Annotated in this window: 111 protein-coding genes, 8 tRNA genes and 3 rRNA genes (2 of these 122 running past the window's edge); 43 read left to right on the top strand and 79 right to left on the bottom strand. The window is 57.0% G+C overall.

Translation table 11 applies throughout. The annotated features are described in order from the left end of the window. The 51 genes from rpsE to tyrS all read right to left on the bottom strand — a co-directional run. Nucleotides 1-447, bottom strand: partial view of a 30S ribosomal protein S5 gene (gene rpsE, locus AC5JQH_RS13500; protein WP_008174892.1) — the 5' portion only. The gene continues 54 nt to the left of window position 1, outside the view; only the first 447 of its 501 coding nucleotides appear in the window; its start codon is at nt 445-447; its stop codon lies beyond the left edge, outside the window. 12 nt (nt 448-459) lie between these two features. Beyond that, nucleotides 460-807 (bottom strand): 50S ribosomal protein L18, encoded by a 348-nt coding sequence (gene rplR / locus AC5JQH_RS13495; protein ID WP_041644927.1) that lies wholly within the window; start codon nt 805-807, stop codon nt 460-462. A gap of 9 nt (nt 808-816) precedes the next feature. Continuing rightward, nucleotides 817-1,350 (bottom strand): 50S ribosomal protein L6, encoded by a 534-nt coding sequence (gene rplF, locus AC5JQH_RS13490; RefSeq protein WP_008174888.1) that lies wholly within the window; start codon nt 1,348-1,350, stop codon nt 817-819. A gap of 9 nt (nt 1,351-1,359) precedes the next feature. Then, nucleotides 1,360-1,752 (bottom strand): 30S ribosomal protein S8, encoded by a 393-nt coding sequence (rpsH, locus tag AC5JQH_RS13485; RefSeq protein ID WP_008174886.1) that lies wholly within the window; start codon nt 1,750-1,752, stop codon nt 1,360-1,362. 88 nt (nt 1,753-1,840) lie between these two features. Continuing rightward, on the bottom strand, nt 1,841-2,146 hold the full coding sequence (gene rpsN, locus AC5JQH_RS13480) for a 30S ribosomal protein S14 (protein WP_008174884.1): 306 nt from the start codon (nt 2,144-2,146) through the stop codon (nt 1,841-1,843). A 12-nt stretch (nt 2,147-2,158) separates the two neighbouring features. Beyond that, nucleotides 2,159-2,698 carry a 50S ribosomal protein L5 gene (gene rplE, locus AC5JQH_RS13475; RefSeq protein ID WP_008174883.1) on the bottom strand — a complete coding sequence of 180 codons (540 nt, stop codon included), beginning with the start codon at nt 2,696-2,698 and terminating at the stop codon, nt 2,159-2,161. A 15-nt stretch (nt 2,699-2,713) separates the two neighbouring features. Then, entirely contained in the window at nt 2,714-3,034 is a 321-nt protein-coding gene (gene rplX, locus AC5JQH_RS13470; protein ID WP_008174881.1) for a 50S ribosomal protein L24, read from the bottom strand. 17 nt (nt 3,035-3,051) lie between these two features. Beyond that, entirely contained in the window at nt 3,052-3,420 is a 369-nt protein-coding gene (rplN, locus tag AC5JQH_RS13465) for a 50S ribosomal protein L14 (protein ID WP_007154005.1), read from the bottom strand. A gap of 15 nt (nt 3,421-3,435) precedes the next feature. After that, nucleotides 3,436-3,702 (bottom strand): 30S ribosomal protein S17, encoded by a 267-nt coding sequence (rpsQ, locus tag AC5JQH_RS13460; RefSeq protein WP_008174879.1) that lies wholly within the window; start codon nt 3,700-3,702, stop codon nt 3,436-3,438. Between the two features lies 1 nt (nt 3,703). Continuing rightward, entirely contained in the window at nt 3,704-3,895 is a 192-nt protein-coding gene (gene rpmC, locus AC5JQH_RS13455; protein WP_008174877.1) for a 50S ribosomal protein L29, read from the bottom strand. Beyond that, entirely contained in the window at nt 3,895-4,308 is a 414-nt protein-coding gene (gene rplP / locus AC5JQH_RS13450) for a 50S ribosomal protein L16 (protein WP_008174875.1), read from the bottom strand. The genes rpmC and rplP overlap by 1 nt, the downstream gene beginning before the upstream one ends. 12 nt (nt 4,309-4,320) lie before the next feature. Continuing rightward, nucleotides 4,321-5,004, bottom strand: a complete 684-nt coding sequence (rpsC, locus tag AC5JQH_RS13445) for a 30S ribosomal protein S3 (protein ID WP_008174872.1) — start codon at nt 5,002-5,004, stop codon at nt 4,321-4,323. A gap of 11 nt (nt 5,005-5,015) precedes the next feature. Continuing rightward, complete coding sequence (gene rplV / locus AC5JQH_RS13440) at nt 5,016-5,348, bottom strand: 50S ribosomal protein L22 (RefSeq protein WP_008174870.1); 333 nt, start codon at nt 5,346-5,348, stop codon at nt 5,016-5,018. Between the two features lie 16 nt (nt 5,349-5,364). Then, the gene (rpsS, locus tag AC5JQH_RS13435) at nt 5,365-5,640 is read right to left on the bottom strand and encodes a 30S ribosomal protein S19 (RefSeq protein ID WP_007154011.1); all 276 of its coding nucleotides are present in this window, start codon (nt 5,638-5,640) and stop codon (nt 5,365-5,367) included. A gap of 23 nt (nt 5,641-5,663) precedes the next feature. Further along, nucleotides 5,664-6,491: a 50S ribosomal protein L2 gene (gene rplB, locus AC5JQH_RS13430; protein WP_008174864.1), complete on the bottom strand. Its 828-nt coding sequence runs from the start codon at nt 6,489-6,491 to the stop codon at nt 5,664-5,666. A gap of 17 nt (nt 6,492-6,508) precedes the next feature. Beyond that, nucleotides 6,509-6,802: a 50S ribosomal protein L23 gene (rplW, locus tag AC5JQH_RS13425; RefSeq protein WP_008174862.1), complete on the bottom strand. Its 294-nt coding sequence runs from the start codon at nt 6,800-6,802 to the stop codon at nt 6,509-6,511. Next, on the bottom strand, nt 6,799-7,404 hold the full coding sequence (gene rplD, locus AC5JQH_RS13420) for a 50S ribosomal protein L4 (protein ID WP_493791501.1): 606 nt from the start codon (nt 7,402-7,404) through the stop codon (nt 6,799-6,801). The genes rplW and rplD overlap by 4 nt, the downstream gene beginning before the upstream one ends. 11 nt (nt 7,405-7,415) lie before the next feature. After that, on the bottom strand, nt 7,416-8,054 hold the full coding sequence (gene rplC / locus AC5JQH_RS13415; RefSeq protein WP_008174858.1) for a 50S ribosomal protein L3: 639 nt from the start codon (nt 8,052-8,054) through the stop codon (nt 7,416-7,418). A gap of 76 nt (nt 8,055-8,130) precedes the next feature. Then, the gene (rpsJ, locus tag AC5JQH_RS13410; protein WP_004580743.1) at nt 8,131-8,442 is read right to left on the bottom strand and encodes a 30S ribosomal protein S10; all 312 of its coding nucleotides are present in this window, start codon (nt 8,440-8,442) and stop codon (nt 8,131-8,133) included. A 185-nt stretch (nt 8,443-8,627) separates the two neighbouring features. After that, nucleotides 8,628-9,824 carry an elongation factor Tu gene (gene tuf, locus AC5JQH_RS13405; protein ID WP_008174851.1) on the bottom strand — a complete coding sequence of 399 codons (1,197 nt, stop codon included), beginning with the start codon at nt 9,822-9,824 and terminating at the stop codon, nt 8,628-8,630. A gap of 35 nt (nt 9,825-9,859) precedes the next feature. Then, a complete protein-coding gene (fusA, locus tag AC5JQH_RS13400) occupies nt 9,860-11,965 on the bottom strand; it encodes an elongation factor G (protein ID WP_008174849.1) in 2,106 nt (701 codons plus the stop codon). A gap of 18 nt (nt 11,966-11,983) precedes the next feature. Next, nucleotides 11,984-12,454, bottom strand: a complete 471-nt coding sequence (gene rpsG / locus AC5JQH_RS13395; protein ID WP_008174847.1) for a 30S ribosomal protein S7 — start codon at nt 12,452-12,454, stop codon at nt 11,984-11,986. Between the two features lie 114 nt (nt 12,455-12,568). Then, complete coding sequence (gene rpsL, locus AC5JQH_RS13390; protein WP_008174844.1) at nt 12,569-12,943, bottom strand: 30S ribosomal protein S12; 375 nt, start codon at nt 12,941-12,943, stop codon at nt 12,569-12,571. Between the two features lie 167 nt (nt 12,944-13,110). Then, on the bottom strand, nt 13,111-17,325 hold the full coding sequence (rpoC, locus tag AC5JQH_RS13385; protein WP_493805681.1) for a DNA-directed RNA polymerase subunit beta': 4,215 nt from the start codon (nt 17,323-17,325) through the stop codon (nt 13,111-13,113). Between the two features lie 76 nt (nt 17,326-17,401). Beyond that, nucleotides 17,402-21,481 (bottom strand): DNA-directed RNA polymerase subunit beta, encoded by a 4,080-nt coding sequence (gene rpoB, locus AC5JQH_RS13380; protein WP_041646080.1) that lies wholly within the window; start codon nt 21,479-21,481, stop codon nt 17,402-17,404. Between the two features lie 241 nt (nt 21,482-21,722). Beyond that, nucleotides 21,723-22,100 (bottom strand): 50S ribosomal protein L7/L12, encoded by a 378-nt coding sequence (gene rplL / locus AC5JQH_RS13375; protein WP_008174836.1) that lies wholly within the window; start codon nt 22,098-22,100, stop codon nt 21,723-21,725. Between the two features lie 40 nt (nt 22,101-22,140). After that, on the bottom strand, nt 22,141-22,671 hold the full coding sequence (gene rplJ / locus AC5JQH_RS13370) for a 50S ribosomal protein L10 (RefSeq protein WP_008174835.1): 531 nt from the start codon (nt 22,669-22,671) through the stop codon (nt 22,141-22,143). A gap of 225 nt (nt 22,672-22,896) precedes the next feature. After that, nucleotides 22,897-23,595: a 50S ribosomal protein L1 gene (gene rplA / locus AC5JQH_RS13365; RefSeq protein ID WP_008174833.1), complete on the bottom strand. Its 699-nt coding sequence runs from the start codon at nt 23,593-23,595 to the stop codon at nt 22,897-22,899. Nucleotide 23,596: 1 nt separating this feature from the next. After that, on the bottom strand, nt 23,597-24,028 hold the full coding sequence (gene rplK / locus AC5JQH_RS13360) for a 50S ribosomal protein L11 (RefSeq protein WP_008174831.1): 432 nt from the start codon (nt 24,026-24,028) through the stop codon (nt 23,597-23,599). Between the two features lie 117 nt (nt 24,029-24,145). Next, entirely contained in the window at nt 24,146-24,679 is a 534-nt protein-coding gene (gene nusG / locus AC5JQH_RS13355) for a transcription termination/antitermination protein NusG (protein WP_493805680.1), read from the bottom strand. Between the two features lie 12 nt (nt 24,680-24,691). Continuing rightward, the gene (gene secE / locus AC5JQH_RS13350; RefSeq protein WP_008174826.1) at nt 24,692-25,060 is read right to left on the bottom strand and encodes a preprotein translocase subunit SecE; all 369 of its coding nucleotides are present in this window, start codon (nt 25,058-25,060) and stop codon (nt 24,692-24,694) included. A 33-nt stretch (nt 25,061-25,093) separates the two neighbouring features. Continuing rightward, a tRNA-Trp gene (locus tag AC5JQH_RS13345) sits at nt 25,094-25,169 on the bottom strand. A gap of 37 nt (nt 25,170-25,206) precedes the next feature. Then, nucleotides 25,207-26,403 carry an elongation factor Tu gene (tuf, locus tag AC5JQH_RS13340; protein WP_008174851.1) on the bottom strand — a complete coding sequence of 399 codons (1,197 nt, stop codon included), beginning with the start codon at nt 26,401-26,403 and terminating at the stop codon, nt 25,207-25,209. Nucleotides 26,404-26,454: 51 nt separating this feature from the next. Next, nucleotides 26,455-26,530 (bottom strand) — tRNA-Thr (locus AC5JQH_RS13335). A gap of 14 nt (nt 26,531-26,544) precedes the next feature. Then, nucleotides 26,545-26,619, bottom strand: a tRNA-Gly gene (locus tag AC5JQH_RS13330). Nucleotides 26,620-26,630: 11 nt separating this feature from the next. After that, a tRNA-Tyr gene (locus AC5JQH_RS13325) sits at nt 26,631-26,715 on the bottom strand. A 39-nt stretch (nt 26,716-26,754) separates the two neighbouring features. Continuing rightward, nucleotides 26,755-26,830, bottom strand: a tRNA-Thr gene (locus AC5JQH_RS13320). Nucleotides 26,831-26,861: 31 nt separating this feature from the next. After that, a complete protein-coding gene (locus AC5JQH_RS13315) occupies nt 26,862-27,536 on the bottom strand; it encodes a hypothetical protein (RefSeq protein ID WP_254775562.1) in 675 nt (224 codons plus the stop codon). Beyond that, nucleotides 27,533-28,267: a type III pantothenate kinase gene (locus AC5JQH_RS13310; RefSeq protein ID WP_008174817.1), complete on the bottom strand. Its 735-nt coding sequence runs from the start codon at nt 28,265-28,267 to the stop codon at nt 27,533-27,535. The genes AC5JQH_RS13315 and AC5JQH_RS13310 overlap by 4 nt, the downstream gene beginning before the upstream one ends. Then, the gene (locus tag AC5JQH_RS13305) at nt 28,264-29,229 is read right to left on the bottom strand and encodes a biotin--[acetyl-CoA-carboxylase] ligase (RefSeq protein WP_092034375.1); all 966 of its coding nucleotides are present in this window, start codon (nt 29,227-29,229) and stop codon (nt 28,264-28,266) included. The genes AC5JQH_RS13310 and AC5JQH_RS13305 overlap by 4 nt, the downstream gene beginning before the upstream one ends. Before the next feature lie 102 nt (nt 29,230-29,331). Beyond that, entirely contained in the window at nt 29,332-31,734 is a 2,403-nt protein-coding gene (locus AC5JQH_RS13300; protein ID WP_493805679.1) for a DUF6160 family protein, read from the bottom strand. A gap of 20 nt (nt 31,735-31,754) precedes the next feature. Beyond that, entirely contained in the window at nt 31,755-32,303 is a 549-nt protein-coding gene (locus tag AC5JQH_RS13295) for a hypothetical protein (protein ID WP_108019292.1), read from the bottom strand. Continuing rightward, the gene (locus AC5JQH_RS13290; RefSeq protein WP_405418459.1) at nt 32,300-33,379 is read right to left on the bottom strand and encodes a hypothetical protein; all 1,080 of its coding nucleotides are present in this window, start codon (nt 33,377-33,379) and stop codon (nt 32,300-32,302) included. The genes AC5JQH_RS13295 and AC5JQH_RS13290 overlap by 4 nt, the downstream gene beginning before the upstream one ends. Before the next feature lie 10 nt (nt 33,380-33,389). Further along, entirely contained in the window at nt 33,390-34,589 is a 1,200-nt protein-coding gene (locus tag AC5JQH_RS13285; RefSeq protein WP_041644920.1) for a hypothetical protein, read from the bottom strand. A gap of 232 nt (nt 34,590-34,821) precedes the next feature. Next, nucleotides 34,822-34,936 (bottom strand): 5S ribosomal RNA (gene rrf, locus AC5JQH_RS13280). A gap of 99 nt (nt 34,937-35,035) precedes the next feature. Further along, nucleotides 35,036-37,927 (bottom strand): 23S ribosomal RNA (locus tag AC5JQH_RS13275). 300 nt (nt 37,928-38,227) lie between these two features. Continuing rightward, nucleotides 38,228-38,303, bottom strand: a tRNA-Ala gene (locus AC5JQH_RS13270). Nucleotides 38,304-38,526: 223 nt separating this feature from the next. Then, a tRNA-Ile gene (locus AC5JQH_RS13265) sits at nt 38,527-38,603 on the bottom strand. 91 nt (nt 38,604-38,694) lie between these two features. Then, nucleotides 38,695-40,234: ribosomal RNA gene (locus AC5JQH_RS13260) — 16S ribosomal RNA — on the bottom strand. Together the 16S, 23S and 5S rRNA genes with 2 tRNA genes alongside form the textbook arrangement of a ribosomal RNA operon. A gap of 201 nt (nt 40,235-40,435) precedes the next feature. Further along, a complete protein-coding gene (locus AC5JQH_RS13255; protein ID WP_405419084.1) occupies nt 40,436-40,642 on the bottom strand; it encodes a hypothetical protein in 207 nt (68 codons plus the stop codon). 65 nt (nt 40,643-40,707) lie between these two features. Beyond that, entirely contained in the window at nt 40,708-41,910 is a 1,203-nt protein-coding gene (gene tyrS / locus AC5JQH_RS13250) for a tyrosine--tRNA ligase (protein WP_092033786.1), read from the bottom strand. Between the two features lie 304 nt (nt 41,911-42,214). Between tyrS and AC5JQH_RS13245 the strand changes: the two genes are divergently transcribed. Next, entirely contained in the window at nt 42,215-43,624 is a 1,410-nt protein-coding gene (locus AC5JQH_RS13245) for an OapA family protein (RefSeq protein ID WP_008173144.1), read from the top strand. Between the two features lie 7 nt (nt 43,625-43,631). Beyond that, entirely contained in the window at nt 43,632-44,729 is a 1,098-nt protein-coding gene (locus AC5JQH_RS13240) for an anhydro-N-acetylmuramic acid kinase (RefSeq protein WP_008173145.1), read from the top strand. Between the two features lie 19 nt (nt 44,730-44,748). Here the strand turns inward: AC5JQH_RS13240 and erpA are convergent, their stop codons facing one another. From erpA to argC, 4 genes are all read right to left on the bottom strand, one after another. Then, nucleotides 44,749-45,102: an iron-sulfur cluster insertion protein ErpA gene (erpA, locus tag AC5JQH_RS13235; protein ID WP_008173146.1), complete on the bottom strand. Its 354-nt coding sequence runs from the start codon at nt 45,100-45,102 to the stop codon at nt 44,749-44,751. Nucleotides 45,103-45,165: 63 nt separating this feature from the next. Beyond that, nucleotides 45,166-45,651 (bottom strand): bactofilin family protein, encoded by a 486-nt coding sequence (locus AC5JQH_RS13230; RefSeq protein ID WP_286811485.1) that lies wholly within the window; start codon nt 45,649-45,651, stop codon nt 45,166-45,168. Between the two features lies 1 nt (nt 45,652). Continuing rightward, complete coding sequence (locus tag AC5JQH_RS13225; protein WP_474546647.1) at nt 45,653-46,393, bottom strand: DUF6776 family protein; 741 nt, start codon at nt 46,391-46,393, stop codon at nt 45,653-45,655. 16 nt (nt 46,394-46,409) lie between these two features. Continuing rightward, the gene (argC, locus tag AC5JQH_RS13220) at nt 46,410-47,447 is read right to left on the bottom strand and encodes an N-acetyl-gamma-glutamyl-phosphate reductase (RefSeq protein WP_493805980.1); all 1,038 of its coding nucleotides are present in this window, start codon (nt 47,445-47,447) and stop codon (nt 46,410-46,412) included. A gap of 154 nt (nt 47,448-47,601) precedes the next feature. Here argC and AC5JQH_RS13215 point away from each other — a divergent pair, with 154 nt between their 5' ends. The 6 genes from AC5JQH_RS13215 (at nt 47,602) to AC5JQH_RS13190 (ending at nt 53,803) form a co-directional block, all read left to right on the top strand. Next, the gene (locus tag AC5JQH_RS13215) at nt 47,602-49,377 is read left to right on the top strand and encodes a chloride channel protein (protein ID WP_092033784.1); all 1,776 of its coding nucleotides are present in this window, start codon (nt 47,602-47,604) and stop codon (nt 49,375-49,377) included. Nucleotides 49,378-49,380: 3 nt separating this feature from the next. After that, nucleotides 49,381-49,803, top strand: coding sequence for a protoporphyrinogen oxidase HemJ (gene hemJ, locus AC5JQH_RS13210; protein WP_092033781.1), 423 nt, complete (start codon nt 49,381-49,383; stop codon nt 49,801-49,803). A 41-nt stretch (nt 49,804-49,844) separates the two neighbouring features. Further along, nucleotides 49,845-50,603, top strand: a complete 759-nt coding sequence (gene thiD, locus AC5JQH_RS13205) for a bifunctional hydroxymethylpyrimidine kinase/phosphomethylpyrimidine kinase (protein ID WP_092033778.1) — start codon at nt 49,845-49,847, stop codon at nt 50,601-50,603. After that, nucleotides 50,600-51,259 (top strand): thiamine phosphate synthase, encoded by a 660-nt coding sequence (gene thiE / locus AC5JQH_RS13200; protein ID WP_493805678.1) that lies wholly within the window; start codon nt 50,600-50,602, stop codon nt 51,257-51,259. The genes thiD and thiE overlap by 4 nt, the downstream gene beginning before the upstream one ends. A gap of 15 nt (nt 51,260-51,274) precedes the next feature. Beyond that, nucleotides 51,275-52,555, top strand: a complete 1,281-nt coding sequence (gene hemL, locus AC5JQH_RS13195) for a glutamate-1-semialdehyde 2,1-aminomutase (protein ID WP_493805677.1) — start codon at nt 51,275-51,277, stop codon at nt 52,553-52,555. Nucleotides 52,556-52,882: 327 nt separating this feature from the next. Next, nucleotides 52,883-53,803: a lipase family alpha/beta hydrolase gene (locus AC5JQH_RS13190; protein WP_273070297.1), complete on the top strand. Its 921-nt coding sequence runs from the start codon at nt 52,883-52,885 to the stop codon at nt 53,801-53,803. 34 nt (nt 53,804-53,837) lie between these two features. Here the strand turns inward: AC5JQH_RS13190 and AC5JQH_RS13185 are convergent, their stop codons facing one another. Genes AC5JQH_RS13185 through AC5JQH_RS13170 form a run of 4 tightly spaced genes read right to left on the bottom strand, consistent with a single transcriptional unit; the run spans nt 53,838 to nt 56,884 of the window. Continuing rightward, nucleotides 53,838-55,160, bottom strand: a complete 1,323-nt coding sequence (locus AC5JQH_RS13185; RefSeq protein ID WP_493805676.1) for a tetratricopeptide repeat protein — start codon at nt 55,158-55,160, stop codon at nt 53,838-53,840. A gap of 53 nt (nt 55,161-55,213) precedes the next feature. Next, a complete protein-coding gene (locus tag AC5JQH_RS13180) occupies nt 55,214-55,588 on the bottom strand; it encodes a hypothetical protein (protein WP_092033775.1) in 375 nt (124 codons plus the stop codon). Beyond that, entirely contained in the window at nt 55,585-56,286 is a 702-nt protein-coding gene (locus tag AC5JQH_RS13175; RefSeq protein WP_092033773.1) for an anti-sigma factor family protein, read from the bottom strand. The genes AC5JQH_RS13180 and AC5JQH_RS13175 overlap by 4 nt, the downstream gene beginning before the upstream one ends. A gap of 10 nt (nt 56,287-56,296) precedes the next feature. Next, nucleotides 56,297-56,884, bottom strand: coding sequence for an RNA polymerase sigma factor (locus AC5JQH_RS13170; RefSeq protein ID WP_008173164.1), 588 nt, complete (start codon nt 56,882-56,884; stop codon nt 56,297-56,299). 224 nt (nt 56,885-57,108) lie between these two features. Here AC5JQH_RS13170 and AC5JQH_RS13165 point away from each other — a divergent pair, with 224 nt between their 5' ends. Then, nucleotides 57,109-58,026 (top strand): DUF4382 domain-containing protein, encoded by a 918-nt coding sequence (locus AC5JQH_RS13165; protein WP_092033770.1) that lies wholly within the window; start codon nt 57,109-57,111, stop codon nt 58,024-58,026. Nucleotides 58,027-58,073: 47 nt separating this feature from the next. On the opposite strand, the gene AC5JQH_RS13160 is transcribed toward AC5JQH_RS13165, so the two are convergent. Together AC5JQH_RS13160 and mrcB are read right to left on the bottom strand one after the other, a co-directional pair. Further along, entirely contained in the window at nt 58,074-58,655 is a 582-nt protein-coding gene (locus AC5JQH_RS13160) for a tetratricopeptide repeat protein (RefSeq protein WP_482930844.1), read from the bottom strand. Next, nucleotides 58,652-60,982: a penicillin-binding protein 1B gene (gene mrcB, locus AC5JQH_RS13155; protein ID WP_039881991.1), complete on the bottom strand. Its 2,331-nt coding sequence runs from the start codon at nt 60,980-60,982 to the stop codon at nt 58,652-58,654. The genes AC5JQH_RS13160 and mrcB overlap by 4 nt, the downstream gene beginning before the upstream one ends. Nucleotides 60,983-61,139: 157 nt before the next feature. Here mrcB and AC5JQH_RS13150 point away from each other — a divergent pair, with 157 nt between their 5' ends. The 3 genes from AC5JQH_RS13150 to AC5JQH_RS13140 are packed head-to-tail and all read left to right on the top strand — an operon-like array spanning nt 61,140 to nt 63,467. Next, nucleotides 61,140-62,690, top strand: coding sequence for a bifunctional aminoglycoside phosphotransferase/ATP-binding protein (locus tag AC5JQH_RS13150; protein WP_493805979.1), 1,551 nt, complete (start codon nt 61,140-61,142; stop codon nt 62,688-62,690). Between the two features lie 40 nt (nt 62,691-62,730). Then, on the top strand, nt 62,731-63,099 hold the full coding sequence (locus AC5JQH_RS13145; protein WP_014575923.1) for a pentapeptide repeat-containing protein: 369 nt from the start codon (nt 62,731-62,733) through the stop codon (nt 63,097-63,099). After that, nucleotides 63,096-63,467 carry a Rieske (2Fe-2S) protein gene (locus tag AC5JQH_RS13140; RefSeq protein WP_053114252.1) on the top strand — a complete coding sequence of 124 codons (372 nt, stop codon included), beginning with the start codon at nt 63,096-63,098 and terminating at the stop codon, nt 63,465-63,467. The genes AC5JQH_RS13145 and AC5JQH_RS13140 overlap by 4 nt, the downstream gene beginning before the upstream one ends. On the opposite strand, the gene sfsA is transcribed toward AC5JQH_RS13140, so the two are convergent. Next, nucleotides 63,451-64,182: a DNA/RNA nuclease SfsA gene (gene sfsA, locus AC5JQH_RS13135; RefSeq protein ID WP_493791885.1), complete on the bottom strand. Its 732-nt coding sequence runs from the start codon at nt 64,180-64,182 to the stop codon at nt 63,451-63,453. The genes AC5JQH_RS13140 and sfsA overlap by 17 nt on opposite strands. A gap of 179 nt (nt 64,183-64,361) precedes the next feature. On the opposite strand from sfsA, the gene dksA reads away from it, so the two are divergent. From dksA to pgi, 11 genes are all read left to right on the top strand, one after another. After that, nucleotides 64,362-64,802, top strand: a complete 441-nt coding sequence (gene dksA, locus AC5JQH_RS13130; protein ID WP_008173182.1) for an RNA polymerase-binding protein DksA — start codon at nt 64,362-64,364, stop codon at nt 64,800-64,802. A 61-nt stretch (nt 64,803-64,863) separates the two neighbouring features. Next, on the top strand, nt 64,864-65,736 hold the full coding sequence (gene gluQRS, locus AC5JQH_RS13125; RefSeq protein ID WP_008173183.1) for a tRNA glutamyl-Q(34) synthetase GluQRS: 873 nt from the start codon (nt 64,864-64,866) through the stop codon (nt 65,734-65,736). Between the two features lie 50 nt (nt 65,737-65,786). Beyond that, the gene (locus AC5JQH_RS13120) at nt 65,787-65,963 is read left to right on the top strand and encodes a hypothetical protein (protein ID WP_008173184.1); all 177 of its coding nucleotides are present in this window, start codon (nt 65,787-65,789) and stop codon (nt 65,961-65,963) included. Beyond that, entirely contained in the window at nt 65,953-68,916 is a 2,964-nt protein-coding gene (locus tag AC5JQH_RS13115) for an ATP-binding protein (RefSeq protein ID WP_493791886.1), read from the top strand. Before AC5JQH_RS13120 ends, AC5JQH_RS13115 begins: the two co-directional genes overlap by 11 nt. Nucleotides 68,917-68,923: 7 nt before the next feature. After that, nucleotides 68,924-70,327, top strand: coding sequence for a sigma-54-dependent transcriptional regulator (locus AC5JQH_RS13110; RefSeq protein ID WP_008169641.1), 1,404 nt, complete (start codon nt 68,924-68,926; stop codon nt 70,325-70,327). A 469-nt stretch (nt 70,328-70,796) separates the two neighbouring features. Next, the gene (locus AC5JQH_RS13105) at nt 70,797-71,006 is read left to right on the top strand and encodes a hypothetical protein (RefSeq protein WP_062782780.1); all 210 of its coding nucleotides are present in this window, start codon (nt 70,797-70,799) and stop codon (nt 71,004-71,006) included. Then, nucleotides 70,999-72,363: a polynucleotide adenylyltransferase PcnB gene (gene pcnB, locus AC5JQH_RS13100; protein ID WP_493791887.1), complete on the top strand. Its 1,365-nt coding sequence runs from the start codon at nt 70,999-71,001 to the stop codon at nt 72,361-72,363. The genes AC5JQH_RS13105 and pcnB overlap by 8 nt, the downstream gene beginning before the upstream one ends. Then, nucleotides 72,363-72,860, top strand: coding sequence for a 2-amino-4-hydroxy-6-hydroxymethyldihydropteridine diphosphokinase (folK, locus tag AC5JQH_RS13095; protein WP_008169650.1), 498 nt, complete (start codon nt 72,363-72,365; stop codon nt 72,858-72,860). Before pcnB ends, folK (AC5JQH_RS13095) begins: the two co-directional genes overlap by 1 nt. A gap of 59 nt (nt 72,861-72,919) precedes the next feature. Then, the gene (gene panB / locus AC5JQH_RS13090) at nt 72,920-73,714 is read left to right on the top strand and encodes a 3-methyl-2-oxobutanoate hydroxymethyltransferase (protein ID WP_008169652.1); all 795 of its coding nucleotides are present in this window, start codon (nt 72,920-72,922) and stop codon (nt 73,712-73,714) included. After that, a complete protein-coding gene (panC, locus tag AC5JQH_RS13085) occupies nt 73,711-74,559 on the top strand; it encodes a pantoate--beta-alanine ligase (RefSeq protein ID WP_053114245.1) in 849 nt (282 codons plus the stop codon). Before panB ends, panC begins: the two co-directional genes overlap by 4 nt. A 22-nt stretch (nt 74,560-74,581) precedes the next feature. Next, on the top strand, nt 74,582-76,243 hold the full coding sequence (gene pgi / locus AC5JQH_RS13080) for a glucose-6-phosphate isomerase (RefSeq protein ID WP_493805675.1): 1,662 nt from the start codon (nt 74,582-74,584) through the stop codon (nt 76,241-76,243). Here the strand turns inward: pgi and folK (AC5JQH_RS13075) are convergent. After that, nucleotides 76,226-76,750, bottom strand: coding sequence for a 2-amino-4-hydroxy-6-hydroxymethyldihydropteridine diphosphokinase (gene folK, locus AC5JQH_RS13075; protein WP_008169659.1), 525 nt, complete (start codon nt 76,748-76,750; stop codon nt 76,226-76,228). The genes pgi and folK (AC5JQH_RS13075) overlap by 18 nt on opposite strands. After that, entirely contained in the window at nt 76,750-77,106 is a 357-nt protein-coding gene (gene folB, locus AC5JQH_RS13070) for a dihydroneopterin aldolase (protein WP_493805674.1), read from the bottom strand. The genes folK (AC5JQH_RS13075) and folB overlap by 1 nt, the downstream gene beginning before the upstream one ends. Before the next feature lie 140 nt (nt 77,107-77,246). Here folB and plsY point away from each other — a divergent pair, with 140 nt between their 5' ends. Further along, nucleotides 77,247-77,837: a glycerol-3-phosphate 1-O-acyltransferase PlsY gene (plsY, locus tag AC5JQH_RS13065; protein ID WP_493805673.1), complete on the top strand. Its 591-nt coding sequence runs from the start codon at nt 77,247-77,249 to the stop codon at nt 77,835-77,837. A 3-nt stretch (nt 77,838-77,840) separates the two neighbouring features. Here the strand turns inward: plsY and tsaD are convergent, their stop codons facing one another. Continuing rightward, nucleotides 77,841-78,896: a tRNA (adenosine(37)-N6)-threonylcarbamoyltransferase complex transferase subunit TsaD gene (gene tsaD / locus AC5JQH_RS13060; protein ID WP_092033794.1), complete on the bottom strand. Its 1,056-nt coding sequence runs from the start codon at nt 78,894-78,896 to the stop codon at nt 77,841-77,843. Between the two features lie 238 nt (nt 78,897-79,134). Here tsaD and rpsU point away from each other — a divergent pair, with 238 nt between their 5' ends. From rpsU to AC5JQH_RS13035, 5 genes are all read left to right on the top strand, one after another. After that, complete coding sequence (rpsU, locus tag AC5JQH_RS13055; RefSeq protein ID WP_007153483.1) at nt 79,135-79,350, top strand: 30S ribosomal protein S21; 216 nt, start codon at nt 79,135-79,137, stop codon at nt 79,348-79,350. 149 nt (nt 79,351-79,499) lie between these two features. Further along, a complete protein-coding gene (gene dnaG, locus AC5JQH_RS13050) occupies nt 79,500-81,227 on the top strand; it encodes a DNA primase (protein ID WP_493805672.1) in 1,728 nt (575 codons plus the stop codon). A gap of 119 nt (nt 81,228-81,346) precedes the next feature. Beyond that, nucleotides 81,347-83,194, top strand: a complete 1,848-nt coding sequence (gene rpoD / locus AC5JQH_RS13045; protein WP_288367466.1) for an RNA polymerase sigma factor RpoD — start codon at nt 81,347-81,349, stop codon at nt 83,192-83,194. Between the two features lie 97 nt (nt 83,195-83,291). After that, nucleotides 83,292-83,368: transfer RNA gene (locus AC5JQH_RS13040), tRNA-Ile, on the top strand. A 138-nt stretch (nt 83,369-83,506) separates the two neighbouring features. Next, nucleotides 83,507-83,848 carry a hypothetical protein gene (locus tag AC5JQH_RS13035; RefSeq protein ID WP_474546606.1) on the top strand — a complete coding sequence of 114 codons (342 nt, stop codon included), beginning with the start codon at nt 83,507-83,509 and terminating at the stop codon, nt 83,846-83,848. Nucleotides 83,849-83,872: 24 nt separating this feature from the next. Here AC5JQH_RS13035 and AC5JQH_RS13030 read toward each other — a convergent pair whose 3' ends face one another. Next, nucleotides 83,873-84,130, bottom strand: a complete 258-nt coding sequence (locus tag AC5JQH_RS13030; protein ID WP_474546605.1) for a tyrosine-type recombinase/integrase — start codon at nt 84,128-84,130, stop codon at nt 83,873-83,875. A gap of 499 nt (nt 84,131-84,629) precedes the next feature. Here AC5JQH_RS13030 and AC5JQH_RS13025 point away from each other — a divergent pair, with 499 nt between their 5' ends. The 6 genes from AC5JQH_RS13025 (at nt 84,630) to AC5JQH_RS13000 (ending at nt 93,272) form a co-directional block, all read left to right on the top strand. After that, nucleotides 84,630-84,833 (top strand): hypothetical protein, encoded by a 204-nt coding sequence (locus AC5JQH_RS13025; RefSeq protein WP_493805671.1) that lies wholly within the window; start codon nt 84,630-84,632, stop codon nt 84,831-84,833. A gap of 298 nt (nt 84,834-85,131) precedes the next feature. Next, entirely contained in the window at nt 85,132-85,293 is a 162-nt protein-coding gene (locus AC5JQH_RS13020; RefSeq protein WP_288367744.1) for a PEP-CTERM sorting domain-containing protein, read from the top strand. Between the two features lie 467 nt (nt 85,294-85,760). Beyond that, on the top strand, nt 85,761-87,098 hold the full coding sequence (gene aupA / locus AC5JQH_RS13015; protein ID WP_008169576.1) for an alkane uptake protein AupA: 1,338 nt from the start codon (nt 85,761-85,763) through the stop codon (nt 87,096-87,098). Between the two features lie 12 nt (nt 87,099-87,110). Continuing rightward, entirely contained in the window at nt 87,111-90,338 is a 3,228-nt protein-coding gene (locus AC5JQH_RS13010) for an Ig-like domain-containing domain (RefSeq protein WP_493805670.1), read from the top strand. Nucleotides 90,339-90,496: 158 nt separating this feature from the next. Further along, nucleotides 90,497-92,791 carry a molybdopterin-dependent oxidoreductase gene (locus AC5JQH_RS13005; protein WP_493805669.1) on the top strand — a complete coding sequence of 765 codons (2,295 nt, stop codon included), beginning with the start codon at nt 90,497-90,499 and terminating at the stop codon, nt 92,789-92,791. Nucleotides 92,792-92,810: 19 nt separating this feature from the next. Continuing rightward, nucleotides 92,811-93,272, top strand: coding sequence for a DUF2489 domain-containing protein (locus AC5JQH_RS13000; protein ID WP_053114227.1), 462 nt, complete (start codon nt 92,811-92,813; stop codon nt 93,270-93,272). Nucleotides 93,273-93,608: 336 nt separating this feature from the next. Here AC5JQH_RS13000 and AC5JQH_RS12995 read toward each other — a convergent pair whose 3' ends face one another. The 3 genes from AC5JQH_RS12995 to AC5JQH_RS12985 all read right to left on the bottom strand — a co-directional run bounded on the left by AC5JQH_RS12995 (nt 93,609) and on the right by AC5JQH_RS12985 (nt 98,168). Next, a complete protein-coding gene (locus tag AC5JQH_RS12995; RefSeq protein WP_008169582.1) occupies nt 93,609-94,973 on the bottom strand; it encodes an HDOD domain-containing protein in 1,365 nt (454 codons plus the stop codon). 151 nt (nt 94,974-95,124) lie between these two features. Further along, a complete protein-coding gene (gene recG, locus AC5JQH_RS12990; protein WP_493805668.1) occupies nt 95,125-97,200 on the bottom strand; it encodes an ATP-dependent DNA helicase RecG in 2,076 nt (691 codons plus the stop codon). Between the two features lie 8 nt (nt 97,201-97,208). Further along, the gene (locus AC5JQH_RS12985) at nt 97,209-98,168 is read right to left on the bottom strand and encodes a hydrogen peroxide-inducible genes activator (protein ID WP_008169585.1); all 960 of its coding nucleotides are present in this window, start codon (nt 98,166-98,168) and stop codon (nt 97,209-97,211) included. A 76-nt stretch (nt 98,169-98,244) separates the two neighbouring features. Here AC5JQH_RS12985 and AC5JQH_RS12980 point away from each other — a divergent pair, with 76 nt between their 5' ends. Then, a complete protein-coding gene (locus AC5JQH_RS12980) occupies nt 98,245-99,111 on the top strand; it encodes an NAD-dependent epimerase/dehydratase family protein (RefSeq protein WP_273158042.1) in 867 nt (288 codons plus the stop codon). A gap of 61 nt (nt 99,112-99,172) precedes the next feature. Here AC5JQH_RS12980 and AC5JQH_RS12975 read toward each other — a convergent pair whose 3' ends face one another. The 4 genes from AC5JQH_RS12975 to gmk form a co-directional block, all read right to left on the bottom strand. Next, nucleotides 99,173-99,559 carry a RidA family protein gene (locus AC5JQH_RS12975; protein WP_008169589.1) on the bottom strand — a complete coding sequence of 129 codons (387 nt, stop codon included), beginning with the start codon at nt 99,557-99,559 and terminating at the stop codon, nt 99,173-99,175. A 78-nt stretch (nt 99,560-99,637) separates the two neighbouring features. Beyond that, on the bottom strand, nt 99,638-101,779 hold the full coding sequence (locus tag AC5JQH_RS12970) for a RelA/SpoT family protein (RefSeq protein WP_053114221.1): 2,142 nt from the start codon (nt 101,777-101,779) through the stop codon (nt 99,638-99,640). Between the two features lie 173 nt (nt 101,780-101,952). Beyond that, a complete protein-coding gene (gene rpoZ, locus AC5JQH_RS12965) occupies nt 101,953-102,165 on the bottom strand; it encodes a DNA-directed RNA polymerase subunit omega (RefSeq protein WP_008169593.1) in 213 nt (70 codons plus the stop codon). A gap of 86 nt (nt 102,166-102,251) precedes the next feature. Beyond that, entirely contained in the window at nt 102,252-102,884 is a 633-nt protein-coding gene (gmk, locus tag AC5JQH_RS12960; protein ID WP_008169596.1) for a guanylate kinase, read from the bottom strand. 148 nt (nt 102,885-103,032) lie between these two features. On the opposite strand from gmk, the gene AC5JQH_RS12955 reads away from it, so the two are divergent. Then, nucleotides 103,033-103,854 carry an RluA family pseudouridine synthase gene (locus AC5JQH_RS12955; RefSeq protein WP_008169597.1) on the top strand — a complete coding sequence of 274 codons (822 nt, stop codon included), beginning with the start codon at nt 103,033-103,035 and terminating at the stop codon, nt 103,852-103,854. A gap of 21 nt (nt 103,855-103,875) precedes the next feature. On the opposite strand, the gene AC5JQH_RS12950 is transcribed toward AC5JQH_RS12955, so the two are convergent. Continuing rightward, on the bottom strand, nt 103,876-104,742 hold the full coding sequence (locus AC5JQH_RS12950; RefSeq protein ID WP_053114218.1) for a YicC/YloC family endoribonuclease: 867 nt from the start codon (nt 104,740-104,742) through the stop codon (nt 103,876-103,878). A gap of 168 nt (nt 104,743-104,910) precedes the next feature. Here AC5JQH_RS12950 and rph point away from each other — a divergent pair, with 168 nt between their 5' ends. Next, on the top strand, nt 104,911-105,627 hold the full coding sequence (gene rph / locus AC5JQH_RS12945) for a ribonuclease PH (protein WP_092033172.1): 717 nt from the start codon (nt 104,911-104,913) through the stop codon (nt 105,625-105,627). 136 nt (nt 105,628-105,763) lie between these two features. Here the strand turns inward: rph and AC5JQH_RS12940 are convergent, their stop codons facing one another. Continuing rightward, on the bottom strand, nt 105,764-106,570 hold the full coding sequence (locus AC5JQH_RS12940; RefSeq protein ID WP_008174210.1) for an exodeoxyribonuclease III: 807 nt from the start codon (nt 106,568-106,570) through the stop codon (nt 105,764-105,766). A gap of 81 nt (nt 106,571-106,651) precedes the next feature. Here AC5JQH_RS12940 and pyrE point away from each other — a divergent pair, with 81 nt between their 5' ends. Both pyrE and AC5JQH_RS12930 read left to right on the top strand, forming a co-directional pair. Next, the gene (gene pyrE, locus AC5JQH_RS12935; RefSeq protein WP_008174208.1) at nt 106,652-107,290 is read left to right on the top strand and encodes an orotate phosphoribosyltransferase; all 639 of its coding nucleotides are present in this window, start codon (nt 106,652-106,654) and stop codon (nt 107,288-107,290) included. A gap of 3 nt (nt 107,291-107,293) precedes the next feature. After that, nucleotides 107,294-107,947, top strand: coding sequence for a DUF4124 domain-containing protein (locus AC5JQH_RS12930; RefSeq protein WP_421867534.1), 654 nt, complete (start codon nt 107,294-107,296; stop codon nt 107,945-107,947). Nucleotides 107,948-108,045: 98 nt separating this feature from the next. Here the strand turns inward: AC5JQH_RS12930 and AC5JQH_RS12925 are convergent, their stop codons facing one another. Then, nucleotides 108,046-108,468: a hypothetical protein gene (locus AC5JQH_RS12925; RefSeq protein WP_008174202.1), complete on the bottom strand. Its 423-nt coding sequence runs from the start codon at nt 108,466-108,468 to the stop codon at nt 108,046-108,048. Nucleotides 108,469-108,746: 278 nt separating this feature from the next. On the opposite strand from AC5JQH_RS12925, the gene AC5JQH_RS12920 reads away from it, so the two are divergent. Beyond that, a complete protein-coding gene (locus AC5JQH_RS12920; protein ID WP_493791609.1) occupies nt 108,747-109,226 on the top strand; it encodes a fibronectin type III domain-containing protein in 480 nt (159 codons plus the stop codon). 7 nt (nt 109,227-109,233) lie between these two features. Here the strand turns inward: AC5JQH_RS12920 and AC5JQH_RS12915 are convergent, their stop codons facing one another. Next, on the bottom strand, nt 109,234-109,572 hold the full coding sequence (locus AC5JQH_RS12915; RefSeq protein ID WP_008174197.1) for a DUF2782 domain-containing protein: 339 nt from the start codon (nt 109,570-109,572) through the stop codon (nt 109,234-109,236). Between the two features lie 87 nt (nt 109,573-109,659). On the opposite strand from AC5JQH_RS12915, the gene polA reads away from it, so the two are divergent. Both polA and AC5JQH_RS12905 read left to right on the top strand, forming a co-directional pair. Next, entirely contained in the window at nt 109,660-112,392 is a 2,733-nt protein-coding gene (polA, locus tag AC5JQH_RS12910) for a DNA polymerase I (RefSeq protein ID WP_493791608.1), read from the top strand. A gap of 233 nt (nt 112,393-112,625) precedes the next feature. Continuing rightward, nucleotides 112,626-113,000, top strand: a complete 375-nt coding sequence (locus tag AC5JQH_RS12905) for a hypothetical protein (RefSeq protein ID WP_493791607.1) — start codon at nt 112,626-112,628, stop codon at nt 112,998-113,000. 31 nt (nt 113,001-113,031) lie between these two features. Here AC5JQH_RS12905 and AC5JQH_RS12900 read toward each other — a convergent pair whose 3' ends face one another. Next, nucleotides 113,032-114,336 (bottom strand): OmpP1/FadL family transporter, encoded by a 1,305-nt coding sequence (locus AC5JQH_RS12900; RefSeq protein ID WP_493805667.1) that lies wholly within the window; start codon nt 114,334-114,336, stop codon nt 113,032-113,034. 239 nt (nt 114,337-114,575) lie between these two features. Continuing rightward, nucleotides 114,576-114,762 carry the final stretch of a PilT/PilU family type 4a pilus ATPase gene (locus tag AC5JQH_RS12895; protein WP_008174191.1) on the bottom strand. It continues 935 nt past the right edge of the window, so only the last 187 of its 1,122 coding nucleotides appear in the window; the start codon falls outside the window, past its right edge; it ends in the stop codon at nt 114,576-114,578.

Below are 114,762 nucleotides of genomic sequence, written 5' to 3'. Positions count from 1 at the left end.
CGCTTGAGTTGCCTGGAGACCCTTGATGGTGGAACGTACCACGTTCACCGGGTTGGTAGACCCGTAACACTTGGACAGTACGTTCTGAACACCCGCCACTTCCAGTACTGCGCGCATCGCACCGCCGGCGATGATACCAGTACCTTCGGATGCAGGCTGCATGTAGACCTTGGAGCCGCCATGCTGAGCCTTGACCGGGTATTGCAGGGTAGTACCGTCAAGCGGAACTTCTACCATGTTCTTGCGTGCAGCTTCCATGGCCTTCTGGATGGCAACCGGCACTTCACGCGCCTTGCCACGACCGAAACCAACGCGACCTTTACCATCACCCACTACAGTCAGTGCGGTGAAGGCGAAAATACGGCCACCTTTAACAACCTTGGCGACACGATTGACCTGAACCAGCTTTTCCTGGAGCTCAGGCGCCTTCTGTTCGTTAACGCTCATCTTCTCCACCTCTTAGAATTGCAAGCCAGCTTCACGGGCTGCGTCGGCCAGAGCCTGAATACGGCCGTGATAACGGTAACCGGAGCGGTCAAAAGCAACCTGCTCTACACCTGCTGCCTTGGCACGCTCAGCGATCAGCTGACCGACCTTTTTGGCAGCGTCCACGTTACCGGTTGCACCCTGGCGCAGTTCCTTATCCAACGTGGAGGCAGAAGCCAGCACCTTGCTGCCGTCTGCAGTTGTGACCTGGGCGTACATGTGACGCGGTGTGCGGTGAACGCACAGACGATTGGTACCCAGTTCACGGATCTTCATGCGCACTTTGCGTGCGCGACGCAATCTTTCAGTATTCGCGCTCATAGTCCCGCCTTATTTCTTCTTGGCTTCTTTGCGTCTGACCTGCTCATCCGCATAACGAACACCCTTGCCCTTATAAGGCTCGGGCGGACGGAACGCGCGGACTTCCGCAGCGACCTGGCCAACCTGTTGCTTGTCGATACCGCGAATCACAACTTCCGTATTGGACGGAGTTTCTGCGGTAATCCCCTCGGGCAGCTCATACTCGACCGGGTGTGAGAAACCCAGAGTCAGATTGAGCTTCTTACCTTGCGCCTGGGCACGGTAACCTACGCCCGTCAGCTGGAGTTTACGTTCCCAGCCTGTGGAAACACCGGTCACCATGTTGTTGACCAGTGCACGAGTAGTACCAGCAAGAGCGCGGGACTTGGTAGCACCATCGCGGGCCGCAAAGCGCAGAACATTTTCTTCCTGCTTTACTTCAACCGCCTGGTGAATGGTGATTTGAAGCGCTCCCTTGGAGCCCTTCACACTAATTTCCTGTCCGTTCAGCTTAACCTCAACACCGGAAGGCAGCACGACAGGATTATTGGCAACCCTGGACATGTGTATCTCCTAGAATACGGTGCAGATGACTTCGCCACCCACGCCAGCAGCTCGTGCGGCGCGGTCTGTCATAACGCCCTTGGACGTTGAGACAATCGCGACTCCCAGACCACCGGATACTTTCGGCAGTTCCCCAGCGCCGTTGTACTGGCGCAGACTCGGACGGCTGACCCGCTTGATCTCTTCAATAACCGGCTTGCCACCGAAGTATTTCAGAGTAATCGTCAGCTCGGGCTTCGCGTCGGCTGAAACGGAGAAATCGTCGACGTAACCTTCGTCCTTAAGGACTTGGGCTACGGAGATCTTCATTTTTGAAGACGGCATCGTAACGTCTGCTTTCGATGCCATCTGTGCATTACGGATACGGGTAAACATATCCGCAAGCGTGTCTTGCATACTCATTGGTATGAGGCTCCTGATCTTTTTAGTTGTGCAGCGGCTTGCCGCACCGCTTACCAACAGGCACCCGACCGAGGTCAGGGTGCCTATCTTACCAGCTTGCCTTGGTCAGGCCCGGAACGTCACCGCGCATGCCGTATTCACGGAGTTTGATCCGTGACAGCTCAAACTTGCGCAGAACGCCGTGGGGACGACCAGTCACCTGGCAACGATTACGAAGACGCGAAGGAGAAGCATCGCGAGGAAGCTGCTGAAGCTTCATCTGTGCGTCCCAACGGTCATCATCGCTGGTATTCGGGTTCTTGATAATCGCCTTGAGCTCGGCACGCTTCGCTGCGAACTTCGCAACGGTCTTTTCGCGCTTGAGCTCACGGTTTTTCATGGAAACCTTAGCCATTACACTCGTTCCTTATTTCTTGAACGGAAAGCCAAAGGCTTTCAACAGTTCGCGACCTTCATCGTCGGTACCGGCAGTGGTGGTAATGGTGATATCCAGACCACGGATCTTGTCGACTTTGTCGTACTCGATCTCGGGGAAAATGATCTGCTCACGCACACCCATGCTGTAGTTACCGCGACCGTCGAACGACTTGGGATTCAGACCGCGGAAGTCACGAATGCGGGGAACCGCAATGTGAACCAGACGATCAAAGAAGTCCCACATACGCTCGCCGCGCAGGGTAACTTTACAACCGATAGGCCAACCTTCACGGATTTTGAAACCCGCGACGGATTTACGAGCCTTGGTAACAACCGCTTTCTGACCTGCCAGGCGCTCGAGATCCGCCACAGCATTCTCAATCAGCTTCTTGTCACCAACCGCTTCGCCGACACCCATGTTAAGGGTGATCTTTTCGATACGCGGCACCTGCATGATGTTCTTGTAGCTGAACTCTTTCTGCAGGGCGGGTACCACTTCCTTACTGTACTGCTCTTTCATGTTAAGCATCGTAACCACCACCGCTTACTGGTTATCGACAGCTTCATTCGTGGACTTGAAGATCCGCACTTTCGCGCCGTCTTCCTTGATCTGGAAGCCTACACGATCGGCTTTGCCGGTCTGCGGATTAAAAATAGCCACGTTGGAAGCCTGGATAGGTGCTTCTTTTTCGACGATGCCACCTGGGGAGCCCAGCATCGGGTTCGGCTTGGTGTGCTTCTTGATCATATTGATCCCAGAAACCACCATGCGGCCATCGTCCTGAACCTTCAGGACTTTACCACGTTTGCCTTTATCTTTCCCCGTGGTGACGATTACTTCGTCATCTCGTTTGATCTTTTTCATAACCGGCCTCTGGTCCTTTAAAGTACTTCGGGTGCCAGTGAGATAATCTTCATGAACTTTTCATTACGCAGTTCACGGGTAACCGGTCCGAAGATACGGGTACCAATCGGTGCGTCCTGATTGTTCAGAAGTACCGCCGCGTTTCCGTCGAAACGGATCAGCGAACCGTCGGGACGGCGAACACCCTTGCGGGTGCGTACCACGACAGCTTTCAGGACCTGGCCTTTCTTCACTTTACCGCGGGGGATGGCTTCCTTGACGGTCACCTTGATGATATCCCCTACGCTGGCATAACGCCGATGTGAACCGCCCAGGACCTTGATGCACATCACCTGACGCGCACCGCTGTTATCCGCGACTTCAAGCATTGTTTGAGTCTGAATCATGGTTGTTCTCCGGCGTTACACCTTGGATGCACGTTCGGTAACTTCCACCAGGGCCCAGCTCTTGGTCTTCGAGACCGGACGGGTTTCCTGAATGGTCACAGTGTCACCGATGTTGCACTGATTGCTCTCATCGTGAGCGTGGATCTTGGTTGAACGCTTCATGTACTTACCGTACAGCGGGTGTTTCACCTGACGCTCGACCAGCACCACGATGGATTTCTCCATCTTGTTGCTCACGACCTTGCCGCTCAAAGTTCTGGCAGTTTGGGTAGCTTCGGTCATGTCACTGTCCTGCCTTTTCGTTCAATACTGTTTTCACGCGAGCGATGTCGCGCTTCACCTTGCCGAGAAGGTGAGACTGATTCAGCTGACCTGTCGCCTTGCGCATGCGCAGGTTGAACTGCTCCTTCAGGAGGTCGATCAGCTCTTTGTTCAGCTCCTCGACTGACTTTTCACGCAGCTCTGTTGCTTTCATCACATCACCGTCCTCGTTACAAAGGTGGTCTGTACCGGCAGTTTGGCCGCCGCGAGAGTGAATGCGTCACGAGCGATTTCCTCGGAAACACCTTCCATCTCATAGAGCATGCGGCCAGGCTGGATTTCAGCCACCCAATACTCGACAGAACCCTTACCTTTACCCATTCGAACTTCAAGCGGCTTACCGGTGATCGGCTTGTCCGGGAAAACCCGGATCCAGATCTTACCGCCCCGCTTGATGCGACGAGTCATGGTACGACGCGCTGCCTCAATCTGGCGCGCAGTTATACGCCCACGGCTCGTAGCCTTCAATCCGTATTCACCGAAGCTCACCTTGTTGGCGCGGTGAGCAAGCCCGGTGTTACGGCCTTTCATTACCTTGCGGAATTTGGTGCGTTTTGGTTGCAGCATAAGAGTGCCCCTTTACTTAGAACCTTTCTTCCCAGAGGCTTTCTTGTCAGCACGGACCTGCTCCATACCACCAAGAATCTCACCTTTGAAGATCCATACCTTGACGCCGATTACGCCGTAAGTGGTATGCGCTTCGTAGGTTGCGTAATCAATATCTGCACGCAGTGTGTGCAGCGGAACACGACCTTCGCGATACCACTCGGAACGCGCGATTTCAGCACCCCCGAGACGACCGCCAACCTGGATCTTGATACCCTTGGCACCCTGGCGCATGGCGTTCTGGACCGCGCGCTTCATAGCGCGACGGAACATCACACGACGCTCCAGCTGCCCGGCAACGTTTTGCGCTACCAGGCGGGCATCGAGGTCCGGCTTGCGGACTTCTTCGATGTTGATGTGCACAGGCACACCCATCATGTCGCTGACTTCGCGACGCAGACGATCAACATCTTCGCCCTTCTTACCGATAACAATACCGGGACGGGCAGTATGGATCGTGATACGGGCGTTCTGAGCAGGGCGCTCGATCACAATCTTGCTGACAGACGCCTTAACCAGACGCTTGTCGAGGAACTCGCGAACCTGAATATCATTCAGCAGGTTCTTGGAGTATTCCTTTTTGTCGGCATACCAGACTGAGTTGTGCTCTTTGATCACACCCAGGCGAATGCCGGTTGGATTTACTTTATGACCCATCTGAGCATCTCCTACTTGTCGGCGACCTTGACGGTGATATGGCAGGTGCGCTTGAAAATACGGTCAGCGCGCCCCTTGGCTCGAGCTTTGATTCGCTTGAGCGTCGGACCCTCATCCACCATCACGGTGGAAACCCGCAGTTCGTCAACGTCCAGACCTTCGTTATGCTCAGCGTTGGCGATGGCGGACTCAAGAGCTTTCTTGATCACGACCGCCGCCTTCTTCGGGCTGAAAGTCAGAATGTTCAGGGCATCCTCAACAGCCTTGCCACGTACTTGGTCAGCGACAAGACGTGCTTTCTGAGCTGAGAGGTTAGCGCCCTTATACTTGGCTGCTACTTCCATTTTGATTACCTCAGAATCAGCGTTTAGCTTTCTTGTCGGCCGCATGACCACGATAAGTACGCGTTGCCGCGAACTCACCCAGCTTATGTCCAACCATATCTTCGGTGACATAAACCGGCACGTGCTGCTTGCCGTTGTGGACTGCAATGGTCAGGCCTACCATCTCCGGAAAGACTGTCGACCGGCGGGACCAGGTTTTGATCGGCCGCTTGTCGTTAGCTTCCAGAGCTGCCTCGACCTTCTTCAACAGATGCAGGTCTATAAAAGGACCTTTCTTCAAAGAACGTGGCACAGCAATTACCTCTATGTAGTCGTTTACTTGGCCGAACGACGACGTACTATCATTTTGTCAGTACGCTTGTTCTTACGAGTCTTATGCCCTTTGGTCGGAACACCCCACGGAGTAACCGGGTGACGCCCGCCAGAGGTACGCCCTTCACCACCACCATGTGGGTGGTCAACTGGGTTCATAGCAACACCACGTACTGTTGGCCGTTTGCCGCGCCAACGTGATGCACCCGCTTTACCAAGCTGCTTGAGGCTGTGTTCGCTGTTGGACACTTCACCCAACGTTGCGCGACAGTCAACAAGCACCTTACGCATTTCACCTGAGCGCAGGCGGATGGTGGCATAAGCACCTTCCCGGGCAACCAGCTGTACGGATGCGCCCGCAGAGCGAGCCAGCTGTGCACCTTTGCCAGGCTTGAGTTCGACGCAGTGGATCACAGAACCGACCGGAATATTCCGGAGCGGCAGCGTGCTACCCACCTTGATTGGCGCGTCGATACCGGAGCGCACAGGATCACCGATCTGCATACCCTTGGGAGCGATGATGTAACGACGCTCGCCATCGGCATACTTCAACAGTGCAATGTGCGCAGAGCGGTTCGGATCGTATTCCAGGCGCTCAATAGTCGCCGGGATACCATCTTTGGTCCGCTTGAAATCGATGACACGGTAGTGCTTCTTGTGGCCACCACCCGTGTGACGGGTTGTGATGCGGCCTACATTGTTACGACCACCCGTCTTGTTCTTTCTTTCTACCAACGGCTCGTAGGGGCGCCCAGTGTGCAGATCCGGGTTGTAAAGCTTTACAACGTGACGGCGTCCGGCAGATGTTGGTTTGGTTTTGACGATCGGCATATTACGACCCCTTTACCTTATTCCACATCCAGAAAATCGATGTCCTGACCTTCTGCCAGCTTTACGTAAGCCTTACGAATGTCATTACGCTTGCCGAACCCGCGGATAGTGCGCTTGAGCTTACCCTTACGGTTCAGAACCTGAACACCTTCTACGGTGACGTTGAACAGCTGCTCAACGGCTTTCTTGATCTCGGGCTTGGTGGCATCAGGTGCTACACGAAACACCACCTGGCCACGCTCTGCTGCCAGAGACGCTTTTTCCGATACGTGCGGCCCAAGCAGGACCTTGTAAATACGTTCCTGATTCATCCCAGCATCTCCTCGATCTTCTTCAGAGCGGGAACGGTCACAACGACCTTCTCGAAGGCAACCAGGCTAACCGGATCCAGACCAGCAATATCACGCACGTCAACGTGCGGAATGTTGCGTGAGGCCAGATGCAGGTTCTGTTCGACGTTGTCGGACAGAACCAGCGCATTGGTCACACCGATATCCTTCAGCTTGGCGTTGAATGCCTTGGTCTTCGGGCTGTCAACGTTCATGTCGTCAACAACAACCAGACGCTCTTGGCGAACCAGCTCGGAAAAAATGGAGCGCATCGCTGCGCGGTACATTTTGCGGTTTACCTTCTGCTCAAAGCCGCGAGGCTTGGCTGCAAAGGTAACGCCACCGGAGCGCCAGATCGGACTACGGATAGTACCGGCACGGGCACGACCGGTGCCCTTCTGACGCCATGGCTTCTTACCGCCACCGCTTACTTCGGAACGCGTTTTCTGAGCCTTGGTACCCTGGCGGGCGCCTGCCATGTAGGCAGTCACTACCTGGTGAACCAGCGACTCGTTAAAATCTTTGGCGAATGCAGCGTCGGAAACAGAAATTCCCTTGCCGCTACCTGTAATAGTCAATTCCATCGCACCGCTCCTCAGGCTTTAACTGCAGGCTTGATGACAACATCGCCGCCAGTTGCGCCGGGAACGGCACCACTTACCAGCAGCAGGTTGCGCTCGGCGTCGACACGGACAATTTTCAGGTTCTGCACAGTTACCTGAGCATTACCCATCTGGCCCGCCATCTTTTTGCCCTTGAATACCTTGCCCGGAGTCTGGTTCTGACCAATGGAACCCGGAGCACGGTGAGACAGAGAGTTACCGTGAGTGGCATCCTGCATGGAGAAGTTCCAGCGCTTAACACCGCCCTGGAAGCCCTTACCCTTGGACTGGCCGATGGCATCTACCACCTGACCGTCTTCGAATACAGAAGCCGTAATCTCGCCACCGGCGGCCAGGTCTTCACCTTCGCCATCGGCAAGACGGAATTCCCACATACCACGACCGGCTTCAACACCCGCCTTGGCAAAGTGGCCCGCTTCGCTCTTGGTAACACGAGAGGAACGACGAGTACCGACAGTCACCTGAACGGCGCGGTAGCCATCGCTTTCAAGAGTTTTCAGTTGGGTAATGCGGTTGGGCTCAACCTCAATTACCGTTACGGGCAGTGCCTGCCCATCTTCCGTAAAAATACGGGTCATACCGGCCTTACGACCGACAACACCAATTGCCATGTTTCACCTCTTAAGTGTACGGGGCTCTCACCCTCTATGGCCTTATGACAGTTACACAGACTAATACCGGGCGGTATTAGCCGAGGCTGATCTGAACGTCTACACCTGCTGCCAGGTCCAGTTTCATCAGAGCATCTACTGTCTTTTCCGTCGGCTCAACGATGTCGAGCAAACGCTTATGCGTACGAATTTCATACTGATCGCGCGCGTCCTTATTGACGTGCGGAGAGATCAATACGGTGTACTTTTCCTTCCGCGTCGGCAGAGGGATAGGGCCACGCACCTGAGCGCCGGTCCGCTTGGCGGTATCGACGATCTCCTGCGTGGACTGGTCGATCAGGCGATAATCAAACGCCTTCAACCGGATTCGAATTTTTTGGCTTTGCATGATGCACCAAACTCCACTCGTAGCAGCTACTAGTTAGCCGACCTTCAAAAAAAGGAGCCGCATTGTATGCATAATACCCAACCCTGTCAACAGCAATACTGGTTGACCGGGTCAGGCTGGCTTTGCGGCTGAAACAGAAAAAGGGGCTGAAGAATCAGCCCCTTTTTCCTGATCAAACGAGAAGATTACTCGATGATCTTGGAGACCACGCCGGCACCAACGGTACGGCCGCCTTCACGAATCGCGAAGCGCAGGCCATCTTCCATGGCGATCGGAGCAATCAGGGTAACACTCATCTTGACGTTGTCACCCGGCATAACCATTTCCACACCTTCCGGCAGTTCGCAAGAACCGGTTACGTCGGTGGTACGGAAGTAGAACTGCGGACGGTAGCCCTTGAAGAACGGAGTATGACGGCCGCCTTCTTCTTTGGACAGTACGTACACTTCGCACTCGAACTTGGTGTGCGGAGTGATGGAACCCGGAACCGCCAGAACCTGACCACGCTCAACGTCGTCACGCTTGGTGCCACGCAGAAGCGCACCAATGTTCTCACCGGCACGACCTTCGTCCAGCAGCTTGCGGAACATCTCAACACCAGTACAAGTGGTCTTCACGGTATCCTTGATACCAACGATTTCCACTTCGTCACCAGTCTTGATAACGCCACGCTCAACACGGCCGGTCACAACAGTACCACGACCAGAGATAGAGAAGACGTCCTCGATCGGCATCAGGAACGGCTGATCGATCGCACGCTCCGGCTCGGGGATGTAGTCATCCAGAGCTTCTACCAGCTTCTTAACAGCGGTAGTACCCATCTCGTTGTCGTCTTTGCCTTCCAGCGCCATCAGCGCAGAACCGGTGATGATCGGAGTGTCGTCACCCGGGAAGTCGTACTGGCTCAGCAGGTCACGAACTTCCATCTCAACCAGCTCGAGCAGCTCTTCATCGTCTACCATGTCCGCTTTGTTCAGGAACACAACGATGAAAGGTACGCCAACCTGACGGGACAGCAGGATGTGCTCACGGGTCTGCGGCATGGGGCCGTCAGCTGCGGAGCAAACCAGGATCGCGCCGTCCATCTGCGCCGCACCAGTGATCATGTTCTTCACATAGTCAGCGTGGCCCGGGCAGTCTACGTGAGCGTAGTGGCGATTCGGGGAATCGTACTCAACGTGGGAAGTCGCAATGGTAATACCACGCGCCTTCTCTTCCGGTGCGTTATCGATCTGGTCGAAGGCACTCGCAGAGCCTGTACCCCAAACTTCGTGACATACACGGGTCAAGGCAGCAGTCAAAGTGGTTTTACCATGGTCAACGTGACCAATGGTGCCTACGTTCAAGTGCGGCTTATTACGCTCAAATTTAGATTTAGACACGGTTACACCTCTTCCTGTTTCTTAAGTCCTGGGGATCAACCCTTTTTAATGATCGCTTCGGCAATGTTCGAAGGTGCCTCTGAATAACCAGAGAACTCCATCGCATAGGACGCCCGGCCTTGCGTTGCAGAACGCAGGTCGGTGGCGTAACCGAACATTTCCGACAACGGAACCTCTGCACGGATGACCTTACCGGCAGGACCTTCGTCCATGCCCTGGATAACGCCGCGACGACGGTTCAGGTCGCCTACAACATCACCCATGTAATCTTCCGGCGTCACAACTTCAACACGCATGATCGGCTCGAGCAGTGCCGGGTTCGCCTCGAGGGCACCCTTCTTCATTGCCATGGAACCAGCGACCTTGAAGGCCATCTCGTTCGAGTCGACGTCGTGGTAGGAACCGTCGTACAGGGTTGCCTTGATACGCAGCAGCGGATAACCGGCCAGACAGCCGTTCTGCATCTGCTCTTCAATACCCTGCTGAACTGCCGGGATGTATTCCTTGGGAACAACACCACCAACAATCTCATTCACGAAGATAAAGTTTTCACCATCTTCATCATCCAGCGGCAACGGCTCAAGCTTGATCTTGACGTGACCGTACTGACCACGACCACCAGACTGACGCACAAATTTGCCTTCGACGTCTACCGACTTGCGAATGCGCTCACGGTAGGCCACCTGCGGCTTGCCGATGTTCGCCTCTACCTTGAACTCGCGACGCATGCGGTCAACGATGATGTCCAGGTGAAGCTCACCCATGCCAGAGATGATGGTCTGACCGGATTCCTCGTCGGTACGAACGCGGAACGACGGATCTTCCTGAGCCAGCTTACCCAGTGCAACGCCCATCTTTTCCTGGTCCGCCTTGGACTTCGGCTCAACGGCAACAGAGATAACCGGCTCCGGGAATTCCATGCGCTCGAGAATGATCTTGTGATTCTCGTCGCACAGGGTGTCACCGGTGGTTACGCTCTTCAGGCCGATCGCAGCAGCGATGTCGCCCGCCAGTACTTCTTTGATTTCCTGGCGATCCTTGGAGTGCATCTGAACCATACGGCCGACGCGCTCTTTCTTGCCTTTGACCGAGTTGTAGACGGCATTACCGGACTCAAGCTTACCGGAGTAAACCCGGAAGAAGGTCAGCGTGCCCACAAACGGGTCTGTGGCGATTTTGAACGCCAGTGCCGCGAACGGCGCATCATCATCCGCCTCACGAAGCTCCTCGGTACCGTCTTCGTCAACTTCACCACGGATGGCCTTGACTTCGTCCGGCGCCGGCAGGAACTCGATAACGGAATCCAGAACCGCCTGGACACCCTTGTTCTTGAACGCAGAACCACAGGTAGCAACAACGATCTCGTTCGCCAGGGTACGCATACGCAGACCCTTCTTGATATCGTCGATGGAGAGCTCACCCTCTTCGAGGTACTTTTCCATCAACTCTTCGTTGGCTTCTGCAGCAGCTTCAACCATCTGCTCGCGGTACATGGCGACTTCGTCTTCCATTTCCGCGGGAACGTCTTTCTGCTCGTAAGTTGCGCCAGAGTCAGCTTCGTTCCAGTAGATGGCCTTGTTCCGGATCAGGTCAACGATACCGGCGAAGTTGTCTTCAGCACCGATCGGCAACTGGATGGGAACGCAGTTCGCACCGAGACGCTTTTTGATCTGCTCGACGACGCGCAGGAAGTTTGCACCGGCACGGTCCATCTTGTTGACGAACACCATGCGCGGAACTTCGTACTTGTTGGCCTGACGCCATACAGTCTCGGACTGCGGCTCAACACCGGAGGAACCACAGAACACGACAACCGCACCGTCGAGTACGCGCAGGGAGCGCTCTACTTCGATAGTGAAGTCAACGTGCCCCGGGGTGTCGATGATGTTGATCCGGTGCTCAGGGTACTGCTTGTCCATACCCTGCCAGAATGTCGTAGTCGCAGCAGAGGTGATGGTAATACCACGCTCCTGCTCCTGCTCCATCCAGTCCATGGTAGCTGCACCATCATGAACTTCACCGATCTTGTGGGAGATACCTGTGTAGAACAGCACCCGCTCGGTGGTCGTGGTTTTGCCCGCATCAACGTGCGCACAAATACCAATGTTTCTGTAACGCTTGATAGGAGTCTTGCGTGCCACTGTATAAACCTCGGCTGATTAGAAACGGAAGTGAGAGAACGCCTTGTTGGCTTCTGCCATGCGGTGAACATCTTCACGCTTCTTAACAGCGGAGCCTTTGCTGTCAGCGGCGTCCAGGATTTCACCAGCCAGACGCTGAGCCATGGACTTCTCACCGCGCTTCCGTGAATATTCTACGAGCCAGCGCATTGCCAGCGCGTTCTGACGAGAAGGCCGTACTTCGACAGGCACCTGGTAAGTAGCACCACCAACACGACGGGACTTAACCTCAACCATCGGCTGGATGTTCTCCAGGGCCTTCTCGAACATGTCGATCGGCTCTTCTTTGGATTTCTCGGCAACAATGTCCAGAGCGCCGTAAACAATGCGCTCTGCGGTAGACTTCTTGCCACTTTCCATCACGTGGTTGATGAACTTGGCAAGACGTGCACTGCCGAATTTCGGATCCGGGATAATTTCCCGTTTAGCTGCAACTCTTCTTCTAGGCATCGATAAGCCCTTATATATCTAAAAGGTCTTCAGGAACCCCTGAGATAGCAAATGCTACTCAGCCTTACTCTTACCGTTCTGACAAGCAACGATAAAAGACACCCGCTCGGGACATCAGGACTTGGGTCGTTTTGCACCGTACTTGGAGCGGCCCTGCTTACGGTTCTGTACACCCTGGGTGTCCAGCGTTCCGCGAACAGTGTGATAGCGCACACCCGGAAGGTCTTTTACTCGACCGCCACGGATAAGCACAACACTGTGCTCCTGAAGGTTGTGACCTTCACCACCAATGTATGAGGAAACCTCGTAGCCGTTGGTCAGACGAACACGGCACACTTTACGCAGTGCTGAGTTCGGCTTCTTCGGCGTTGTGGTATACACACGAGTGCACACACCACGGCGCTGAGGGCAGGCCTGGAGAGCAGGAACATCGCTCTTGGCTACCTTGCGCTTACGAGGCTTACGCACCAACTGATTAATCGTTGCCATGTAAGCAAACTCCAAAAAACCATATCAATGAAACTTACCCCCTGTGCAGGGGGTAAAATTTAAGGGACGCAAGTGTAAGCCTGCGCCCCCGGACAGTCAAGATGACTGGTCTCTTTTTGACCACCTCTCGGGTAGGTAACTACCCGGAGGCGGCGCGCCGTCCCAACTCAGCTTTCGCGGTTGAGCTCGGCACTCAGAGCTTCTTCCACGTCGGCCGCGGTTACGCCCTGCTCTTCCAGGTCACGCTTGCGACGACGCTCGTTGTGGTATGCCAGACCGGTACCGGCCGGAATCAGTCGACCAACCACAACGTTTTCCTTCAGGCCGCGCAGGTAATCACGCTTACCGGTAACCGCACCTTCGGTGAGTACCCGGGTGGTTTCCTGGAACGAAGCCGCGGAAATGAACGACTCGGTGGCCAGGGAAGCCTTGGTGATACCCAGCAGCAGACGCTCGAACCGTGCAGGCTCTTTGTCGGCGGCATCGGCCTTCTCGTTTTCTTCCAGAACCTGGGTGATTTCCACCTGGTCGCCGGAAAGCAGAGTGGTATCGCCGGGATCGGTGATTTCCACCTTCCGCAGCATCTGACGAACGATAACCTCAATGTGTTTATCGTTGATGACAACACCCTGCAGACGGTAAACGTCCTGGATTTCGTTGGTGATGTACTTGGCCAGTTCCACCACACCCAGCAGACGCAGAATATCGTGCGGGTTGGACGGACCGTCCGAGATTACCTCACCCTTCTCAACAGTCTCGCCCTCGAAGACGTTGAGCTGACGGTGCTTCGGAATCAGAACTTCGTAAGCATCCCCATCCTTCGGTGTGATAACCAGACGCTTCTTGCCCTTGGTTTCCTTGCCGAACGAGACCATACCGCTGATTTCAGCCAGGATGGAGGATTCCTTCGGACGACGAGCTTCGAACAGGTCGGCAACCCGCGGCAGACCACCGGTGATATCCCGGGTCTTGGAGCTTTCCTGCGGGATCCGTGCTACCACGTCACCCAGTTCGATCCGCGCACCGTTGGCCATGGTGACCAGAGCGTTTGCCGGCAGGAAGAAGATCGCGGTGCCGCCACCTGGCAGCTCCACTTCTTCACCCTTCTCATCAATAAGCTGGATCGCAGGACGAATGTCCTTACCAGCTGCAGGACGCTCCTTGGAGTCGATGACCTCCATGGTGGACAGGCCCGTCAATTCGTCGGTCTGGGTGCGGACAGTGATGCCCTGGTCCATGTTGACGAATTTCGCGGTACCACCAGCCTCGGCGATGATCGGGTGGGTGTGCGGATCCCACTTGGCAACCACAACGCCCGCTTCAACCGCATCACCGTGCTTGACGGATAGAACAGCACCGTATGGCAGCTTGTACCATTCACGCTCACGACCCTGGTCATCGGCGATGGCCAACGCGGAGGAACGGGAAATCACTACCAGAGTACCGTCGGCCTTCTCGATCGACTTCATATTGTGCAGACGGACGGCACCGCCATGCTTGACCTGGATATTGTCCACCGCGGACGCCCGGCTGGCCGCACCACCAATGTGGAAGGTACGCATAGTCAGCTGGGTACCCGGCTCACCGATGGACTGCGCAGCGATAACGCCCACAGCTTCACCGACGTTAACCTCGTGACCACGGGCCAGATCACGGCCGTAGCACTTGGAGCAGATACCGTGGCGGGTTTCACAGGTGATCGCAGAGCGAACCCAGACTTCATCCACACCGGCCCGCTCGAGGGTTTCAACGGCCTTCTCGTCCAGCAGAGTGCCGGCTTCGATAACGGCGTTATCCTTGTCGGTCGGAGTAAACGCATCACGGGCGGTCACACGACCCAGAACCCGGTCACCCAGCGGTACTACAACGTCGCCACCTTCGATGTGCGGCGTCATCAGCAGACCTTCGTCGGTACCACAGTCAGGCTCGGTAACGACCAGATCCTGGGAGACATCTACCAGACGACGGGTCAGGTAACCGGAGTTCGCGGTCTTCAGAGCGGTATCCGCCAGACCCTTACGGGCACCGTGAGTGGAGATGAAGTACTGGAGTACGTTCAGACCTTCACGGAAGTTCGCAGTGATCGGCGTTTCGATAATAGAGCCGTCCGGCTTGGCCATAAGGCCACGCATACCGGCCAGCTGACGGATCTGGGCCGCGGAACCCCGGGCGCCGGAATCGGCCATCATGTAAACCGAGTTGAACGACTCCTGCATCAGGTATTCGCCGTCCTCGCCCTTCACCGGTTGTCCGTCAGGCCCGATAACCTGCTCCTTCGCCAGACGCTCCATCATGGCTTTGGAAACTTTATCGTTGGCACGTGACCAGATGTCGATAACCTTGTTGTACTTCTCGCCCTGGGTCAGCAGACCGGACGCGTACTGGGTTTCGATATCCTTCACCTCAGCGGATGCGGCATCAACCAGCTCGTACTTCTCCGGCGGAATCTCGAAATCGTTGAAACCAATAGAGATACCGGAAACGGTCGCATAGTGATAACCCATGTACATCAACTGATCCGCGAAGATGACGGTGTCTTTCAGACCGGCATCACGGTAGCAGGTGTTGATCAGGTTAGAGATTGCCTTCTTGACCATCGGCTTGTTGACCAGCTCGTAGGACAGGCCATCAGGAACGATGTCAAACAGCAGAGCACGACCAACCGTGGTATCAACAATCTTGTATTGCTCGGTACGGGAGCCATCTTCGGCAATCGCCACTTCCTTCACGCGAACCTTGACGATCGCCTGAAGGTCGACCTTGCCAGCGCCGTAGGCACGATGCGCCTCTTTGACGTCGGCAAACACCATACCCTCACCCAAGGCGCTCTTGCGCTCACGGGTCATGTAGTACAGGCCGAGTACCACGTCCTGGGACGGCACGATAATCGGCTCGCCGTTGGCCGGCGACAGCACGTTGTTAGTGGACATCATCAGCGCACGGGCTTCGAGCTGGGCTTCCAGGGTCAGCGGTACGTGAACCGCCATCTGGTCGCCGTCAAAGTCGGCGTTGTAGGCCGCACACACCAGCGGATGCAGCTGGATCGCCTTGCCTTCGATCAGAACCGGCTCGAACGCCTGGATACCCAGACGGTGCAGGGTCGGCGCACGGTTCAGCATGATCGGGTGCTCACGGATGACTTCGTCCAGGATATCCCAGACCACGCCTTCCTCGCGCTCGACCATCTTCTTGGCGGCCTTGATGGTGGTCGCCAGGCCGCGGTGCTCCAACTTGGAGAAAATAAACGGCTTGAACAGTTCCAGTGCCATCTTCTTTGGAAGACCACACTGGTGCAGGCGCAGGTACGGACCGACCACGATCACTGAACGACCGGAGTAGTCCACACGCTTACCAAGCAGGTTCTGACGGAAACGACCCTGCTTACCCTTGATCATGTCAGCCAGGGACTTCAGCGGGCGCTTGTTGGTGCCGGTAATGGCCCGGCCACGGCGTCCGTTGTCCAGCAGCGCGTCAACGGCTTCCTGCAGCATCCGTTTCTCGTTACGCACGATGATATCCGGAGCGTTCAGCTCCAGCAGGCGCTTGAGACGGTTGTTCCGGTTGATCACCCGACGGTAAAGATCGTTCAGATCAGAGGTCGCGAAGCGGCCACCGTCCAGCGGTACCAGCGGGCGCAGATCCGGCGGAAGCACCGGCAGCACGGTCATGACCATGTCGCCTGGCTTGTTGCCGGAATACAGGAACGCCTCAAGAATTTTCAGACGCTTGCTGAACTTCTTGATCTTGGTTTCGGAGTTGGTCTGCGGAATCTCCTCACGTAGGGCATCGACCTCTTCCTGCAGGTCAATACCTTCAAGGAGCTCCTTGACCGCTTCGGCACCCATGCGGGCGTCGAACTCGTCACCGAATTCTTCCAGGGCTTCATAGTACTGCTCATCGTTCAGCAGCTGGCCCTTCTCCAGGGTGGTCATCCCCGGATCGATAACAATAAAGGACTCGAAGTACAGGACCCGCTCGATATCGCGCAGGGTCATGTCCAGCATCAGACCGATACGGGACGGCAGTGACTTCAGGAACCAGATGTGCGCGACCGGGCTGGCCAGCTCGATGTGGCCCATCCGCTCACGGCGGACACTGGCCAGCGCAACCTCAACGCCACACTTCTCGCAGATAACACCGCGATGCTTGAGGCGCTTGTATTTACCGCACAGACACTCGTAGTCCTTGATCGGGCCGAAGATCTTGGCACAGAAAAGACCGTCGCGCTCCGGCTTGAAGGTACGGTAGTTAATGGTCTCAGGCTTCTTCACTTCGCCAAAGGACCAGGAACGGATCATGTCAGGCGACGCCAGGCCAATACGGATGGCGTCGAATTCCTTGCTTTGGTTCTGGCTCTTGAGAAGATTCAGCAAATCTTTCATCAGTAAAAGCTCCGGATGGCGTTAATCTCGGGCGGGCACTGGTCGTGCCCGCTCACGCTGCCAAAAACAATTCGGCTCACTCGGATTCCAGCTCGATGTCGATACCCAGCGAGCGGATTTCCTTGACAAGAACGTTGAAGGATTCGGGCATGCCCGGCTCCATCCGATGATCGCCATCGACAATGTTCTTGTACATCTTGGTCCGACCGTTCACGTCATCAGACTTGACGGTGAGCATCTCCTGCAGCGTGTAAGCCGCACCGTAGGCCTCAAGGGCCCACACTTCCATCTCACCGAAGCGCTGGCCACCGAACTGCGCCTTACCACCCAGCGGCTGCTGGGTAACCAGGCTGTAAGAGCCGGTGGAACGAGCGTGCATCTTGTCGTCGATCAGGTGGTTCAGCTTCAGGATGTACATGTAGCCAACCGTTACCGGGCGGTCGAACATATCACCAGTACGACCGTCATACAGCATGGTCTGACCGGTGGTGCTCAGTCCCGCAAGCTCAAGCATGCGCTTGACCTCGGCTTCCTTGGCACCGTCGAATACCGGCGTTGCCATGGGCACACCGCCGCGAAGGTTGTGGCACATCTCCAGGATTTCCTTGTCGGACAGGGAATCCAGGTCCACCTTGAACACTTCGTCTGAGTGATTGTAGATCTCATCCAGCAGCTTGCGTAATTCAGCCACCTTGCGCTGCTCGTCCAGCATCTGGCTGATACGCTCACCCAGACCCTTGGCTGCAGCACCCAGATGAGTCTCAAGCACCTGACCTACGTTCATCCGCGAGGGAACACCCAGCGGGTTCAGAACCACGTCAACCGTGTTGCCGTGCTCGTCGTAAGGCATGTCTTCGATCGGCATCACCGAGGAAATAACACCCTTGTTACCGTGACGACCGGCCATCTTGTCACCCGGCTGGATACGACGCTTGATAGCCAGGTATACCTTGACGATCTTCAGTACGCCCGGTGCGAGGTCGTCGCCCTGCTGAAGCTTGCCTTTCTTGTCGTCAAAGCGCGCTTCGTGTTCCTTCTTGCGGTCTTCCAGACCCTGCTCGGATTTCTCCAGCAGCTCGTTCAGGCTCTCGTCTTTCATCCGGAGCTTGAACCAGTCAGAACGCGGCAGCTCGGCCAGGTAGCTCTCTTCGAGGGTGGCGCCTTTCTTCAGGCCCGGCCCACTGATCACTTCCTGCCCTTTCAACGCACTGTTCAGACGCTCGAATGTCGCACCTTCAACAATCCGGTACTCGTCTTTCAGATCCTTGCGATACTGGTCCAGCTGCTCTTTCTCGATGGACTGGGCACGCTGATCCTTCTCGATACCGTCGCGGGTAAAGACCTGCACGTCGATAACGGTGCCGCGGGTGCCAGTCGGCACGCGGGAGGAGGTGTCCTTAACATCGGACGCCTTCTCACCAAAGATGGCACGCAGCAGCTTCTCCTCAGGCGTCAGCTGGGTCTCACCCTTCGGTGTGACCTTGCCTACCAGAATGTCACCGGGGCCCACTTCAGCACCAATGTAAACAATACCGGACTCATCCAGCTTGGACAGCGCACTTTCACCAACGTTCGGAATATCCGCGGTGATTTCTTCGCTACCCAGCTTGGTGTCCCGAGCCACACAGGTCAGTTCCTGAATGTGGATGGTGGTCAGGCGATCTTCCTGCACCACTTTCTCGGAAATGAGGATGGAGTCCTCAAAGTTGTAACCGTTCCAGGGCATGAACGCGATGCGCATGTTCTGCCCCAGTGCCAGCTCACCCAGATCCACAGAGGGACCGTCTGCCAGCACGTCGCCACGGGCAATAATATCGCCCTGACGCACGATGGAGCGCTGGTTGATACAGGTGTTCTGGTTCGAACGGGTGTACTTGGTCAGGTTGTAGATATCCACACCTGCATCACCCGCTTCGGTTTCCTCGTTATTGACACGAACCACGATGCGCGAAGCGTCAACGCTTTCGATCACACCGCCGCGGCGAGCCGATACACAGACGCCAGAGTCTTGGGCAACCGTACGCTCAACACCGGTTCCTACCAGGGGAACCTGGGCTTTGAGTGTCGGAACCGCCTGACGCTGCATGTTCGCACCCATCAGTGCCCGGTTGGCGTCGTCATGCTCCAGGAACGGGATCAGGGATGCCGCGACCGATACTACCTGGCGCGGAGATACATCCATGAAGTTAACGCTCTCCGGCGGAGTAACGGTAAATTCGTTCTGGTGGCGAACGGTAACCAGTTCGTCGGTCAGACGCTTGGTCTTCTCGTCCATGGCAGCACTGGCCTGGGCGATGACGTAGTTGCTCTCCTCGATAGCGGACAGGTAAACCACTTCATCGGTTACCACGCCGTTCTCAACCTTCCGGTACGGACTCTCGAGGAAACCGTAGGAGTTGGAGCGCGCGTAAGTCGCCAGCGAGTTGATAAGACCGATGTTCGGACCTTCCGGCGTCTCGATCGGGCATACGCGACCGTAGTGGGTCGGGTGTACGTCACGAACCTCAAAGCCTGCACGCTCACGGGTCAGACCACCTGGGCCCAACGCAGAGATACGACGCTTGTGCGTGACCTCGGACAGCGGGTTGTTCTGGTCCATGAACTGCGACAGCTGGCTTGAGCCGAAGAATTCTTTAACCGCGGCTGCTACCGGCTTGGCGTTGATCAGGTCCTGCGGCATCAGCCCTTCGCTTTCAGCAAGGCTCAGACGCTCACGAACCGCTCGCTCAACCCGAACCAGCCCAACGCGGAACTGGTTTTCCGCCATTTCGCCAACACAGCGAACACGACGGTTACCCAGGTTATCGATATCATCCACATTGCCCTGGCCGTTACGGATGTCGATCAGGGTCTTGAGAACGTCGATGATGTCTTCGTGGGTCAGGGTGCCCTCACCTGTGCTTTCTTCACGGCGCAGACGGCGGTTCAGCTTCATCCGGCCAACCGCAGACAGGTCATAGCGCTCTTCAGAGAAGAACAGGTTATTAAACAGGTTCTCAGCCGACTCTTTGGTGGGCGGCTCACCCGGGCGCATCATCCGGTAGATCTCAACCAGCGCTTCGAGCGGCGTGCGAGTCGGATCAATACGCAGGGTGTCAGACATGAACGGACCACAGTCCAGATCGTTGGTGTAAAGGGTTTCGATATCCTTCACGCCAGCGTCGAGAATCTTGGTGACCAGCTCTTCTGTCAGCTCGGAGTTACACTCCACCAGGACTTCACCGGAAGCCTGATCGATCATGTCTTTCGCCAGTACACGGCCGTACAGGTACTCGGTCGGCACCTCAAGCTCGTTGATGCCGGCTTTTTCCAACTGCTTGATGTGGCGGGCCGTAATCCGGCGACCTTCCTCGACAATCACGTTACCGTCATTGTCCTTGATATCGAAGGTTGCGATGTCGCCACGCAGACGGCTCGGCACCAGCTCCAGCTTGCACACTTCCGCGCCCAGGCTGAATTTACTGGTTTCGAAGAACATCTCCAGCATCTGCTCGGAGGTGTAGCCCAGGGCACGCAACAGAATGGATGCCGGAAGCTTACGACGACGGTCGATACGAACGAACACGGAGTCCTTCGGATCAAACTCGAAGTCCAGCCAGGAACCACGGTAAGGAATCACCCGGGCAGAATACAGCAGCTTGCCGGAGGAATGGGTCTTGCCCTTGTCGTGATCGAAGAACACACCCGGAGACCGGTGGAGCTGGGAAACAATAACGCGCTCGGTACCGTTGATAACGAAGGTACCGTTCTCGGTCATCAGGGGCATCTCGCCCATGTAGACTTCCTGCTCTTTAATGTCCTTGATCGCCTTGTTGGACGATTCCTTATCGTAAATGATAAGGCGGACCTTCACCCGCAGCGGCGCTGCATAGGTTACGCCCCTAAGCTGGCATTCCTTGACATCAAAAACCGGCTCGCCAATACGATAGCTCACGTATTCGAGCGCGGCATTGCCAGAGTAACTGACAATCGGGAATACGGATTTGAATGCTGCGTGAAGACCGGTTTCCCGGCGGTCTTCAGGAGCGGCTTCCATTTGGAGGAAGTCCCGGAACGAATCCAGCTGAATAGACAGCAAATAGGGGACGTCCATCACGGAAGGCAATTTACTAAAATCTTTGCGAATCCGCTTTTTCTCAGTGTAGGAGTAAGTCATCTGCATTCCCCAGCTTTAGACCTGATACCTGGTATCAAGAAGCAACCAATGTTCTGCTTCGGGGCCGAATTGCTCGGCTTATCGCGCCGTCTTGAACAAGACTCTGGCTGTAGGTTATAGCTCTGACATCAACCTGCAATTGCTCACCAGACTCTATAGCATATACAACAGAAAAAGGCCGGTGGCCCAAAGCCACCAGCCTGTCCATGCTTATCGCACGGTTTCGATCAACAGCCGACTCTTACTTAAGCTCAACAGAAGCGCCTGCTTCCTCAAGCTTCTTCTTGGCTTCTTCAGCGTCGTCTTTGCTAGCTGCTTCCTTGATAACGGAAGGAGCGCTGTCGACCATTTCCTTGGCTTCTTTCAGACCCAGGCCAGTCAGTTCACGAACGGCCTTGATTACGTTTACTTTCTTCTCACCAGGACCGGTAAGTACAACGTCAAACTCGGTCTGCTCTTCAGCAGCAGCTTCGCCACCACCAGCAGCGGCCGGCGCAGCAGCAACGGCTGCAGCGGCAGAAACACCGAATTTTTCTTCCATTGCTTCAACCAGCGCAACTACGTCCATTACGCTCATTTCAGCGATTGCGTTCAAAATGTCTTCGTTAGACAGAGCCATGACTTTCTCCCAAAAATATAAAAAATGGTGTTCAACAGAATCAAGCAGCTTCTTGCTTCTGGTCGCGAACTGCCGCTACAGCACGAGTCACTTTCGAAGGAACTTCGTTCAGTGTCCGTGCCAGCTTGGTGATCGGTGCCTGTGTTACTGCGGCCAGCATTGTCAGCGCTTCGTGACGTGTTGGCAGCTTGGCAAGACGGTCGATCTGGTCTGCACCCATCAGCTCTCCGCCGACGGCCAGTGCCTTAATCTCGAACGCCTCTTTCTCTTTGGCAAAATCCTTCAACAGACGCGCTGCCGCGCCCGGATCTTCCATAGAGAATGCCAGAATGGTCGGGCCGACCAGGGCTTCGTCGATGCACTCGAACTCGGTACCGCGAATCGCGATCTTCGCCAGGTTGTTACGAACAACCTTCAGACGCACGTTTTCGGCACGAGCCTTGGCACGAAGCGCCGTCATGTCACCAGAGGTAACACCACGGTAGTCAGCCATAACCACAGACAGAGCACCACCGGCAGTCTCGTTGACTTCAGCGACGATCGCTTTCTTGTCTTCGAGTCTAATTGCCACTGGATTTCTCCTCGATTTCGCCGGGTCTTCCCGGCAAACCCACATATACCCCTCGCGGGGCTCCTAACGGTGTTTGGGTTCAGAGAGAACGTCTTCACACCGTCTGCGCAGGCGTTGCTTTAACCCTTGCAGCACTTCCAGTCAGACCGAAAGTGCTTCGGGGGCCTGCGGTCTTTGACAGCCTTGGCTTCCGCCCAGACTACAAAGTAACCACCGATCAAAGGATCAAATAGCGAGACCGCTCTGATCGATAGTCAGGCCAGGACCCATAGTCGAGGAAATGGTGATCTTCTTGAGATACACACCTTTCGCCGACGAAGGCTTGGCCTTTTTCAGATCTGCTACCAGAGCTTCAAGGTTTTCCTTGATGTTCTGCGCAGAGAATTCAACGTTACCCAGCGGAGCGTGGATAATGCCGTTCTTGTCGGTGCGGTAACGAACCTGACCGGCCTTGGCGTTCTTGACCGCAGTCTCGACGTCAGGAGTCACAGTACCCACCTTCGGGTTCGGCATCAGGCCACGGGGACCAAGAATCTGGCCCAGCTGACCAACAACACGCATGGCGTCCGGAGTGGCGATAACCACGTCGAAATCCATGTTGCCTTTCTTAACTTCGTCCGCCAGATCGTCCATGCCTACAACGTCTGCACCAGCAGCCGTTGCTTTCTCGGCATTGGCGCCCTGGGTAAATACAGCGACGCGAACGGTTTTGCCGGTGCCGTGAGGCAGAACAGTGCTGCTACGGACAACCTGGTCGGATTTACGTGCGTCAACGCCCAGATTGACGGCTACGTCGACAGACTCTTTGAACTTCACGTTCTGGCCCAGCTCAACCAGCAGTGCAACTGCTTCGTCGACAGAGTAGGAACGGGTAGAGTCTACCTTTTCACGAATAAGCTTCTGACGCTTGCTCAGCTTCGCCATGTTACAGGCCCTCCACGTTCAGGCCCATGCTGCGGGCTGTTCCTGCAATGGTACGTACCGCTGCGTCCATATCGGCTGCAGTCAGGTCCGGCTCTTTAGTCTTGGCAATTTCTTCAAGCTGCTCGCGGGTCACGGTACCGACTTTCTCGGTATTCGGACGACCGGAGCCACTCTTGATGCCAGCGGCCTTCAGGAGAAGAACCGGTGCAGGCGGAGTCTTGGTAATAAAGGTAAAGCTGCGATCACTGTAAACGGTGATCACGGTCGGAATCGGCAGACCAGGCTCCATGTCCTGAGTCTGGGCGTTGAACGCCTTGCAGAATTCCATGATGTTTACGCCGCGCTGACCCAGTGCAGGACCAACGGGGGGACTCGGGTTGGCCTTGCCGGCAGCAACCTGAAGCTTGATGTACGCTTCAATTTTCTTTGCCATGATAGATCTCCTGTGGGTTCAAACGCCTCTCGGCTCCCCGTTTTTACAACTGCTAAGAGCAGACACAAAAAGCCCGCGTCGCTTGAGCGCGCGAGCTTTCAGCTTTCCCGTTACCGGTCAGTCTTTCTCGACCTGCCCGAACTCCAGCTCTACCGGAGTTGAACGACCAAAGATCAGAACGGCAACCTTGACCCGACTCTTGTCGTAGTCAACTTCCTCAACCACACCATTGAAGTCCGCAAAAGGACCTTCAACAACGCGAACAATCTCACCCGGCTCGAACAGCGTCTTCGGCTTGGGCTTGTCTGCACCGCTTTCGACTCGACGAAGGATCGCTTCCGCTTCCTTTTCGGTAATCGGTGCAGGCTTATCCTTGGTACCACCAATAAAACCAAGAACACGCGGAGTATTCTTAACAAGGTGCCACGTCGCATCGTCCATTTCCATCTGGACCAGTACGTACCCGGGATAGAATTTGCGCTCACTCTTGCGCTTCTTCCCTTCTCGCATTTCGACGACTTCCTCGGTCGGAACCAGGATCTCGCCGAAACGGTCTTCCATCTCGCGCAGCGCAACGCGCTCCCTGAGAGTGCGCATCACCTGCTTTTCGAAGCCAGAATACGCATGAACGACGTACCAGCGCTTAGCCATTGCCCACTCCTGTTAACCGATAAACCCGGCGACCAGCCAGCTGATCAACGAATCCATACCCCACAACAACAGAGCCACAACGAGCACAAACACCACAACAATCGCTGTCGTCTGCACGAGCTCGGGCCTGGTGGGCCATACCACTTTCCGGATCTCGACTCTCGCTTCCTTCAGCAGCGTCGCGAAGCGACGACCACGGTCGGTCTGGAGGGCAACAAGCGCCGCCACAATTGCGAGACCTACAAGAGCCAGAACCCGATACAGCAGAGACTCGGCACTATAATACTGATTCCCCACCACACCGATGGCGATCAGAACGAAAACAACCAGCCACTTCACGAAATCGAAACGGCTGGCTGACTGAACGGCTTTTGACTCCATAGGAATCAACTTATGTATCCGGATGTTAAAAAATGGCAGGCCAGGAGGGAATCGAACCCCCAACCTGCGGTTTTGGAGACCGCTGCTCTGCCAATTGAGCTACTGGCCTGCACCGAAACAACTCAGTGCACTTACTCTCGAGTCTATTACTCGATGATCTTGGAGACTACGCCGGCACCAACGGTACGGCCGCCTTCACGAATCGCGAAGCGCAGGCCATCTTCCATGGCGATCGGAGCAATCAGGGTAACACTCATCTTGACGTTGTCACCCGGCATAACCATTTCCACACCTTCCGGCAGTTCGCAAGAACCGGTCACGTCGGTGGTACGGAAGTAGAACTGCGGACGGTAGCCCTTGAAGAACGGAGTATGACGGCCGCCTTCTTCTTTGGACAGTACGTACACTTCGCACTCGAACTTGGTGTGCGGAGTGATGGAACCCGGAACCGCCAGAACCTGACCACGCTCAACGTCGTCACGCTTGGTGCCACGCAGAAGCGCACCAATGTTCTCACCGGCACGACCTTCGTCCAGCAGCTTGCGGAACATCTCAACACCAGTACAAGTAGTCTTCACGGTATCCTTGATACCAACGATTTCCACTTCGTCACCAGTCTTGATAACGCCACGCTCAACACGGCCGGTCACAACAGTACCACGACCAGAGATAGAGAAGACGTCCTCGATCGGCATCAGGAACGGCTGATCGATCGCACGCTCCGGCTCGGGGATGTAGTCATCCAGAGCTTCTACCAGCTTCTTAACAGCGGTAGTACCCATCTCGTTGTCGTCTTTGCCTTCCAGCGCCATCAACGCAGAACCGGTGATGATCGGAGTGTCGTCACCCGGGAAGTCGTACTGGCTCAGCAGGTCACGAACTTCCATCTCAACCAGCTCGAGCAGCTCTTCATCGTCTACCATGTCCGCTTTGTTCAGGAACACAACGATGAAAGGTACGCCAACCTGACGGGACAGCAGGATGTGCTCACGAGTCTGCGGCATGGGGCCGTCAGCTGCAGAGCAAACCAGGATCGCGCCGTCCATCTGCGCCGCACCAGTGATCATGTTCTTCACATAGTCAGCGTGGCCCGGGCAGTCTACGTGAGCGTAGTGGCGATTCGGGGAATCGTACTCAACGTGGGAAGTCGCAATGGTAATACCACGCGCCTTCTCTTCCGGTGCGTTATCGATCTGGTCGAAGGCACTCGCAGAGCCTGTACCCCAAACTTCGTGACATACACGGGTCAGGGCAGCAGTCAAAGTGGTTTTACCATGGTCAACGTGACCAATGGTGCCTACGTTCAAGTGCGGCTTATTACGTTCAAACTTAGACTTAGACATTCGACCAATCTCCCTAATCAACCAGGATCGTAACGTTGACCGGATAAATAATGGAGCTCATGGGCGGATTTGAACCGCCGACCTCACCCTTACCAAGGGTGTGCTCTACCAACTGAGCTACATGAGCATTACAAAACAAATTGGAGCGGGCAGCGGGAATCGAACCCGCGTCATCAGCTTGGAAGGCTGAGGTAATAGCCACTATACGATGCCCGCGAGCAATTTAGTGGTGGAGGGGGCAGGATTCGAACCTGCGAAGGCGATGCCGTCAGATTTACAGTCTGATCCCTTTGGCCACTCGGGAACCCCTCCGAGTCGGATTCGCGTGAGCAAATCCGTCAAAACTTAAAGTGGAGCTGGCGGACGGAATCGAACCCCCGACCTGCTGATTACAAGTCAGCTGCTCTACCAACTGAGCTACGCCAGCTCACATTCGCCTCGTCAGCGAGGGCGGTATACTACGGATTTTTTTCTGGCGTTGCAACACCTTCACAAGGCCTGATTTCAACGAAATCAAAATTGCTGCCGTAATCCGCTTTCACCGCCTGAACCAGTTCTTCAGCGAGTTCCGGTTCCGCCTCAAAAGAGAGCGCGTAGCTTATCTGATTTCGGGGGAAGTTGACCAGTACCGCATTAAGATTCTGACGTTTTTTTTCTTCCAGCACGGAAATTGCAGATTCGCGGGACTCGAACAGCCCCAGCGAAATTGCATTGCGGTTTTCGCCCTCGGTAACCAGATAGGAGTCGATCCCCCGCCTCTGAATGTCACGAAACTGGCTCAGGGCGACAGCCTCGGGCTGGGGTGGAATAAGAACCCAGTGTAGGGGTGCCAGCTCTCTTTCGACTTCTTCAATCCTGAAACCCGCCTCCTCCGCGAGAGGTTGACTGTCCACCAGGCTTCGGGCGCGCTCCGCGGTTTCAATCCATCCAAGGCGGGCACAGGACATTTCGGATTCGTCGGCGGGTGCACCAGGCCCGACACCGGAGTCTGCCGGCCCCGGCGATTTGAGGCTGGTCACCCTTGGCAGGCTGCCACTGGCAACATTGGCCATGCCGCCCGATGGCCCCACGAAGTCCGGCAGGTAATAAATAGCAATGCTCACCAGCACCAGCACCAACGCCAACCACCTCATCCGGAGGTTTCCTCCGCATGAATTGCACGAAGGCCCGACAACACAAGATCCGGGCGAGAAATACCGGGCAGACCAAGACCGATAAGCCGGTCAGCATCGCCGCCAGTAACCAGAATTTCAGACAGTGACAGTTTTCGGGCGTCAGCGATCACCCGCTCAATCATCGCAGCAGACAGCCAGGCAAGACCATGGTTCACGCACTCTCCGGTACTCTTGCCAGGATCCGTTGCCAGCCCCTGGTCTGGGTCGAACCAGATCCGGGCGGCATCGGTCCGGAGACTGCGCAGCATCATCTGCAGGCCAGGAAGAATATAACCACCCAGATGCTGACCATGCCGATCAACATAATCGACAGTAACGGCACTGCCTGCGTCCAAGACCGCAAAGCCCTGCCTGTGATCGAGCCAGGCACCGTACATTCCATGCCACCGATCAGCCCCCATTCTCGAGACATCCTGGTAGGCGTTCATGAGGCCATTCCGGGACTGTTCCGACCAGTAAAAGCGAACCGGCGCCTGACACAGCTTCTCGACGGAGCCCGCCAAATGAGTTCGCCTTTCTTCAGACGCGACGGTGGATATGGCGACAGACACCACCTTTCCGATCAGTTCTCCCGACATGCCCAGGGGGTTCTCGTCTTCGAGAGAGCCGGTCCCCGAGGCCAGAACCTCATCCTGGTTTGCAAGACACCACTTCAGCCGGGTGTTACCCGCGTCAATAAACAGATTCATTTTGCCACTCGCAGACTGATTTCCCCTGCGCGCACCGGAACAAGCCCGTTTTCGGTCCGGATTTGATAGTTGCCGGCGTCATCAATGCCACAACCGACACCTTCGACATCACCGCCCCGGGCCTTGAGCGATTTTCCCATGAACACATCGCGACGCTGCCAGGACTCCCGAAAATCTGCAAACCCGATATCCGAGAACAGCGCGACAGCATCGAATACAGCATCGATGATTGCACCGCCGATCTGGCTGCGCGACCACTCGACTTGAGGGCAGGCCCTGGCGAGGCTGCTCCAGGGTTGATCGACGCCATCAGCCCGGGACATATGTACATTCAGCCCAATACCCGCAATGACCTGCACCACGCCTTCCTCCAGCTCGCCCTGGAGCTCCACCAGGATGCCGCCAAGCTTGCCGTCCGGCAGAAAAATATCATTTGGCCACTTGAGTCCGACCTCCGGCACTCCCAGTCGTTCCAGGGCATTGGCCACCGCAACGCCGAGCACCAGACTTAACCCATCCAGTACACTGAAGCCGCCGTGGAAGGTGAGCCCCATGCTCAGGTACAGGTTTTCGCCCTGGGGGCTTTGCCACACACGCCCCCGTCGACCTCGGCCGGACGTCTGACAGTCGGCGATAACAACCGGGACACCTTTGCTTCCGGCGGTAATCTGCCTGATCACCTCGGCATTGGTCGAGTCAACCTCGTCGAGGACTGTCAGTGAAAGCTCCTGCTCCCGGCCGGCGGCAATTTCACGAAGCACCCGTGCCCTATCGAGCAGGTCCACCCGGGACACCAGCTGATATCCACGTCCGCGAATCGTGGCAATGTCAGCACCTTCCTCCATCGCGCGACGAATCTGCTTCCAGATTGCGGTACGACTAACCCCGAGCTTTTCGGCCAGCGCGGCTCCGGAGTGAACCTGACCGTCACTGAGCAGCTCTATAAGTGCTTTGGATTTCATAAGATGCATCCAGCCATGAAATTGGGTAAGGCCGGATTAAACACCAGGGAAGGGAAAAAGACAAAGTTGGCGGTGTCGCTTTGCGAACCGCCTGTCGGAAGATCAGGGAATCGGGGTTGCGGTCAGATTGGCCTTGATATCAAAGTTCTGCATTTTGACGCCATAGACGGCCGTCTGAGCACCACCAACGGGATGAACCAGATCGATATTGTTGATCGAGAGTTCCTTGAACCGGCTTCTCGCCTTCACCGCAAACCCGAGCGGTCTGTTGTCGGCCTCGGCGAGGGTTGGATTGGAGACATAGCGGTAGCCGGCAGCGGACGAACCATCCATGATTTTTTCATCGCCCCGGTTGCCTGTCACTCCCATTGCATCCGGACCGTCCTCCTTTTTCACAACCCGGGTTTGATAGACATCCACGGAAAGATCGGTCCGTAGCCCAAACGAGTTGTCGTCTACGCCATCACCATCGAAGTCCCCACCATCGCTGGTATGGATATCGTTCAGAACGAGGCTCGTCCCGGTTCCGTTCATGGCCTCACCAACACCGCTGCTTTGCCGGTTGGTTTCCCAGGTCAGGGAGTTCTTCCGGCCTTCATTGATGGCCTTGGCAAGCACCTGCTTCAGGCGGACCGTCAGCCCCTCCTCACCCCGGGTTTCCCAGACGCCTCCGGAAGCCGCACAAGCGGATGGACTATCACCCATGCCACCGGCGCAGACATCGCCGGCCCCGCCGGGGACGACGGTCATGCTGCTGCCGGTTTCGTATTTCTGAATCACGAACCTCCCGAAACTCTGACCGGATTCCTTGTCGCCGATTCTCAGATTGCCGATATCCATGGTGCTCCAGGATTCGCCCTTGATCACCGCAAGCCCCTCCTGGCTGACATCAACGGTCATGTCGCGCACATGCGCGTCATAATCCAGTTCGGTAATCCAGAGGCCCTTCTGGGGAATTTCACCATTTCCTTCATCGTAGGGCACCGCGATAATCGCCGCCTTGCCGTTCCTGATGCTGACATCGGAATTGATGGTAATCCCCTCACCCGATGCGCCTCCTGCGCCGAGCGTCACATGGCCATCAAGCTCGAATTCGTAAGCCGGATAGAACCCCAGTGCCAGCAGCAGCTCTGTGCCACCCTGCAAGGGGGCGTCATCACTTCCTACTCGCAGACCGTTGATCCGGTAGCCGGCCCTGATGTCCTCGAAACCAATCCGCAGACCATCGAAGAACTCGGTACCGTTGGTGACGCCATCGCGAGTTACATTGACCGTTACATCGCCCTGCCCCCAGGACTGCAGGCCACTGAATATCACCCGGTTGCCGTCTTCGGTGTAGCTGAAATCGGCAAGCCGAAGACTCCATTCAGTGGCAAGTCGCAAGCCCTGAGGCCCGGCGTCAGGGTGTCCACCCCCCTGCAGATAGATCGCATTGGAATAGCTGCGGCCGTTGAACACCTGATCTTCAAGCAAAAAGCTGACATTCACCTGACCGATACTCTTGCCATTGCCACCCACCTCAATAGCGCCAATGCTGAATTCACCATCCATGGAGCCAAGGGTCAGGGCCAGGGCCGGTCTATTCTGCCAGTCGGTCGCCACATCGAGCCGGAGGTCGTTAATCCGATAGACGCCAGTGATGTCTCGAAGCGCGAGGGCCTTTCCGTCATCCCTGTATAGAAAAGAGGCCGAGTGTATAACGGTCTCGTTATCGATTCGCAGACCCTCTCCGGATCGGCCGCCGGCAGTCAGGCTGGTGCTGGAGGAAAGCTCGTAACTTCCACTCAGGCTGCCATAGCTGGGCAGAGGTTGTCCGTTGCCGGAATCGACGGATACGCCATGATTCAGGGGGTTGCTGCTGTAACGAATCGCGCCGACCTCCCAATCCCCGGTTATTCTGGGCGCATTCAGAGCCAGAGTGTCGTCGACCACATCCAGGGTTACTCCCAGTGCCTCCACACTCATGGTGATATCGTCCAGAAAAACTTTATTGCCATTGGTGCGATATCCCAGACGGCCGCCGGTCATCGTGTAGGCGGAGTCAAAGGTATATCCGGCCCCGCCAACGGAGCTGCCCTGCCTTATATTTAAATACCCTTCCAGAGAATGATCGAAAAAGATCCCCCCCATACTGACACCGGGGGCCCCGGCGAGCCGGATATCACCGAACTCGATCCGTCGGTCTTTCACCAGGTAATCGAGGTTAAGGGATGCATCCTCCTCAACATCGATGCGAATCAGGTGGAATGCCTGACCAGAAGGATCAACGGCGGACCCAATGCGAAAACCGTCCAGATGGATGCTGCTGCCATCATCAACATAGGACAGTCGATCTGCCGTCAGGCCAAGATCGAGCTCTACCGACAAACCACTCTGGCCACTGATGTTTGCCAGCGTGGAATCGTCCAGGCTTTTCATGTCGGCGACCACCGGCAAGGCGAGGACCACACAAAACAGCCCAGTGGCCATCGGGGCAAGTTGTTTGATTCTGTCTGGCGCGCCCATAACCGTTAACCTCTTCAATCTCACGGATTCCCCGCCGGAAACACGAGCAGGTTTCCTTCCATCACAACGTCCCCTCGCATATCAACAGAGAATATGTCGGTCTGCTGAAAGCCGGGGTCGGTGGGCCGGGCCGTGCTGCTGGAAGAAATCTTGAATTGAACGTCGTTGAACCGAACAGTATTGGGCAGCCCAAGCTCCAGCACATCCCGATTGAACAGTTCGCCATCACCACCGAATCCCGAATCGACTTTGCGGACCCGCAGTGTCAGGCCCTCAAACGCGAAATTGCCCCGAATATCATCAAGCACCATCCATCCGCCGTTTTCTTTCAGCCGGTAAGCAAAACGGGCGCCACACTTTTTGTCCACGTCATCACAACGTCCGAAATAACTGTTCTCAACCGGACCGCCCATTTCATTGATGCTGATATCGCCGGACAGGTAGATCCCACCCTGTCCGGAGATATCCGAGAGAGCTTCATCTTCCAGGCGGGCGAGTTCGGCAAGGCTGGGGAGTGAAAACAGAAAAACAGGGAGAGCCAGTATTGTTCTGCGCAGAAAGGATTTCATTGGCTCAGATCCCTGGTCTTAATGTTCAAGTGTTGTATCAGCATTCCCTGTACACGGGCCGAACCAAAATCGCGGTCGCCAACACTGAAATTTCCGATCTTGAGATTGCTGCGAAACTCCGGGTTCGTGTAGTAGGACTCGTAGAAATCCCAGGCGTCCGCATCACTGCTGCCGCGGAGACCGTCGGCACCGATCTCGCCCGGCTGAGGGCGCCGAATTGCAGCAACCTCCACAACAAAGTTTCCACTGCCATCAACGTCGAAGAATACCGGTTGAAGCTGGTTGCCAATCGCCAGCTCGAGCGCAAAATTGCTCATCAGTATTCGTGATCCGCAGGTGGAACCGTCCTGTGCGCAGGCATTGATAGAAAGTTCCGGGGAATAGAAATTCAGCTTGAACTGGCCGACCATCTGGCGCCGATCGTTATCGCCCCAAAGGCGCAGATAGCTACCATCGATGACAGCACTCTTTGCGTGGATATTGATATTGGCAGACCGGTCGTCACCAACTGCCACGTTCATCTGCATGCCGATGTCCGCTCGCTCCCCGATGTATCCAGCGGACGCCGGGCGACTCGAGCAGGTGCCGCTGCCGGGACCGGCCCCGGAGTCCATGCAGTCATAACCCTGGTCGCTATTGACCATGGCACTGGCTGCGAACTCCAGCACCGCCTTGTCAGCGATACCAATATCATTGCCATCCACCACATCAATTTTCCACGGGTTCAGGAGTCTCCCAAGATTGACCGGGCCCAGGGTCTCTCCGTAGTTGCTATTGGCCCCGGCGATGTAGAGATGGTTTACCGTAATATCGACATCACGGCCGTCGGTGCTTTTGATCCCGCCAATCCGGAAAATGCGTGCCTGCTCTCCCGAGGCATCCGGCTCATCCGTTCCATGGGAGAATTTGAAATTCTCCAGTACAAGGCCGATCCCGGCTCCATCAATCGAGGACATTTCAGTTTCCGAAAGCCCCTGAAGTTCCGCCTCAACAGGCACTGGGGCGGTCAGAACAGCCGCCATCACCAGAAGGAACCGCGCGAAAACAGGAAGCTGACTGAAACTCAACCATTTCATACGAAGCTCCTCAGAACAGACCTTTGCCGCGGTCGATGTATTCGGTGCGGTAACGCTGGGTGCCATAGAGCGCCTCGTTGAGATTGACCTCAGTAGCGCCGTTGGGAATATTGAAGAAGGCACCTGATGTGGCCTTGATAAAATCTTCGGGCGTGAAGTCTGTTTTCTTTACATCCTTCAGCCAATCAAGATCTTTGGTCTGGAATGAGATAAAAGCACCGTCGGCCGGCCCGGTGATACGCCGCTCGCCATTGACCTCACCAACCTCTCCTACCGGGAAGCTGTTATAGATATCCAGGTCGAAACAGGAATCTATTCCAAGGACCAGGCAGTCCTCCGCGTAAACATAAATGTCACCGCCTGAACAGCTGAAAAAGGAACAATCCGGAACCTCGATTCGGGAACTCGACCCCCAGCCGATCAGATTCTTTACCGACCAGCGGGTAAAGCCGCTTGCGCCTTCGAGAATGAACCGTTCGCCATCCGGAATACCGATGTATTCCGCTCTTACCGGGTCCAGGGAGCCAATGTTTGGATCGCCCTCCGCACCGTAAACCAGCTCTGCCTTGGTGGATAATGGACTACCGCCTTCGAGTAGAGGGGTGAGGAGCACGATGATTTGGTCAAAAAGGTTACCGCTTGAGCTGGCCTGGCTCAGCCCTTCACCGCGGTCAATGATGTCCACGTTCACATTGCCAGTCAGCGTTTCAATCTTGCCGGACAGGACACCCATGGATTCACCGAAACCCAGTCGGAAGCCGACCACTTCTTCAGTTTGTTCATCGAAGGCAAACTCCAGAAACGGATTCTGGATCAAGAAAGGAACGATCTCCCCCTCTGCATAGGCGCTGCCATCGGGCTTTCGCTGTCTCGGAGCTTTGGGATTGGCGTCAAAGTAAGCCTGATTGTTAATGTATCCAAGGGCAAAATCTTCAATATAGACATCCGAAGTGCCCGGTTTCTCACCTTCCCGGTCGTAACGGCCCATTTCCAGCACATCCACATTGGTCTGGATTTCAATGTCCATTCCGAGATTGACCCGGGTATAGGCGGTGTTGTCGTTGGCATCAGGATGGTACTGGCGGTCAACCGATACAAAGGCCTGCCCTGTGACTTCAGACATCTGTCGATCTGAAATCGGGCGCAGTTCGGCGTTGACCCCCGAAGCCAGTAAAGGCAGGAGGAGAAGCGAATAAAATGGTTTACTCATAGTCACATCTCACCGCGGCCGCTTCTTGTTATTGGCGGCTGATTTAAAGATGACTGATGAGCGTCTCTGAGGCTGGCTTGGATTTTTGGTGTTGTTTTAGCCAGTTCTTTTACAGAAGTGTAACCTCGGTTACATGTTGTCACTGTGCGCAATGTCATGGTTTTGGCATTTGCCAAATTTCAGGCAATAAAAAACCCCAGCATCGAGGATGCTGGGGTTTTCGGTATTAGGAGCCTGACGATGACCTACTCTCACATGGGCAACGCCACACTACCATCGGCGCTGGTCTGTTTCACTTCTGAGTTCGGGATGGGATCAGGTGGTTCCAGACCGCTATGGTCGTCAGGCAAAACGGTTGATCACTGGGGGACGAGAAGGAACTGAGTGATGTTGATTTCGTTTGAGCGGTTAGGCTCTGCGTTATCCGCAATTGTCTTGGGTGTTATATAGTCAAGCCGCACGAGCAATTAGTATCGGTTAGCTCAACGCCTCGCAGCGCTTACACACCCGACCTATCAACGTCCTGGTCTTGAACGGCTCTTCAGGGACCTCGAGGGTCCAGGGAGATCTCATCTTGGAAGGGGCTTCCCGCTTAGATGCTTTCAGCGGTTATCCTGTCCGAACATAGCTACCGGGCAATGCGACTGGCGTCACAACCCGAACACCAGAGGTTCGTCCACTCCGGTCCTCTCGTACTAGGAGCAGCTTTCCTCAAATCTCCAACGTCCACGGCAGATAGGGACCGAACTGTCTCACGACGTTCTAAACCCAGCTCGCGTACCACTTTAAATGGCGAACAGCCATACCCTTGGGACCGGCTTCAGCCCCAGGATGTGATGAGCCGACATCGAGGTGCCAAACACCGCCGTCGATGTGAACTCTTGGGCGGTATCAGCCTGTTATCCCCGGAGTACCTTTTATCCGTTGAGCGATGGCCCTTCCATACAGAACCACCGGATCACTATGACCTACTTTCGTACCTGCTCGACGTGTCTGTCTCGCAGTTAAGCGGGCTTGTGCCATTACACTAACCGCATGATGTCCGACCATGCTTAGCCCACCTTTGTGCTCCTCCGTTACGCTTTGGGAGGAGACCGCCCCAGTCAAACTACCCACCACACAGTGTCCTCATCCCCGATAAGGGGACCAAGTTAGAACCTCAAACATGTCAGGCTGGTATTTCAAGGTTGGCTCCATGAGAACTGGCGTTCCCACTTCAAAGCCTCCCAGCTATCCTACACAAACATGCTCAAAGTTCACTGTGAAGCTATAGTAAAGGTTCACGGGGTCTTTCCGTCTAGCCGCGGATACACCGCATCTTCACGGCGATTTCAATTTCACTGAGTCTCGGGTAGAGACAGCGCCCCCATCGTTACGCCATTCGTGCAGGTCGGAACTTACCCGACAAGGAATTTCGCTACCTTAGGACCGTTATAGTTACGGCCGCCGTTTACCGGGGCTTCGATCAAGAGCTTCGCGCAAGCGCTAACCCCATCAATTAACCTTCCGGCACCGGGCAGGCGTCACACCGTATACGTCCACTTTCGTGTTTGCACAGTGCTGTGTTTTTAATAAACAGTCGCAGGGGCCTGGTATCTTCGACTGGCTTCAGCTCCACCCGCAGGGATTTCACTTACCACCAGCGTGCCTTCTCCCGAAGTTACGGCACCATTTTGCCTAGTTCCTTTACCCGAGTTCTCTCAAGCGCCTTGGTATTCTCTACCTGACCACCTGTGTCGGTTTGGGGTACGGTCTCGAATAGCCTGAAGCTTAGAAGATTTTCCTGGAAGCAGGGCATCAATGACTTCCCGCTCTAAGAGCAGTCGTCGTCGCGTCTCGAGATTGTGGACCCGGATTTGCCTAAGTCCACTCCCTACTCGCTTAAACCGGGACAACCGTCGCCCGGCTCACCTAGCCTTCTCCGTCTCTCCATCGCAGCTATCCAAGGTACGGGAATATTAACCCGTTTCCCATCGACTACACCTTTCGGTCTCGCCTTAGGGGCCGACTCACCCTGCGCCGATTAGCGTTGCGCAGGAACCCTTGGTCTTCCGGCGTGCGGGTTTTTCACCCGCATTGTCGTTACTCATGTCAGCATTCGCACTTCTGATACCTCCAGCATGCTTCTCAACACACCTTCGCAGGCTTACAGAACGCTCCCCTACCCCGCATACAAAGTATGCAGCCGCAGCTTCGGTGACCAGTTTGAGCCCCGTTACATCTTCCGCGCAGGCCGACTCGACTAGTGAGCTATTACGCTTTCTTTAAAGGATGGCTGCTTCTAAGCCAACCTCCTAGCTGTCTGAGCCTTCCCACATCGTTTCCCACTTAACTGGTACTTGGGGACCTTAGCTGGCGGTCTGGGTTGTTTCCCTCTTCACGACGGACGTTAGCACCCGCCGTGTGTCTCCCGGATAGTACTCACAGGTATTCGGAGTTTGCATCGGGTTGGTAAGTCGGGATGACCCCCTAGCCGAAACAGTGCTCTACCCCCTGTGGTATTCGTCCGAGGCGCTACCTAAATAGCTTTCGGGGAGAACCAGCTATCTCCGGGCTTGATTAGCCTTTCACTCCGATCCACAAGTCATCCCCTGGCTTTTCAACGACAGTGGGTTCGGTCCTCCAGTGCCTGTTACGGCACCTTCAACCTGCTCATGGATAGATCGCCCGGTTTCGGGTCTATGCCCAGCGACTAAATCGCCCTATTCAGACTCGGTTTCCCTACGGCTCCCCTAAACGGTTAACCTCGCCACTGAACATAAGTCGCTGACCCATTATACAAAAGGTACGCCGTCACGGAACAAGTCCGCTCCGACTGCTTGTACGCATACGGTTTCAGGATCTATTTCACTCCCCTCACAGGGGTTCTTTTCGCCTTTCCCTCACGGTACTGGTTCACTATCGGTCAGTCAGGAGTATTTAGCCTTGGAGGATGGTCCCCCCATGTTCAGACAGGATATCACGTGTCCCGTCCTACTCGATTTCACCAGACTCAGGTTTCGGATACGGGGCTATCACCCACTATGGCGGCACTTTCCAGAGCCTTCTCCTACCAGTTGTCTAGCTTAAGGGCTAATCCCCGTTCGCTCGCCGCTACTTAGGGAATCTCGGTTGATTTCTTTTCCTCGGGGTACTTAGATGTTTCAGTTCCCCCGGTTCGCCTCTTACACCTATGTATTCAGTGCAAGATACCGACCCGAAAGTCGGTGGGTTTCCCCATTCAGAAATGCCCGGATCACAGCTTGTTTGCCAGCTCCCCGAACCTTATCGCAGGCTTCCACGTCTTTCATCGCCTCTGACTGCCAAGGCATCCACCGTATGCGCTTAGTTGCTTGACTATATAACCCCAAGACAACTGATCACGAATCCACACTCCTCACCAGGCAAGCCTGATTCAGAGGTTTCTTCGAGACAGCCACTTGAAGCAATAGAACAACCACTTCAACGACAACACCGGATAACGCTTGAAATCGTTATCACTCTGATCAATGAATTCCGGAGATAATGGAATCCATCAATCGTGTTCTATCTCGTCCAATTTGTTAAAGAGCAAATCTGACCCAGTGATCAGAAAGGAAGGCTTCATCGTTGTGAAACATTCGTTTCTGTACACTGCTAACCGAAGTTAGCCAGTAATTTGGTGGAGCTAGGCAGGATCGAACTGCCGACCTCCTGCGTGCAAGGCAGGCGCTCTCCCAGCTGAGCTATAGCCCCAGAACTTGTCCAGCTTCCGTTACTCGTCGTTGCAGCATTCATTCGCTTCAGTCTTGACCCATCGAGGGTCACTCCTTCACTCATTCAAGCTGCGCCTAGATTAACGCAATCTGTCCTGCGCTCTGCTATCGTCTCCAAGACCAGGATTTTGCTGATCTAGGCGTCAAAGTGCGCCGCATAGCCTGCTATGCAAGTGCTTTGACAACGACGAGCAGTGAAATTCTGGTGGGTCTGGGTGGACTTGAACCACCGACCTCACCCTTATCAGGGGTGCGCTCTAACCACCTGAGCTACAGACCCAAAAACACGGGCCTGCAACGACCCATCTGCTCTCTTTATTCAGCTAACCAAGTAATTCGTGTGGACTCTGACCGAAGCGTTCGGCTTCGTTTAAGGAGGTGATCCAGCCGCAGGTTCCCCTACGGCTACCTTGTTACGACTTCACCCCAGTCATGAACCACACCGTGGTGATCGTCCTCCCGAAGGTTAGACTAACCACTTCTGGTGCAATCCACTCCCATGGTGTGACGGGCGGTGTGTACAAGGCCCGGGAACGTATTCACCGTGACATTCTGATTCACGATTACTAGCGATTCCGACTTCACGCAGTCGAGTTGCAGACTGCGATCCGGACTACGATGCGTTTTGTGAGATTGGCTCCCCCTCGCGGGTTTGCAGCCCTCTGTGCGCACCATTGTAGCACGTGTGTAGCCCTGGCCGTAAGGGCCATGATGACCTGACGTCATCCCCACCTTCCTCCGGTTTGTCACCGGCAGTCTCCCTAGAGTTCTCAGCCGAACTGCTAGCAACTAGGGATAGGGGTTGCGCTCGTTACGGGACTTAACCCAACATCTCACGACACGAGCTGACGACGGCCATGCAGCACCTGTGTCAGAGTTCCCGAAGGCACCAATCCATCTCTGGAAAGTTCTCTGCATGTCAAGGCCAGGTAAGGTTCTTCGCGTTGCGTCGAATTAAACCACATGCTCCACCGCTTGTGCGGGCCCCCGTCAATTCATTTGAGTTTTAACCTTGCGGCCGTACTCCCCAGGCGGTCTACTTAGTGCGTTAGCTGCGCCACTAAGACTTCAAGAGTCCCAACGGCTAGTAGACATCGTTTACGGCGTGGACTACCAGGGTATCTAATCCTGTTTGCTCCCCACGCTTTCGCACCTCAGTGTCAGTATTGGTCCAGGTAGCCGCCTTCGCCACTGGTGTTCCTTCCTATATCTACGCATTTCACCGCTACACAGGAAATTCCACTACCCTCTACCATACTCTAGCCTGACAGTTCGAAATGCCGTTCCCAGGTTAAGCCCGGGGCTTTCACATCTCGCTTATCAAACCACCTACGCGCGCTTTACGCCCAGTAATTCCGATTAACGCTTGCACCCTCCGTATTACCGCGGCTGCTGGCACGGAGTTAGCCGGTGCTTCTTCTGTGAGTAACGTCAAGCCCTACGAGTATTAGTCGCAGAGTTTTCCTCCTCACTGAAAGTGCTTTACAACCCGAAAGCCTTCTTCACACACGCGGCATGGCTGGATCAGGGTTGCCCCCATTGTCCAATATTCCCCACTGCTGCCTCCCGTAGGAGTTCGGGCCGTGTCTCAGTCCCGATGTGGCTGATCATCCTCTCAGACCAGCTACGGATCGTCGCCTTGGTAGGCCTTTACCCCACCAACTAGCTAATCCGACATAGGCACATCCAATAGCGCAAGGTCCGAAGATCCCCTGCTTTCCCCCGAAGGGCGTACGCGGTATTAATCCGGGTTTCCCCGGGCTATCCCCCACTACTGGGCAGTTTCCTATGCATTACTCACCCGTCCGCCGCTCGTCAGCGGGGTGCAAGCACCCCCTGTTACCGCTCGACTTGCATGTGTTAAGCCTGCCGCCAGCGTTCAATCTGAGCCATGATCAAACTCTTCAGTTTAAATCATACAAGAATCCGAAGATTCTCTATTCTTGCTCAAGACAAAACTCAATTTCGACGAGTCACTGTCCTGATATTTCATATCCGAAATACCTCGGCCAGCGCCCACACGAATTACTTGGTCAACTTTTTAAAGAGCGTTTGAGCTGTTGCTCAATCAAGGCCGCGTATTCTACATCGTAACGCCGCCTTGTCAACCGTTTATTTTTCGATGTTTTCCGTCTCCGGAAAGCGCCGAAAAATGACCCGGCTTACTGCTTGTTTCGAGGCGCGCATTCTACAGTGAATCGCTTGCCTGTCAACTGCTTTCTGAAGAACTTTGAAACTCATTTTCTTCAGCGCTTTCAAACAGTTATCTTTCGATTTCTGAGCCGCCTCAGCGGTGCCCCCCTCGAAAGAGATGCGCATTCTACAGACCTGCCCGAGGGTGTCAACGGCGATTCTGAAAAAAACTCAAAATCGCCCCAAATCGATCAGACAGTAATCAGAACCCGGGCGATCTTCTTCTTGCCAGCCTGGATTACGCAATCATCGCCTTCCACAAACATCCGATCGCCTTCGAATTTCTGACCATCGACAAATACCGCACCACGCCCCAGGACATCCCGGGCTGCCGCGCCGTTCTTGACCAAACCCGCCAGGCGAAGCACCGCCGCCATCGGAATCTCGGACTGACCCTCTAAAGGCACTTCGACAGTCGGCACATTGTCCGGGATCTCGCCGAGCGCCACTCGGTTACCGGCGGACTTGTGGGCAGTGCGAGCTGCCTCCTCATCGTGGAACCGGGCAATAATCTCTTCCGCCAGCAACTTCTTATAGTCCTGCGGGTTAGCACCATCGGCGACAGCCTTACGGAACTCCTCCACCTCTGCAAGCGGCCGGAAGCTCAACAGCTCGAAGTAACGCCATAGAAGATCATCCGGCATGGAAAGCAACTTGGTGTACATCTCACCTGGCGAGTCATTCACGCCCACATAATTGCCCAGAGACTTGGACATCTTCTGAACACCGTCGAGCCCCTCCAAAATCGGCATGGTAAGGATCACCTGGGGCGATTGACCGTAATGCTTTTGGAGAATTCGCCCCATCAGAAGATTGAACTTCTGGTCGGTCCCGCCCAGCTCAACATCGGCCTCCATGGCGACAGAGTCATACCCCTGAACCAACGGGTAAAGGAACTCGTGAATCGCAATCGCCTGCTCGGCGCGGTAGCGCTTGGTGAAGTCATCCCGCTCCAGCATTCGCGCAACGGTGTATTGCCCGGCAAGCTTGATCATATCGGCGGCGCTCATCTTACCCATCCAGTCGGAATTGAACATGACGCGCGTTTTCGCGGGATCAAGAATCTTGAACACCTGCTCTTTATAGCTGACCGCGTTCTCGGCGACCTGCTGCTCTGTTAGAGGAGGACGCGTGGCGCTTTTCCCGGTGGGGTCACCGATCATTCCGGTGAAATCTCCAATCAGAAACATCACCTCGTGACCAAGATTCTGAAACTGCCGCAGCTTGTTAATAAGAACGGTGTGCCCAAGATGAAGGTCCGGCGCAGTGGGGTCGAAACCCGCCTTAATCCGCAGCGGACGACCTTCCTTCAATTTTTCGATGAGCTCATCTTCCGGAATGAGTTCGTCTACGCCTCGCTTGATTATCGCCAACGCTTCATCAATGGATGCCATGAACAACACGTCCCCGCTTTGATCTTGGAAAGATTCTGTCAGTTACAGAGTTCAACAAAAGAAATCTGTGAGTTACCTGTTCCCCTGCTACTATATGCTGACCAGATTTTGGCCAACACCGACTTTGCAGGGCGGCGTATTATAACAACGCTGTCAAAAGAAATCCGGAGGATGGAGCAGCAACCGTAATGTTCCACGCTGTCCCGCATGCATTTTATACGGTAATCTGTTGGACTATACTTGAACAACAGCTTCAATTAGGTAGTACAAGCTGCCGTAATACCGATTAAAACGGGTGCGATACGTGCTGAAAATGTTTCCTAAAACTCACATTACCATTGCTGCCGCGGCTACCGTTGTTGTTACCGCTGCCATTCTCATGAGCCCCAGCAGCAACGTTGAAGCCAAACGGATGTCCTATGCCCTGGATCTGGAGCAAGGCACCGTTTCCGAAACCGGCGCAGCGCCTGAGCAAGCAATGCCGACAGAGGCTCCCGTTGCGGACACCCAGCCGAAAGCGCCTGAATCCGATGTCCTGACAGAGGCTACGCAGCAGGCAAGCGTTTCCGCTCCCGAGCAACCTGTCGCTCCGAAGTTGCCGGAAATTGAATGGCAAACCTTCGCGATCAAGTCTGGTGACACGCTGTCCTCCCTGTTCAAGAAAGCTGGCTTTAACGACGGCATCATGCTTTCGGTTATTCATGGCGACGGAGAGGCCGAAAAACTCCAGCGCCTGTACGCCGGCGAAACCATTCGTTTTGCGACAACCGAAGACGGTGGGCTTGCTGCCATCGACTTGCAGAGAAACCGCCTGGAAACCCTGAAGATTACCAAAGAAGGCGAAAGCTTTACCGGCGAAACCGAAGTTCGCAAACCGGAAGCGCGGCCAGCCTTTGCATCAGGCACCATTGACGGCTCCCTCTATCTGGCTGCGCGCGAAGCGGGCCTCAACGACAGCCTGACCATGGAGCTGGCAGGCATCTTCGGCTGGGATATCGACTTTGTCTACGACGTCCGGAAGGGCGACCAGTTCGAAGTGGTTTACGAAGAACTCTACCTAGACGGCGAAAAGTTCGACACCGGCCGGATCCTGTCTGCACGATTCGTTAACCGCGGCGAAGAAAACCTCGCACTGCTTTATACCGACAGCAATGGCGACAGCGATTACTACGCTCCCGATGGCAAAAGCATGCGCAAGGCATTCCTGCGAACCCCCATCAATGCCCGGATTTCTTCTCCGTTCAACCTTCAGCGCCGCCATCCCGTTCTGGACGTAGTACGTCCGCATGAAGGCACCGATTACGCAGCGCCTCCCGGAACTCCCATCAAGGCGGCAGGTTCCGGTCGGGTGAAATTCGCAGGCTGGAAAGGTGGTTACGGACGAACTGTCATCCTCCAGCACGGCGACAACATCACCACGCTGTATGCACACATGAGCCGCCTGGGTAAAGGCATCAAGAATGGCACCCGAGTCAAGCAGGGCCAAACCATCGGGCATGTTGGTTCATCGGGCATGGTAACCGGACCTCACCTGCACTATGAGTTCAGGCTGAACGGGTCGCCGCGCAACTCCCGCACGGTCAAGTTGCCGGACGCCAAGCCCATTCCGTCTTCCGAGATGGCCCGATTCAAGCAATTCACCGAACAGCGAATCGCGCAGTTTGACGTGTTCCGCGAGAGCTATCAGCAACTCGCACTGGCTTCAGACGACTGAGAAACAAATGGAAGCCTGGATTGGGTTGATGTCGGGCACCAGCATGGATGGCATTGATGCCGTGCTGGTGTCTTTCCAGAACAACACCGTACATATCCACGCCTCGCACACGACTCCCTACCCCGATCAAATTCGCCACCGGCTGCTGGCCGCCAGCCAGAATCACGCCGCGCCTGACGAAATCGGTGAACTGGATACCCTGGTCGGCACCCTGTTTGCCCAGGCGGCGAACGACGTTATTCAAACGTCCGGCTTTGACCGGGCGACAATTCGCGCCATAGGCAGCCACGGACAAACGCTTCGTCACCAGCCTTCCGGCACAGCACCCTTCTCGATCCAGATTGGCAATCCTTCCGTGGTATCCGAAGTCAACAACATTACGACGGTCGCAGATTTCCGGAGACGGGATATGGCCGCTGGGGGCCAGGGAGCGCCGCTGGTTCCAGCCTTCCACAAGGCATTTTTCAGCTCGGAGACAGAGAACCGCTGTATTCTTAATCTCGGCGGCATTGCCAATATCACCTGGCTCCCGGCCAGCACCACCGCGCCTGCAACCGGTTTCGACACCGGCCCGGCCAATGCACTGATGGATGCCTGGTGCCTGGACCAGACCGGGCTTCCGTTTGACAGCGACGGCCATTGGGCGCGCGAGGGATCGGTTAACGAGGAGCTTCTCGAGGACATGCTTTCCGATGCCTACTTCTCGAAGGCACCCCCGAAAAGCACGGGGAAAGAGCGGTTCAATCTTGACTGGGTCAAAACACTGGTAGGTCGCCACCCTGAGATTCCGACCGAGGACATTCAGAGGACCTTGCTGCAGCTGACCGTCAACAGCGTTGTTAACCAGCTGCCTGAAACCAAGGATGTTCGGATCTACGTATGTGGCGGCGGGGCGCGAAATCCACTCCTGATGGAAGAGCTCGGCAAGGCTCTGCCGGAGGCCAGCCTGTCACTGACCTCGGAACTGGGGGTCGACCCTCAAATGGTGGAGCCTGTGGCGTTTGCCTGGCTGGCAAAACAGGCTTTCGAAGGTAAGCCGGGAAACCTTCCTGACGTAACCGGCGCGGCCGGCCCTCGCATTCTGGGTGCTATCTACCCGGCCTGAAATCTTTTCGGATCAGAGATCAGATAGAGAAGGAACTGCCACACCCGCAGGTGGAACTTGCATTGGGGTTCTGGACCACGAACTGTGAGCCCTGCAGGCCTTCCTGATAATCAATCGTAGCGCCCACCAGATACTGGTAACTCATCGGATCCACCAGAAGAGAAACGCCATCACGCTCGATCACGGTGTCCTCCTCATCCTGGCTTTCATCAAACGAGAAGCCGTACTGAAATCCGGAGCAGCCCCCGCCCGTCACAAAGACGCGGAGTTTGAGTTCGGGATTTTCTTCTTCCTCGATCAACTCACGTACTTTGGCAACGGCACTGTCACTGAAGAACAGCGGTGTAGCTATTTGTTGCTGAACTGCGCTCAAGTTCGCCTCCGGATTATCGTGAACAACTCAGGCGATTATGGTATTCCTGACTAAAACAATCAACTATTCGGACTTTCCACCATCCTCCGACACCTCGGACTCCGGAGTCTGATCACCGGCAGAAGCCTGTTTTTGAACGGATCCGGCAGCTTTTGCATCCTGGGAAAGCAGCCCGACAGGCTCCCGCTGGTGCACCAGATTGCCGTTTACCGAGGCACCCATCGCCATTTCGATCAGGTTGTAGTAAACGCTGCCATTAATAGAGGCTTTTTCCGCCAGTTCAAGATGTGCCGATGCGTAAACATCACCGTTCACAGTACCGTTAATAATGACGTGAGGCGCGTTGATATCGCCGGTTACTTCGCCAACTTCCGAGACCCTCAGTACCGCATCGGTGCCCTCATCGGCAACCACTTTACCGCGAATACGGCCATCCACGTGAAGCCCACCGCTGAAATGCACATCGCCTTCCACGGTCGTTCGTGAGGAAATCAGGGTATCAAAATGGCCGGTGGGCCGGCGCGGTTTCTGCTTTTTCTTGCCAAGCATGTCAGTTCTCCGTTAAATCGTCCCAGTTAAAGGTGCGCTCGGCTTGCGAGGATTTTCTTCCCTCCGCCTGGGCTACCACCTGGACCTCAAGCGGTTCGAATTCTTCCGGCAGTTTCAGGGAACCTTCGACATCCTGAAAATACCGGAAACGGAATTTCACACCGAGATCGGCTATATCCTCCGAAAGATCACGCAAGGCGATGACCTCTTTTTCCTCATCCCGCAAACCAATGACATTGACTGCCACCACACCGGAAATGTAGCTCTTGTTGTTGCCGACCTGGGTCAGCACCAACTTGAAGTCATAACTGTCCTGATTGCGAGCCCGAACCAGTGAAAAGCTGTCTACCTGAAGCCCCTTGCTGGTTTCCGACGGAGCCATGATGTTTTTATAGAAAGTCAGGTCCGATTGCAGTGACACAATGCGGGTTTCCAGATCCACAATGGTTTTTCGCGCCTGGTTCAGGGCCTGCTCGTCAATCGCCTGCCCACGCTCAAGGTTGATAAGCTGCTGCCGGGCCTTGCGATAATCATCCCGGAGCTTCTCGACCTCGTTTTCCAGCACCTGGTTCGACTCCTCGGCACTGGAAAAACGGAACCCGCCCTGGGCGAGCCCAGCGGCATACCCCACGACCGCAGCTACCACGGTAAAAACCAGAAGGATGGTGGTTCTGCGCAGGCGATAACCCGGTCGATGCCGGATGACCACATACTCTTCAGCCGGCTTTCGCTGTTCGCTCACAATCTTCCCTTGGGTATCAAGGCAAAAGCGCCGGGGCCTCAAGCCCCATGGTTTCTTTCAGGCCAAACATGATGTTCATATTCTGGACCGCCTGCCCGGCTGCACCTTTAACCAGGTTATCAATGACGGAAGAAACAATAACAACGTTGCTCTGTTCCTGCCTGTGCAGTGCCATGCGACACTGGTTCGCCCCACGCACGCTCCGGGTTTCCGGATGGCTGCCGAAAGGCATCACATCGACAAAAGGCTCGTCATCAAAACGCTGCTCGAACAGGGCCTGGAGCCGATCAAAGTCCGCCGGATTCTTCAGCTCGGCGTAGAGCGTCGCCTCGATGCCGCGGATCATCGGAATCAGGTGGGGCACGAACGTCACACCCACATCCCCGCCAGCAGCACCGCACAAACCCTGGCGGATTTCGGGCAGATGACGGTGCCCCGAGGCGCCGTAGGCCTTGAAGCTTTCACCGATCTCCCCGTGGAGCATGCCGATCTTGCCCTGCCTGCCCGCGCCGCTGGCGCCGGATTTGGCGTCGGCGATCAGGCGCTTTGGATCCACCAGTCCCTGCTCCAGCAACGGGAGGAATCCCAGCTGAACTGCAGTCGGATAGCAACCCGGATTAGCCACCAGTTGAGCAGTGCGGATTTCATCGCGCACCACTTCCGGCAAACCGTAAACCGCCTTCTCCGCCCATTCCGGGCTTTCATGGGCCATGCCATACCAATTGGCCCAGACATCCAGATCTTTAAGACGGAAATCGGCGGACAGATCCACTACACGCACGCCCGCGGACATAAGTTCCGGCACCATCCTCATGGCCACGCCATGGGGCGTGGCGAAGAACACCAGATCGCAGGCCCCAAGCACATTGACGTCCGGCTCTGAAAACGCGAGGTCGTAATGGCCTCGCAAATTGGGGTACATCTCCGCAACCGGCATGCCCGCTTCGGAACGGGAGGTAATGCAACTGACCGAAACTTCAGGGTGAACCGCGAGGATTCTCAGCAGTTCCACACCGGTGTAGCCGGTGCCTCCAACGATGCCTACTCTAATCACCATTTTCTCCAGCGACGTCGTATCAGAATTAAGAGCTTTGACGCCGTAGTCTACCATGATAAACCAATGACTTATTGCAGCCCTCAGGGCGACCGTTACAATGTTGTCAGAATCTTTCTGACAGTCCACCCAAATCCACCGGAACGCTGGCCTCATGCAGAAAATCTGGCACCAGATTACCGAGCATCTGATTCCTGTTTTCCGGCGCCGACTGTCCGGTGTTGATGCATTGCCACAACTGGCCGTACTCGGCCTGTTATCCGGGTTGATTACCGGCGGCGTGATCCTGGTTTTTCGGCTGGCTATCGAATGGCCGCTTGAGCATTTCCTGCCCGGGAATGGCTCCGAATCCTTCGAACAACTGGACCTGATTACCCGCGGGCTCCTGCCTCTGGCTGGCGCCCTCGGTCTGGGGCTGCTGATGCATCGTCTGGCCACCCATGACCGCAAGGTCGGGATTGTGCATGTGATGGAACGCCTGAACTACCACCAGGGCTACATTTCCATGCGCAGCGCGATCGTGCAGTTCATCTCGGGCGTTGCGACCGTGGTCAGTGGGCAGTCGGCCGGTCGTGAGGGGCCTGCCGTGCACCTGGGAGCGGCTTTTTCAAGCCTGATGGGCCAGTGGATGCGGCTTCCGAACAACAGCATCCGGACACTGGTGGCCTGCGGTTGTGCGGCCGCCATTTCAGCCTCTTTCAACACGCCGATCTCCGGCGTCATCTTCGCCATGGAAGTGGTGATGATGGAATACACCATTGCGGGTTTTACACCGATTATCCTGGCCTCTGTCAGCGCTGCCATCGTTACTCAGGCGGTCTATGGCACAGAGCCGGCCTTTAACGTGCCGGCGCTGACCATGAACTCGCTAACGGAAATCCCCTGGATACTCGCCATAGCGGTGATTATCGGCATTTCGGCCGCGCTGTTTATCCAGCTGGTTGACACTATGGGCAAGCATCACCACCGCCCAGTGCTGTTGCGCATCACGTTTGCGGGTCTTCTGATGGTGCCATTTGCCATTTTTATTCCGGAAACCATGGGTATCGGTTACGACACCGTCAACGAAACCATTAACGGCGAACTCGGGTTCTGGCTCCTGCTCGGAGCCGGGGCCGCCAAACTGGTGATTACATCGCTCTCCATCGGGCTGGGCATGCCAAGTGGCGTGATCGGCCCCACCCTGTTTATGGGGGCAACCCTGGGCGGCGCCATGGGGCTGATTGGCGCCCAGATCATGCCGGAGCAGGCTTCCTCTGTTGGCTTCTACGCCATGCTCGGCATGGGAGCCATGATGGGCGCCGTACTGCAGGCGCCACTCGCCGCCCTGATGGCATTGATGGAGCTCACGCGTAACCCCAACATCATCCTCCCGGGCATGCTGATCATCACCACCTCGAGCCTGGTGACCAGCGAGGCGTTCGGAAAGAGGTCACTGTTCCTGACCATTCTCAAGAACCAGGGGCTTAGCTATCAGAATTCCCCGGTTATACAGGCCCTGCGACGAGTGTCGGTTGGTGCCATCATGGACCGCAGCATACTGCGAACTGAACGCCACCTGACGGTGGAAGAGGCCCGCAAGGTTCTGAAATCCGAGCCAAAGTGGCTGGTGGTTGAAGGCAGTAGCGGCCCCACTGCATTGTTGCCGGCCGTGGATCTCGCCAGATATCTGGAGGACACCGAAAAGCTGGTGGCCGAAGAGGAAATCGAACCGCCGGAGTCCATTGATCTGATGGACATCCCCGCGAACCGTCGAGACGTTGCCCCCGTGCAGTACCAGGCCACTCTGGAGGAAGCGTTAAACCAGTTCGATGCAACCAATGCCGAGGCCCTGTACGTACAACGTCACGTGGCGCCCATGATCCAGCGGGTTTATGGCGTGGTACTGAAAGCCGATATCGAGAGTTACTACCAATACCGACGGAGCTGACGAATGCTGTGGGTGAAAGCCTTCCATATTATTTCACTAGTGTGCTGGTTCGCCGGCATTTTCTATCTGCCCAGACTGTTCGTCTACCATGCCGCCTGCGAGGATGAGCCTGGTCGTGAGCGTTTCAAGATCATGGAGCGCAAGCTGTACCGCGGCATTACCACGCCGTCGATGATCGCCACCGTTGTCTTCGGTGTCTGGCTGATCAGTTACAATGCCTCCGGCTATTTCAGCCAGGGCTGGATGCATGCCAAGCTGTTTCTGGTTGCCATTCTGATCGTTTACCATTTCTATTGCGGGCACCTTGTAAAGGTCTTCCGGGACGACCGGAACACCAGAAGCCACGTGTTCTACCGGTGGTTCAACGAACTGCCGGTGCTGATTCTTCTGGCCGTTGTAATCCTGGCTGTTGTCAAACCGTTTTGAGGAGCTGAGTCATCAAACGCTACACCCGACCACAGGTTCTGATTCTTTCCGGCCTTGATCCGTCCGGCGGCGCCGGCATTCAGGCCGACATCCAGGCCGTCACCTCCCTTGGCTGCCATCCCTTGCCGGTTCTTACCTGCCTCACCGTGCAGGACACCCGTAACGTGTATGGCGCCGAGCCCGTATCGGCTGACCTGATCCGAAAACAACTCCAATGTCTCGCCGATGATTCCCCGATCCATGCCATCAAAACCGGTGCACTGGGCAATGCTGCGGTGGTGGATGTGCTCGTGGATTTCATCCGTGAACATCCGGGCATTCCCGTGATTACCGACCCGGTGATCAAAGCCGCAGGGGGCGGTGATCTGGCCGACGACGAACTGGTCAGCGCGATGAAGGAGAAGCTCTTTCCTGTGGCCGAAATGATCACGCCCAATGGCGTCGAACTGGCCATGCTCGGCAACAGTGAAGACGCCGATCAGGCCGCCGACAATCTGCTGAAGGGCGGCTGCGAATCCGTGCTGGCCACTGGTGGACACGGCACCGGCATTCACATTATCAACACGCTCTACAACCACGCCCCTCAGCCCATGCGCTGGGAAATTGAACGAATCGGTGGTGAGTACCATGGCACCGGCTGCACCCTGGCAGCGGCCATTTCTGCCGGCAGGGCCTCCGGGCTGTCGCCCCGAGCCGCCATTTCCCAGGCCCAGAACTACGTTCATCGCGCCATACTCCACGCCCTGGAAGTCGGTAAAGGCCAGCCGGTGCCGGATCGAGGTATTCTGTGGGAGCGATGAGTAAAGGACTGCGCCCGGGGCTCTACGCCATTACCGACAGCGTACTGACACCACCCGAAACACTGATCGAATCGGTTGAGGCTGCGCTTCGGGGCGGCGCGGTAATGGTACAATACCGCGAAAAGAGCGCGCCGATGGCTGAGCGGATTTCCCAGGCCGCCAGTTTGCAGGCTGTATGCCGAAATGCGGGCGTTCCGTTACTGATCAATGACGATCCTGATCTCGCGAAACGGGTCGGGGCTGCCGGGGTACACATGGGTCAGACGGACGGCTCAGTGGCAGCGGCCCGCCGCCTTCTCGGTGATGAGGCCATAATCGGCATAACCTGTCACGCCGATCTCGCACTTGCACAGGCTGCTCTGGGGGCGGGCGCGGACTATCTGGCGTTCGGGCGATTTTATACGTCGTCGACCAAACCCGGCGCCCCGGCAGCGCCTCCCGGTGTCCTGACCGACGCAAAGCGTTTCGGCCTCCCGATCACCGCCATCGGCGGGGTAACCACAGGTAACGGCGAACCTCTTATCCGTGCCGGGGCCGACATGCTCGCCGTGGTGGGCGGCCTTTTTGGCGGCGACACACATGACATTGAGATGCGAGCCAAAGCCTTTGAACGCTTGTTCGCAAGCCATCACCCACTTTTTTCACTTCCGGAATAACAGGAGCCCAGATCCATGACGCACTCCGAAACCCTGTTCGAGCAGGCCCAGAAATACATCCCCGGTGGCGTGAATTCTCCGGTCCGGGCCTTTCGAGGCGTTGGCGGCACGCCGATCTTCTTCAAGCACGCCCAGGGCGCCTATCTGTACGACGAAGACGACCAGCGCTACATCGATTACATCGGTTCCTGGGGCCCCATGATTCTTGGCCACGGTGACCAACGCATCAAAGACGCCCTGCATGCGCAGGTTGATCTGGGCGTTGGCTATGGTGCGCCGACCGCCCTCGAAACCGAGATGGCCAAGAAAGTGTGTGAACTGGTGCCATCCATCGAACTGGTCCGCATGGTGAATTCGGGTACCGAGGCCACCATGAGCACTGTCCGCCTGGCGAGGGGCTACACCGGTCGCGACAAGATCGTGAAGTTCGAGGGCTGCTACCATGGCCACGTGGATTCACTGCTGGTCAAAGCAGGCTCCGGCGCCCTCACCCTGGGCGTGCCGAATTCCCCGGGCATCCCCGCCAGCCTGGCTGAGCACACCATCACGCTGACCTACAACGACATGGACAGCGTTCGCGAATGCTTCCGGGAGATGGGCGACCAGATCGCCGCGATTATCGTAGAGCCGGTCGCTGGCAATATGAACTGCATTCCACCGGTCCCCGGCTTCCTCGAGGGGTTGCGGGAAGTGTGCGACGAGCACGGCACCGTGCTGATCTTCGACGAAGTAATGACCGGTTTCCGGGTTTCCCTCGGCGGCGCCCAAGGGCTGTATGGCGTAACCCCGGACCTCACCGCGCTGGGCAAGGTGATTGGTGGCGGGCTTCCAGTCGGCGCCTTTGGCGGCAAACGGGAAATCATGGAACACATCTCACCACTGGGACCGGTTTACCAGGCAGGCACCCTGAGCGGTAACCCCCTGGCCATGTGCGCCGGCCTGACGACACTGAACGCAATCTCCGAGCCCGGTTTCCACGACCGGCTGACCGAGAAAACCAATGTCGTTCGCGACGGCCTGAAAGAAGCCGCTGACGCCACTGGCATCCCGTTGACGGTCCAGAGTGCCGGGGCCATGTTTGGATTCTTCTTCACCGAGGAAAGCTCTGTTACCCGCTTTGACCAGGTGATGGGCTGTGATGTCGAACGCTTCAAGAAGTTCTTCCAGGGCATGCTTAAAGAAGGCGTATATCTGGCACCATCCGCCTTTGAGGCTGGCTTTACGACAGCGGCACTGTCCGAACAGGACATCGCCGATACGGTAGCGGCGGCCAAAAAGGTCATGGCCACGCTCTGATATTTCCGCTGTCCTCATCGCTGCCCCGCAGGTCGGAACATGTCCTGCGGGGCCACCAATGTGATGGGCATCACAGTTCCACGGCGAACACCCCTGACTGGCCTCTTGTGCCGTTGACTTACCATCCCGCCTGATCAAATATTGATCTAATCTCTACCGAGATGCTCTGACGGCACCAATCTAACAAACACAAGAATCAAGTCAGCGCACGGAAGCACTCGGTCTGCCTACAGGCAGATGCAGTACGAGCAGGAAGTCTCTGGAGCAACCCGTTAGGTTGAGCCGCAGTTTGAATAACAAACACAACATCAAACTGTAGGAACGACAATGAAACTCTGGATCCAAGCAATGGCCCTGGCCCTGACTGTGGCCTGGTCGGCCCCCTCCGCCGCCTGGTGGTGGGACTCTACCCCTTCAAACTATACGGATACTCGCTACCCGGTTGTGCTGGTGCATGGCATGTTCGGCTTTGATTCCATTGCCGGCGTGGACTACTGGTACGGCGTCGCCGAGGATCTCCGCAAATACGGCGCTGATGTCTACACCACTCAGGTGCCCGCCCTGGACAGCACCATTGCTCGCGGTGAAGCGCTTCTGCCGCAGGTACAGGCGATCGCCGCGGTGCACGGCAAGGTCAATCTGATTGGCCACAGCCACGGGGGCCCCACGGCCCGTTACATCGCCAGGGTGCGGCCGGATCTGGTCGCCTCAGTGACGTCCGTCGGCTCGCCCCATAAAGGCTCGCCGGTCGCCGACCTTATCTACGGCTCCCCTGCCGAAAGCCTGGCGGCCAGTCTGGGGAATGCATTGGGTGGGCTTATCGATCTGCTGTCCGGTGGCGGTTATAACCAGGACCTGCGGTCAAGCCTGGAATCCCTCACCACCCAGGGCAGCGCCGAATTCAACAGCTTTGCCCCTGCCGGGATTCCAACCACCTCTTGCGGTGAAGGCGCCTACTCGGCAAACGGCGTCCGCTTCTACTCCTGGGGTGGCACCGGTGTTCTGACCAACGTACTGGATCCGTCCGACGCGTTGTTGGGCACCACCAGCCTCGCCTTCGGCTTCAGCCAGAACGACGGTCTGGTAGGCCGCTGCAGCAGCCGGTTTGGCAAGGTGATCCGGGATAATTACTTCATGAACCATCTGGATGAAGTGAATCAGGCGTTGGGCCTGCATAGCCTCTTCGAAACTGATCCAAAAGCGGTTTTCAAGCAACACGCCAACCGCCTGAGAAACGCAGGACTGTAACGGGTAGCCGGCCTTCTGGCTTTGCCTTGCAGAGCTAGAAGGCCCCTTCCAGGGTGAACATCAGCGTCTGGCGCTGATAGTCATACTGCGACAGACTGCTTCTGTTATCCCGAACCAGCCACTCCCCCCGGACCAGCCAAAGGCTGTCCAGAGACTTCTCCGCAAGCAATCCGATCTCCAGACGGTTATCTGTTCTGCGACCGCTCTCGCCTTCCCCGGACACCAACTGATGGGCGTCCCGGTATCGACTGTGGCGAACAGAGCCCGTTGTTCCGAATACGATATCTGGCCGCCACCGGTAGCGACCGGCAAACTCCAGTGTGTGGTGGGTAGGTGAGACACTGATAAACTCACTGGTTGTTTGCAGATCCCGCCGGTCATTGATTTCCAGTGAGTAGTCGCCGTCCAATCGCCAGGGTCCCAGGTACTTCCGCGCATGAACGCGTGCCCGATACCACTGTCCGTCATAGGCCTCGAAGCCTGAACCACCATTCACGGTAGCCGTCGCCAGGGCGATTCCGCACTGATCCGGGGCTACGGGTAGCGAACACTGACGCCAACGATAAAACCCCTCGATGCCGTATCGGGTTTCAAGGGATTCGCTGCCAAACCAGGACTTCACCAACGACACCAGAGCGCCGCGTTCACCTGCAGCGAGAGTCTCAGACCAGGCCAGTCGTCCCTGCAACACCTGAGTGTCGTATTCGTCATCGGACGGATGTTCCCGGGAATAGGCGGCAGCATCGAGGGCAAGCCGTGAGCGGGTACCGACTGGCCGCTCGTAGGTTCCGGCAGCCAGCGCTTCGAGGAACACCCCACCTTCACTCGACGCCGTATCCTCGGGCAGGCCGGCAATATTGGAATCGTAACCGCCCGAGATACCCAGATAGCCGCGAATGGAGGGCTGACCGGCCGACGACGGAACTCCGCCGGCCAGTCTATTCAGTTGCGCCCGAGCCAGTGTCCGAATCTTATCCGGAGCGCTCTCGGCCGAGGCCTGCTCGAACCAGCGACGGGCTTCGGCAGACTCCTCCGTGGCAAGCGCGACCAGACCGAGGTTATAACGCGCGAGGGCGCCATTGGAGCCGTCGAGCAAGGAACGGAAGGCAGATTCAGCGGCGCCATAATCGCCCAGCTGGTAGCAGACAACACCGAGGTTATAGAAAAGCGAGGGAGATCTCAGGCCAGCATCAACGGCCCTCTGGAAGCGCTGTTTCGCGGCGTTCAGGTCTCCTGCTTCAAAGGCTTCAACGCCGGCACGGAAATCCTCCATGCCGGCTTCCGTTTCAGCCGCCTGAAGAATCATCGTGGGCATTAACAACAGGATCAGGGACAGGGCGCGCCAAAATACCAGCAAACAGGTTTCTCCGGATTAATCCACGCGGGGCAGGTCCGGTTATGTATCCGGTTTCAGCGATCCAGCCCTGGTGCATCCGGCAGCTCTGGGCGTTCCGGCCGCTCCGGTAACTCAGGCTTACCCTTGATCAGCTCCCGGGATTGCCTGGCTTTTTCGGACATGGACTCACCAAACTCGCGCCCCCTTTCTCGGGCTTCACTCGCCGTATCCAGCCCTCGAGAGCCAGACTCACCCGGATTCTCGGGTTTTTCGATAGCGCGGGGCAACTCGATTTCCCGCACGACCGAATCGGTGAGTTCTGCGTCGTCAGTCACCATTCGCATGGTAACATCCAGATCATCATTAGCCAGTGTTGTTGCAGGGACCCAAAACCCCAACATCAGCAATCCGACCAGCCTGGCACTCAATAAGAACCTGCAACCTGTCATGATTCGGGATCCTCGACCGGGCGTTGTGGATATTCGGGAATCGGGGCCCGAAAGGTTTTCTGGCGATCTCCGGTGTCCAGTCGGGCCACCAACTCACCGGCACCGGGAAAGAGGAGCTTCAGGGGCAGCGACAGGACGTTCTCCCCAGCGTTCAGGCTCACCTGCCAGCTAAGCTCCCGATGCCCCGGCCAGGAAGCCAGTTCCACATTCGGTGGCAGCTCCAAGGTAAGCGTAACGTTTTCCAGAGCCTCACCCGAACGGAAGGCAAGGCGCACGGTTTTCTCAACAGGTTCGGCAATCCCGTTTGCCGACTCTTCAGCGGCACTGTCCGAGGACGCCGAGGACGCGACAACAGGCTGGGCGCTGTCAGTCACATCATCGGGCTGGAACAGAAAGCCCAGGCCGATACCCAGGGCAAGAGCCGCCGCAATGGCGCCACCCAGTGCCCCGTGACTCCATCCGGACTCCGGTTTCGCTTCGCCTCGGACAGAGGACAAAACACGGCTGTGAAAATCAGGAGAAGGCCCAGGGACTCTGAATTGCTCCTGCAACGCCCGGTTCAGAGACCGCTCCGAGGCAAGCCACCCTCTGCACGACGTGCAGGCAGCAACGTGCTCCTGCACCCGGTCACGGGCGGGGGCGGAAAGCTCATTGTTGATGTAGTCGGGTAGATCCACCCGGATTTCATTGCAGGACATTGTCTTCACCTCACTCCCCCACACGTCCGGCCGGCTCGGTTGGTTCCAGCTCCCGCTGCAATTTCTTTCGCAGGGCGGCCCGACACCTGTGCAATCGCGATTTCACGGTTCCCAACGGGATGTCCAGCACCTCCGCGATGTCTTCCTGGCGCCAGCCGTCCACATCATGAAGCAACAAAAGAGTTCGCTGATCGGGCGTCAGAGTCATCATGACCCGATCCAACGCCGGTCCAAGGCGCGACTGCTCCAGTTGCAGATCCGGGCCAACACTGTCGGATTCAAGGCTGTCCAGCCAATCGGCCTGGCTTTCACTGCCTACCAGCTCCGTCAACGGGCGGTCACTCTGTCGGTTCTTACGCCGCACCTGATCAATAAACTGCCTGTAGAGCACCCGATTCAGCCAGGGCCTTAGCTGGTCAACGCTTTCCAGCTCATCAAGCTTTGGGAATAGCTTGACCACCACATCCTGAACCAGATCCTCAGCATCCTGTTGCTGACCCGCCAGACGGTAAGCAAACCGGTACATCGCATCCAGATGGGGCCGCACCAGGGCGTCAAAACGCCGGGACTTCGAGGGCTTGAAAGGAAAAATTGCCAAAGCCGTTGTTTACCTGCGTGGGTTCATGCCAGCGGCGCAGTCTATCTCAAGTCGCCGGGCCGATGCATTGGCCGCGTTCCCGATCTGACGATTCAACGGTTGCCCGGACATTAGGGAACGTTAACAAAATTTCCGGAACTCTGCCCTCTACCGCAGCGTGAGGGTGGAGTCAGGTAGCGATGTTGCTTCGCTATGAGTCCAGCAAATAAACCTTGGAGGTTTATATGAAACGTTCGATCCGCATTTTCACCATTTCGGCCCTGGCTGCAGGTATTGCCGCCTGTGGCGGCAGCGGTGACGGAAGCAGCACTGCTTCTACCGGCACGGTTAACGTAGGATTAACCGACGCGCCTGTAGATAACGCCCAAGAAGTCAACATAGAAGTCGAGGCATTGGTACTGCAACACACCAATGGTGACCGGAAACGTTTTGATTTCGACATGGCGGAACCAGTAAACCTACTTACATTGACCGGCGGAACCGTGATGTCCCTCTTGGCAGATGAAGAGGTTACTGCCGGCGATTATTCCTGGATGCGCTTGGAACTAGGCGATGGCAACACGATTGTTATCGATGGTGGCGTATTCGATCTGACAACTCCTTCAGCCCGAGGCGTTCAAACCAGCGGATTCATTGTGCCTGCAGGCGGCGAAATTAATCTGACCATCGACTTTGATGTGAGAAAATCGATCGTAAATCCTCAGAACGATCCTGACGTTTACCGATTAAAACCGGTTATTCGGCTGGTCGACAATTCGGAGGTAGGTACCATTGCGGGAACAGTTGCTACAGAAGTCATCAGCAATCTTTGCAGTGATGCGAGCGTCAGCTCACCGGAAACGTATAACGGCAGCGTGTATATTCATGAAGGCTTCGATGTTGAACCAGATGATATCGGTAGTGATCAAGAGCCTCTTGTTGCCGTTCCGGTAAATTACGATGGCGATCAGTTCGCTTTCACTGCAGCATTTATACCCGAGGGCAATTACACGGTCTCATACACCTGCGATAATGATGAGATCGAAACTGCAGAAGGTGAACCCTCCGATGATGAACTCAGCTTCATCACCGGCGACAGCCAGGTTGAGGTAGTTAGCGGCGAGACCTCCACAGTCGATTTCGAAGCCTCAGCTCCGGAATGACCACAAAAAAGAGGGGCATAAGCCCCTCTTTTTTGTTTACAACATATTTATAGCGCTGCGGCCCTTTCCTCCGCCTGATCCGCACCCGCCACATTACCTCGAGCCCGGCGAATATCCGCCAGCAACAGCCAGCCGGCTCTCTGCAGCCGAATATCACTTCCCGCCAGGGACAACCCCTTCAGGGTGAACTGCTCCGCTGAGCCCAACTGATTACCCGCCACATAGGCCTCGGACAATTTGAAATACACCTCCGCAGATCGGGGGGCGATCCGCTGTGCCCGTTCGAGGCGTGCGATAGCGCCAGAGATCTTACCTTGGGCCAACAGCTGATCGGCCTCACGTACCAGGCTGAGCGCCGCCGGTGAGAGCCCATCCCCGGTTTCCCGATAGCTAGGGGAGCTGGACCGGGCCGGTTCCCGGGTTTCCGGAGCCACCTCTGGCTGTTCGCTCTTGCGCCACACGGGGGCTTCGCTTTCTTCGCTATCAGTACTGGTTCTGGGTGGTTCCGGCGCCTTGGCCGGCTCACTGCCGATCGGCACGTAGATTCCGCCTCCTGGCCCGGAAGCACAACCGGCCACGGACAGCAGCGTGGCGATCAGGGCAGTCCTTAACGAAAGTCGGTCAATCATTGAAACAGTCCTTCAAACCAACCCCGGATTCGACGTTCCAGAGTTCCGGAGCATGAAATTGTCTGCGTGGGTTCACTACCAGCAATGTAGGGCAGCAGACGGGCATTGTCGCAGTATTCGTCTGTGAGTGCCTGCTGCTCCGAATTCACCCAGTGATAACTGACCCCGTCGGGTACCACCGGCGAGAAGCCGTGCTGGGGAACCTGCGCCATAAACCTCGACCACACTGGCAGAGCGCCACTGGCCCCGGTCAGTGAAGTTGGCCCGTTATCATCCCGCCCAACCCAGGCCACCGCAAGCAGGTCGCCACTGAACCCGGCAAACCAGGAGTCCCGACCATCATCGGTGGTGCCGGTCTTGCCGGCAAGACTGAGCTCTTCAGGCACCGTGTAATAGGCAGAGCGTCCTGTCCCCTCCTGCATGGTTTCCTGCATGGCGTATTGCACCAGGTGCACGGCGGCGGGATCGGCCACTTGCTCAACTTCAAGACTGTAACGGGATAGCGCCTCACCGCCGGCGTCCGTGACTTCACGGATCGTGCGCAGCGGCGTATTGAAGCCGGATGTCGCCAGCCCCTGGTAGATCTGCGCCACGGTCACCGGGCTCATGGAAACCGAGCCCAGAAGCATCGACGGGTAACGGGAAATCGGGGTATCGACTCCGAACGCTGTCAGCGTCTCCTGCACCCGATCCACTCCGATATCCAGCCCGACACGCACGGCAGGCAGGTTGTAAGAGCGGGACAGGGCCTTGTGCAGGGGTACTTCGCCCCGCTCCTCGCCATCGTAGTTCTTGGGCTGCCAGCGTTTGCCATCGTCGAATTCCAGGGTAAAGCTCTTATCCAGCACCGGTGTGGTCAGGGTATACCTCTCCGGCTCCTGCAACGCCGACAGATAGATAAACGGCTTGATCAACGACCCGATGGGACGGTTGGCATCCAGTGCCCGGTTGAACCCGGCAAATTGCGGATCGCGGCCACCCACAAGTGCCAGCACTTCCCCGGAATCCTTCGCCGTTACCACCAGAGTCGCTTCCAGCGCCTCGGCATTCTGCCCGCCGCCCAGCCTCGGGAGGGTATAGGTTACCGCATACTCTGCCGCGTACTGGATCGCCGGGTTCAGGGTCGTGAAAATCCGCAAACCTTCACTGCGCAGATCCTCTTCCTTGTAATCGCGGGCAAGGTGTCGCCGGACCAGATCGATATAGGCCGGGTACCGATTTTCCGAATACGACGGGCGCTCACTGACGCCCAGCGGCAATCCACGAGCCCTGGACGCGCGCCCCGGCTCAATGAGGCCGGCCTGTTCCATTTCAGAAATCACCAGATTCCGCCGCTCGGTTGCGCGCTCCGGGTGGCGGCGCGGATTGTAGTAACTGGGGCCTTTGACCATGCCCACCAGCAACGCAATCTGATGCACATCCAGATCCTTGAGGGATTCGCCAAAATAGAACTGGCTGGCAAGACCGAAACCATGAATGCTGCGCGTACCGGCTTGTCCGAGGTAGACCTCGTTCAGATAGGTTTCGAGGATATCGTCTTTTTCATAGTGCAACTCCAGGAGCACCGACATCAGCGCTTCGTTGGCCTTTCTCACCAGCGTCTGCTCTCGAGTCAGAAAGAAGTTTTTCACCAATTGCTGGGTCAGCGTGCTGCCACCCTGAACGATGCGCCCGGCCTGGATGTTGGCAAGCATGGCCCGGCCAATAGAAAGTGGCGCGATGCCGAAATGGTCGTAGAAATTACGATCCTCCACCGCCATCAGAGTGGTGGGCAACAGGGCCGGCACTTCATCCAGCTGAACCAGCACCCGGTCCTCCTTGTGCGCCGGGTAGATGCCGCCAATTTGCGCCGGCTCAAGCCGCACAATCGGGGCATTATCGCCTTCAATCACCGAAAAGCCCTGAACCCGATCGCCAGATATCATCAGTGAGATCCTGCGACTGGGTTCATCGCCGTCCGGGAAGGAAAAGCCCCGCGTACTGATCACAAAGCGATTGCCCGTGCGCTGGTAACTGCCGGATTTCCTGCCGTCACCCTTACGGAAACCGGAGAGGCTCAGTTCCCTCTCCAGGGCGCCGGCACTGACGCTGGCGCCATCGAAAAGCTCCAGAGGGCGCGCGTAAACCCGGGACGGAACCTCGAAACGCCGGCCCTCGAATCGGGAGGTCACCACGGCATCGAGGTAAACCATCCAACCAGCCAGCAAAACGAGACCGATGGCACATAACCGGAACATAAAACGCCAGAACCACGGCCGGCGACCGTTGTTGGAGGAACGTCTGGAGGGCTTTCGCCTGGGGCTGGAAGATGCTTTGGATTTTTTCATGCCGCGATTATAACGAAGGGAGCGGTGAGGAAGGCAGGCCATCCGTGTGTTATTTCTGTAATCTGCCCGTTATGATAGAGCAAGAAAAATCAATAGGTTCAGGGAACGCGAGGAGAGCACGGTGAGTGAGACATCCCCAGGCAAGCTGATTCTGGCCATGCAGAATCCAGACCTGTACGACCATCCTGTCGATGGTTTCCAGGTTATCGAAACTCACATCTCACAGGTGATCCTGACCGGTGACTACGCCTACAAGATCAAGAAGCCCATGGATTTCGGCTTCCTGAACTTCTCCACCCTCGATCGCCGAAAGCATTTCTGCGAGGAGGAGCTCAGGCTCAATCGACGCCTGGCGGAAAAACTGTATCTGGAGGTGGTGCCTATCACCGGGACGCCGGAAGCCCCTATTCTGGATGGCGAGGGCGAGGCTTTCGAATACGCCATCAAGATGCGCCAGTTCGGCCAGGATCAGCTTTTCGATCGCCTGCAGGAACAGGGGGAGCTGGCACCCGAGCTGTTGACCGATCTTGCCCGGCAGGTCGCCGCCTTCCACGATCAGTTACCGGCCGTGCCGGACGAAAAACCGCTTGGCACCCCGGAAGCCGTGTTTGCCGCCATGCAGGAGAACTTCGACCAGATCCGTCCGATGATTGACGATTCGGATCTGCTTATGCAGCTGGACAACCTCCAGGCCTGGACCGAATCCACCTTCGAGCGCCACCGGGAGCTGATTGCCCTTCGCCGCGCCAGCGGCATGGTGCGGGAATGCCATGGCGACCTCCATCTCGCCAATATCACCCGCTTCGAGGACGCGGTAACGGTTTTCGACTGCATTGAGTTCAACGAACCGTTCCGATGGATCGACGTGATCAACGATCTCGCGTTCCTGTTGATGGATCTGGAGTCCCGTGGGGAGAGCGCCCTTGCCAATCAGGTGCTCAATACGTACCTGGAATACCGCGACGACTTCGAAGCCCTGCCCTTGTTGCCGCTTTATAAGGCATACCGGGCTATGGTGCGCGCCAAGATAGCCCTGTTTACCATGGGGAACCCGGGGCTCACCGATGCTGAAAAAGCCGACCTGATGCAGCGCTATCGAGCCTACGCCCAGCTGGCCGAGGATTACGGCACTATTCCGAATCACTATCTGCTGGCAACCACCGGGCTGTCCGCCAGCGGCAAGACCTGCGTCAGCGCCGCCATGGCCAATGAACTGGGGCTGATACGCCTGCGCTCCGATGTCGAGCGCAAGCGCCTGCACGGACTGGCCCCTCTCGACAGCTCCCGCTCACCGACCGGTGGCAATCTGTATACCGAGGAAGCGACAGAGAAAACCTATCAGCGGCTGGCGGAGCTTGCCAGTCACGTTCTGGCAGCCGGTTTCCCGGTGATTGTGGACGCCGCCAGCCTGAAACAGAAAGAGCGGGCCCTGCTGGCATCGATAGCCGAAGATCAGGGTGTGCCCTTTGCCCTGATCCATTGCGAGGCGCCGGAAGATCTGCGCCGGGAGTGGATCCGCAATCGCAAGGGCGATGCCTCCGAGGCAACCGAGGAATTGCTGGACGCCCAGCAAACCTGGTTTGAACCGTTAACCGCGGAGGAGAAGAGCCACACCATCCACCTGCACACTGACCAGGAGCATGTGGCAGAGGCGGTGGCCGACCGGATCCGCCAACATCTGGGTATCCCCGGCGGCAAGGCCGACTAAGAACAACAACTGGCTCCCACTGGCGAGCGCGAGGTTCGATATGGACGATAAAAGCGAACACGAAGTACATCAGATCAGTCACCCGCTCTACGATATTCTTCGTAGCGAAGACATGCAGGCGTTCAATGCTGAAAAGGCAAAGCTTGCAGAGTTACCCAGTTTCGCCCATGGCGATTTCCGGGGTCTGGATCTCAGGGGAATGGATGCCAAGGGGCTGGATTTCCGCCACGCCTACTTCCGGGGCGCCGACCTGCGAGGTGTCGACTTCTCGAAATCCCGAATGGAAGGCTCCAGTATTGCCAGCGCCAAGATTTCCGGCTGCTATTTTCCGCATCGTCTGGACGCCGATGAGATCGTCATGTCCCTGAATCACGGGACCCGCATGCGATACACGATCTTGCCGAAATGAGCAGCGTCCCGCATACCTGGCAGCCCGTCTGTCCGGCCTCCGAGCTGACACCGGGCCAATTCGTGGAATTCCGGCTCCGGGAGAAGGCCCGGGAGCCGGCAGGCATGCCGCTGACCGGGTTCCTGTTTCTGGACGGTGGCACGCCCCGCGCCTACCTGAACATCTGCCCGCATCTGGGCGTTGAACTGAACTGGATGCCCGGCCGGTTCATGGATTCCGACAACCTGTTTATCCAGTGTTCCACCCACGGCGCCCTGTTCAAGCCCTCAGACGGCGAATGCATTGCCGGGCCCTGCCAGGGCGATGCGCTCACCCAGCTGGACCTGCGGGAGCGGGACGGCCAGATTGAGGTCAGACTTCCAGAATAACGGGCACCGATTCGGTCAGGGTCAACACACCTGTTGGCGTGCCGTCGCTCTCGCTCAGATCGGCACGATAGGCGATCACTTCCACGCCAGAATCGCAGGCCTCCCGCAGTAACTCACCGTATTTTCGATCAATATGGTCCGCCGGGCGAACGGTTTGAATACCGGTGTGATTCACCACGAAAAACAGCACCGCGCGATCGCCCTGCTCAACCTGGGCAATCAGCTCCCGCAGATGCTTCTGGCCGCGCTCGGTCACCGCATCCGGGAAGAAACCCTGACCATCCTCCGCCAGCGTGACATTCTTGACCTCCACCCAGGCATCGGCGGCGGTGTCGTGGCCAGACAGCAACAGGTCAATCCGGCTTTTCTCGGCGCCATATTTCACCTCGGCGCGGCACTCCGGGTAACCGGCCAACTCAACCACGGTACCCGTCAGCACGGCCTCCCGGGCCTGGCTGTTCGGCCGGGCGGTGTTCACGCAGGCCAGTTGCCCGGGCGAGGTTTCCACCAACTCCCAGGTGTACTGGAGTTTGCGCTTGGGGTTATCGCTATGGCTAAGCCAGACTCGCGCGTCCTCCGGCTGACAGCCCAGCATGGAGCCGGTGTTCGGACAATGGGCCGTAATTTCTAAACCATCCGGCAGACGCACGTCTGCCAGAAAGCGTTTGTAGCGGCGGATAAGCCGGCCTTCAACCAGCGGTTCTGGAAACTTCATGTGATCTCCGTACAAAAGTCGATGTCACAAGGCTGGCACCCCCGTGACTAATCTGCTATTTTCCGCAAATTCCCGTTTCAGGACGAATGCTTCATCCAGGGTACAACCGCGCAGCCACGGGGGCTCACGCGGAGGGAAGCAAACCGTTCTTGTGAAGTACAAACAAGAGGCCGGGTTCAATGGCAACTACTGCAGAACAACCACGCGAACGTTTTACCAACTTCACCCCCTATGAAATGAAGAAGGGTGAAGAGTACATGAGTGCGGAAATGCTCCAGCACTTCAAAGATCTGCTGCTGCAATGGAAGCAGGAGCTGATGGAAGAAGTCGACCGCACCATGCACCACATGCAGGAAGACGCCGCAAATTACGCGGATCCCAGCGATCGCGCAACCCAGGAGGAAGAATTCAGCCTGGAGCTGCGTACCCGCGACCGCGAGCGGAAGCTGATCAAGAAGATTGACCAGACCATCGACCGCATCGACAAAGACGACTATGGCTTCTGCGATCAGTGTGGCGTGGAAATCGGTATCCGCCGTCTGGAAGCTCGACCAACAGCCACCCTGTGCATCGACTGCAAGACACTGGCCGAGATTCGCGAACGCCAGACCGGCATCTGAGCCTACTACGCAACAGCTGCCGGTTGGGGCTCTTCCCAGCCCCGCCGGCTGACTGACCGCCATGAACAACCCTCACTACCGGGGCCGGTTTGCGCCCTCTCCGACAGGCCCGCTGCACTTTGGCTCCCTCGTTACCGCACTTGCCAGCTTTCTGGAAGCCCGCAGCCAGGGCGGCCAGTGGTTTATCCGCATTGAAGACCTGGATCCTCTGAGAGAGCCGCCGGAGGCGACCGGCCAGATCATTGCCAGCCTTGACGCCCACGGGCTGTTTCCCGACGAGCCGGTACGCTTTCAATCCAGACGTCACGACGCCTATCAGCACGCCGTTAACCGGCTGCTTGAAAGCGGCTACGCGTATCGTTGCCAGTGCTCGCGCAAGGAATTGCAGGCCAATGAGGGGCGCCACCCGAACCAGTGCCGCACTCGCACAGAAATCGACGGTGACCGGCCATTCGCAATCCGCTTTGCCCTCGAAGACGAAGACTGCCACTGGCAGGACCAGCTGCTGGGACCCCAGCACCAGACGGTGCAAGCAGAGCTTGACGATCCGGTCATCCTCCGCAAGGAGGGGTTCTACGCCTATCAAATGGCGGTGGTGGTCGATGACATTGATCAGGGCATCACGGACGTGGTGCGTGGTTCGGATCTGCTGGACATGACGGCGCAGCAGCAACAGATTTATCGTGCCCTGGGTGCTCTTCCTCCACGCTGGCTTCACATCCCGGTCATACTCAACGCGCAGGGTCAGAAGCTGAGCAAGCAGACCCATGCGCCAGCTCTTGATGATGACAAGCCTGTCGACAACCTGTTCATGGCGCTCGTTGCTCTTGGTCAGAACCCGCCTGCCAACCTTGCCAGCGGTTCGCTGGATTCGCTGCTGGAGTGGGGCCGGAGTAACTGGCGACGGGGCGCCATCCACCTGACATCCCGGTGAGGGACATGGTATAAAGCCCTTCTCACACCTCAGCGCGGATAGCATGCCTGATGTATATCTACCGTCTGGTCTTCCTGTTGGTACTGGCCATCTATATCTTTTCTCCCAACATCCTTGACTGGTGGACTTCGCCGGGAAACGTCTGGTATAGCCCCTACCTTATCTGGGCCGGGCTGATCGCCATCGGTTTCTGGCTTGAATGGCGGCGGGACCCCAATGAGTTTTAGTCCCTCCGGCCTGCTGCTCGCCAGCCTCCTGTATCTGATTCTGCTGTTCGGCATCGCCTGGTTTACCGAAAAAGGCATGGTCCCCCGGCGCTGGGTTCGCCACCCCCTGGTTTATGTGCTCAGTCTGGGTGTCTATGCCGGCATATGGGCGGTCTACGGCGCGGTTGGTATGGCCGCCGAATCCGGCTACGGCTTTCTGGCTTACTATCTCGGCATCAGCGGCGCTTTCCTGCTGGCGCCTGTGCTTCTGAACCCGGTCATGAGGATCGGACGCGCCTATCAGCTCACGTCCCTCGCCGATCTGTTTGCCTACCGCTACCGAAGCCAGTGGGCTGGCACCCTGGTCACCCTCTGCTCCGGCGGGGCCATTCTGGCCTTGCTGAGCATGCAGATACAGGCCGTCGCCACCTCTGCCAGCATTCTTGCGCCGGACACATCGCCTGCGGTAATCAGCGTAATGTTCAGCTTGATCGTGGTGCTTTTCGCCATGCTATTCGGGGCAAGGCGCGACCAGAACTCGGAAAACCATCAGGGACTGGTGCTGGCCATTGCTTTTGATTCGCTGGTGAAACTTGTGGCATTGCTGGTGCTCGGGGGCGTCATTCTCTTCGGGGTCTTTGACGGCATGAGCGGACTGGAAAGCTGGCTGGACAACCGGACGTCGCCAGCCACAACCATGACCCTGAGCATTGACGACGGCAGTTGGCGGGCACTGATGCTGATGTCCTTTGCTGCTGCTCTGGTACTGCCACACATGTACCACATGACCTTCAGCGAAAACCCCTCGCCCAAGGCCCTGGCAAAAGCCAGCTGGGGCCTGCCACTCTATCTGTTGCTGCTCGGCCTGCCGGTGCCCCTGATTCTCTGGGGAGGCCAGGAGCTGGCGGTGACCACAGGGCCCGGATTCTTTGCCATCGGGGCAGCCCAGGCCATGGAAAGCCCGGCACTGACACTGCTGATGTACATTGCCGGCCTGTCAGCGGCCAGCGGCCTGATGATCGTCAGCACCCTGGCACTGGCGGGCATGGCGTTGAACCACGTGGTGTTGCCCCTGAAAACCCCGAAAGACCAGGGCGATATCTACCGGTGGCTGCAGTGGATCAAGCGCCTGCTCATCGCCGTGATCATTTTCCTGGCGCTGCTGTTTCATGAAGTTGTCGGCAAAAACCTCGACCTGTCCATTCTCGGCGCCATTTCCCTCTCCGGCACTTTGCAACTGCTGCCCGGCGCCCTGGGCGTGATTTACTGGCCCGAGGGCAATCGCCGCGGCCTGATCGCCGGCCTTGTTGTCGGGCTGGCCATCTGGGTGGTGACGCTCGTGCTGCCATTCTCGCACACGGCCAATCTGCTGGCCTGGCTGGATGCGCCACTGATACCGGACTACAGCAACTGGCATATCTTCACGTTCGTAAGCCTGACTGCCAACATTACCGTGTTTGCGCTGATTTCCATCCTCAGCGCCAGCACCAGTGAGGAGAACAGCGCAGCCCAAGCCTGCTCACTGGGCGCACTGTCCCGTCCGCAACGCCGTGAATTGCTGGCCACGTCCTCCAGTGACTTTGTGAGACAGTTAGCGGAGCCGCTGGGCTACGGTGTGGCGCGGCGAGAAGTGGAGCGGGCACTGGGCCAGTTGAAACTGCCCAATGTGGAGTATCGGCCGTACCAGCTCAGGCGACTGCGCGACCAGGTGGAAATAAACCTGTCTGGCCTGCTCGGCCCCTCCGTGGCCCGGGACATGGTCAAGCGCCATCTCGGCTTCAAGCCCATGGCCCAGGGCGGCACTGCCCAGGACATCCGCTATGTAGAACGCGCCCTCGGCGACTACCAGAACCGATTGACCGGCCTGGCCGGCGAGCTGGACAACCTGCGCCGGCATTACCGCCAGACCCTTCAGAACCTGCCGATTCCTGCCTGCTCCGTGGGCGAGGACGGTGAAATCCTGATGTGGAACCACGCCATGGAGGCGCTCACCGGCATCACCGCCGATGACGTGGTCGGTGCCAGGCTGATGGCACTGCCCGAGCACTGGCACCTGCTGCTTGATGACTTCAACCGTGGCCCGGACCTGCATCGCTACAAGCATCGCCTGGACCTGCGTGGCAAACCCCACTGGCTGAACCTCCACAAAGCGGCCCTGAGCGGACCGGACCACACCGAAGGTGGCAGCATTATCCTGGTCGAGGACCAGACCGAAACGCGGCTGCTTGAGGACGAACTGATGCACAGCGAACGGCTGGCATCGGTGGGAAGGCTCGCCGCCGGTGTCGCCCACGAGATCGGGAACCCGGTCACCGGTATCTCATCCCTGGCCCAGAACCTGAAACTGGAAACCGACAACCCGGACATCCTGGACACCGCTGACCAGATCCAGCAGCAGACCCGGCGCATCTCTACCATTTTGCAGTCGCTGATGAACTTTGCCCGCACCGGCAATCATGCCCAGGCCAACCGGTACGAGCCGGTAGCGATTCATCGCTGTGTGGAAGAATCAATCAACCTGCTGTCGCTCAGCGACAAGGGCCTGGGCATTCACTATGTCAACGACTGCCCGCCCTCTTTGCAGGTGCTGGGAGATGAGCAGCGTCTGGTCCAGGTATTCGTCAACCTGCTGGCGAACGCCCGCGATGCCTCACCGGAAGGCGGTACCATCCGGGTCAGTGGAAAGGGCGATGGCTACTCCGCTATCATCGAGGTGGTTGATGAGGGCTCCGGTATTCCCGGGGATCAACTCGATCATATCTTCGAGCCGTTTTACACCACCAAGGCCCCCAACAAGGGAACCGGTCTTGGCCTGTCGCTGGTGTACAGCATTATTGAAGAGCACTATGGCAACGTTCAGGTGGAAAGCCCGGCTAATGCCGACACCGGCCGCGGAACCTGCGTGAGGCTGAGATTGCCAGCCTACGAACCGGAAACCGGCACTATTGCCATCAGCCAGAACCAAAGGTCTTGAGACTGTTATGCCTCGCATTCTGATCGTGGAAGACGAAGACATTATTCGCTCGGCAGTGCGCAAACTGTTGTTGCATGCCGGCTATGAGGTCGCCGATGCGGCCTCCGTTGAGGAAGCCGAACAGAACCACGAACCCGATCAGTTCGATCTGATCATTTCCGACCTGCGTCTGCCAGGCGCTGCGGGCACCGAACTGATCAATCGCGCACCCAACACGCCGGTGCTGATCATGACCAGCTATGCCAGCCTGAGATCAGCGGTGGACTCCATGAAAATGGGCGCCGTTGAGTACATCGCCAAACCGTTTGATCACGATGAAATGCTGGCCGCGGTCGAAAACATTCTGGCCCGGAAACCCGCCGGCCGGAACTCGGGTGACGACTCGGCACCAGCCCTGGAAACGCCGGAAAGCAGCGATCCTGCCAACATCATGTTCGGCCAGTGTGAGCCAATGCAGCGGGTGTTCACGCTGATCCGTAAAGTAGCACCGACAGAAACCACTGTCCTGATCCAGGGCGAATCAGGAACCGGCAAGGAGTTGGCGGCCCGCGCCCTGCACCTGCTCAGCCCGCGCGCTGCCAAGCCGCTGATTTCGGTCAACTGCGCGGCCATCCCCGAAAGCCTGATTGAATCGGAACTGTTCGGCCATGAAAAGGGCGCTTTCACCGGCGCGGTATCGGCCAGGACCGGCCTGATCGAGGCCGCCGATGGCGGCAGCCTGTTTCTGGACGAAATCGGCGAACTGCCGGCCGAAGCCCAGGCACGCCTGCTACGGGTTCTGCAAGAGAGCGAGATCCGGAAAGTCGGCTCCACCCAGAGCCGTACCGTCAACGTGCGGATGATTGCCGCCACCCACCGAAACCTCAAGGCCATGACGCGTACCGGGGAATTCCGGGAAGACCTCTACTACCGGTTGAACGTCATGCAGATCCGTATCCCGCCGCTGCGTGAGCGCCAGAGCGATATTCTGGGACTGGCCCGCCGCTTCCTGAAACGCCAGGGCGAGAGAATGGGCAAGCCCGATCTCAATCTAAGCCCCGAGGCGATGCGCGCCCTCGAACGCCATCGCTGGCCGGGAAACGTACGGGAACTGGAGAACGCCATTGAGCGCGCAACCATCCTGTGTGACGGCGACGTGATCACGCCCTCATTGCTGGACCTGGACAGCGAAGGCAGCGACGAATACATCCCCGAGACTCTCGTGGACGGCAACAACGAGCAGACACATACCCGGGAGGTGGACGCGTCCAACGATCTCTCCCTCGAAGATTACTTCCAGCATTTTGTTCTCGAGAACCAGGACCGCATGAGCGAGACAGAATTGGCGCAGAAACTGGGCATCAGCAGAAAATCGCTCTGGGAACGTCGCCAGCGTCTCGGCATACCCCGGAAAAAATCCTCTGGCAACTGAGTCCGGCATAGTATGAACCCGGGCTCAGCTGTTACCCCATGTTCCTGTCGGTAACACTCCTCACGAAAGTAACGTGACCTCAGTAACACTTAGGTTGAATACGGGGTAACACTTATGGCCTACAAAATCGTAAGACTCTGTTAATAAACGAAATTCAAAAACTGGCACATGGACTGCAACCTATTTGGCGCACAACAACAAAAACAAGAGTGACAAAGCAGCGCCAACAACAAGAACAAAAAGCTGCAGGATGCGTTCGGTAACAAAAACAACAACAGAACGTAAGCGAACTGAGTGTTTTGGGTACTTTGCTTTTTAGTGGTCCCACGGCACGTGCGAGTTGTAGATGTAGAGAAGAGTCACCTTCCAGGTGACGCTGCAGCTACCCAAGGCCCGCTCGATGTCTCTGACCGCTCTGTGTATTCAAAGCTTTCCGTTTGCACTGCTGAGATGCCCCTGAAGTGGGGATATGCAGTGGGGTACAAAAACCAAGAAAAATCCCGGCAAAAACAAAAACAATGCAGATCGTCAACGCTTTGAGGGCGGATTCGTGAAAACGGATCCGCCTTTTGATTATCTGGGCTCCAAAACGGTAATCCACGGCAAACGTGTGCAAATCCTGCTCAAACCGTTAAACTCTCGGTTTTTGCTCATCGCAACCACGGATTTCAATGCCTAAACGACTTGTCGACAAACTCCGTTCCTTCATGCCCGGCAACGGAAAAAAGAAAGCCCGCACCTACCAGCGACGGGAAATCCCCAGGGACCAGCACAACGTCTCCCGCTCGGTTATCAGCGAACCCGCCAAGAAAGTTCTGCATCGCCTGAACAAATCAGGCTATGAAGCATACCTCGTGGGCGGCGGCGTAAGAGACATCCTGCTGGGCGACAAGCCCAAGGATTTCGACATCGCGACCAATGCCACCCCCGAGGAAGTGCACGACCTGTTCCGGAACTCCCGGTTGATCGGACGGCGATTCCGGATTGTCCACGTGGTGTTTGGCCGCGAGGTCATCGAGGTGACCACGTTCAGGGGCAACGCTGCCGAAGCAGACACCGACACCGATGATGACGATCGCAGGACCAGTGAACACGGCCTGCTTCTGCGTGACAACGTTTACGGCAACCAGGAAGAAGACGCCCTGCGTCGCGACTTCACCGTCAATGCGCTTTACTACTGCATCCGCGACTTTACCGTAATCGACTTTGCCAACGGGATCGAGGATCTGCGCAACCGCCAGCTGCGACTGATTGGCGATCCCGAGACGCGGTACCGGGAAGACCCCGTGCGCATGCTTCGCGCTATCCGTTTTGCCGCCAAACTCGGCTTTGACATTGAACCGGAGACCGAGGCCCCGATCGGGGAACTGGCCCCTCTGTTAACCCATATTCCACCGGCCCGCCTGTTTGATGAAATGCTCAAACTGTTTTCCGCAGGCCATGGCGAAGCCACTTACGACCTGCTGACCCGTTACAATCTGCTGGAGCCTCTGTTCCCGGAGACGGTCAGAGCCATTGAGTCGGGTGAGCCGGACGAGCTGATCCGCCAGGCCCTGAGAAACACGGATGCCCGGATTGCCCAGGGCAAATCGGTCACGCCCTATTTCCTGTTTGCCGCCATGCTCTGGCCGGCACTTCAGGCAGAGTGGCATCGCAGGCAGGACAACGGTGACCCGGTCCAGCCCGCATTGCACGGCGCAATTGGAAAGGTGATTGGCCGTCAGGTGCAGGCAACCTCGATTCCGAAACGATTCTCTGGCCCGATGAAGGAGATCTGGGAACTTCAGATGCGACTGCCCCGACGCCAGGGCAAGCGGGCTTTTGCCACCATGACTCATCCACGGTTCCGGGCCGCTTACGATTTCCTGCTGGTTCGCGAGGCGTCTGGTGAGATTGAACCCGGGCTTGGCCAATGGTGGACCGAGTTCCAGCAGGAAGATGAACGGGGCCAGGAGCGAATGCTCTCACAACTGAGCACCGACGCCCCCAAGAAGCGGCGGCGCCGCCGCAAACCGGTCAAACGCCCAGCCCAGTAATGATGACAGACGTCTTTATCGGTCTTGGCAGCAATCTGAAAGACCCTGCAGCCCAATTGGCCCGGGCGGTCTCCGCCCTGGCCAACCTGCCGGAGACGGTTCTGGTGGCCCAATCGCCCTTTTATGCCAGCCGCCCGGTCGGCCCCCAGGACCAGCCTGACTTCGTCAACGGCGCGGTATGGCTCAGAACCTCCCTGCTACCACACCAACTGCTTGATGAACTGCAGAACGTCGAACAACAGCACGGCCGGGAGAGACTTCGCCACTGGGGACCCCGAACGCTTGATCTGGACATACTGATCTTCGGCGATCAGATGTTGGACGACGAGCGCCTCACCGTACCTCATCGGGAATTGCGGAACCGGGACTTTGCGCTCCAGCCTCTGCTGGACCTGAAGGCCGGCCTGACTCTGCCCGACGGCACACCGATTGCCAAACTGCGTCGCCAATGCCCCGACAACGGCTTGCGCAAGCTTCCACCGGCGGATTACCCTTAACACTTCAATGCCGATACCCCGGCACGCCCAGGCCCATCCACCCAAAAGGCAAGGATTCTATGGCTGTTACCATCAATACCCTGCGTGAGTTCAAGCAGAAGGGCGAAGCCTTCGCTGCCCTTACCTCCTATGACGCCACCTTTTCCCAGGTGGTCAGTGAAGCGGGCGTTCACGTAATCCTTATCGGCGACTCCCTCGGGATGGTACTTCAGGGGCATGACAGCACCCTGCCGGTGACCATGGACCAGATGGTGTATCACGTCAGCTGCGTGGCCAAAGGAAACCGTGGGTCCCTGATCATGGCCGACATGCCCTTCATGAGCTACGGCACGGTCGAGTCTGCCCTGGAGAACGCAGCGGAACTGATGCGCGCGGGCGCGCACATGGTAAAACTCGAGGGTACGGACTGGATGAAAGAAACCATTACCGCTCTGACCGAGCGCGCCGTGCCCGTATGCGCACATCTGGGCCTCACGCCGCAGTTCGTCAATAAATTTGGCGGCTACAAGGTCCAGGGCCGTGACGAGAAAGCGGCGGAGATGATGATTGAGCACGCCTGCGAGCTGGAAGCCGCCGGCGCCGATGCCATCCTGCTGGAGTGCGTTCCCGCGCCGCTGGCGGCACGCATCTCCCAGGCCGTCAAAGCACCGGTCATCGGGATAGGTGCCGGGCCAGACACCGACGGACAGATTCTGGTATTGCACGATATGCTGGGCATTACCACTGGCCGTAAGCCACGATTCGTCAAGAACTTCCTGGCAGAAACAGATTCGGTACAGGAAGCCCTCCAGGCCTACGTGAAAGCCGTAGGCGAGCGCTCATTCCCCGCTGAGGAGCATACGTTCAAGGCATGAGAACCGTACATTCTTTGAAAGAATTGAGAACCATCCTCCGCGGCTACCGGCAGCAGGGCAAAACCATCGGCCTGGTACCCACCATGGGCAACCTGCACGAGGGCCATATCTCCCTCGTGCGCAAAGCAGCGGAGATGGCGGATGTGGTGGTTACCAGCATCTTCGTGAACCCGATGCAGTTCGGAGCCGGCGAAGATCTCGAGACCTACCCGAGAACCCTGGCTGAAGACCAGGACAAGCTCGCCTCGGCCGGTAACACACTGGTATTCGCGCCTTCCGCCGAGGAAATCTATCCGGAAGGGCTGGCAAGTCAGACCCAGGTGGTCGTGCCGGATGTCAGCGACGGCCACTGTGGCGCCAGTCGCCCGGGTCACTTTGAGGGCGTAGCCACGGTGGTCACCATGCTGTTCAATATGGTGCAGCCGGACTTCGCTGTATTCGGCGAGAAGGATTTTCAGCAACTGGCCGTGATCCGGAAAATGGTCCGGGATCTGATGATCCCTGTTGATGTGGTGGGCGGCCCCACGGTGAGAGAGGACGACGGCCTGGCGAAAAGCTCGCGCAATGGTTACCTGACGCCCGAGGAACGGCAGATTGCGCCAGCGGTCTACCAGACTCTGCAGGCCACGGCGGCCAAGATCACCGATGGTCGTACAGACTTCCAGGCCCTGGAAAGCGAAGCTGAGCAGAGTCTCGGGGACGCAGGGCTCAGGCCGGACTACTTCAATATCGTCAACAGTCAGACACTCAAACCGGCCACGGCTGAGGATCGGGAGATTACCATCCTGACGGCAGCTTTCCTGGGCACCACCCGCTTGATCGATAACCTGTCCCTGACCCGATAAGCCAACAGAAAAGGAACCTCTGATGCCCGCACATCCTGAAGTACTGACCTCGAAACCCGAATGGCAGACACTGAAGGAACATCGGCAACGCCTGGACGGCGTTCTCATGAAGGACCTGTTCAACCAGGATCCCGGGCGGGCAAAGCGTTATTTCATTGAAGGCGCAGGGCTGTCACTGGATTTTTCCAAGAATCGGATCACTGACGACGTGCTCGACGCGCTTCTGGCACTGGCCAGCAGCTGTAACCTGGAAGCACGGCGGGAGGCCTTGCTCAGCGGAAAGAGAGTCAACGTTACCGAAGATCGCCCCGCCCTTCACACGGCATTGCGAAACCCGGGAACCGACGCCATCACCGTTGACGGCGAAAACGTGGTCGCCGAGGTGCAGCGCACCCTGCAACAGATGGAAACCCTGGTGGAGGAGGTGTTGGGCCAACACCGCACCGGGTACACCGGCAAGTCTTTCACCGATGTGGTAAGCATCGGTATCGGCGGCTCCTACCTGGGCCCGAAGCTGGTTGGCGAAGCCCTTCAACCTTACGCCCAGGCCGGCATTCGCTGCCATTACGTGGCCAACATTGACGGCACCGAGATTTGCGAGGCTCTGCGCCAGGTCAATCCGGAAACCACTCTGTTCCTGATCCAGTCCAAGTCATTCCGCACGCAGGAAACCCTCGAGAACAGCAAAGTCGCGAAACAGTGGTTTCTGGATCATTGCGGGGATGAACAGGCGGTCTCGCAGCATTTCATGGCCGTGACGGCCAATGTGCCGGCGGCGCAGGACTTCGGTATCGATCCGGAGAACGTCTTCCCGATGTGGGACTGGGTGGGCGGCCGTTATTCACTGTGGTCAGCCATCGGCCTGCCCATTGCCTTTAGCGTTGGCATGACCAACTTCCGGGCCCTGCTGGCCGGCGCCCATGCCATGGACCAGCACTTTCGTGAAGCGCCGCTGGCAAAGAATCTGCCGGTGGTTATGGCCATGCTGGGCATCTGGTACAACAATTTCTGGGGTGCCGAGACCCACGCGATACTGCCCTACGATCATTACCTGCGCAGCCTGCCAGACCACCTCCAGCAGCTGGATATGGAAAGCAACGGCAAGAGCGTTACGCAAGCGGGCACCCCACTCGCCTGGCAGTCCGGCCCGGTCATCTGGGGCGGCGTCGGTGCCAATGGCCAGCACGCCTATCACCAGCTGATCCACCAGGGCACCCGCCTGATTCCGGCGGACTTCATCATACCTCTGAAAACCCACAATCCGGTGGCCACCCATCACGCCGACCTGTTTGCCAACTGCCTCAGCCAGTCCAGGGCCATGATGGCCGGAAAATCACTGGAAGAAGCCAGGGCCGAGCTGAAAGCCGAAGGACGGGATGAAAGCGAGATTGAACAGCTTGCGCCACACAAGGTGATCCCAGGCAACAAGCCAAGTAACACGCTGACCATGGAGAAGGTGACACCCGAGACTGTGGGCGCGTTGATCGCGCTCTACGAGCACCGCACCTTTGTGCAGGGGGTTATCTGGGACGTGGATTCGTTTGACCAATGGGGTGTGGAACTCGGCAAGCAACTGGGTAAAGGCATCCTGCCGCGGCTATTGGGCGAGGAAGATGGCACCCAGGCCAGCGACAGCTCTACCGATCACCTCATCGAGCTGTTCCGCTCAACCGGCAGCGTGTGAAATCTGCCGACCCTGCCAGCTGAAGCCCACCGGCCAGAGCTTCTGGCCAGTGTCGTACTCCCGCCATAGCTGGCCATAGGTTTTGCCGCACACCGGGTGCTCTGCTTCAGGCGCTATGTCGGCCAGTGGCCGAAGCACGAAAGCGTTTTTCAGGATTTCACCCCTTGGCAGTTCAACGCCATCGATGCGCCCGACGGCACTGCCATAGGTGAGAATATCGAGGTCCAGCGTTCGCGCACTGAATTTAGGCACATCCCGACGCCGGCCGTTGTCCGCCTCCAACTGTTTGAAACGCTTCGAAAGCTCGGCGACCGACAGGGACGTATCCACGCCCACTACGAGGTTCAGGAAGGGAGAGCCATCAAACCCGACCGCTTCGCTGTCGTAGACCGGGGAGATGATCAGCTCGCCAAACCATGCCGAGAGCGCATCGAGCGCTGCCCTGACGTAGCGTTCCCTGTCGACATTGCTGCCAATACTGATGTAAACCCGAACGGCCGCTGCCATCACCGGACTCCCCTCTCGATTTGCACACCCACCGCCTGTGCCGTAGGTACGGCCCCCGGCTTGCGTATCGCCAACCGAAGCCACGTGATGCCAAATTCATCCTGCAAGGCTTTGGCGAGCACCTCAGCGCCGTGCTCAAGCAGTTGCGGCCTCAGCGTCTGCAGACAGGTCTCTACCCGGGCACTGACGGCCGCATAATCCAGGGCATCGGCGACATCGTCTGTTCGACCCGGCACCCGGTTATCCCAGGCCATTTCCAGATCGACCACCAGGTTCTGGGTGACTTCCCGCTCCCAGTCATAAACGCCGACCACAGTTTCCACAACGAGGCCTTCGATCAATACAGTGTCTGCCAAGGGTACTCCGGAGTTCTTCCACTCTTTGGTGATTGAATAACGCACAACCAGGGGATACTGTGAAGAGCATGGCCCGCGTTTTCAGGGCGGGCATTTTCGCACATATTGGTTGTATACGTCTTTGCTTCCGAGCCCACAGCATGTTTCCCAGTGACCCGGTTTTAACGGTTTTACTCTGCGCCGCCGCTTACCTGGCAGGTTCCGTGCTGTTTGCCCTGCCGGTCTGCCAACTCTGGAAACTCCCGGACCCACGGGCGCAGGGTTCAGGCAATCCCGGCGCCACGAATGTCTACCGAACCGGCGGGTGGCCGCCAGCGCTACTCACGCTTGCGCTGGATGCGGCAAAAGGCTGGTTACCCGTTTGGCTGGCCCATGCCGCCGGTCTTTCCGTAATGGTTCAGGCTGTCGTTGCCCTGTTCGCCGTCACCGGCCACATGATCCCGATCTTCTATCGATTCAAGGGTGGAAAAGGGGTCGCGACGGCGCTCGGGGCCGGTCTTGCGCTGGCGCCGGTCACAACGCTGATGATGGCCGCTATCTGGATGCTGGTGATCTGGCGCTGGCGAATATCCGCCCTCGCCTCACTGATAGCCATTGTCTGCGGCCCGCTGATCAGCGCCTTCCTTGAACCGGAAACCCTGCCACTGTTCGGCCTGCTCGCACTTTTGATTGTGGTCCGCCACCGCAACAACCTCATCCGGCTCGCCCAGGGACGGGAAACCGGACTTTAATGATCAGTCCACCAGACCGGTTGAGCGAGGTTCGTTAATGGGCGGCAGCGTGTTCATTGGCCACCGGGGCACTGCCACAATCCGCTCGCCGTCCTGCTGGCCGGCCTTCATGCGCTGGGCACCGGCGTAGGCAATCATTGCACCGTTATCCGTACAGAATTCCGGCCGGGCGTAGAAAACGCGGGCTTTGAGTTTGTCGGCCATTTTTTCCAGGCCCGCCCGTAACCGTTTATTGGCGCTCACCCCTCCGGCTATGACCAGCCGCTTGCAGCCTGTCTGTTCCAGGGCCCGGCGGCATTTGATAGTGAGCGTATCGACCACGGCGGCCTCGAACGCCAGGGCAATATCCGCGCGGGTCTGGTCCGTCAGCCCCTCCGCCTCACGAGCAGCATTCACGGTATTGAGCGTGAAGGTTTTCAGGCCGCTGAAGCTGAAATCCAGGCCGGGACGGTCAGTCATCGGCCTCGGGAACCGATAACGGCCCTCTGTGCCTTTTTCCGCCAGCGCTGCCACCCGCGGTCCACCCGGGTAGTCCAGACCGAGCATCTTGGCGGTCTTGTCGAAGGCCTCACCAGCGGCGTCGTCTACTGATTCTCCCAGCATTTCGTATTCGCCAATACCATCAACCCTTACCAACTGGGTATGGCCACCCGAAACAAGCAGTGCAACGAAGGGAAACGCGGGTGGATTATCCTCCAGCATGGGCGCCAGAAGGTGGCCCTCCATGTGATGCACACCGAGCACCGGCACTCCAAGGGCAAACCCCAGCGAATGGGCAACCGCGCCCCCAACCATGAGCGCGCCGACCAGGCCCGGACCCGCGGTGTAGGCAATTCCCTCTATATCGGCACGGCCTTTACCGGCATCCGAAAGCACCTGATCGCAGAGGGGCAGGAGCTTGCGAACGTGGTCACGGGACGCCAGTTCAGGGACGACACCCCCGTAATCAGCATGCATGTCGATCTGGCTGAACAGGGCGTGCCCCAGAAGGGCCGCTTCCGTGTCGTAAAGCGCTACACCAGTCTCGTCGCAAGAGGTTTCGATACCTAGAATCAGCATAATTTCGGGCCACATTGGTTGGCAGAAATGAAAACGACGCGCATTTTAGCAGAAACCCGAAACCCACTGGCAGATTCATCGAACAAACATTGACCTTGCCATAACGCAGGCGCTATCATTGCCGCCCTAAAATATGCACTGGTCGAGTTTTAGCCAATCTGACCAGGAATCGAGAACCGGTCTGGCCTCGCCAGACGGACAAAATTGAAACCGAATCTATCAGGTAGGTGATTTTCGAATGCCAGCTGTTAAAGTGAAAGAGAATGAACCGTTTGACGTAGCACTGCGTCGCTTCAAGCGTTCCTGCGAGAAAGCGGGTGTACTTTCCGAAGTACGTCGTCGTGAGCACTACGAGAAGCCGACCGCTGTTCGTAAGCGCAAAGCAGCCGCTGCCGTTAAGCGTCATCTCAAGAAGCTTCAGCGGGAACAGCGCAAGTTCGAGCGTCTGTACTAAGTTTTATCTGACGCCGCTTGACTGCAAAGCACTGATTGCCTGTACAGCCGCAGGCTGCACAGAGCGACTCAAAAATGCCGCCGAGGCCTGGCTTCGGCGGCATTTTTGGCTATTGGCCAACTCCGATGAAGGCCTGATGTGGAGCCCCCATGAGCGGACTGATCCCTCAACAGTTTGTTGAAAACCTGCTGGATCGAATCGACCTGGCGGAACTGATCGGTTCACGCATTACGCTCAAGAAGGCCGGCGCCAACTACAAAGCCTGCTGCCCGTTCCACGACGAGAAAACACCCTCGTTCAATGTCCGGCCGGACAAAGGTTTTTATCATTGTTTCGGGTGCGGTGCCCATGGCGATGCCATCAGCTTTGTCAGGGAGTTTGAAGGCCTGGGTTTTACCGAGGCGGTCGAAGAACTGGCCAAACGGGTTGGTCTCGAAGTGCCCTACGACCGGGCTGCAAAGCAGGAAATCCAGCAGGCGCGAACACTGACGGATGCACTGGACTTCGCCAGCCGTTTCTATCAGTCGGCACTCAAGGGCCAGCAAGGCGCTTATGCCCGGGACTACCTGCAGCAACGGGGCCTGGACAACGCCATCATTGAGCAGTACCAGGTAGGCTACGCGCCCTCTACCGGCACGGCACTGTTTGATGTTGCCAGTAAGGACCTGCAAGGTCCGCTGATTGAAACCGGCACGGTTTCCGACAAGTACGGCAAACCCAGGGACCTGTTCCGCAACCGGGTGATGTTCCCGATTCGCAACAGCCGTGGCAGAACCGTTGCCTTTGGCGGTCGCACCCTCGGAGACGACAAGGCGAAATACATCAACTCCCCCGAGTCGGATGTGTTTCACAAGAGCCGCGAGATTTATGGGCTCTTCGAGGCAAAGCAGGCCATCCGGCAGCTGGACAAGCTGCTCGTGGTCGAAGGCTACATGGATGTGATCGCCCTCGCCCAGCACGGCATTCATTATGCGGTGGCAACGCTGGGCACGGCAACGAACCAGGACAGTCTTACAGCGCTGCTGAAACAGGTAAGACACATCGTGTTCTGTTTCGATGGCGACCAGGCCGGCTTCCGGGCCGCGGACCGGGCCATGGAGAACGCACTGGAACTGATGGCCGATGGCCTTCACCTCCAGTTCCTGATGCTGCCCCAGGGCGAAGACCCGGACACCCTTGTGCGCAAGGAGGGGCCGGAGGCGTTCCAGAAACGCATCGAAGCGGCAACGCCTCTGTCACGGTACCTTTTTGACCGGCAGAGCGAAGGACTGGACCTGCAACTGCCGGAGCACCGGGGCGAACTGCGAGCCAGGGTTGAACCTCTGCTCAACAAGATGCCCCGAAGCACCCTTCGGGATGCCATGTGGCACGAAATGCTCCGCCTTTGCGGTGGCCGAAACCAGTGGCAGAACCGGCAGCAGGGACAGAAAGGACGTTGGAACGGCGAACGACGGGATCGGGTTTCCGAAGATCGGATTGATGTGAAGCTCAGCAAGGACAGCATTCTGTGCCTTGCCCTGCTGGAAGCACCGGACCTGGCCACCGAGGTGACCGAACTGGCCAGCGGCTCCCGGCAATTCAATCAGGCCAGGAATTTTGCCGAGTGGATTCTGGCGAACGAGATCCTGAACCGGAAAACACTGGTGCGCACGCTGGCACTGGATACGACCGCTCGGGAGCGGTTTTACCACCTGTTTGACGGGATTGAACATATTCCGGCGCGTGAGAGCACACTGGCCGCCGCCCGGGAGCTTCTGAGCCCGAACGAAGAGGCATCCCGCCAGCAGCGGCTTGCCACACTGTTACGAAACCTGTCCAACCTCTCGAGTGAGGAACGACAGGAGCTGAGAGCCCTGAGCAGTGGCACCGGGGACTAGCAGCACTTGAAACTTGACGCACTGATCACCATCTAACCATGCGGTGGCAGAGCAACTAAGCGGCAGCTATAATGGCTGTTTAACTTTTTTCCTTCTAAAAGCGAGTTTACAGGGTGTCTATGTCAGGCAATTCGCAAAAATCACGTTTGAAAGACCTCATTGCACGAGGCAAGGAACAAGGTTACCTGACTTACGCCGAGGTAAACGACCACCTCCCGGAAGATATTGCTGACCCGGATCAGGTCGAAGACATTATTCGCATGATCAACGACATGGGTATCCAGGTGTGTGAAGAAACACCAGACGCCGATACCCTGCTGATGACCGAGGGCGATTCTACCGCTGACGAAGCTGCGGCTGCTGAAGCCGCCGCCGCCCTGGCCGCCGTAGAAACCGATGCCGGCCGCACCACGGACCCCGTGCGCATGTACATGCGTGAAATGGGTACCGTTGAGCTGCTGACCCGCGAAGGCGAAATTGTCATCGCCAAGCGTATCGAAGAAGGCATCCGCGATGTGATGGCCGCTGTTGCCCACTTCCCGGGTACCGCCGGCACGGTGATCCAGGCCTACGACCGTATTCTCGAAAACGAAGGTCGCATCAGCGACATCGTAACGGGCTTCCTCGATCCGGACGACGCCGAGCCGTTCATGGGCGAGGAAACCACCACCGAGAGTTCCGACGATTCCGATTCCTCTTCCGACGATGACGACGACTCCTCGGAAGAAGAAACCGATAACGGCCCGGATCCGGAAGAAACCCGTCTCCGGTTCGAACTGCTCAACGAAAAGCTGGATGCCGCCAACAAGGCGCTGGCCAAGCACGGCCGTTCCGACAAGAAAACCCAGGAAGCCCTGAACGAGCTGGGCCAGGTGTTCGCACCGTTCAAGCTTGCCAACAAGGCGTTTGACGAGCTGGTCAACGTGGTTCGCTCCACCAACGACCTGGTTCGTGAGAACGAGCGCGCGATCATGCAGATCTGTGTTCGCGAGTGCAAAATGCCCCGCAAGGACTTCATCAAGTCGTTCCCGGGCAACGAGACCAACCTGGACTGGGCCGAGAAAATCGCCAAAAGCAAGAAGCCTTACGCAGCCCCTATGGCCGAGCGTATTGACGAGATTGTTCGCCTGCAGAAGCGCATCCAGAACGTGCAGACCGAAGTAGACCTGGACGTTGCCGACATCAAGGAAATCAACCGTCGCGTCTCCATCGGCGAGGCCAAGGCACGCCGTGCCAAGAAAGAGATGGTAGAGGCCAACCTGCGTCTGGTTATTTCCATCGCCAAGAAGTACACCAACCGCGGCCTGCAGTTCCTGGACCTGATCCAGGAGGGCAACATCGGCCTGATGAAGGCGGTGGACAAATTCGAGTACCGCCGGGGCTACAAGTTCTCGACCTACGCCACCTGGTGGATTCGTCAGGCCATCACCCGCTCTATCGCGGACCAGGCCCGCACCATCCGTATTCCGGTGCACATGATCGAGACCATCAACAAGCTCAACCGGATCTCCCGCCAGATGCTGCAGGAAATGGGCCGCGAGCCCACGCCGGAAGAACTGGGCGAGCGCATGGAGATGCCTGAGGACAAGATCCGCAAGGTACTGAAGATCGCCAAAGAGCCGATCTCCATGGAAACCCCGATCGGCGACGACGAAGACAGCCATCTGGGCGACTTCATCGAAGATATCCAGGCCCTCTCCCCGGTGGATTCTGCCACCGCCGAAGGCCTGCGCGAAGCCACCCGCTCGGTACTGGCCGGCCTTACCGCCCGCGAGTCCAAGGTTCTCCGGATGCGCTTCGGTATCGAGATGAACACCGACCACACCCTGGAAGAAGTCGGCAAACAGTTTGACGTTACCCGTGAGCGGATTCGTCAGATCGAAGCCAAGGCCCTGCGCAAACTGCGTCACCCCTCGCGCTCCGATCACCTGCGCGGCTTTATCGACGACCAGGGCAATCAGGGATAATTTCCCAAACAGTAGCGGGCGCCACACCTCACCGGTATAATGGCGCCCGCTTTGTTTCCCCCTCCGGAAACACCTTTCAAAACAGCGTTCGCTGAACGGGCCTATAGCTCAGTTGGTTAGAGCAGGGGACTCATAATCCCTTGGTCGCAGGTTCGAGTCCTGCTGGGCCCACCACTTTTCAAGCACTTACAACATCCTCAACAGCGGCACCCCCCTCTAGGCGTCAACCAACTGTCGACCGCTAGATCTTCCAATATCCGAAAAAGCTGATAATGTACCGGCCCTTATATAAACACTAACTGAGGAATTCGGATGAAAGGGATTTTTGCAGTTCTCCTTTTCAGCAGCCTACTTGTCGGCTGTACCACTACACCCAGCAAAATGAGAGACACGGGGCCAGACGAAGTTCACACGAGCTTCAGAACGCCCAAAGAGATTTATCTATGCATTGCACCACAGTGGGAAGAGTATGTTGTGGTCAATGCTAGAGAAAGCCAAAAGGGCTACTCTCTTACCGGCATGCTGGGGGTTGAGCTCAAGTACATGGCAGACATCGACGAGACTGAACGTGGAAGTAAAACCAAGATTTATACTTTCAAGATCATGGAAATAGGAAGGGACCCCTTAAAAGCGGCTGCAGCGAAGTGCCAATGATCTGCCTGCGCGAAACGTTCTAACCTAGATAGCCGGACTTTTATGCAATACTTCCGACAAGAAGTCCGGCGCCAAGTGCGCATAGCGCATAGTCAGCTTCAAATCTGAGTGACCCAAGACCTTCTGAAGCGTGAGGATATGCCCACCATTCATCACAAAGTGACTGGCAAACGTGTGTCTGCAGATATGAGTCAGCTGACCTTTAGGTAACTTGATGTTAGCCCTCTCCAGAGCCGATCTGAAGGCGCTGTAGCAGGACTGGAACGGCAGCTGCTCAATCAATTCTTCGTATAGATTCTTCCTGAGTGGAACCGAGCGACTTTTTACCGCTTTTCGTTCCGCAGTAGGTCACCCGATAAGGGTTGAATGCGGGCAGCTTAACTGACTCAGCTTCCGACTACCCGGGACCAGTAGCCAAGGCCAAGCGAGCCACGTCGTAAACCGATGGATTGGATGACGCCCTGCACTCCTCGAGGAGCCTTTCGATTTGTTCCTGCTCCAGAAATGCCAGCTCAGGCTCGTCGATCTTCAGTCGGCGCAGCTTTTTTCAGCAGACTCGTCCCTTTCCAGTGACCGTGCGAGATCAGCTCGTTGAATACAGTCAGCACCTCAAGAGAGATAAACTGGACTCTCGCAATCTGTACTCATCCCCGTGTCGATATACTTTACAAAGACCAAACAGGCGAACGAAGTAATCTTCTGAAAAACATAAACTATTTCCAAATGGAACGGAAATTGCTGACTTAAAGCGCAAGCACGTAAACCCAGGAGGGTTAAATAAATGAACAGGATCAAGCAAATAGTCTTAGCTGTCTCTGCACTGGCAGTCACACCGTTTGCCAACTCAGCTCTAATTACGACTCAGCTGGAGGATATGACTAATGGCGGCGGTTTCTTTGGCGAATTGACATTCGAGGATACCGCTCTCGATACGGTCAAAATCTCAGCCGATATAGCGGCACCGATAAATGCAGGCCTGACATAAAGGCGACATTCTCGGACTATGGTTTGACTTTGCTGATTTTAGCGCACTTTCAGGCGCTCCAACGATAAGCGGAGAAGATCCGTCCGGCATAGTTACAGAGGTATTCTTCGGGGAGAACTCTATTGGGAGCCAGCTCGCTGGTTATTCAAATGTAAACCTGCAAGGTACTGATGAGACAAATTGGGACCTCGCAATAGTCACTGGCAGTAATGGTGGCCCAGATTTTTATCAGTCTTTCAGCTTTAACTTAATAATCGCAGGTTTAACCGCTAACCAATTCTTAGAACAACGAGTGGGTATGCGGGTCCAGAGCATTGAGGGAGGCAGTTTCCAAGGGGGCTCAGCAAAACTAATCGGAGAAGGCACTCCGACAGTAACAGTCCCAGAGCCTGGCACTTTAGCGTTGATGGGGCTTGGAATTCTTGGGCTCACAATTCGTCGTCACAGCAAACTGCATTAAAGCAAAGTCCGACCAAACGGCAGACCCGCCCTGGGCGACCCTCAAAAGTTGTCCAGCTACACAAGTAGCCGCGACGTAGCTCGCGGTTATTTTTTGGCAAAGCGACTTCAGTGTTATCCAACGAAAATGACGATGCAGGAGTTTGCTTAAACAGTTCGAGAAGCTCAAATTATGTCAGTTTTTTTTACACACACGAAAAGGTCGAAGCCTTAGAGGTCATTCCGGTTTTCATAACTGTCACCTGCAAACACTTGGTACGAGAAACTCAAACCTTCAGACCTAGCAAACTCCCCTATTCCTCCAATGAGATTTATTCCCTTCCATGGTTGTCGCGACAACAATTCTTGTCAAAAAAGCCAACGCTCCTTAAAGACAAGCCGAATACACTACCTCCTGAACAAAAATACCAGCCGTATTCGCCACCTCACGGCCCGAGTATAAAAACAACGAAGTAATGGAGTGTATCAATGGCTTTTTCCTCCCCTTCCCGGTCAAGGGCACTGTCTCTTGCAATCGCCACCGCCTCTGTCGGTTTCTCTATTTCGGTTAACGCCAGTATGGGCAACCTCGGCACCACCTATGGCGTCATGCCAGTGGATGTTGCCACAGCCCAGTCACTGTCCATGTTCAACGATCAGGTGTCAGCCACCTATTACAACCCAGCCTATCTGACCAAAGATGAGCGTGGGGAGCTGACCGCTGGCATTCTGCACGCCGAACAGGAACTGCGTTCTGCCAACCCGAATGCCAATGGCGACATCCTGGCCAACTCACCAAGCCAGCAGGTGCTGATTGGCATGAAAACCAATCTGGGTTCGCTGACTCGCTTCAAGCACCCGATCTATCTGGGCTTCATTGCAGGCGTCGAGAAATACGGCAAGGAAATGCTGGCGTTCGATTCGCAGACCACGGAGAACGGCCAGTTCCTTCAGTACGGTAAAGAGCCCCTGTTCCTGAACATCGGTGGCGCTACGCCGATCTGGCGCGGCATCTCCGCCGGTGCTTCGGTGCGGGTCACCCTGGATGCCCAGGCAAACCTCGATGCGGTCTCTACTTTGGGTGGCGAGACCAGCCGGGAACGCCTTGCGGTCAATGCCGAACCCTCACTGAAAACCATTCTGGGCACCACCATTGATCTGGGCAGCACATTCTGCCCGGACAGCGACTGCTTCCTGAACGGCTGGGAAACCGCACTCACTTATCGAACCAAGTCAGCGGCCTCCACGTCGGTTGATTCCAACATCATTGTCACCCAGACCATTCCGGATCCCGGCCTGAGTCTGTCGGTCTCCACCATTGATTCCTTCCAGCCGGAAACCTTCGGCTTTGGCGCTCAATACAAGGGCGAAAACTGGCGGATTGGTGGCAGCGTGGAGCAGCAGAACTGGTCAGAGCTGGAGAAGGAATTTTCTTCCGATACGATCAAGGATCAGCAGTCTGTGCCAGCGGGCAGCCGGATTCAGTTCGACGACGTGCTGATTCCACGGATCGGCGCCGAGTACGCACTCAACAAGAACTTTTCTGTGCGCGGCGGCGTTGCCTATGAGGAATCACCGCTCAAGTCTACCCGCAACCCCGAGATCAATTACCTCGATACCGACAAGATTGTCGTGGGCCTGGGCCTGAGCGCCACGTATGACCGCACCCGTCTGCTGGCCTATCCCGTCCGTCTGGACATCGGTTACCAGTACCAGCAACTGCAGGAGCGCGATTTCACACTGGTGGATTTTGACGGCAACGAAACGCCGGTTACTGCAGACGGCGACGTTCACGTTGTCAGCGGCTCCATCACCCTGAAGTTTTAAGGAGGGCACGCCATGAAGTACAACAACACACTGGCACTTATACCCGCCCTGTTACTGGCCGCCTGTGGTGGCGACGAACAGACCATGAATGAGAAAGTCTCCCCCGGCTCGGTGGTGTATTCCTACCCTGCTGATGGCCAGGCAGATGTCAGCCCGAAAGCCGACATTGTTCTGCGCTTCAGCCATGCGTTGACCGATGAGGATGCAGATCTCCAAAACAAGATTCTGCTGCAATCTCAGGAACAGTCACTGCCCTTTTCTATCAGCCGGATTGACGGCGGTAAAAGCCTCATGCTGTCGCCCTCGTCGGAACTCGACACGCTCGGCGACTACACGGTGACGTTCAGCGAACCGCTGGCTGCGGAGGGCGGTCGCCAGATCGACACCCCCAACGCGGTCGGCGATGCCGGCATCCAGTTCGAGACTCGGGGAAGTTTCTCCGGACCCGCAAGCATAACCAACTCGGCCGCGGATTTTGATATCGCCTGGCAGGTTCCGGCAAACAACAGCCCGTTCGAGGCCATGAACTTTTCCACATTCCGCCTGGCCATGACCCACCCGATCCATCCGGACTGGAAGGCTCTCGGCGGTTCCATCCAGCTGCTGGATGGCAGCGGAGAGGTTGTTCCAGCGATGGTTCTGGTGAAAGGCAATCGGATAACGGTGGACCCTTGTGTGGTCGAGGATCCCAGGGACTGTGGCAGCAAGGACGATGTCCTGGACACCGGCCAGACCTATACCCTGCGCCTGGAAAACCTGGCCAGCCTGACTTCGCCCGAAGCAGACCGGTTCAGTGAGGAAATCGCATTCACGCCCCGCGAGACAGGCCCAACGGTCGTACTTCAGCAGTCTGCTGTTGATTCCGGGCTGGCCGCAGGTATTGCGGAGCAAGACGTCACCCGATCAGTCCTGAACGGCCAGGCCATTAACGGCGTCACGCTCAACTCGGTGCTCCAGGGAGAAGCAGGCCCCTCCCAACAGACCGGCGATCTGTTTGCAGAGCTGGCTTATGCGCCGGCCTTCGAGGCTGATGAAGCGCTTCCGTTGCGTATCGCCCGGGGCAGCGTGCTGAACAGTACCAGTCTGGATGTTCTGGTGGGCGGCGAGGTTCCTGTGCTGGATGCCGCCAACGGTCAGCTCCAGACTACTGGCAACATCAAGGTCACCATGTTGTCAGACGCATCCGGCTACCTGAGCCCCAACCCCTACACCAATGACATTAACGCGCCCAGACATATCACGCTGTTTATGGATGTCTCCATGAACACCGAAAACGCCCAGCCCAACGCAGCACTCTCCCAGGATCTGATGGGGGTCGAGTTGCGCGGCATCGCACTGGTGCAGGATGGCGTATTGACCATCGATGCCATCGGAATGGTGGAGCCAAACCTTCTCGGCCAGGAGTACACAGACTCGACCATCGCGTTCCATCTTCAGGCGGCCACCGATGCCGATTCGGTTCTGGATGCCGAGCTACTCCGCGAGCTGGACAGCACTTCGCCCAGCCTGATCAGCTGGATGCCCGGACCGGACAACGCCATTCCGGATACGCGCCAGTCCATGCAGCGCCCCGGGGATCCGGTCATTCTGTTCTTTGATGAGCCGCTTGCCGCGGACTCCATTGATACCGGAATTTCACTGTTCGCGGATGGTGTTCCTGTTGAGACACTTGAGACACAACTGGACGGAACTGCCGTTATCGTGAATCCGGGCGATGGCCTGCGCCATGGCGTTGACTACGAAATCGTCATCGATGGTTTGACCGATCTGGCCGGCAACCCAGCCACCGTGGCACCGTTACAGTTTTCACTGGATGATATTGGCGGCTCCGCTGTAACCCGACGCCCTGCCCTGGCCCTGACCACCTATCCGGGCTACCCCTGCGAAACCGATCATAGTCTGCTGGATCTCTCCGCCGGCGTACTGGGACAGTGCTATTCCGATGGAGGTGTGGGTGACACTCTACCAGTCAGCACCATGCCGTCAGATCGTCCCATTACCGTTGTCTTCTCCAAGTCCATGGACCTGAATTCCATTATTCAGGGAGACACCTTCATCGTCGAGAAAGTGAGGCAGGAACCCAGTGGTTCGGTCACGGTTGTGGAAAGCAACGTACCTGGCCGGCTTGAAAAGAATCTCCAGCGGATCCGGTTCTACCCGGACCAGCCCTGGGAAGCCGACGCACACTATCGGTACACCCTGAAGTCATCGGAGGATGCAGGAAGCTGCTCGACTGGAAGCTACACCTCAGTTTGCGATTCCGATGGCCTGGCACTGAAAACCGACCTGCTTGAAGGGCTTGATGACGGAGGTGGCAACAACGGACCGGACGACATGGTGATCTATTTCACCGGAACCGAGCCTCTGGACAGCGTTTTCACGCCTCTGCGAAACCTGCCAGTTCGCGACACCAATGCCAACTTCATTGTGGACTGTGACTCCAACACTAACCCGGACTGTCTTGAGCCGTTTGACCACCAGGGCAGCGACGCTGATGGCTGGGCCGCTTCAGCCAATTCAACGAAACTGAGGGTCCGCAATAACGAAGCATCAGCCTCTCCGCCCGTGATTGTAGCCAGTACCGCCGATGCGCGGGTTGGCTGCGAGACCGGCGAGCGTTGCCCCAAAGATAAGTTCATCTACCAGACCTACGCCCTCAACACGGAAGTTATTGGCCCTGGCATTTATGAGCCAACCGGCGATGAGGGGATTCTGGTGAACCTGTATCCCACACAGTTGGCGACCACATCGATCAGTGTGTTCACAGAGCTTCGGGTTTTTGGATTTATCCCACTCCAGGAGGAGTCCATTACCAATACCCAGGTCCTCCGCATGCGCTATGCCAAGGACGACCCGGCGTGTTCCGGCCCGGGCTGCAGCCGCTCTGGCCTGATACCCGGGGTAATAACCGAGGGTGAAAATGGCCAGCCGGTCTTCAAAACCCGGGCCGAATTGATGCTCGATGCGCCCGATATGGAAATCCCGCTGGGAGGCCGCCACGACCTGTACGGTCGGGAGTTTGTGCTTGAACTGGAGGGCAACATCACCTTCTTCGATGACGGCCGGATGCAGATTGAGCAACGCAACTCAAACCTGGTCGACATTAATGTCCGGGCGCGGGCGCTTGGAGTGCCTGGCGGCGAAATCGTGACGATTGATCTGCCCCTGCAAATCCCCGAACAGGGCGTCTACCTCAACTTCATATCCAACCCGGTCAAAGAGATCCCGGCAGAGCAGTAAAAAGCTGTGAAACCACTGCAAAGGGCCAGCCTTCGGGTTGGCCCTTTTTGCACAGGGTACAAACGGTGGTTATTTCCCCATCCAAGCCATTTGCTGCTAATCTGGTTGCAGATTGAAACTTCTATAGCAAGACAACAACCTTTCAGGAGAGCCCCTTCATGGAAAACGGCACCCACTATCGTACCTGTCACCTTTGCGAGGCCATGTGCGGTGTCGCGATCGAAATGAAGGACGGCCGGATTGCTTCCATAAAGGGCGATGAGAATGATCCGCTCAGCCGGGGGCATATCTGTCCGAAGGCGGTTGCGCTTCAGGATCTGCACGAAGATCCGGACCGCCTGAAAAAGCCGATACGCAAAACCGGGACCGGCTGGCAGGAAATGGAGTGGGCGGAGGCGTTTGACCTGGTCGCCGAAAAGCTCCACCAGACCCGCCAGGACCACGGCCACAACAGCATCGGCGTTTACCTGGGCAACCCAAACGTACACAACCATGGTTCCCTGGTTGCCACCATGCCATTGCTGCGAGCCATCGGAACCCAGAACCGGTTTTCAGCAACGTCCAATGATCAGCTGCCTCACATGCTCGCCAGTCTCGAGATGTTCGGGCACCAGGTTCTTTTCCCCATTCCCGATATCGATCACACGGATCTGTTTATCTGCATTGGCGCCAATCCCATGGCTTCCAATGGCAGCCTGATGACGGTTCCGGACTTCCGCGGGCGACTCAAGGCCCTGAAGCAGCGCGGCGGCAGAATGGTTGTGGTGGACCCCCGCCGCACCGAGACCGCAAAGCTGGCCGACGAATTCCACTTCGTCCGGCCCGGAAGCGATGCCCTGCTGATGATGGCCATGGTGCATACATCGTTTGAAGAAAAGCTGGTGGATCCCGGTCCGGCGGAAAGGCTGGTGAAAGACGCAGACCTTCTGCGCCTGGCGGCTCTCAGCTTCACCCCGGAAGTGGTCAGCGCACACACCGGTATTTCCGCGGAGGACATTCGCGCCCTCACCCGACAGCTCGCCACCACGCGAAAGGCGGCTCTTTACACGCGCATGGGGACAAGCACCCAGACCTTTGGCGGTGTGGCAACCTGGCTGGCCTATTGCCTCAACATCCTGACCGGGAAACTGGACCTGCCCGGCGGCGTTCTGTTCTCGCAGCCGGCGATTGATCTGGTAGAGCTTGGTGCCATGGCCGGTCAGAAGGGTCACTTCGGCAAGCGCCACAGCCGCGTGAAGGGGCTGCCTGAATTCGGCGGAGAATACCCGGCCAGCACCATGGCCGATGAGATGTTAACCCCTGGCGATGGGCAGATCAGGGCTTTTGTCACCGTTGCCGGCAATCCCGTTCTCTCCAGCCCCAACGGCCGACGTCTGGAGGAAGCCCTGGGCGGCCTCGACTTCATGGTCTCGGTGGATTATTACCTCAACGAAACAACCCGGCATGCGGATATCATCCTGCCCCCGACCGCGGCGCTGGAACGCAGCCACTACGATCTGATTTTCAGCATGTTTGCGGTGCGCAATTTCGCCAAATACAGCGAAGCACTGTTCGATGCCGGCCCGGGAGCCCGCCATGACTGGCAGATTCTACTGGAGCTGGCCCACCGGTTGGAAAAGCTCCGGAAAGGTGGGCAACTGGCCCTGCGGGCGGAACTCGGCTGGCGCGCCTTCAAGCAGATTGGGCCAGACCCGATTCTTGATCTGCTCTTGCGATCCGGCCCCTATGGCGCTGATGCCGGGCGTGCGCGGGGCTTGCTGCAGCCTGCGGTCGATCTGGTGATGGATATCCTGCCGAAACGACATCCGCTTCGTGGACTGGCCAAGCTCAGCCCCCTGAACCGCCACTGGCAGGAGCTACCGAAAGGGCTTTCCCTGAGTGCCCTGAAGGACAACCCGAACGGCGTCGATCTGGGCCCTCTCCAGCCGTCCCTGCCTGAACGCCTGTTTACCCGCGATGGCAAGATCAACCTTGCGCCAAGGCGCTACCTGGACGACCTTGGCAGGCTGCATGAGGCCCTGGCTGCACCGGCCGGCGAGTCTCTGCAACTGATTGGCCGGCGCCACGTCCGGAGCAACAACTCGTGGATGCACAACAGTCAGCGGCTGGTTAAGGGCAAGGACCGGTGCACCCTGATGATTCATCCCAAAGACGCCAGCCGCCTGGGTTTGCAGGCCGCTGACTCTGCAGAAATATCTTCGGAATCCAGGCAGATAGTCTTGCCGGTTGAAATTACCGAGGATGTCATGCCCGGCGTGGTATCCATTCCCCATGGCTGGGGCCATGACCGCGACGGCACTGGCCAGTCAGTGGCGGCTGCCCATGCCGGTGCCAGCATCAACGACTTGCTCAGCGACGGTCGAATTGATCCGCTCTCTGGCACTTCCGTATTGAATGGACAGCCCGTTGCTGTCAAAGTCTGGCGCCCGGAGCGCCAACGCAAACGGGCCTGATTCATAAAAGGAGCTGAAAATGCCCCAGTGGCTGCAGTGGAGTCTGATTATTGCTGGTCTCATCGCCATCGTTCTGCTGGCGGTCTTCATCCGGCGTCAGATGGGGTTGCTTTCGGAAAATCGCAAACGGCAGGCCAAAGCCGAGGCGTTCCAGACCAACCGCAGACAAGACATGATCCGCAGTGTTCATGTTATTGCGATGGCGGTTGAAGAGGATCAGATCGAATACTCGGAAGCCTGCCTGAGACTCAAGGGCCTGCTCGATCACATTGCTCCGGAGTTGCTGGAGCAATCACCTTTCAGTGTATTCCAGGAAGTGCATGACCAGTTGCAGCACATGCCCACGCACCGGGCACGGCAAGCAACGGAGACAAAGTTCGTGGACAAGATGGACAAGGAACGTTTCGAAGTGGAACAGAAGCATGCCGATGCGATTCGCCGGGCCGCAACCGCTATCCGACACCACTCCTTTTCAGGTTAGAGTCAGCTATACAAGCATCCAGGAACTGGTCAGACCTTATTTTTGTAACATTTTGTAACTATTCGGTCGACAAAAAGAATAATTTAGCTCATCAAATCAAAAGGTTCTGACGCGGTGAAAAACTGACACGACGATCATTCCTTCCAGGTTACAACTGTTGACTTTTCTTTTTTCCATCAGGGTCTAAATTATAAGCAAGGGGGCACCGACCATCTGCGGCAGGTGCCACCTAACGTTGTTTTCTCCTGATAAGTTTGGACGACTCTGCAATAAAGCGGGTGAGCTTGCCGGCCTCTGAGCCGGCTTTTTTTGAATCAAAATATGGGGATGTAGACCTTACTGGCTCATCATACCGGCCATTGCCATAACGCTATCTTTATTGTGAACCAGTTCATCGAACTGTTCCTCAACCTGCCCTCGATCAAGACCCAACTCATCGAAGACTGCCTGATCAACCTCTTCACCGGCGCCGAGAGCTACACCTCGTGCCGTTAGCAACTGCCGGCCGAGCCAGAGCAAACGGGCGTAAACGCTGTTCGATCCACTGTAGAAGCGATTCTTTTGATAACGGATTGCCAGTGTGACCTCGTCGGGCATGCCCCAGTTTTCCATGAGCTGGGCTGCAATCTGCTCTCGGGTAATGCCAAGTAAATAGTGTTCAGTAACGGAGGAATCAATATCAGGATTCACTTCCAGCGAACGGCATACCAGCTTGAAATGTGGCGGAAACACTTGCGCCAGAACCAGGTGGCCAAAGTTGTGGAGAAGGCCTCCCAGATAGGCAAGACCAAAGACAGGACGCTCTCCGCGGGGCATCATGCTGGCCAAAATACCGGCGGACTGGGCTTGCCAGATAGCCTGCTGCCAGTAATCCACATAACCTTCGGGATGATCCTGAGGCTGCTTTAATGCCCGCCCCAACGAAAGGCCCATGGCCAGGTTCATGACAAGGTCGAATCCGAGAACTCGGGACACCGCATCATGGACTGATTTTACCCGGCCGGCGGCGGCATAGAACGAAGACGACGCCCAACTGACCACCTGCGCTGCCAAGCTTGGATCGCTCTCGACGATATCAACGAGGTCCCCCATCACAGCATTGGGATTTACTCGTAAATGGATGATTCTCTGCGCGGTTTCAGGCAGTGGTGGTAACTCAAGCGTATCTTCAAGTCTCTGCTGTATTCTTAAACCGGTGAATTTTTTGATGGCCGAATGGAATTGATCCCGATCTCTGTCGTGGTCATCATAATTAACCGAAATGGATTCCAGGGCGACTGCAAGAGAGTGTCGATCGGCGTTGGCTGTCAGAGCCTGAAAGTCCTCTGCAGGCATGACCATCGCGAGATTCTGTTCGCCAAGCTCCAACGCAACCGCAGAAAGTTGATCCACACGCTCATCAACAAGCGTCGGCCAGCCGGTCAATGAAGGCAGTGCTGGAAGCGCTTTAAGGCCAGCCCGCTCTCTCACCCGCACTTGCTCGCGGCGCTTCATCAGACGCAGATCACGCCCGAGTTCCTTGTTCATCTGTTCTAAATCAATCAGATCGTCCTTGCGACAAATCACCTGAAGGTTACCTTGCTCATCAGTCAGCAAGACCATGCGTAACAGTTCTTTTCGGCTGGCGGTGCTGACATCCCTCAAGGATACACCCGCTGCGGTCTCACCCAGAGCCTGCTGAACTGCGACAGGTAATTCCATAAATTTCTCCCGAATATTGCTGTTTCCCGCCGGATAACCCGAACCCGAAAATCATACTAAACCCAGTATAGGGCAAAGAAATGACTCTGACGTTGACTGAACTCTATTTCCAGAGCGTTTTCATACGCTTTCAGTGAATAAACGGACGCCTTTACACATCGCCGTAACGCGTTCTCTCACCGAGCCATCGTCGCACCAGAGCGCGGACAGTCTCCGGATGAACCATCAATCCCGGCGCCATTTTCCGAACTGGCTCAATCCAGCCCTTGTCGCGTTCGAAGTCCGCCAGACGAAACTGCATCATACCGGTCTGCCGGGTACCCAATACTTCGCCCGGCCCCCGAATCTCCAGGTCTTTCTCGGCAATAAAGAAGCCATCCTGGCTGTCCCTGAGCGCCTGCAGCCGGGCCTTGCCATTGGCGGACAAAGGCGGGTGGTACATCAGGACACAGAAACTTGCCTGCTCGCCCCGGCCAACACGACCACGGAGTTGATGCAACTGGGCCAGCCCCAGGCGTTCCGGGTTTTCAATGATGATCAGCGACGCGTTGGGGACGTCCACCCCAACCTCAATCACCGTGGTCGCGACCAGCAGGTCCAGCTCGCCAACTTTGAACTGCTCCATCACCGCCGCCTTTTCCTGAGCCTTTAGCCGGCCATGCACCAGCCCCACTTTCAGGTCCGGCAATCGCTCGGCAAGCTCCTGGGCAGTCACCTCCGCGGCTTGACACTGCAGAGCCTCGGACTCCTCGATCAGAGTGCACACCCAATAGGCCTGTCGACCTTCCCTGCAGGCGCCCCGAACCCGTTCAATCACATCTTCCCTGCGGCTGTCGGGAATCACGATGGTTTCGATCGGCTTCCGTCCTGGAGGCAGTTCATCAATCACCGAGGTATCGAGATCGGCATAGGCGCTCATGGCAAGCGTACGGGGAATGGGTGTTGCGGTCATGATCAACTGGTGAGGTGCCAGTGAGCCACCGACACCCTTTTCCCGCAAGGCCAGCCTCTGGTGTACGCCGAAACGATGCTGTTCATCGACGATGACCAGGGCAAGACGATGGAACCTGACGTCGTCCTGAAACAGGGCATGGGTGCCGATCACCACGGCGGCATCCCCTGACTGGACCGCTTCCAGCGTTTCCGTCCGGGTCTTTCCTTTTACCTTCCCGGATAGCCACGCGAGACGGATGCCCAGAGGCTCTAGCCATGCCCGGAAATTCTGAAAATGCTGTTCGGCAAGGATTTCGGTGGGCGCCATCAGGGCTACTTGTGCACCGGCGCCAATAGCCTGCAACGCCGCCAATGCCGCGACAACGGTCTTGCCCGAGCCAACATCGCCCTGAACAAGCCGGAGCATCGGCAGTGGCTGGCTCAGGTCCTGACGGATATCGGCCAGCACATGGCGCTGCGCACCGGTGAGTGCAAAGGGCAGGGAATCCAGGAAACGCTCGGGCAAATCCCCCGTGGGCAGGAGCGGGAGCGCTTCACGGGCCTGAATCTGTTCACGCACCTGGAGCAAGCTCAGCTGATGGGCCAGCAGTTCTTCCATCACCAGGCGCTGTTGCGCCGGATGGCGCCCTTCCATAAGCAGTTTGACCGGCGCGCTGGCTGGCGGGGAATGCACCAGCTGGACAGCTTCGGTGATTCCGGGCAGCTGATACTCGGCCAGCAGGTTTCCGGGCAACCAGTCACGGATCGGGAACCGGTCAAGATAGCCCAGAGCCTGCTGGCAGAGCGAGCGAACGCGTGGCTGCTGGATGCCCTCTGTCAGCGGGTAAACCGGGGTCAGGGTCGCATCACCTTCCGCCGGCATGGGCGGCGGATTGGTCTGGTACTCCGGGTGGTAGAACTCATAACCTGCGCGCCCGGGCCGGACTTCGCCAAAGCAGCGAACCCTGGCGCCCTCGCTCAACTGGTTTTTCTGGGCCGCGTTGAAATGAAAAAAGCGCATCACCAGAAACCCGCTGTTATCCCGGAGGGTTACTTGCAAACTGCGTCTGCGACCCATGATCAGGTCCGCTTTCATAACCTCCCCTTCCACCACGGCCACGTCACCGATGCGAAGACTTCCCATGGGTATTACCCGGGTTCTGTCTTCGTATCGGTGAGGCAGGTGAAACAGCAGGTCCTGCAGGGAGATAATGCCCAGCTTGGCGAGCTTCTCGGCCAGGGCACTTCCTACGCCCTTGAGCTGGGTGACCGGTATGTCATCCAGTGACGTCATAGGCAGGCTCAGGCGCTTTCGGCCACAACGGGTGTATCCGTTTTCGCCTTTTCAATCACCCGGCACTGGCTTGCAGCCAGGGAGAGCACATCAATAGCCTTGGGCCGCGGGAAAGTAACTCGCCAGGCCAGCGCCACCGTGCGGAACGGCACCGGGGACGCAAACGGTCGAACGGCCAGAATGTCCTCGTGGTACTGCATGGCGGTGGCCGCCGAGAGTGGTAAAACTGTGATGCCCAGGCCGGAAGCGACCATATGGCGAATGGTTTCCAGAGAACTGCCTTCGGTCACCAGCGCCGGTGAGCCGTTGTTTGCCCGGTGGGTTACGGCTTCTACCAGGGGGGGGCAGGATTCCAGAACCTGATCCCGGAAACAGTGTCCGGGCCCGAGCAATAGCAATTGCTCCTTGGCCAGCTCGTCGGCAGTCAACTGCTCCTTGCTGGCCAGCGGATGTCCCGCGGGCAGCAACACAACGAACGGTTCGTCATAGAGCGGCAGGGTAACCACTTCCGGCTCCTCGAACGGCAGGGCAATAATAATGGCATCCAGCTCAGACTGCCGGAGTTTCTGCCTCAGGTTGGCGGTATAGTTCTCTTCGATATAGAGCGGCATTTCCGGGGCCGCCCGCCTCAATTCGGGGAGCAGGTGCGGGAACAGATAGGGACCGATGGTGTAGATCGCACCGACCTTCAGAGGCGAATTGAGCTGGTTCTTGCCATCCTGAGCCATGTCTTTGATTAGGCCGACCTGATCGAGCACCCGCTGGGCCTGCTCGATGATGCGCAGACCGGTTTCGGTCACGCGGATGCTGCTTTTGCTTCGCTCGAATAGAGGGATACCGAGCTCGTCTTCCAGCTTTTTCACAGCAACACTGAGCGTTGGCTGGCTGACATGGCAACGCTCTGCAGCCCGGCCAAAATGCCTTTCGCGGGCCAGCGTAACGACGTATCGTAACTCGGTGAGAGTCATGGTGAGCTCCGGTCAGATAGATGCGGGTCGAAGTTTCACGAATTTATGAGGTAAAGCATAAGGATTGAAATTGTCTATGGCAATCACTGAACGTCGTAAGACGCCCCGAATTCTCGTTGCCGGTTGCGGCAAACTCGGTGGCGCCATTGCCAGCCGGCTGACAACCTCGGCCACCGTGTTTGGCCTGCGGCGAAATCCCGGGCTTGTTCCCGAGGGCGTTCACGGCATTGGCGCCGATCTGACCAGGCCTGAGACCCTGGCCCGCAAACTTCCTGCTGATCTCGATATCATCCTCTATTGCCTGACGCCCTCCAGCTACGACCAGCAGGGCTATCGCGATGCCTATGTGACTGGCCTGGAAAATTTGTTGGCGGCCGTCGGCAGTCAGTCTCTGAAGCACCTTTTCTTTGTGAGCAGCAGCAGTGTCTATTCACAGGATGACGACAGCTGGGTAGATGAATCCAGCCCCACAGAACCGGCCCGGTTCAGCGGCGAGCAGGTCCTGGCCGGTGAACAGACCGCATTGGAAAGCGGCCATCCGGCGACAATCATTCGATACAGCGGCATTTACGGGCCTTCACGGCGGCGTTTTCTCGAGGAGGTCCAGGAGGGGCGCATGAATCCGGCGAAGCCAGCACCGTTCAGTAACCGGATTCATGAGGAGGATGCAGCGGAGGCCGCTGCCCACCTTGTGAAGCTGGCACTTTCGGGAGCGTCACTGGAGACCTGCTACCTTGCCAGCGATTGCGAGCCGGTAAGACTTGATGAGGTAGTAGATTGGGTGCGGCAGCAAACGCCCTGCGCCGATCCGCAGCCTGATGCCCGGAAAGGTGGCCGGGCCGGGAGCAAACGCTGCAGCAACAAGCGACTGCTGGACACCGGCTTCCAGTTCCGCTACCCGGATTTCCGTGCCGGCTACCGCGACATGATTGATCAGGGGTGAGCCTTCGGCATTAAAAAAGGCGGCCAAGGCCGCCTTTTCTCAATTCAGGTGTTTTCAGGTCTTAGCTGAGCACCATCACCGCTTCCATTTCAATGGGCACTCCCTTGGGCAGCGCCGCGACACCTACCGCCGCTCGGGCCGGATACGGTTCCTGGAAATAGGTGGCCATGATCTCGTTGACCGTGGCGAAATTGGCCAGGTCTGTCATGTAGATGTTCAGTTTCACAATGTCCTTCAGCTCGCCACCGGCGGCCTCGCAAACGGCCTTGAGGTTATCGAATACCTGCCGGGTCTTGGCAGAGAAATCGCCGGCGACCACTTCCATGGTTTCCGGCACCAGCGGAATCTGGCCAGACAGGTACACGGTATCCCCTGCCTTTACCGCCTGGGAGTATGTGCCGATCGCCTGGGGCGCATTCTCGGTCTGAATTACGGATTTGTTGGTCATGACCCTTGGTTTCCTCTCTTCCAAAACGCCAATCCTCGCCCTTGCGTGGCGCGCCTGTCAACCGGGCTTTGGTCGGGGTCAGTGCCGCACACGGCTGATGTGGGTAATCGCACGAATGTTGCGGATCCGGCGCATCACCCGGGCCAGGTGCCGGCGACCATTAACGTGTACCACTAGACTGACAACGCCAAAGCGGGCGTTCTGCTCTTCCACGTTAATGCGCTCGATGTTGCCGTCCGCCATGGCAACCGCATTGGCCATCTCGGCAATCACACCGCGCTGGCGCTCCAGCTCTACCCGGAGCTCCACGGAAAATTCGTCGGTAATGTCCTTGGCCCATTTAAGATGCGTGAGGCGAGCCCGCCCCTCATCGTCCTCGGGCAACCGGGAGCAGGTATCGGAATGAATCACCATACCTTTGCCGGAATCCATCACCCCAACCACCGGGTCTCCCGGAATCGGTTTGCAACAGCTGGCGAACCGGACCAGAAGGCCTTCCGTGCCACGAATGGTCACCGGGCTATGATTGCCACCCTCGATATCCCTGGGAGCCTCAATGGCTTCGGCAACCTCTGAGCCGCTCGCGAGCTGACGAGCCACCAGATAGGCCATCCGGTTGCCGAGCCCGATGTCACTGATCAGATCATCAAAACTGTTCACCTGATTGTGGTTCACCACGGCTTGCTTCTGGGCGTCGCTGATCTCGGAAAGTTTCGCACCAAACCCTTTCAGGGATTTCTTCAGCAGGGTGCGACCGAGCTCCAGCGATTCCGCGCGCTTCTGGCTCTTGAGCACGTGCCGGATACTGCTCCGGGCCTTGCCGGTCACCACGAAACTGAGCCAGGCCGGGTTGGGGCGGGCGCCGGGCGCAGTGATGATTTCCACGGTCTGGCCACTCTGCAGAGGCTGGCTGAGGGAACCCAGGTTGCGGTTGATTCGACAGGCTACGGTGGCGTTGCCGATGTCCGTGTGGATGGCATAGGCAAAGTCTACTGGCGTTGCCCCGCTTGGCAACTCCATGATGCGGCCTTTCGGGGTGAAAACGTATATCTCGTCCGGGAACAGGTCTACCTTTACATGCTCGATAAACTCCATAGAGTCATCGGCCCGTTCCCGCATTTCCATCAGCCCCTTCACCCAGCGGTCGACCCGGGCCTGGTTGGCGCTGGTCACGCTGCTGGGTTCATTCTTATACATCCAGTGCGCCGCAATCCCGTTATTGGCGATATGCTCCATCTCCTCGGTACGGATCTGGATCTCGATGTTCACGTGCATCCCGAACAGAGTGGTGTGGATGGACTGGTAGCCATTGGCCTTGGGCATGGCTATGTAGTCCTTGAAGCGGCCCGGGAGGGGTTTGTAGAGGCTGTGTACGGCACCAAGGATCCGGTAGCAGTCGTCTTCGGTATCGGTGATGATCCGGAACGCGTAAACGTCCATGATTTCATGGAAGGATTTCTGCTTGAACTTCATCTTGTTGTAGATGCTGTTCAAGTGCTTTTCCCGGCCCAGAATCCGCCCCGGCAGGCCGCGCTCTTCAAGCTTCTCCTGCAATTTGCCACGAATATCCTCGATGATTTCGCGGTGGCTGCCCCTGAGCTTGTCCACCGCTTTTGAAATGTATCTCGAACGCATCGGATACAGCGAGGTAAACCCCAGATCCTCGAGCTCGGTGCAGATCGAGTGCATACCCAGGCGGTTCGCGATGGGGGCGTAGATATCGAGGGTCTCGGTGGCAATGCGCTGGCGCTTCTCATAGGGCATGGGGCCCAGGGTGCGCATATTGTGAAGGCGGTCCGCCAGCTTCACCAGAATGACCCGAATATCTCTGGCCATGGCCAGAGTCATCTTCTGGAAGTTTTCAGCCTGGGCTTCCGCCCGGGACCGGAATTCGATCTGGGTAAGCTTGCTGACGCCATCCACCAGTTCCGCAACATCGTCGCCGAACTGCTCCGCCAGGGCATCCTTGGGAATGCCGGTGTCTTCGATCACATCGTGAAGCATCGCCGCCATCAGGCTCTGATGATCCAGACGGAGATCGGCGAGAATATGGGCGACAGCCAGGGGGTGAGTAATGTACCGGTCGCCGCTCTTACGCATCTGGCCCTCATGGGCCTGCTCGGCATAATAATAGGCGCGTCGCACCTGATTGATGCGAGTGGTATCCAGATAGGAACTTAGCTCTCGAGCCAGTCCTTCAACCGTAGCCTCTGCCGACACCGCGCCTCCACGACTTCATGAAATTCAGGGACAAAAAAACCCGAATGCACGCATCCGGGTCCTTCCAGAGTCCTTCCAGCAACGTTCTATAGCTACACTATAAAACCGCGGGGACAGATTTCAATGCTTCTCGCTTGCGGACAGATACTTATATACCTGGCTCCGCAGCTGGGTCACTCGTCGTCTTCTTCCTTGAGGAGATCACGAGTAATCTTGCCTTCGGCAATCTCGCGCAGAGCGATAACCGTGGGCTTATCATTTTCTTCAGCCACCATCGGCTCGGCACCCTTGGTAGCGAGCTGACGGGCACGCTTGGTTGCCAGCATTACCAGCTGGAAGCGGTTATCAACGTTTTCCAGACAATCTTCAACGGTAACTCGTGCCATAACTTCCCCGACTCATAAAATGACTGTTTCAGCAGACCGCACAGTTTACTGTGGCCGGTTCAATTTGTATACAGGAAAACCCCGTATCACGCCGGGCCGGACAATCCCGCCAGCAACGCTCGATGCCTTGGCTGCTGCACTTCCATGCGAAGGCGCTGGGCCCGGACAATCGCGAGCAGATCTCCGAGGGCCGCTTCGAAGTCGTCATTGACCACCAGAAAGTCGAACTCCACTGCGTGACGGCACTCTTCCTCAGCCTCGGCCAGGCGCCGCTCCACTATCTCCGGCGCATCGGTGCCACGCCCGACCAGTCGGTCGCGCAGCACTTCCGGAGAGGGTGGCACGATGAAAATACTGACACACTCGGGAATAAGCCGTCGCACCTGAGCGGCACCCTGCCAGTCGATCTCCAGGATCACATCCTGGCCTGTTGCCAGAGTTTCCCGAACCCATGCCTGGGAAGTGCCGTAGTAATTGCCGAAGACATCGGCGTGCTCCAGAAAGTCGCCCTCGCCAATCATCGCCTCGAACACGGTCCGGCTGACAAAGTGATAGTTCACCCCGTTCTGTTCGCCCTCCCGCATCGAGCGGGTCGTGTGCGAGACGGAAACACCGAGCTTCTCGTCATTGCGGAGCATTTCCGCCACAAGGCTGGTCTTGCCGGCACCGGATGGCGCGGAGATAACGTACAGAGTACCCTGCTCAACTGCCTGACTCATAACCCGAGAACTCCAAACCTGGACACGGCGGCCGCGTATTCCGGCCAGTAAAGCACGGAATTATACGGACTTTGGCAAAACACCGCACCCCACAAGGGCGTCAGCTGATACCATTTGCCTATCCACTGTTCAGCGACTGCAAGAACCCATGCGAACCACCATCGACATCACCGTGAAGCAGCCAGGCAAAGCCATCGACGCCCTGAGCGAGGCGGCCCCCGGGCTTTCGCGTCAGAAAATCAAGGACGCCATGACCAAAGGCGCCTGCTGGTGGACTCACAAAGGCAAACGCCTTCGGCTACGCCGTGCCACAAAGGAGCTGAAACCGGGTATCCGACTACAGCTTTACTACGACGAGAAGGTGCTTGAGAGGAAACCGGAAAAGCCGATTCTCCTGGAGAATGCGGGGCGCTACACCGTCTGGTTCAAACCTCATGGGCTACTGGCCCAGGGCTCCCAGTGGGGCGACCACTGCAGTTTGCTTCGCCTGGCCGAAATCCAGCTTGAGCAACCATGCCATCTGATCCACAGGCTCGACGCCGACGCTGCCGGGCTGATGCTGATCGCCCATGACTCGAAAGCGGCCGGCGCCCTTTCCCAGTGTTTTTCGGGGCGGACCATGACCAAACACTACAAGGCGCGAGTGGCCGGCCTCATCGACGCTCGGGAGCAGCTCGTTGATGCGCCCGTCGAGGGCAAGGCGGCCGTCAGCCGTGTCTCAACGCTCGAGCTGGACGAAACCGGGGAAACTTCACTGTTGGAAATCAGTATCGAAACCGGACGAAAACACCAGATTCGCCGGCATCTGGCGGGCCTCGGCCATCCGATCATCGGTGATCGCCTTTACGGGCGACCGGCCGGCGTACCCTTGCAGCTCCTCGCCTTTTACCTGGAATTCGACTGCCCCCTGAACAAGCGCAAGATGACGTTCGAACTGTCGGCGGAACTGAGCGACCTCACACTGAATTGACCACCGGCGTAGAGATCCGGCTTATTCCAGATTCTGCACCTGCTCTCGCATCTGTTCGATCAGAACCTTGAGATCCACTGCAGTACGGGTAACGCCGGCATCAATGCTCTTGCTGCTCAGGGTGTTGGCCTCTCGATTGAGCTCCTGCATGAGAAAATCCAGCCGCCGGCCAATGGCATCTTCGCTTTTCAGAGTATCGGACACCTCACCGATATGGGCATCCAGCCGGTCCAGCTCCTCGGCCACATCGCTTTTCTGAGCCAGCATCACCATCTCCTGGGCAACCCGCTCGGCATCCAGTTCCACTTTGGCTTTTTCGAACCGATCTCGCAGCGCTTTCTCCTGCGCCTCGAGCAATTCCGGCATACGCCTACGGACGTCGGCAACGAGATCACCCATGGTTTTCAGGCGATCTTCGAACAGTGGCCGCAGGCGCTCCCCCTCCCGCTCGCGCACCGATGCAAGTTCGGCCACGGTTTGCTCGAACAGTCCGACGGCAGCCTCTTTTGCAGGGCTATAATCCTGTTCCGGCACTGACAGCACGCCCGGCCACCTGAGTATGTCCAGGGCATTGATGTGGGCCGGATTATCCAGAATCCGGTTGATGTGGTTGGCCGCCTCATTCACCGCCTGGGCCATGTCTTCGCTGATCTCGAAACTTTGCGAGCCTTTCTCTGCCGACTGCAAGCGCATGGAGACATCCACCTTGCCCCGCTTCAACTGCTTTCTCAGTTCCTCCCGGAACCGGTTCTCCAGCTCACGGAACGCTTCCGGCAGGCGGAAGGAGGGTTCGAGATACCGGTGATTCACGGTCCGGATTTCACAGGTCAACGTTCCCCAGTCTCCCTGGACGTCCTTGCGGGCAAATGCAGTCATACTTCGGATCATGTCAGCTCCGCTTCGATAGTGTTGTATTGATGAAGTTTAACAGGCTCTTAACAGCAACGGCGAACCGGACAAAAGGCCAACCCCAACGTGATATACTGACCGGCCTTTTCGACAAACGTTCGCCCGGGACTCGCTCCCGGACATTCAAAACTGACTTCAGGAAAAACTATGCGTCCAAGCGGCAGAACGCCCGAACAACCCAGAGATGTTCGAATCACCCGCAACTACACCCGTCACGCCGAAGGCTCTGTGCTGGTGGAATTCGGGGACACAAAAGTCATCTGCACTGCCTCCGTCGAAAACAAGGTCCCTCCGTTTCTGAGGGGTGAAGGCAAGGGCTGGATCACCGCCGAATACGGCATGCTGCCCCGCTCTACCGGCAGCCGAATGGGCCGTGAAGCTGCCCGCGGCAAGCAGGGTGGCCGGACCGTCGAAATCCAGCGCCTGATTGGCCGCTCCCTGCGTGCAGCGGTGGATCTGACCGCTCTCGGTGAACACTCCATCACCATTGACTGCGATGTCATCCAGGCCGATGGCGGCACCCGCACCGCAGCCATCACCGGCGGCTGCGTGGCACTGGTTGATGCCCTGAACCACCTGGTTGCTGACAAGCGCCTCAAGAAATCTCCGCTCAAGCAGATGGTCGCCGCGCTTTCAGTCGGTGTTTACAAAGGCACCCCGGTGGTGGATCTGGACTACCCGGAAGACTCCGAGGCCGAAACCGACATGAACGTCATCATGACGGACCGGGGCGGTTTCATTGAGATTCAGGGGACTGCGGAAGGTGCACCGTTCGACCAGTCAGAACTGGACAGCATGCTGACTCTGGCCAAACAGGGTATTGAGCAGTTGTTTGAGATTCAGAAGGCGGCGCTGGCAGATTAAGTTTGTTGCCCGCGTGTCCGGAGGGGGAAACCTTTCCCAGACTGTTGAGGGCCATGGATGGCCCGATTCAAGCGCACAGGGAAGTGCTTGTAGCGTGTCTGGGGAAGCGTTGCCGCGCAGGCGCCTTCCTCAGAGCTTAGAAGCCGATTTCGATGTCGTAATCCATGATCACCGGGGCGTGATCAGAGAAGCGGGTTGAGTCGTCAATCCAGCCATCTTCGATGGTCTTGCGGATTCCTGGTGTCAGCAGCTGGTAATCCACCCGGATGCCGGCATTCTTGCGGGAACCCTCGGCCTGCTCGGGCCACCAGGTGAACTGATTGCTCTGCTTGTTGATCTCCCGGAAGCCGTCAACGCAGCCCATCTCATCGAACAGACGATCCAACCAGGCACGCTCGTGGGGCAGGAAACCGGAGAAATCCAGTTTGTGGTACAGCGGGCTGGCGTCGGTTACGTGATGGGCAGTCTGCAGGTTGGCGCAGAAGATGAACTGACGGCGCTTACGAAGGGTCTTTTGCATGTGCAGACCGAAGGACTCCATGAATTCGTCCTTGTGGTCGAGAACCGTCAGGTCGTCCTCGCCAATCAGCTCGTCCTCACGACCCAGCGCACAGGGCGCCAGGACGCAGGCAACCGAGACCTTGTCAAAATCGGCCTGAATGAACCGGCCTTCCCGATCGGCCTGTTCGTTGGCAAATCCATACATGATGGCCTTCGGGAAATGACGGGTGTATATGCCGACACCGCCATCTTCATTCTTTTCGCCATCAATAAAGTAGGCCTCGTAACCTTCCGGAATCAGGTTATAGTCCTCAATCTCGTAGGCCCGCATGCGATGGTCCTGAACGCAGACCACGTCAGCGTCCTGCTCCGCCAGCCAGTCGAAAAAACCTTTTTCAACAGCCTGGGCGAGGCCATTGACGCTGATTGATACTACCCGCATACGTGTTCCCTGATTCGGTTTGTGTGTATGATACCGTTTTTACGAGCTAATTAAAGATCAACACCCGCCAGAAGCCTTGTCATGCACGACTATCAGCAAAAATTTATCGAATTTGCCATCCGCCGGAATGTACTACGCTTTGGTGAGTTCACGCTCAAGTCGGGCCGAACCAGCCCCTACTTCTTCAATGCTGGACTTTTCAATACCGGGGACGACCTGCTTCAGTTAAGCAAGGCCTATGCCGCCGCGATCGCGCGCAGTGGCCTGGATTATGACATTATTTTCGGCCCTGCCTATAAGGGCATTCCGTTGGCCACGGTCACAGCAATGGCGCTGGCTACAGACGGTAACAGCAAACCCTTTGCGTTTAATCGTAAGGAAAAGAAAGATCATGGTGAGGGCGGCAACATTGTTGGCGCACCGTTGCAGGGCAAAGTACTGATTGTCGATGATGTGATCACCGCCGGTACCGCGATCCGGGAATCCATCGATATCATCCGGGCCGCCGGGGCTGAACCTGCAGGCGTGCTGATTGCTCTGGATCGCCAGGAAAAAGGCAATGGCGAACTGTCTGCCATCCAGGAAGTGGAAAAGGAATTCGGTATTCCGGTCGTGAGCATTATTCGTCTCGAGCAGGTTTTGGACTATCTTAAAGCCAACCCGGAGTTTGCCGGGCATGCCGAAAAGGTAGCCAGTTATCGGGATCGTTACGGAGTCTGATTGATGGCCAATCGTCTGACCGCACTGTCTGTTAAAACAACGGCGCTGGCGCTTGCCCTGGGGTTTTCTGCCCAGGCGGCTGCCAATATGTACCGTTACACGGATGAGAACGGCCAGATCGTAATCAGCAGCACCATCCCCCAGGAAGCCACCAAGCGGGGCTATGACATCCTGAGCAACAATGGCCGCGTGATCGAAACCATTCCGCCGGCACCAACCGAAGAAGAAATTGCTGCCCGGGAAGCGGAAAAACAGCGCCAGAAGGAACTCGCAGAGCAGCGCGAGCAAGACCGCGCGCTGCTGAAACGCTTCAGCCATCCGGATCAGGCCGTGAAAGCCATGCACCGGAAAATCCGCGAGCTCGAGGGTCTTATCCAGCTCAAGCGCGGCAATATATCGGTGATATCGAGCCAGTTGGATAACGAACAGAGCCGGGCCGCCAACATGGAGCGGGCCGGTCGCGAGATTCCCGAGGGCACGCTGGACAAGATCCGGCGGCTGGAGGCCCAGATTCGCGACATTGAGCGGGAAATCACCTCACAAACCCAGGAAATCGAAGAACTGCGCAAGGCCTTCGAGGCCGACATAGAGCGCCTGGAAGAGGTTACCGGCGAGCCACGGACCTTACCGCTTGACCATACCGAAACCGAAAACTGATCCTTTTACTGGAAATGCCCAGCAGACTAAAAAGGCCACCGGTTTTACCCGGCGGCCTTTTGGTTTCACTCACCTATCGGTAATTCACTATCCGCGGCTCAGGCGGAAGCAGTACTCTTCTTGGCAGTAGAAGTGGTCTTGCGCGCAGTCGTCTTGCGTGCAGCCGGCTTCTTCGGCTCAACAGACTTCTTGGCATCCTGCGCTGCGTCAGACACGTCTTCCGCGGCTTCTGCAACTGCATCAGCGCCTTCGGCTGCTTCTTTTTCCAGCTTGGCGACCAGGTCACCAGCAAAGCTGCCAAAACGGCTGTTCAGGTTGCGAAGCTGATCGAACAGGCTGTCACTGTAGCCGTTGTAACGCTTGCGCAGGGTCTTCACGCTGTACTCGCGCGCTTCAGACTCGAGCTTCTCGGCGTAATCGAACGGCTTGGAAGCCAGCTTCTTCTGCTGCTCTTCAGCAGCATTGATACCCTTGTCCACGATTTCCTGGAGCTGTTCCTGATAAGACTTGAGTTTACCCATGATAAATCCCCTTGGTTTACTGAAAGTTTCAAGGCCCTGTCGAAACCAGTGCAACGAGGGCCTTACTTCAATCTCACCACCTAAGCTACGCTCTAAAATTAGAATGTTCATACTAAAAGCAGGAAGTGGTCGAATAAGGCTTTTACGGATTATTCACTTGATCCTGAAAACCCGGCTGGCATAATGCCGAGCTGTCTCAGAAGCCCGTCTCCCCGCTTTATTCAGGCTCCATACGCTTAATCAACAAAGGCCTCGATCAGGCCCGTATGCGAGTAACCATGACCACCAGCAAAACCCGACAACCGCATTTCTCCCTATTTCTTTTACCAGTGATTGCCGCCTCTTTCCTCCTTACTGCCTGCCAGGAAGATTCCCGCGCCGTCAGCACCAGCTCTGACAGGGCCAGTGAAATCGCAGATTCGCGGCTGAACAAGGCGACCGACGGGCTCATGACCACACTTGGGCAGACTCGGGAAACCGGATATACAGCCACTGAGCCGAAGGAATTGACATGGACAGCTCCACTGACCCGTGAGGACGGCTCGTCACTGGCACTTGGAGAGATTGCGGAATTCAGGGTCTACTACCGGTTCAGACACCAGGACAACTTCAGGGTTATCCGCATTGAGAGTCCTGCAACCACAAGACTCTCTCTGGCGGAGATGGCGCCAGGCGCTTACGAGTTCGCCATCACCACCGTGGATATTCAGGGGTTGGAGAGCCGGCGCTCAACGCCGGTCAACGTCGATCTGATCTGACTGAGGTTTACCAGCGGAAAATCACCCAGCTAGGCACCAACATGTCGGACTCGGTTTCCCGGATCCAACCGCCGCCATCCGCCGGCACCAGGTAATACTCCGGTCCGACTTCCGGTACAACCTTGATTTCCATCAGCTGTCCGTTGACCCGGTATTCATAGAACACTTCCTGCTCACCCGGGCGAATAACAATCTCGGGGCCCTGGCTTGCAGGCTGGTAATCCGAGATCACCACTGGCTCGTCGGGAGTTGTCACCGGCGTCTCATCCAGAGCGCCTTCTTCCTGGGCCAGGGCAGCCAAAGGCAGACAGGCGAGCAACAAAGCCGGGCAGGCGATTCGTTTCATTTTCGTGATACCCTTTCGTCCATCGATTTCAGTACAGAGTTGCATAAGCCAACCCACGCTTCAATCAGATTCCGGACCTGTTTTGACATGACCAGCAAAAACACACCACCTGTGGTTCTTGTGGACGGATCGTCCTATCTTTTCCGTGCTTATCATGCACTTCCACCACTCACCACAAGCAAGGATCATCCGACCGGAGCCATTAAAGGCGTGATCAGCATGCTCCGGCGCCTGGAGCAGGATTTTCCCGGGTCCAAGATGGTGGTGGTGTTCGACGCCAAGGGCAAAACCTTCCGGCACGATCTCTATGAAGAGTACAAGGCAAACCGACCTCCCATGCCGGAGGATCTCGCCTGCCAGATCGAGCCGATTCACGAGATCGTAAAGGCCATGGGACTGCCGCTGCTAACGGTGACAGGCGTTGAGGCTGACGACGTGATCGGCACCCTCGCCAACGAAGCGACCAGCAAAGGCATCGATGTGGTGGTCTCCACCGGCGACAAGGACATGGCGCAGCTGGTCAGCGATCACGTTACGCTGATTAACACCATGACCGAGACCCGGATGGACCGGGACGGCGTGGTGGAGAAATTCGGCGTTACTCCGGAGCAGATTGTCGATTACCTGGCCCTGGTGGGCGATAAGGTGGACAACATCCCCGGCGTCAACAAGTGCGGACCGAAAACCGCGGTCAAATGGCTTCAGAGCTACGACAACCTGGACAACGTCATCGAACACGCCGACGAGATCAAAGGCAAGATCGGTGAATACCTGCGGGACGCAACGGAGACCCTGCCCCTGAGCCGTGAACTGGCGACCATCCGCACCGACGTGGAACTCGATTTTGGCCTGGAAGACCTGAAACTCCGGGAGCAGGACGACCAGCAATTGCTTGAGCTGTTCAGGGAGTATGAATTCCGAAGCTGGATCGCCGAACTCGAAGAGGACGAAAGTTCCTCTTCCAGCAATGCCAGAGCCGGCGATGAAAACCCCAAACCGGAAACCGGCGGAAAAGACTACAGCATCATCACCGACCAGAAAGAACTGGATCAGTGGCTGGAGCGCCTTCGGGCGGCGGAGCTGTTTGCATTCGACACAGAGACCACCAGCCTTCGCTACATGGACGCCGAAATCGTCGGTGTCTCCTTTGCCGTAAAGCCGGGTGAAGCCGCCTATGTCCCGCTGGGGCACGACTATATGGGCGCGCCCGAGCAGCTGGACCGTGATCAGGTGCTGGACCAGCTTAAACCACTGCTGGAGAACCCCGACGTGGCAAAGGTCGGCCAGAATCTGAAGTACGACAAAAACGTACTGGCCAACCACGGCATTACCCTGGAGGGCATTGCCGAAGACACCATGCTGGAATCCTACGTCCTGAACTCTGTGGCCACGCGGCACGATATGGACAGCCTCGCCATGTACTACCTCGGCGAGAAGACCACCAGCTTTGAGTCCATTGCGGGGAAAGGCGCGAAACAGCTCACTTTCAACCAGATTGACCTTGAAAAAGCGGCGCCCTACGCCGCCGAAGATGCGGACATTACCCTGCGCCTGCACCAGACCCTGCGACCGAAGCTGAAAGAAACCGGAAAACTGGCCGCTGTGTACGAAGATATCGATTTACCCCTGGTGCCGGTACTGTCGCGAATGGAGCAACGTGGCACCCTCATCAGCGCGAGCACTCTGCGCCAGCACAGCCAGGAACTGGCGGAGCGCATGGCGGAGCTGGAAAAAGAGGCCCATGAAGTGGCCGGGGAAACCTTCAACCTGGGCTCCACCAAGCAGCTGCAGGCGATCTTCTACGACAAGATGGGGCTGCCGGTCATCAAGAAAACCCCAAAGGGCGCGCCGTCAACAGCGGAGCCGGTGCTTCAGGAACTCGCCCACGAACACGAACTGCCGCGTCTGATTCTTGAGCACCGAAGCCTGAGCAAGCTGAAGTCGACCTACACCGACACGCTGCCGGAGCTGATTCACCATCGTACCGGCCGGGTACACACGTCCTACCATCAGGCTGTCACTGCTACTGGTCGACTGTCCTCGTCGGAACCCAACCTGCAGAATATCCCCATCAGGAGCGAACAGGGACGCCGTATACGGCAGGCCTTTATTGCACCCGAGGGATACAAGCTCGTCGCTGCCGACTACTCTCAGATCGAGCTTCGGATCATGGCCCATCTCTCGGGAGACAAAGGACTGCTCAAAGCGTTTGAGAAGGGCGAAGACATTCACAAGGCAACGGCATCGGAAGTATTCGGGGTCAGCCTTGACGATGTGTCCTCAGACCAGCGTCGGAGCGCCAAGGCCATCAACTTCGGCCTGATCTACGGCATGTCCGCTTTTGGCCTTTCGCGGCAACTGGACGTTGAGCGCAAACTCGCCCAGGAATACATCGATCGTTATTTCGAACGCTATCCCGGCGTTCTTAAATACATGGACAACATCCGCAAACAGGCCCATGACGACGGTTTCGTGGAGACGCTCTTCGGCCGGCGCCTGTACCTGCCAGAGATAAACGCCCGCAACAAACAGCTGCAGCAGGCTGCGGAGCGAACCGCTATCAACGCCCCGATGCAGGGTACTGCCGCGGATATCATCAAGCGGGCCATGGTGGATGTAGAGAACTGGCTGCTCAAAGAGCACGCCGATGAAGCTCGCATGACCATGCAGGTGCACGATGAACTGATTCTTGAGGTCAAAGAATCGGCACTCGACAAGATCCGATCAGGACTTGAGAAGCGTATGTCGGCAGCGGCCGAGTTGGACGTTCCCCTGCTGGTGGAAGCCGGCGTCGGCGACAACTGGGATGAGGCACACTGACGCTCCCCAAAACAGGGCATGGACGCCCTTGCACGCACCGAAAACGCTCATACTTGCAAACACTGAACCTGCCCTCAGCTTTCGCGGCTTGCCGCCAGGCCGCGGAGGCGCCAACGCCGGCCGATTCTATCGCCTTTACGGCACGATATTCGCTACGATTCCAGAGTCGGCGCCGCCCCATCAGACACTCCGGGCTGCGCCATGTTGTGACACCCATCTCCGAGGCTCATACCATGACTTCTCTGGCATCTGAACGTAGCTGGCTGCTGGACCCCAGCGTGCTGAAACTGGTTCACCAGTGCCGCCGCCTGATTCACACGGAATTCGGCGTCAAACTGCACCTCACGGAAGAGCATCTGGAACAACAACTGGCCGATTACGCGCGGAAAACCCGCTCCAGTCAGCTGATTCGTGTTTGGGAGACCCTCAAAGAACGGGTTCCGCAGCTCAATATTGAGCCCGAGGAAGAAGATGACGGCCTCAAGCGCAACTACAGAGGCCAGGTCATTGCCGATGCTCCGCCCGCATCAGCGGAACAGGACGAGGAGGGACAGATCGACCCGCCACGGAAGAAAAAAGTCATCTACCGTGGCCAGGTGGTTGGCTGACCGGCCTTCAGCCGGCCAGATTCTCCGGATTTTAGAAGGACTTGCTTACTTCGAACGCAGCACTCCAGGCGCTCAAATCATAGCTACCGCGGTAATTGCTTGGATCTTCCAGACCAGGCCGCAGCTGAGCAACCTGCGTGGGGTTCTCGTGCTGGTAGTTTCTTTCATTGACTCGCGCATCGCCATCGAAGATCAGCGTGCCCGCAGCCACATCAACTACCCAACCACTCTGCGCATCAGCCCATTGCGCTCCAAGGGTCAGCCAATGACGGTCATTGGAGGGGATCCTGGCAGTCACAAAATTCTCGTTGACCGGAGACTCATCAAACGCATAACCGGTTTTGAAGGCCCATTCTGGTGATGCCTGCCAGATTGCCCCAACGTTGAACTGCCAGGTATTTTGCCACTTCTCGGTTACGTGACTGAGAATAGCGCCCTCCTGAGGGGCCCCGGCAATCTCGCCCCCAGCCTCACGACTGACAATATCCAGCTCTTCAAAGCGACTCCACTTGGCGTAGGTCGCCCCGGCCAGCAGGGTTACCTGGTTGGTCAGCTTATGCCTTGCACCAAGCGTTACGCTCTCGGGAATCGCAAGCGGCACCTCCACTTTTTCGAAGGCGTTGGTCGGCGTGATAACACCATTGGCTGGATCAACAAAGTTGCTCAGCTTGGCATCGCCCTTCAAATTCAGCTCAGTACCGGTCTGGGCGCTGAGACCAAACTGGGTTCTGTTCGAGAGCTCATACAAAAAACCGACCCGGAAAGTCACACCGATATCATCACCCTCAATATCGGCATATCCCTGATCATACAGAGACGGATTCGGGGTGCCATTCTGGGAAGAAACAGCAAGACTTGCTGCTGAGTTATCCAGGAACCTTGTCAGTTTGCCTTCCGCATACATCAGGTTGATTCCGGCACCCATCGACAGCCCTTCCCCATTACTGACAGAGATTGAGGGCGTAAACGCAATGACCGTCAACTCGGTTTCATCAGCAAAGTATCGGCCGGCAAAATCGTCTTCGTAATCGGCCGCCAATCCGTAGGGCGCGTGTATGCCGAAACCCACATCAATGGATTCGCTGACTTCATGAGTAAGATAGAAATTCGGCAGGACCGCAGGATCAGCAATATCCCCGCCTCCCGAACCTGAGACAGGCTGGCCTAGCTGGTTTACCGCCTGGGCGCTGTCATCGCTGGCCTCAGCATCAATATCCAGAACCGCAGCACCAAACGAAATATTTGTGCCCGACAACTGGCTCATACCGGCGGGGTTAAAAAGAACGGTGGTCGCATTTTCGGGGTTGGCGGCGGCACCGGCGTTAGCGGTGCCCATCGCACTGGCGCTCTGCTCATTGAGGGAGAAGCCGCCTGCCAGGGTAGAGGCAGGTGCGGCGAGCGCCGCGAGGGTGGTAAGACGTACAGCTCGTGCAAGCGTTGAGGAACGGTGGTGGATGGTATCTCCTTATTGAATCGCGCGGAGTATACGCACCACCCCTTACTGGCCTCAAATGCCATCCCTAACGGTTCGGGGCCCTAACTTTCTACGACCAACGTCTTATGCTCAGCCGGTATTCAGTCATCCTGAATGGAAAGCTTGTCGACGGAAGACGAGAGCTTGTCGGCCCCCTGGGCATCGGCACCCAGTTTGATCATCAGGCGCAGGTCGTTAGCAGAATCAGCATGAGCCAGGGCGTCCTCATAAGTAATCGACCCTTCTGCATAGAGCTGATAAAGCGCCTGGTCAAAGGTCTGCATGCCG

Source organism: Marinobacter sp. H13, from assembly GCF_059072335.1.
Note: the sequence above shows the minus strand (reverse complement) of the source record. Positions and strands in the feature narration are given on the sequence as shown.

Coding starts and splice junctions, on each gene's coding strand:
- AC5JQH_RS13255 (WP_405419084.1), bottom strand. CDS start 40,642: ATGCGCATCTCTTTCGAGGGGGGCACCGCTGAGGCGGCTCAGAAATCG.
- AC5JQH_RS13025 (WP_493805671.1), top strand. CDS start 84,630: ATGAACAGGATCAAGCAAATAGTCTTAGCTGTCTCTGCACTGGCAGTC.
- rpoC (WP_493805681.1), bottom strand. CDS start 17,325: ATGAAAGATTTGCTGAATCTTCTCAAGAGCCAGAACCAAAGCAAGGAA.
- rpsL (WP_008174844.1), bottom strand. CDS start 12,943: ATGGCAACGATTAATCAGTTGGTGCGTAAGCCTCGTAAGCGCAAGGTA.
- rpsG (WP_008174847.1), bottom strand. CDS start 12,454: ATGCCTAGAAGAAGAGTTGCAGCTAAACGGGAAATTATCCCGGATCCG.
- AC5JQH_RS12900 (WP_493805667.1), bottom strand. CDS start 114,336: ATGGGCACCGCTAACGCCGGTGCCGCCGCCAACCCCGAAAATGCGACC.
- aupA (WP_008169576.1), top strand. CDS start 85,761: ATGGCTTTTTCCTCCCCTTCCCGGTCAAGGGCACTGTCTCTTGCAATC.
- rplX (WP_008174881.1), bottom strand. CDS start 3,034: ATGAAAAAGATCAAACGAGATGACGAAGTAATCGTCACCACGGGGAAA.
- AC5JQH_RS13105 (WP_062782780.1), top strand. CDS start 70,797: ATGCAGTGGGGTACAAAAACCAAGAAAAATCCCGGCAAAAACAAAAAC.
- AC5JQH_RS13230 (WP_286811485.1), bottom strand. CDS start 45,651: ATGCTTGGCAAGAAAAAGCAGAAACCGCGCCGGCCCACCGGCCATTTT.
- rpmC (WP_008174877.1), bottom strand. CDS start 3,895: ATGAAAGCAACAGAGCTGCGTGAAAAGTCAGTCGAGGAGCTGAACAAA.
- gluQRS (WP_008173183.1), top strand. CDS start 64,864: ATGAACAACCCTCACTACCGGGGCCGGTTTGCGCCCTCTCCGACAGGC.
- recG (WP_493805668.1), bottom strand. CDS start 97,200: ATGACGTCACTGGATGACATACCGGTCACCCAGCTCAAGGGCGTAGGA.
- rpsH (WP_008174886.1), bottom strand. CDS start 1,752: ATGAGTATGCAAGACACGCTTGCGGATATGTTTACCCGTATCCGTAAT.
- hemL (WP_493805677.1), top strand. CDS start 51,275: ATGACGCACTCCGAAACCCTGTTCGAGCAGGCCCAGAAATACATCCCC.
- AC5JQH_RS13115 (WP_493791886.1), top strand. CDS start 65,953: ATGAGTTTTAGTCCCTCCGGCCTGCTGCTCGCCAGCCTCCTGTATCTG.
- AC5JQH_RS13020 (WP_288367744.1), top strand. CDS start 85,132: ATGCGGGTCCAGAGCATTGAGGGAGGCAGTTTCCAAGGGGGCTCAGCA.
- mrcB (WP_039881991.1), bottom strand. CDS start 60,982: ATGAAAAAATCCAAAGCATCTTCCAGCCCCAGGCGAAAGCCCTCCAGA.
- rplW (WP_008174862.1), bottom strand. CDS start 6,802: ATGAATCAGGAACGTATTTACAAGGTCCTGCTTGGGCCGCACGTATCG.
- pcnB (WP_493791887.1), top strand. CDS start 70,999: ATGCCTAAACGACTTGTCGACAAACTCCGTTCCTTCATGCCCGGCAAC.
- AC5JQH_RS13240 (WP_008173145.1), top strand. CDS start 43,632: ATGGAAGCCTGGATTGGGTTGATGTCGGGCACCAGCATGGATGGCATT.
- AC5JQH_RS12930 (WP_421867534.1), top strand. CDS start 107,294: ATGGCCAATCGTCTGACCGCACTGTCTGTTAAAACAACGGCGCTGGCG.
- AC5JQH_RS13145 (WP_014575923.1), top strand. CDS start 62,731: ATGGACGATAAAAGCGAACACGAAGTACATCAGATCAGTCACCCGCTC.
- rplD (WP_493791501.1), bottom strand. CDS start 7,404: ATGGAATTGACTATTACAGGTAGCGGCAAGGGAATTTCTGTTTCCGAC.
- AC5JQH_RS12975 (WP_008169589.1), bottom strand. CDS start 99,559: ATGACCAACAAATCCGTAATTCAGACCGAGAATGCGCCCCAGGCGATC.
- polA (WP_493791608.1), top strand. CDS start 109,660: ATGACCAGCAAAAACACACCACCTGTGGTTCTTGTGGACGGATCGTCC.
- AC5JQH_RS13295 (WP_108019292.1), bottom strand. CDS start 32,303: ATGAAATCCTTTCTGCGCAGAACAATACTGGCTCTCCCTGTTTTTCTG.
- rplF (WP_008174888.1), bottom strand. CDS start 1,350: ATGTCCAGGGTTGCCAATAATCCTGTCGTGCTGCCTTCCGGTGTTGAG.
- AC5JQH_RS12915 (WP_008174197.1), bottom strand. CDS start 109,572: ATGAAACGAATCGCCTGCCCGGCTTTGTTGCTCGCCTGTCTGCCTTTG.
- AC5JQH_RS12925 (WP_008174202.1), bottom strand. CDS start 108,468: ATGGGTAAACTCAAGTCTTATCAGGAACAGCTCCAGGAAATCGTGGAC.
- AC5JQH_RS13305 (WP_092034375.1), bottom strand. CDS start 29,229: ATGAAATCCAAAGCACTTATAGAGCTGCTCAGTGACGGTCAGGTTCAC.
- tuf (WP_008174851.1), bottom strand. CDS start 26,403: ATGTCTAAGTCTAAGTTTGAACGTAATAAGCCGCACTTGAACGTAGGC.
- rplL (WP_008174836.1), bottom strand. CDS start 22,100: ATGGCTCTGTCTAACGAAGACATTTTGAACGCAATCGCTGAAATGAGC.
- AC5JQH_RS13285 (WP_041644920.1), bottom strand. CDS start 34,589: ATGAGTAAACCATTTTATTCGCTTCTCCTCCTGCCTTTACTGGCTTCG.
- rpsJ (WP_004580743.1), bottom strand. CDS start 8,442: ATGCAAAGCCAAAAAATTCGAATCCGGTTGAAGGCGTTTGATTATCGC.
- sfsA (WP_493791885.1), bottom strand. CDS start 64,182: ATGAAGTTTCCAGAACCGCTGGTTGAAGGCCGGCTTATCCGCCGCTAC.
- dnaG (WP_493805672.1), top strand. CDS start 79,500: ATGAGCGGACTGATCCCTCAACAGTTTGTTGAAAACCTGCTGGATCGA.
- rplR (WP_041644927.1), bottom strand. CDS start 807: ATGAGCGCGAATACTGAAAGATTGCGTCGCGCACGCAAAGTGCGCATG.
- pgi (WP_493805675.1), top strand. CDS start 74,582: ATGCCCGCACATCCTGAAGTACTGACCTCGAAACCCGAATGGCAGACA.
- AC5JQH_RS13180 (WP_092033775.1), bottom strand. CDS start 55,588: ATGACAGGTTGCAGGTTCTTATTGAGTGCCAGGCTGGTCGGATTGCTG.
- AC5JQH_RS13290 (WP_405418459.1), bottom strand. CDS start 33,379: ATGAAATGGTTGAGTTTCAGTCAGCTTCCTGTTTTCGCGCGGTTCCTT.
- plsY (WP_493805673.1), top strand. CDS start 77,247: ATGTTTCCCAGTGACCCGGTTTTAACGGTTTTACTCTGCGCCGCCGCT.
- rpsU (WP_007153483.1), top strand. CDS start 79,135: ATGCCAGCTGTTAAAGTGAAAGAGAATGAACCGTTTGACGTAGCACTG.
- rplB (WP_008174864.1), bottom strand. CDS start 6,491: ATGCCGATCGTCAAAACCAAACCAACATCTGCCGGACGCCGTCACGTT.
- rpsC (WP_008174872.1), bottom strand. CDS start 5,004: ATGGGTCATAAAGTAAATCCAACCGGCATTCGCCTGGGTGTGATCAAA.
- rpoD (WP_288367466.1), top strand. CDS start 81,347: ATGTCAGGCAATTCGCAAAAATCACGTTTGAAAGACCTCATTGCACGA.
- rplK (WP_008174831.1), bottom strand. CDS start 24,028: ATGGCAAAGAAAATTGAAGCGTACATCAAGCTTCAGGTTGCTGCCGGC.
- AC5JQH_RS13310 (WP_008174817.1), bottom strand. CDS start 28,267: ATGAATCTGTTTATTGACGCGGGTAACACCCGGCTGAAGTGGTGTCTT.
- AC5JQH_RS13315 (WP_254775562.1), bottom strand. CDS start 27,536: ATGAGGTGGTTGGCGTTGGTGCTGGTGCTGGTGAGCATTGCTATTTAT.
- folK (WP_008169659.1), bottom strand. CDS start 76,750: ATGGCAGCGGCCGTTCGGGTTTACATCAGTATTGGCAGCAATGTCGAC.
- gmk (WP_008169596.1), bottom strand. CDS start 102,884: ATGAGTCAGGCAGTTGAGCAGGGTACTCTGTACGTTATCTCCGCGCCA.
- rph (WP_092033172.1), top strand. CDS start 104,911: ATGCGTCCAAGCGGCAGAACGCCCGAACAACCCAGAGATGTTCGAATC.
- AC5JQH_RS12980 (WP_273158042.1), top strand. CDS start 98,245: ATGGCAATCACTGAACGTCGTAAGACGCCCCGAATTCTCGTTGCCGGT.
- AC5JQH_RS13000 (WP_053114227.1), top strand. CDS start 92,811: ATGCCCCAGTGGCTGCAGTGGAGTCTGATTATTGCTGGTCTCATCGCC.
- AC5JQH_RS12995 (WP_008169582.1), bottom strand. CDS start 94,973: ATGGAATTACCTGTCGCAGTTCAGCAGGCTCTGGGTGAGACCGCAGCG.
- AC5JQH_RS12920 (WP_493791609.1), top strand. CDS start 108,747: ATGACCACCAGCAAAACCCGACAACCGCATTTCTCCCTATTTCTTTTA.
- AC5JQH_RS13150 (WP_493805979.1), top strand. CDS start 61,140: ATGCAGAATCCAGACCTGTACGACCATCCTGTCGATGGTTTCCAGGTT.
- folK (WP_008169650.1), top strand. CDS start 72,363: ATGATGACAGACGTCTTTATCGGTCTTGGCAGCAATCTGAAAGACCCT.
- AC5JQH_RS13140 (WP_053114252.1), top strand. CDS start 63,096: ATGAGCAGCGTCCCGCATACCTGGCAGCCCGTCTGTCCGGCCTCCGAG.
- nusG (WP_493805680.1), bottom strand. CDS start 24,679: ATGGCTAAGCGCTGGTACGTCGTTCATGCGTATTCTGGCTTCGAAAAG.
- AC5JQH_RS13190 (WP_273070297.1), top strand. CDS start 52,883: ATGAAACTCTGGATCCAAGCAATGGCCCTGGCCCTGACTGTGGCCTGG.
- thiE (WP_493805678.1), top strand. CDS start 50,600: ATGAGTAAAGGACTGCGCCCGGGGCTCTACGCCATTACCGACAGCGTA.
- AC5JQH_RS13300 (WP_493805679.1), bottom strand. CDS start 31,734: ATGGGCGCGCCAGACAGAATCAAACAACTTGCCCCGATGGCCACTGGG.
- AC5JQH_RS13160 (WP_482930844.1), bottom strand. CDS start 58,655: ATGATTGACCGACTTTCGTTAAGGACTGCCCTGATCGCCACGCTGCTG.
- rplV (WP_008174870.1), bottom strand. CDS start 5,348: ATGGAAGTAGCAGCCAAGTATAAGGGCGCTAACCTCTCAGCTCAGAAA.
- AC5JQH_RS13120 (WP_008173184.1), top strand. CDS start 65,787: ATGTATATCTACCGTCTGGTCTTCCTGTTGGTACTGGCCATCTATATC.
- rplC (WP_008174858.1), bottom strand. CDS start 8,054: ATGGCAATTGGTGTTGTCGGTCGTAAGGCCGGTATGACCCGTATTTTT.
- AC5JQH_RS12985 (WP_008169585.1), bottom strand. CDS start 98,168: ATGACTCTCACCGAGTTACGATACGTCGTTACGCTGGCCCGCGAAAGG.
- rplE (WP_008174883.1), bottom strand. CDS start 2,698: ATGCTTAACATGAAAGAGCAGTACAGTAAGGAAGTGGTACCCGCCCTG.
- AC5JQH_RS12955 (WP_008169597.1), top strand. CDS start 103,033: ATGCGAACCACCATCGACATCACCGTGAAGCAGCCAGGCAAAGCCATC.
- tyrS (WP_092033786.1), bottom strand. CDS start 41,910: ATGGCATCCATTGATGAAGCGTTGGCGATAATCAAGCGAGGCGTAGAC.
- rplA (WP_008174833.1), bottom strand. CDS start 23,595: ATGGCGAAGCTGAGCAAGCGTCAGAAGCTTATTCGTGAAAAGGTAGAC.
- rplN (WP_007154005.1), bottom strand. CDS start 3,420: ATGATTCAGACTCAAACAATGCTTGAAGTCGCGGATAACAGCGGTGCG.
- secE (WP_008174826.1), bottom strand. CDS start 25,060: ATGGAGTCAAAAGCCGTTCAGTCAGCCAGCCGTTTCGATTTCGTGAAG.
- rpsQ (WP_008174879.1), bottom strand. CDS start 3,702: ATGACCGAAGCTACCCAAACTGCCAGAACTTTGAGCGGCAAGGTCGTG.
- rpsN (WP_008174884.1), bottom strand. CDS start 2,146: ATGGCTAAGGTTTCCATGAAAAACCGTGAGCTCAAGCGCGAAAAGACC.
- AC5JQH_RS13215 (WP_092033784.1), top strand. CDS start 47,602: ATGCAGAAAATCTGGCACCAGATTACCGAGCATCTGATTCCTGTTTTC.
- rpoB (WP_041646080.1), bottom strand. CDS start 21,481: ATGACTTACTCCTACACTGAGAAAAAGCGGATTCGCAAAGATTTTAGT.
- AC5JQH_RS13035 (WP_474546606.1), top strand. CDS start 83,507: ATGAAAGGGATTTTTGCAGTTCTCCTTTTCAGCAGCCTACTTGTCGGC.
- hemJ (WP_092033781.1), top strand. CDS start 49,381: ATGCTGTGGGTGAAAGCCTTCCATATTATTTCACTAGTGTGCTGGTTC.
- AC5JQH_RS12950 (WP_053114218.1), bottom strand. CDS start 104,742: ATGATCCGAAGTATGACTGCATTTGCCCGCAAGGACGTCCAGGGAGAC.
- AC5JQH_RS13005 (WP_493805669.1), top strand. CDS start 90,497: ATGGAAAACGGCACCCACTATCGTACCTGTCACCTTTGCGAGGCCATG.
- panC (WP_053114245.1), top strand. CDS start 73,711: ATGAGAACCGTACATTCTTTGAAAGAATTGAGAACCATCCTCCGCGGC.
- AC5JQH_RS13010 (WP_493805670.1), top strand. CDS start 87,111: ATGAAGTACAACAACACACTGGCACTTATACCCGCCCTGTTACTGGCC.
- pyrE (WP_008174208.1), top strand. CDS start 106,652: ATGCACGACTATCAGCAAAAATTTATCGAATTTGCCATCCGCCGGAAT.
- tsaD (WP_092033794.1), bottom strand. CDS start 78,896: ATGCTGATTCTAGGTATCGAAACCTCTTGCGACGAGACTGGTGTAGCG.
- rplP (WP_008174875.1), bottom strand. CDS start 4,308: ATGCTGCAACCAAAACGCACCAAATTCCGCAAGGTAATGAAAGGCCGT.
- AC5JQH_RS13165 (WP_092033770.1), top strand. CDS start 57,109: ATGAAACGTTCGATCCGCATTTTCACCATTTCGGCCCTGGCTGCAGGT.
- AC5JQH_RS13110 (WP_008169641.1), top strand. CDS start 68,924: ATGCCTCGCATTCTGATCGTGGAAGACGAAGACATTATTCGCTCGGCA.
- panB (WP_008169652.1), top strand. CDS start 72,920: ATGGCTGTTACCATCAATACCCTGCGTGAGTTCAAGCAGAAGGGCGAA.
- dksA (WP_008173182.1), top strand. CDS start 64,362: ATGGCAACTACTGCAGAACAACCACGCGAACGTTTTACCAACTTCACC.
- AC5JQH_RS13175 (WP_092033773.1), bottom strand. CDS start 56,286: ATGTCCTGCAATGAAATCCGGGTGGATCTACCCGACTACATCAACAAT.
- AC5JQH_RS12905 (WP_493791607.1), top strand. CDS start 112,626: ATGACTTCTCTGGCATCTGAACGTAGCTGGCTGCTGGACCCCAGCGTG.
- rpoZ (WP_008169593.1), bottom strand. CDS start 102,165: ATGGCACGAGTTACCGTTGAAGATTGTCTGGAAAACGTTGATAACCGC.
- AC5JQH_RS12940 (WP_008174210.1), bottom strand. CDS start 106,570: ATGCGGGTAGTATCAATCAGCGTCAATGGCCTCGCCCAGGCTGTTGAA.